Below are 115,343 nucleotides of genomic sequence, written 5' to 3'. Positions count from 1 at the left end.
CGCGTTCCACCGCACGATCGCCGCCGTCACCGGCAACCCGTATTTCCTGAAGACGCTGCAGTTCCTGAACCAGTACCTCGAAGCCGGCGTGAAAGTCACGCGCAGCAACGAAGCGACGCGCGAGGATTTCTCGCGCCAGGTGCGCGAGGAACACGCGGCGATCGCCGACGCGATCCGCGCGCGCGACCCGATGGCGGCGCGCAACGCGGCGCGCACGCACATGTACAACGCCGCCCGACGTCTCGCGGAAGCCGGCATCTGCTGAAGCCGGCGGCGCCCGCCGCCGCTGTTGTCCCGAACCTCTCCCGAATCGATCAAGGTTGACCATGTCACGAAATATTGGAGTCATCGGCCTCGGCGCGATGGGCCTCGGCGTCGCCCGCTCGCTGCTGCGCGCAGGCTTGCGCGTGCACGCATGCGACGTACGCGACACCGTGCTGCAGGCGTTCGCCGCCGAAGGCGGCATTGCCTGCGCGACGCCGGCCGAACTCGGCGCGCAGTGCGACGTCGTCGTCACGCTCGTCGTCAATGCCGCGCAAACGGAAACGGTGCTGTTCGGCGAGCACGGCGCGGTCGCGGCGATGAAGCCGGGCGGCGTCGTGATCGCAAGCGCGACCGTCGCGCCCGAATTCGCGGTCGCGCTCGGCGCACGCATCGAGGCCGCCGGCCTGCAGATGCTCGATGCGCCCGTGTCGGGCGGCGCCGCTCGCGCGGCATCGGGCGAGATGACGATGATGACGTCGGGCCCGGCCGCCGCGTACGCGGGCTGCGAGGACGTGCTCGCCGCGATCGCCGGCAAGGTCTACCGCCTCGGCGACACGCACGGCATCGGCTCGAAGGTGAAGATCATCAACCAGCTGCTGGCCGGCGTGCACATCGCAGCCGCGGCCGAAGCGATGGCGCTGGGCCTGCGCGAAGGCGTCGATGCCGACGCGCTGTACGACGTGATCACGCACAGCGCCGGCAATTCGTGGATGTTCGAGAACCGCGTGCCGCACATCCTGAACGGCGACTACACGCCGCTGTCGGCCGTCGACATCTTCGTGAAGGATCTCGGCCTCGTGCTCGATACCGCGCGCCGCAGCAAGTTCCCGCTGCCGCTGTCGGCCACCGCGCACCAGATGTTCATGAGCGCGTCGAGCGCCGGCCACGGCGGCGAGGACGATTCCGCCGTGATCAAGACTTTCCCCGGCATCACGCTGCCGCCCGCCCGCTGATTCGTACGACGTTCCCGCCATGACCGCTTCCGCTTCCCGTCCCCTGCTCGGCTGCATCGCCGACGATTTCACCGGCGCGACCGATCTCGCGAACATGCTCGTCAAGAGCGGCATGCGCACCGTGCAGACGATCGGCGTGCCTGCCGGCAACGCAACGCTCGACGCCGACGCGATCGTCGTCGCGCTGAAGTCGCGCACGATTCCCGCGGCCGATGCCGTCGCGCAATCGCTCGCCGCGTACGAATGGCTGCGCGCGCAGGGCTGCCGGCAGTTTTTCTTCAAGTACTGCTCGACATTCGACTCGACTGATGCGGGCAACATCGGGCCCGTCGCCGACGCGCTGCTCGATGCGGCCGGCGGCGGCTTCACGATCGCGTGCCCGGCGTTCCCGGAGAACGGCCGCACGATCTATCGCGGCCACCTGTTCGTCGGCGACGTGCTGCTGAACGAATCGGGCATGGAGAACCATCCGCTCACGCCGATGAAGGACGCGAACCTCGTGCGCGTGCTGCAGCGGCAGACAAAGTCGCCGGTCGGTCTGATCCGCTACGACACGATCGCGCTGGGCGCGGCCGCGGTGCGCGCGCGGATCGACCAGTTGCGCGCGGAAGGCGCGCGCTTCGCGATCGCCGACGCGCTGTCCGACCGCGACCTGTACGTGCTCGGCGAAGCATGCGCGGGCCTGCCGCTCGTCACCGGCGGCTCGGGCATCGCGCTCGGCCTGCCCGCGAATTTCCGCCGCGCGGAGCAACTGCCCGAACGCGACAATGCGGCATCGCTGCCGCGCATCGACGGGCTGTCGGCCGTGCTCGCCGGCAGTGCATCGAAAGCCACCAACGCGCAGGTCGCCGCGTGGCGCGCCACGCGGCCGAGCTTCCGCATCGATCCGCTTGCGGCGTCGCGCGGCGAGCCCGTCGTCGCTGAAGCGCTCGCGTTCGCGCGCGCACACCTGCCGCAGCCGGTGCTGATCTACGCGACCGCGACGCCCGACGAAGTGAAGGCCGTGCAGCAGGCGCTCGGTGTCGAAGTGGCCGGTCATCTCGTCGAAAGCACGCTCGCGGCGATCGCGCAGGGCCTGCGCGAGCTCGGCGTGCGCAAGTTCGTCGTCGCCGGCGGCGAGACGTCCGGCGCGGTCGTGCAGGCGCTCGACGTGAAGTCGCTGCAGATCGGCGCGCAAATCGATCCGGGCGTGCCGGCCACGGCCACCATCGATGCGCAGCCGCTCGGCCTCGCGCTGAAATCCGGCAACTTCGGCGCGACGGACTTTTTCGACAAGGCGCTGCGCGCGCTGGACGGAGCCGCATGATGAGCGACGAAGCGAAACTGCGCGAAGAGATCTGCGTCGTCGGCGCGAGCCTGTACGCACGCGGCCACGCGGTCGGCAGCGCCGGCAACATCAGCGCGCGCCTGCCCGACGGCTGGCTGATCACGCCGACCGACGCGTGCCTCGGCCGGCTCGACCCGAACGACATCGCGAAAGTCAGCGCCGACGGCCAGCCCATGTCGGGCGGCAAGCCGTCGAAGACGCTCGCGCTGCATCGCGGCATCTACGCGCGCAACGCGGAAGCGAACGGCGTCGTCCACACGCATTCGACGCACCTCGTCGCGTTGACGCTCGCGGGCGTGTGGCGCGACACCGACGTGCTGCCGCCGATCACGCCGTACTACGTGATGAAGGTCGGCCATATTCCGCTGATCCGTTACCGCCGCCCCGGCGACCCGGCCGTCGCGGCCGAAGTCGCGGCGCTCGCCGACCAGGTGCGCGGCGTGCTGCTCGACCGCCTCGGCCCCGTGATGTGGGGGCCGTCGGTATCGCACGCGTCGTATGCGCTCGAGGAACTCGAGGAAACGGCACGGCTGTGGCTGATGACGAACCCGAAGCCCGAGCCGCTTTCCGACGCGGCGCTCGACGAACTGCGCGAGACCTTCGGCGCGCGCTGGTAACGCGGCGCGCACCACGTACCGATTCCCATGCCCGCCGTGTGCGCGGGCCCTTCCGTCAGCACACACATACGATCCGGCGGCCTACGCGCCGCCGGCACACGACATCCTTGGAGACGACGATGACTGCTCTCGATGCGGCCGCAAGCCGCTCGCCCGCCGCGCCTGCCCATTCCGCGGAACTTGACCGCACCTACAAGAAAGTGTTCTGGCGCATCGTGCCGTTCCTGATGCTCTGCTACGTGGTCGCATATCTCGACCGCGTGAACGTCGGCTTCGCGAAGCTGCAGATGTCGCAGGATCTCGCGTTCAGCGAAACCGTGTTCGGCCTCGGCGCGGGGATTTTCTTCCTCGGCTACTTTCTGTTCGAACTGCCAAGCAACCTGCTGATGCACCGCCTCGGCGCGCGCATCTGGATCGCGCGGATCATGATCACGTGGGGCCTGCTGTCCGCGCTGTTCGCGTTCGTGAAGACGCCGACGCAGTTCTATGTGCTGCGCTTCCTGCTCGGCCTCGCGGAAGCCGGCTTCTACCCCGGCGTGATCCTGTACCTCACGTACTGGTTCCCGTCGCACCGCCGCGCGAAGATCATCGCGGTGTTCATGTCCGCGATCCCCGTATCGGGCATCTTCGGCAACCCGCTGTCGGGCTGGATCATGGAGCGCTTCCACGGCGGCTCGGGCTTCCACGGCTGGCAATGGATGTTCATGATCGAAGCCGTGCCGGCCGTGCTGGTCGGCATCGCGACGATCCTGTATCTCGACAACAGCATCCGCGGCGCGAAGTGGCTCGACGAGCGCGAGAAGCAACTCCTCGAAGACGAAATCGCCGCGCAGCCGCAGGAACAGCAGCAGCACGGCCATTCGCTGAAGGCCGTGTTCTCCGACCCGCGCATGTGGTGGATGTCGCTGATCTACTTCGCGTTCGTCACGGGCCAGTACGGCCTCACGTTCTGGATGCCGACGCTCGTGAAGTCGACCGGCATCACCGATACGCTCCAGATCGGCCTGCTGTCCGCGATCCCGTTCGTCGTCGCGATCGTCGCGATGAACCTGTTCGGGCACAGCGCGGACAAGCGCCGCGAACGCCGCTGGCACCTGATCGTGCCGGCGCTGATGGGTGCGGTCGGGTTTGCGGTCGCGGCGTCGTACTCGCACAATACGGTGGTGTCGATCGTGTTCCTGTCGCTCGCGGCAGGCGGCGTGCTGACCTGCGCACCGCTGTTCTGGTCGCTGCCGACCGCGTTCCTCGCGGGCTCGGCGGCCGCGGCCGGGATCGCGATCATCAACTCGGTCGGCAACCTCGCCGGTTTCGCGAGCCCGTACGTGATCGGCTACCTGAAGGACACCACGCACAGCACGTCGTCCGGCATGTACGTGCTGGCGGCCATGCTCGTGATCGGCGCGATCGCCGTGTGGCTCACGCCCGCGAAACTCGTGAACCGCTGAGTTGCCGAGCCGCTGAGCCGCCATTCGACGCGGGGCGCGTTGCGCCCCGCCCCATTCATTCACAGGACCGCTGCCATGCCACGCTTCGCCGCCAACCTCTCGATGATGTACAACGAGCACGCGTTCCTCGAACGCTTCGCCGCTGCCGCCTACGACGGCTTCAAGGCCGTCGAGTACCTGTTCCCGTACGACTTCGCCGCCGAGGACATCCGCGCGCGCCTCGACTCGCACAACCTCGTACAGGCGCTGTTCAACGCGCCGCCGGGCAACTGGGCCGCGGGCGAACGCGGCATCGCGTCGCTGCCGGGCCGCGAGGACGAGTTCCGGCGCGGCATCGACCAGGCGCTCGACTATGCGCGCGTGCTCGGCAACAAGAAGCTGCACGTGATGGCCGGCATGGTCGCGCCGGGCGCCGACCGCGCGCGCCATCGCGACACGTACCTGTCGAACCTGCGGCATGCGGCGCAGGCCGCCGCCCCGCGCGGCGTCACGATCCTGATCGAGCCGATCAACCAGCGCGACATGCCCGGCTATTTCCTGAGCCGCCAGGACGACGCGCAGGCGATCTGCGCGGAAGTCGGCGCGCCGAACCTGAAGGTGCAGTTCGACTGCTACCACTGCCAGATCGTCGAAGGCGATCTCGCGATGAAGCTCAAGCGCGATTTCGCGGGCATCGGCCACATCCAGATCGCGGGCGTGCCCGAGCGCCACGAGCCGGATCTCGGCGAACTCAATTACCCGTACCTGTTCGAGCTGATCGACGCGCTCGGCTACGACGGCTGGATCGGCTGCGAATACCGGCCGAAGGCCGGCACGTCGGCCGGCCTCGGCTGGCTCAAGCCGTACCTGTAATCCAGCATTCCCACGAGGATAGAAAAGATGAAAGTACTGATCACCGGCGGCGCCGGCTTTCTCGGCCAGCGTCTCGCGCGCAAGCTGCTCGAGCGCGGCGAACTGACCGGCCCCGACGGCCGGATCGCGAAGATCGACGAGCTGGTGCTGCTCGACGTCGTCAAGGGCAGCGATTTCGGCGATGCGCGCGTGACGTCGATCGTCGGCGACATCGCCGATCGCGCGGTGCTCGAAAGCGCGATCGACACGCAGACGGGCGCGATCTTCCACCTCGCGGCGATCGTCAGCGGGCAGGCCGAAGCCGATTTCGATCTCGGCATGCGGATCAACCTCGACGCATCGCGCACGCTGCTCGAAGTGTGCCGCGCGCGCGGCCACCAGCCGCGCGTCGTGTTCACGAGCTCGGTCGCGGTGTACGGCGGCGCGCTGCCCGACGTCGTGCAGGACGACACCGCGCTGAACCCGCAATCGTCGTACGGCGCCGAGAAGGCGATCGCCGAACTGCTGCTGTGCGACTACGCGCGGCGCGGCTTCGTCGACGGCCGCGTGCTGCGGCTGCCGACCATCAGCGTGCGGCCCGGCCGCCCGAACGCGGCCGCGTCGTCGTTCGCGAGCGGCATCATCCGCGAGCCGCTGAACGGCGAGGAAAGCGCGTGCCCGGTGCCGGGTTCGACGCGGCTGTGGCTGCTGTCGCCGCGCGGTGCGATCGAAGCGCTCGTCGCGGGCTGCGAGATCGACAGCGCGAAGCTCGGCAACAAGCGCGTGATCAACCTGCCCGGCCTGTCGGTGTCGGTCGACGAGATGATCGAAGCGCTGCGCGAAGTCGCGGGCGACGACGTCGTGAAGCTGATCCGCCACGCGCCCGACGAGCGCGTCGAGAAGATCGTCGGCAGCTGGCCGGGCCGCTGGGACACGACGCGCGCGGAAGCGCTCGGGCTGAAGGGCGACACGTCGTTCGCGGACGTGATCCGCAGTCATATCGCCGACGAACGGTGCTGATTCACGCGCCGCGTTGCGCGGGCGGATGCGTGCCCGCCGCGCGGCACGCACGCGTCGCCGTCGAGCCGCGTCAGCGCGGCCTGGCGGATTCCCCGATGCCCAGCGACCCGCGCTTCGCGCCGCCCGGTCGTTTCGCCGAACCGGCCGCCCACTGCCACGCGAGCAAGCCCGGCAGATAGAACAGCAGATCGCGCACGCGGCGGGCGCCGGCCAGTGCAAGACAGGTCGGCGCGTCGAACCCGAGCAGCCCGCCGATCAGCACGAACCCGCCCTCCTGCACGCCCAAACCGCCCGGCATCAGGAACGCGATGCTGCTCACGAGCTGGATCAGCGCCTCGATCGCGAGCGCCTGCGCAAACGTCGGATCGGCGCCGAGGAAATACAGCGCGAGCCAGATTTCCAGCGCATAACCCGCAAACTGCAGCGTCTGCCAGATCCCCAGATAGCGCACGACGATGCCGGTCTTTCTCCAGATCATCCGGATCGACTGATCGGTGCGTGCCGATTCGCCGACCAGCGCCACCACCTTGCCGCTCGTGATCCGGTTGATCACGCGCATCGCGCGCTCGAACGGCCGCGCATGCTGCACCAGCGCGAACAGCAGCAACACCGGCACCAGCGCCGCCATGCCGATGGCGAGGTGCGCGGCCACCTGCGCGGCGTCGGACGACACGCGTTCGAGCACGTAGCCGATCGCGATCAGCGCGAACACCAGCTGGCTGATCAACGTGAGCTGCATGTCGGCGACGAGGCTGGCCACGGCGGTCGCCGGCCGCACGCCCGCCTGCCGCAGCAGCCCGAACGACACGATCTCGCCGCCGATCCGCGCGACCGGCAGCAACCCGTTGATCGATTCGCGGATCCACACGAGCTTCAGCATCGTCGCGAACGACGGCCGGCGCGGGCCGCGGATCAGCATCCGCCAGTCCCACGCATTCGCGAGCATCGGCAGGATGTGCGCCAGCGCGGCGACGAGCAGCCCGGCGCCGGCGATCCGCAACCGATGCAGGATTTCCAGCGGATGCTCGCGCCAGATCAGCCACACCGCGAGCGCCAGCCCGGCCAGCGCCGCCGCGCGCGCCGCATGCCGGAGCCGCGCCTCGTGACGCGCGGCCTGCCGGTCCGCGTCGGCGTTGGCGGGGTTCGTCTCGATCGTCATGATTCACCCGCCGGCGACAACAAGCCTTCCCGGTCGACGCGAAAGCGCGTGCCGCGCCAGACAACGTGCGACGAGAAGAAGCTCGACACGAAGACCAGGAACTGCAGGAGATCGACGAACGGCAGCCAGAGGGCGCCGCGCAGGCCGGCACCGGTCGCACGGCTCGTTTTCACCATCAGCAGCGCCCGCGCGGCGAGCGCCGCGACCGTCAGCCAGCAGGCGGCGAGCGTGCCGCCGGAGAACAGCACGGCCAGCAGCGCGAGCGGCACCGGGTGCATCAGCACCGACCCGGCATGACCGAGCCGGTCCGCCGCGCGGATCGTGCAACTCCAGCGCAATTCGTGCGCGTACAGCTTGGCGAACGTCTCTTCGACACAGGCATGCCCGACGACGAACGGCGGGATGACGACCTGCGTACCCACTTGCCGCACCGCTTCGCCGAGCGCGTGATCCTCGGCCAGGTGATGCGCGAAACGCGCGAGCCCGCCGATGCGTTCGAGCGTCGCGCGCGTGATCGCAATCGTCTGGCCAAAGCATGGCCGTGCACGCCCGATGAAAAGCCCGGTAATCACGCCCGGCAGGAAATGGTAATTCGTCATCGCGACGGCGACACCGGGCCAGAAACCCGGCGACGCGACACCGCGATACACGCTCGTCACGATACCGACTTCCGGCTGCTGTAGCGCGCCGACGACCGCACGCAGATAATCGCGCTCGACCACCACGTCGCTGTCGGCAAGGCAGAGCACCGAATGCTCCGCGTGTTCGAGCATGTTGACCAGATTCGCGATCTTGCGGTTCGGCCCGTACAGCCGCGCATCGGCGACGACCTTGATGTTCGCGTCCGGATAGCGTGCCCGCAGCGTCTCGACGGCCGCGAGCGCCGCGTCGCCCGCATCGTGCACGCCGAACAGGTGCTGTACCGGCCCCGGATAGTCCTGCACGAAGAAGCTTTCGAGATGCTGTACGAGATTCCATTCGTCGCCGTGCAGCGGCTTCGCGACGGTGACGCCCGGGTAATCGCGCGGCACCGCCGGCGCCCGGGAAAAGAACCTGCCGACCAGCACGCTGGCCGTGACGGTGTAGGCAATGCCCAGCAACACGCCCAGCCCGCAGACGATCGACATTGCCCCGGCCAGCGCGTGCAGCACATGCAGCAAAACCATGCTTCTCCCCAGTGGTGACCCGTACGACCGCAACCGGCCGCGCACGCGGGCTCACCCGTGCACGCTGCCGTATCGATTCCCGTTGAGCCGGATGTGAAGGACGACCAATCGACGATACGCGCAATCAGATGACACAACTACCGTCCGGCGATCGATTCCGGTCACGCGCACGTATCCGCACGCGAGCGCGGCCCTGAACGCCCCGTCGGCAAGCTTGCGGGCCGAAAGGATGGCGGTCGCAACCGCGACGACGGTCCAGACGCGAAATGTCATTGTGGTGAAAAACGCCTCGGGTATGCGCAATGCAAGCAGCGATACCAGCACGAAACATTGAATGAACATGCCGGCCAGCGCGGCGATCAGCAGGTGGGCGCGCCATCGCTCGATCGTCGAGGGTGCCATGGAGAATGAACCTCCCGTGCAGGCGACCCGGATCGATTTGAAATCAAACTGAAGGGTCGCGGATTCGTGGGCCGGGGCGTTCGGTACGCGCCGGACGCGGCAAACCCGGATCGGGATCGGGATTGGGGGAGCAATGTCGTGGCCGATGGTAGCGGGAATGACGGCAGCAAGCCTTGAGCGTTCTTCAGGATCGGCAATGTTTAAGACAGCTCAATTACAATCCGTTCCATCGCACGCACAGTCGCGCTCGCAACGACGCGCTTCACGCTCGTCGTGCTCGATCTCGGCCTGCCTACTGCGTGCTTAACGTTTCGTTAAGAATTCGACCGTAGAATCCGCCCGACCGATACCATCCCCGTCGCTCGTCTGGAGATTGCATGCCCACGCCCGCCCGATATGACGCAGTTGCACGCTTTCTTCACTGGCTGATCGTGGCGCTGGTCGTCGCGCAATATGCGATCGGCTGGACGATGCCCGACGTGCATCGCGATACGCAACCGATCGGCCTGATCGCCGCGCACCTGATCTTGGGTACCGCATTGCTTGCGGCGATGGCTTGCCGCGTGCTGTGGCGCGCGACGCATCGCCCGCCTGCAAGCGACCTGCCGCCCGCGATGCGCGCGCTGTCGGGTGCGACGCATTTCGCGCTCTACGCGCTGCTGCTCGCGGTACCGCTGCTCGGCTGGATCAACGCATCGTCGCGCGCTTGGGCCGTGACGCTGATCGGAGTCGTCCCGTTGCCGGCGCTGTCGGCGGCCGGCTCGGGATTCGGTCACGCAATGGGCGACGTGCACGGCATCCTCGCATGGGCGCTGTTCGCCGGCATTTGCCTGCACGTGGCAGCCGCGCTGGCGCACCGCTTCGTGCTGCGCGACCGGGTCGTGCAGCGCATGATGCCGTGGTGATCGCCCCCCCCTGTTTCAACGCACCCTCCCATTGCCTGCATGAACCGGGTTGTTCCGGTTCGCGGCACTGCCTGCCTTCCTGTTCATCGCGCGATCGACCTGCCGACCCATCGGGATCGGTTGGCGAGATGATCTCGACGTCGCGCGAAGCGGCGCGCAATGAGCGGCATGGCAGCCGGTGCCCTTCGGTCACGTCGAGCGGCGCGAAGGGCACGCGGATTGCCATACCGCGAACACGACGGCCAGACGCCACACGCGTACATATCGACACCTAATTGCTGGTCTGCGCCGGCATACCCGGGGCCGGCGCATGCATGGCGGCGGCTGCCGCCCTGGCCCGATCCTGCTCGGCGAGCTTCGCTTCCGCGGCCTGGATGTCCGCCGGATACTCGCCGTCGTCGCCCTTCGCCGGGTCGTACCCGGCCGCTTCCAGACGCATCAGCTCGTCGCGAACCTGCGCGCGCGTCAGCGGCGCGGCCGATTGCGCGAATGCGGACTGACCGACGATCACTCCGATCATCGTCAGTACTGCGATATATGTTTTCATCATGAACTCCTTCAATGTTCCGTATCGATCAACCGTTGTGAATGCCTGCCCCGCGAACGCAGGCGGTTGGTTCAGCTTCCGAAATAGATCGAGCAGAAGCTCGCGGGGCCGACGCACGCGGCCGGGCGCTGGCGCGGCGACATCGCCGCCGGCTTGCCCGCTTCGGATGAAACGGCCGGATCGCTGCCGACCGCCGTGCTGGACTGACGCTGCGGCATCTGTTCGGCCTGCCGCTGGAACAGCGGGCTCACGTCCGGATACGACGTATCGGTCACGAGGCGCAGCCCGTTGTTTTCGGCGTCGATCAGTTCCTGCCTGACCTGCGCTCGCGTGAGCGCCTGTGCCGACGCTTGCGTCGCGACACCCGCGACAGACATCGCCACCACCGTGGCGGCCACCAGCCAATGCGTGTTCATGTTCCACTCCTTCAGAAGTCAACGAGACGACGTGCTACACCCGTATGACGACGGAGGGGGTTCGTTTATTCCCGCGCGTTGCGGCTCGGGCCGCTTGCGTCGACCGGTCATCGAACTGTCATTCTTTCGTCAGACGGCGTAACCTGACGTAACGCAGCACCCGTCGCGCTTCGTGCAGACTGACGCCACCTCATACGGATCGCCCATCGATCGACCATGTCCGTCGCTTACGACTACGCAGCCGGCCTGCTCCGCACGCTGTACGACCGCCATATCGACGGCGACGCGGTGCTCGATACGGCCGCGTTCCCGGATGCCGAGCGTTTCGTGCGCGCGTGGCCTGCGATCCGTGCGGAAGCGCTCGCGGTGGCGCGCGACATGTCGCGTATTCCGCGCTTCCACGAGATCATGCGCGAGCAGTACGACATCTCGGCCAACGATGCACGTGACTGGCGGATGTTCATCATGCAGGCGTACGGCCACCCTTTCCCGCGCAACCTGGCGCGCTGCCCGACTGTCGCGTCGATCGTCGCGGCGTCGCCGGACGTGCTGTCCGCATCGCTGTCGTTCCTCGCGCCGGGCAAGCACATTCCGCCGCATCGCGGGCCGTTTCGCGGCATCCTGCGCGGCTATCTCGTGCTGTCGATGCCGAAGCGCGCGGACGGCACGCCGGCCGCCGTGCTGAAAGTGGATGGATGCGAATACCGGCTCGACGAGGGCCGCTTCCTGCTGTGGGACGACACGTTCATGCACGAGGTGTGGAACGACAGCGATGAAGTGCGGATCGTGTTGCTGCTCGATATCCGCCGGCGCGGGATGCCGCGCTTGCTCACGTGGCTGTCGAATGCGGTGATCGGCGTCGTGCGGCTCGGGATCCGGGTGCGGGGGCGGTCGATTCCGGTTTAGCGCGCGACGCAAGCGTCACGATGCTTGCCCGGAAGCAAGCGCCAGCGCATAGATGCCTCGCCTGGCAACGCACCGGAAAGGCCGGTCGATCGCCCGCACGTTCGTCAGTTCCCAGCACACATATCCGGCACACCATTGCTTGCCTTGCGAGCGGGCTTCGTCAGGCGTCCAGTCGTGCACGCCCACGACGTCGACCAGCGCGAGTGCGAGGCCGTCGGGATCTTCCTGCCCGTCCTGTCGCAGATAGATCGTGTTTTGCACCAGCACGAGATCGAGCAACGGAATGGTCGGTGGCGCCCACGACCGGATTTCCACCTGCTTGCGTCCCGCAACGATATCGTCGACGGCGGGCTTCACGATCGACAGGGCCTGTCGCGGCATGGCAAGTCATTCCTTCGGCAAGTTGAAATCGGGCGACCGTCGATCGTCATGCGGCCGAAACGGGCATGCGAGCGCGGTCAGCGCGAGATTGTTGCCGATTCGCCCGAGTGTGTCGACCCGGACACGCCGGGTCCACCGGCGTGACGCGGCCGACGCGGTTCGGTCACGCGCATCGGGGCGACGCGACTTCGTCTTCCGGCTCCCGACGGATCGCCTAAACTACAGACCGTCCCCTTCGCGCGGCTCCTGCCAGCCACCGCCATGGCGCATATCTTCTTCGCCGCTTCGATCCAGCGGCACGTCGAAACACCCGAACGCGAAATCGACGCACACACGCTCGGCGAAGCATTCGACACCGTTTTCAGCGAGCAGCCGCGACTGCGCGGCTACATCGTCGACGACCAGGGCGCGCTGCGAAAACATCTCTCCGTATTCATCGACGGCCAGCCGATACGCGACCGGCAGCGCCTGTCCGATGCGCTCGGCGACGCCAGCCGGGTTTATGTCGTGCAGGCGCTGACCGGCGGATAAGGGGACTTATGCATAGGTCCCGACCCAAGGCCAGAACGCACAGTCAGGCCATCAGGAGACATCGCACATGAACGATCGATTGCTCGTCGCCACCCGCAAGGGCCTGTTCGTTCTGCAGCCCGACGGCAACGGCGGCTGGACGCTCGGCGAACCGCATTTCGCTGGCGAGCCGGTCAGCATGGCGCTCGCCGACCCGCGCGACGGAACGCTGTACGCCGCGCTCAACCTCGGTCATTTCGGCGTGAAGCTGCACCGCAGGCGGGCGGGCGCCGCCGACTGGGAAGAATGCGCCGTCCCCGTCTATCCGCCGCAGCCTGCCGACGAACCGCCCGCCGGCGCCAGCGCGCATGCAGGCACGGGCGACGCGGACGACGAGCCTCCCAGCCCGCCGCAGCCGCCGTGGACGCTTCAGCAGATCTGGTCGCTCGAAACCGGCGGCGCCGACGAGCCGGGCGTACTGTGGGCCGGCACGATTCCCGGCGGGCTGTTCCGCTCCGGCGATTACGGCGACTCGTGGGTGCTCAACCGCCCGCTGTGGGATCGCCCGGAACGCGCCGAGTGGGGCGGCGGCGGATACGACGCGCCGGGCATCCATTCGGTGATGGTCGATCCGCGCGACAGCCGGCACGTGACGGTCGGCATCTCGTGCGGCGGCGTCTGGCAGACCGGCGACGGCGGCGCGACCTGGCGCGTGACCGCGGACGGCATGGAAGCCGACTACATGCCGCCCGAGCGGCGCGGCGAGCCCAACGCGCAGGACCCGCACCGCGTCGTGCAGTGCGCGGCCAACCCGGACGTGCTGTGGACGCAGCATCACTGCGCGATCTTCCGCTCGACCGACGGCGCCGAGCACTGGCGGCGCATCGAGGCGCAGCCCTCGAGCTTCGGCTTCGCGGTCGCCGTGCATCCGGACGAACCGGACACCGCGTGGTTCGTGCCGGCCGTGAAGGATGCGTGCCGGATTCCGGTGAACGGCCAGTTCGTCGTCACGCGCACGCGCGACGGCGGCCGCAGTTTCGAAAGCTTGTCGAACGGATTGCCGGCCGCGCCGGCGTACGACCTCGTGTATCGGCACGGGCTCGCGGTGGACGATTCCGGCACGCGCCTCGCGATGGCGTCGACGACCGGCGGGTTATGGACGTCCGGCGATGGCGGCGAAAACTGGCAGATGGTGTCGGCGCATTTGCCGCCGGTGTATTGCGTCAGGTTCGGGTAACGGCGTACCGCGGGCAACCGGAACCCGATATGGTCGGGTTCCCGCTCACTCGCCGGATCTCTCCTCAACGTGCTCATCCGCGCGGCGATCGCCCGGCGTCATCCCCGCCACCGCCGCACGCGTCTGCGCAATTTCCGTTTCGAGCCAGTCGAGAAACCGCCTGACCTGCGGCTCGCGTTCCCGCCCGGGGCGACACAGCGCGACGAAGCGCGCACCATCGAGCCGCACCGACGGCTCGATCGGCATCAGCGCGCCACGCTCGACGTGCTCGGCAACCAGCACCGAACTCAACAACGCGACGCCCTGCCCGTGCAATACGGCCTGCAATGCGTACTGCTCGTCGTCGTAATGCCGGAACACCGCGCGTTCGAGCCACGCCTCGCGATTGGCCGCGCGACACCACGACGCCCAGTCGATCGACACCGGGAGCGGCGTATCCCACACGGTCTCGATCAAATCGAGCCGCTCGTCCGAACGATGCGCATCGAACCCGGCGGCCGCATACGCGCCGAAATACTCGTCGATCAACGCAATCTCGTGCAGCGCCGGGAACGTGCGCGACGTCGCGCGGATCGCGAGATCGATTCGCGCGTCGCGTTCGAGATCGGCAAGCGCGTTGCCGGTTTCGACCTTGATGTTCAATCGCGGATCGACCTGCCGGAACCGGCCGAGACGCGGAATCAGCCACATCGCGGCAAATGCGGGCGTGGTGGTCAGTACGAGCGTGCGCTCGTCGGCCGCTTCGGGCCGCACCGCGTCGAGCCCGCGGCTCAGTGCAAGCAACGCATCGTGGCTCGTTCGAAACAGTCGCTCGCCCTCCTCCGTGGGCCGCACGCCGCTCGCGCCGCGCTCGAACAGCAGCACGCCGAGCCGGCTTTCGAGCGACTTGATCTGGTGCGACACGGCGGCCGGCGTCACGGACAACTCGTCCGCGGCGGCCTTGAACGTGCCGAGCCGCGCCGACGACTCGAATACACGCAATGCGGTCAGGGGAATTTTCGAGAACACGGGGCCTCGCGGGCCGGATGCGGCCGGGTTGAATTCGATTCAATCGGGGTGAGATTAGGTGAATTGAAGCGGGCGCGCAACGCGAATAGCCTTGCGGGACGTCGCGGCACGGTGCCGCGGCGGTTGCGGTCGAACCGGAGAAACAACGTGCAAGGCCTACCGCGCAGGATCACGCAGGCGGTGCTCTACGAAGCGATCGCCATCTCCTGCATCTCGCCCGTGATCGCGGCGATTTTCAAGCAGGACCTCGTCTATTCGGGTGCGCTGTCGGCGACGATGTCGGCGATCGCGCTGCTGTGGAACATGATCTTCAACGCGCTGTTCGAGCGCTGGGAAGCGTCGCGCCGGCAGCCGACGCGTACGCTCGGGCGGCGGATCCTGCACGCCACCGGATTCGAAGGCGGGCTGATCTTCATGCTCGTGCCCGTCGTGTCGTGGTGGCTCGACATCTCGTGGTTCGACGCGTTCGTCGTCGATATCGGGCTGTTCGCGTTCTTCTTCTGCTACGCGTTCGTGTTCCAGTGGGCGTTCGATCGCGTGTTCGACGTGCCGGCGGCGACGAAGGGGTTGTGACCGTTGTTCCTGCACAGCCCGGCACTTCGCCCGTCGACCCGCCCTCCCCAAAAACATCGCGGCCCGCCCGCACGATGCGGGAGGGCCGCGCTTCATCACGCCGGCGCGCCGCTTTCAGCGGGCGCGCCAGCTACGTCGACGCTCAATGCACGCCGAGATACGCCTTCACGGCCGGCAGCCCCGGCTTGCCGTCGAGGGTCGTCACGCCGGCCAGCCACTTGTCGAGCGCCTGCGGGTTCGCCTTCAGCCACTCGGCCGCCGCCTTGTTCGGGTCTTCCTTGTTCATGATCGGCAGCATCACATGGTTCTCGATCGTCGTCGTGAACTGCAGGTTCGACACGAACTTCGCGACGTTCGGGCAGCGCTGCGAATAGTCGGGCGGCGTCGCCGTCAGCACCTTCGCTTCGCCGTAGTTCGGGCCGAACACGTCGTCGCCGCCGCTCAGGTAGTCGATCTTCATCTTCACGTTCATCGGATGCGGTTCCCAGCCGAGGAACACGATCCACTGCTTGTCGCGGATCGCACGGTTCACCTCGACCAGCATCCCGGCCTCGCTCGACTCGACCATCTTGAACTTGCCGAGGCCGAACTGGTTGCCGTCGATCATCTTCTTGATCAGCAGGTTGCCGTCGTTGCCCGGCTCGATCCCGTAGATCTTGCCGTTCAGCTTGTCGGCGAACTTCTGGATGTCCGCGAACGACTTCAGGCCGCCCTGGTACACGTAGTCGGGCACCGCGAGCGTGTATTTCGCGCCGGTCAGGTTCGGCGTCGACAGCACCTTGATCGTGCCGGCCTTCGTGAACGGCTGGATGATCGGGTCCATCGTCGGCGACCAGTAGCCGAGGAACACGTCGATCTGCTTGCTCTTGATCCCCGCGAACGTGATCGGCACCGACGCGATCGTCTTCGTCGGGCTGTAGCCGAGCCCCTGCAGCATCGTCGATGCGAGGCCCGTGGTCGCCGCGATGTCTGACCAGCCGACATCCGCGAAGCGCACGTTCTTGCATACGGGCGGATCGGCTGCATAAACGGCCGACATCGGCGCGGTTATCCCGATCCCGCACACCGCTGCGATCAATAGGCGCTTCATCTTTCTTCTCCTCAAAGTGATGTCGTTTGCATGAATGCGGGATCTCTTATTGAAACCGCGCGCCGTGATCCCGGCGGCGTCGCGGACCGTACAAACCGTCAGCGCCCCGGCAACCTGCGCTCGTAGCTCGGCGCATGGCCGAACTGCGCGCGGTATGCCTTGCTGAAATGACACGGCGAATGAAACCCGCAGACCGTCGTCACGCGTGCGATCGACGCATCGGTCGTGCGCAGCAGGTCGCGTGCGCGTTTCAGGCGCATCGTCAGGTAATAGTGGGTCGGCGACACGTTCAGGTACACCTTGAACATCCGCTGCAGGTGCCGCTGCGACAGCCGCACGAGCCGCGCGAGTTCCTCCAGCGACAGCGGCTCCTCGATGTTGGCCTCCATCAGCCGCACGACCTCGATCAGCTCGGCACGCGAGAAGCCGACGCGCGCATCGACGGGAATCGGCTGCGTATCGGTCGAGCTGCGGATGCGTTCCAGGATGAACTGCTCCGACACCTGCGCGGCAAGCTGCTGGCCGAATCGCATGCCGACCAGGTTCAGCATCAGGTCGAGCGGCGCGGTGCCGCCCGTGCAGGTCAGCCGGTCGCGGTCGACGACGAACAGCTCGTCGGCGAAGCCGACCTGCGGAAACTCGGCATGCAGCGCGGACAGGTTCTCCCAGTGCACGGTGCAGCGATAGCCGTCGAGCAGCCCGCTCGACATCAGCGCGTACGCGCCCGTACAGATGCCGCCGAGCGGCAGCCCGCGTTCGGCGAGCGCCGCGAGCGTATCGCGCGCGCCCTCGTCGACCACGTCGCGAATGCGGATCCCGCCGCACACGATCATCACGTCGGGCAGGTTCGTGTAGTCGAGCGCCTGCGTGGGCCGCACCGCAATGCCGTTGCTGGCATGCGCGGGGGCGCCGTCGAGCGAGTAGATCGACCACTGGTAGTGGTCGGCGCGCCCGACGTAGTTCGCCATCCGAAGCACTTCGACGGCGCTCGAGAACGCGATCATCGAGAAGTTCGGCAGCGTCAGGAAGCCGAAATGGGCGAGGGACGAAACCGGTGAAACGCAGGCGGCGGGCGCAACAGCGACGGCGGACGTCACATCGGTCTCCTGGCGAGGAGGTTGCAGGGGGCCAGCCCCGCGGCAAATGCCGCGGAAGCCGTTTTCGATTCAGGGAAGGCGGCCGGAAGTCGAGCCGGCCGCCGGACGGTCAGGCCTGTACGGGCGCCGCCTTCATACGAAAGAGCTGCTTGAGGCCCGAGAACAGCGGCGCCTTCACGGTGCCCGGCGCGCGGCCGAAGCTTTCGGTGATGCGGTCGAGAATGATCGCGAGCAGCACGACCGACAGACCGCTTTCGAAACCGAGGCCGATGTCGAGGCGCTGGATACTCGCGAGCACGTCGTTGCCGAGACCGCCCGCGCCGACCATCGACGCGATGATCACCATCGACAGCGCCATCATGATCGTCTGGTTTACGCCCTGCATGATCGACGGCAGCGCGTTCGGGAACTGCACCTTGTACAGCAGTTGCCACGGCGTGCAGCCGAATGCCTGGCCGGCTTCGACGATCTCGCGGTTCACGTGACGGATACCGAGGCTCGTCAGGCGCACGGCCGGCGGCATCGCGAAGATCACCGTCGACAGGATCCCCGGCACGCGGCCGAGACCGAACAGCATCGCGGCCGGAATCAGGTAGACGAAGGCCGGCATCGTCTGCATCAGGTCGAGGATCGGGCGCACGGTCGCGGCGACCCACTTGCTCTTCGCGGCCCAGATGCCGAGCGGGATGCCGAGCACGAGGCTGATGATCGTCGACGACAGCGTGAGGCCGAGCGTGATGACCGTCTGATCCCAGAAGCCGGTCGCGAAGATCAGCAGGAGCGACGCGGTGGTGAACAGCGCGAAACGCCAGCCCACCCGCCACAGCCCGACGCCGATGAAGATCGCCATCATCAGCCACATCGGAATCGCCTGCAGGCCGTGTTCGACGAATGCCGCGAGACCCTCGATCGCTTGACCGATCGCGTCGAACGTCTTCGCATCGTGGTCGAGCAGGTAATGAACGGACTGGTCGACCCAGGTACCGAGCGGAATCATTTCAGACATGGGAACCTCGCGAACGCGTGATGGCCTTCAGGATGAGCGCACGATCGACCGAACCGCAGTAGCAGCCGTCGTCGTCGACGACGGGCAGTGCATTCGGGCTCGCGACCACGCGCGCGACGACATGTTCGAGCGACGCATCGCGCCGGATGCTCTCGACCGGCCGCACGGACGGCGTGTCCTGACCGATCGCATCGCGCGTGACGAAGCCGCGGATCTTGCGTTGGGCGTCGAGCACGAACGCGTATTCGGCGCTGCCGTTCAGCGTCGCCGCGACGTTCGCGGCATCGCACTTCGACATGGTCGGCACGGCACCCGTCTGCATCAGGTCGCCGGCAGTGAGGTAGCGGCTCGTGTCGATGCCGTCGAAGAACGCGCGCACGTAGTCGTCGGCCGGGTTCGCGATGATGTCCTGCGGCGTACCGACCTGCACGAGCCGGCCGCCTTCCATGATCGCGATGCGGTTGCCGATGCGCAGCGCTTCCTCGAGATCGTGCGACACGAACATGATCGTGCGGCGCTGCTCCTTCTGGAGCTGCAGCAGCACGTCCTGCATTTCCCTGCGCTTCAGCGGATCGAGCGCGGAGAACGCCTCGTCCATGATCATCAGCGACGGGTTCACGGCCAGCGCGCGGGCGAGGCCGACGCGTTGCTGCATGCCGCCCGACAGCTCGGACGGCAGCTTGTGCGAAAACGGTGCGAGGCCAACCTGCTCGAGCACCTCCATCGCGCGCCGTTCGCGTTCCTTCTTCCCGACACCCCCGACCTCGAGGCCGAACGCGGCGTTCGACACCACGGTGCGATGCGGCATCAGCGCGAACGACTGGAACACCATGCTCATGTCCTTGCGGCGCAGCGCGGTGAGCGCCGAGCGGCGCGCCGACGCAACGTCGAGCCCGTCGATCATCACTTTGCCCGCGCTCGGGTCGACGAGGCGGTTCACGAGGCGGATCAGCGTGGATTTGCCGGAGCCGGACAGGCCCATCAGCACGAAAATTTCGCCTTCCTGCACATCGAAGGAGACGTTGTGCACGCCGACGACCTGGCCGGTGCGCTTGAGCACGTCATCCTTCGTCGCACCGGCGGCGAGCATGTCGAGCGCCTGCTGGGGGTTACTTCCAAATACCTTGCACAGACCTTCGACTACGACCTTGGGGGCATCCATCGAAACCTTCTCCTCGTGTAGCGGGGACTCACGCGTGTCACTCAACGTGCCTACATAGTTGCCAGAAAAAACCCCGACCTGCCGACGAATTACGACAAACGCTTGCGCAAATACGACACGGCCTCCAGCCCCGCCTGGCGGGCCGCGGCACGCGGCGACATCCGATTGCGGCAGCGCAATACGCGCACACCCAATAACGACGGGCGTCGCACGCGGGACTTGTGCGCAGCAGCGCGGCGCGCATCGCATGATGTTTTGCGCCAACTCGCATCGGGCGCGCGTCGTTTTGCGACAATTCCGCGTCCGATCAGCCGGTGTCGCGAATGTCGTCTGATCAATGCACGTCGAGCGCCCGTCTCGCCGCGCCTGTCGGCCCTCCGCAAAAAGCATGACCGTACAAAAAAGGCCGCGCCGCGCGATCGCCATGAACGGGAATCAGCCATGCATCGCGGCCCGCCCGCAACCCAGAAAATCCCGCATGACCGCTGTGATACATTGCCTGCAAACACGCCGATCGCGCCGTTGCCGCGCGCCTTGCGCACGACGGTCCGCCAACGGCGCGCACTTGCCGGTTCGCCTGCCGGCCGTGCTGAACCCGCCTCGATCCGGTGCGAGCCGCGATCGAAGGACGATAACGATACGAGAGGGAGTAAGGCGTTGAACTGGGCATTCGCCGTAATCGGTTTCATTGTAGGCGGCATCGCCGCATTGATCGGGGATTTCTCGGCCGCGAACGGCTCGCTGCTCGGCGCCGTCGTCGGGTTCTGCATCGGTCATGCGCTGCGGCAGCGCAAACTCACGAACAACAGCGCCACGCCCGACGCATTCGCGATGCCCGCGACGCCGCCCCCCACGCCCGCGCCGCTCGCGGATCGCGTCGCGCGCCTCGAAGCAACCGTCGAAACGCTCACGCGCGAACTCGATTCGCTGCGCGGCCAGCTCGCCGGCGCGAAAGCCGGTGCGGTCGCTGCCGGCAGCGCCGCGCAAACGCCTTCGTCCACTGCGGCCGGCGCCCTGTCGGCTCCGCAGTCGCCCCCTGCTTCGGCAACGCCATCGACATCACCTGCGCAACCCGCAATCGCGGCCGCCGCGCGCGCGGGCACGCCGGTATCAACGTCGGTGCCGGCTCCTGCACCCGCAGCACCCGCCACCGTTCCCGCTGCCGCCAACACCGCGATGAACGCACCGGCCACACTCGCCCATCCTGCCCCGCCCGCGCCGCGCGAACCCGGCATCGCCGAGCGTGCGTTCAGCGCCGCGCGCGACTGGCTGCTCGGCGGCAACACGGTCGTGCGCGTCGGGATCATCGTGCTGTTCTTCGGCGTCGCGTTCCTGCTCAAGTACGCGGCCGACAACAACATGCTGCCGATCGAATTCCGCCTCGCGGGCACCGCGCTCGCCGCGGCCGCGCTGCTCGCGATCGGCTGGCGCGTGCGTGCGCGCCGCGCCGCGTACGGCCTCGTGCTGCAAGGCGGCGGCGTCGGCATCCTGTACCTGACGATCTTCGCCGCGATCAAGCTTTATGCACTGCTGCCCGTCGGCGCCGCGTTCCCGCTGATGATCGCGGTCTGCGCGCTGAGTGCGTTCCTCGCGGTGAAGCAGAACGCGCTGCCGCTCGCGTTCATGGGCAGCGCGGGCGGCTTTCTCGCGCCGGTGCTGCTGTCGACCGGCCAGGGCAACCATGTCGCGCTGTTCAGCTACTACGCGCTGCTGAACGCGGGCATCTTCGCGATTGCGTGGTTCAAGGCATGGCGCCCGCTGAACCTGCTCGGCTTCGTGTTCACGTTCACGATCGGTTCGGCGTGGGGCGTGACGGCCTACCGCCCCGCGCTGTTCGCGAGCACCGAGCCGTTCCTCATCCTGTTCTTCCTGATGTATGTCGGCATCGCGCTGCTGTATGCGGTGAAACGCGAGCTCGCGCTACGGCATTACGTCGACGGCACGCTCGTGTTCGGCACGCCGATCGTCGCGACCGCGCTGCAGGCGTCGCTCGTGAAGGGCATGCCGTTCGGGCTCGCGTGGAGCGCCGTCGCGCTGTCGGCGTTCTACGTCGCGGTCGCAGCGTGGCTCGCGCGGCGCCGCGATCGCCTCGCGCTGCTGTTCGAAGCGATGCTCGCGCTCGCGGTGATCTTCGCGACGCTCGCGGTGCCGCTCGCGTTCTCGGGCCCGACAACCAGCGCCGCATGGGCGATCGAAGGCGCGGCCATCGTGTGGCTCGGGGTGCGCCAGAAGCGCCTGCTGCCATTCGGCTTCGGCCTGCTGATGCAGGTCGCCGCGGCCGGCGCGTTCTTCACGAGCCTGCTCGGGCCGGCCGACACAACCGCGCTGCCCGTGCTCAACAGCCCGTATATCGCGATGCTGCTGATCGCACTCGCCGGCCTGTTCACCGGCTGGTGGCTGCACGGGCGCGACGAAGCGCGCGCGTGGCACGCGTGGATGCCCGAGATCGGCGCCGCGGCCGCGGCGTGGGGGCTGCTGTGGTGGGTGAGCGGCGGGCTGCACGAGATCCTCGTCTACGCGAGCCGTCACGTCGACCTGCATGCCGACCGCTTCGTCGTCGACGCAACCGCGCTGTTCGCGGCCGGCACCGCGTGGCTCGCGCACGTCGCGCGCCGCCGGCTCGCATGGCCGCTCGCCGAATGGCCCGCACTCGCGCTGACGCCGGTGCTGGCGCTGCTCGCGTTGCGCGCGTTCGATGCGTACGAAGCGCCGCTGTCGGGCCTCGGCGCGTTCGCGTGGCCCGTCGCCGTCGGCGCGGGTCTTGCGCTGCTGTGGCGCCAGTCGCGCGGACCGGCAAGCGCCGATGCCGCGCAGGGTGCCGCGCCCGGCATCGGCCAATCCATCGCCGCAGGCGTGATCGCACCGCTGCATTCGCTGATGTTCTGGACGCTGTGCGGGCTGCTGTCGCTCGAAGGGTTCTGGCGCCTGCGCGCATTCGTGCCCGAAGGCGCATGGAGCTGGAGCGCGTGGGCGTATGGTTTCGGTGCGCTGCTCCTGCTCGTATCGGGCCCCGGCTCGCGCCTGCGCTGGCCCGTCGCGGCGTTCCCGCGCGCTTACCAGGTATGGGGTGCGGCGCCGCTCGCCGCGCTGCTGTGGCTGTGGAGCATCGCCAGCGTGACGAGCGACGGCGACGCATCGCCGCTCTTCTGGCTGCCGCTGCTCAATCCGCTCGACATCGCGCAGTTCCTCGTCTTCGTCGCGTTCGCCGCGTGGCTGCGCCGCCTGAAGACGCTCGGCATCGCATGGCATCCGCGCGTCGTCGACTATGTTGCGATCGCAACCGTATTCCTGTGGTTCAACGCGCTGATGCTGCGCACGCTGCATCAGCGCTTCCACATGGTCTACGGCATCGACACCGCGCTGTCGTCGTTCGGCATCCAGCAGGTGTTCATGGTCGGCTGGAGCCTGTTCGCGTTCGCCGGGATGTGGCTGACGCGTCGCGACGGGATCGCCCGCGCGTGTGCGCTCGCGTCGCTGCCGCTGATCGTCGTGATGTGGGTGTGGACCTTCTACGCGAACTTCACGCAGGACGGCGGAAGCTGGGCGCGCGTGCCGCTCTTCAATCCGCTCGATCTCGTGCTCGCGGTCGTCTATGCGCTCGCCGCGTCGTGGTTCGTGCGCGCGCGCAAGCTCGGCTGGTCGTTCGGGAAGTATCGCGTCGAACTGCTGGGCGCGGCCGGTGCGACTGCGTTCCTGTGGCTGAACGCGATCTTGCTGCGCACGCTGCATCACTGGGCCGGCGTGCCGTACGAATTCGGCGCGATGGCCGAATCGACGCTCGTGCAGGCGTCGGTGTCCGTGTACTGGACGGTCTGCGCGCTCGCGACAACGATCTGGGCCACGCGCCGCGGGCTGAGGCCGCTGTGGTTCGTCGGCGCCGCGCTGCTCGCGCTCACGGTCGTCAAGCTGTTCCTGTTCGACCTGTCGCACGTGACCGGCATCGAGCGCATCGTGTCGTTCATCGGCATCGGCGTGCTGCTGCTGTTGATCGGCTATTTCTCGCCGCTGCCGCCGAAGGCCGCGGTCCACCAGGACGACCCGCAATGAAACGACTCGCAGCCCTGCTCGGACTGAGCCTGCTCGCGTCGTTCGCGGCCGCCGACGGCACGCCGGGCGCCGGGCGCGTCGCGCAGCGCTTCTCGCTCGACCTCGACGGCAGCGCCGCGTATTACCAGCTCACCGTGCCGCAGCCCGTGTATGCGGCCAGCCGGCGCGACGATCTCGGCGACGTGCGCGTCTTCAACGGCGCGGGCGAGCCGGTTCCGTATTCGCTCGACGCGCCCGCGGCGGCCACGCCCGCCGTGCCTCCGTCGCGCACGCCGGTGCACTGGTTTCCGCTGCCGCCGGTGCGCGCCGATAACGGCAACGCGCCGCTCGGCGTGACGGTCGGCCCGGACGGCTCGCTGCGCGCGGCCGTCGCCACGCCGTCGCCGGCAAAGCGCGGCGCGGATCTCGTCGACCTGTCGCGTGCGGACGGCGACATCGACGCGCTGCTCGTGCACGTGGGCGACGACACCTACCAGGGGCGTGTCGCCGTCGACGCCAGCGACGACCTGCGCAGCTGGCGCTCGCTCGGCAGCACGCAGTTGCTGAAGGTCGGCCGCGGCGACGACATGCTGATGCAGGAGCGCATCGCGCTCGAAGGTGCGGCGCCGCGCTACCTGCGGCTGGACTGGCTCGACGGCGCGCCCGCGATTGCGTCGATCGACGTCGAGACGCATCCGCGCGACGCGCGCGGGACGGACACCGCATCCGTGCCGCGCCAATGGCGCGACGCCGCGCGCGTGCGAGCCGGCGGTACGCCCGGCGAGTATCTGTTCGACACCGACGGCGCGTATCCGGTCGACCGCGTGCGCATCGACCTGCCTCAGCCGAACACCGTCGCGCGTGCGACGCTGCAAAGCCGCGCCGACGCGCAGGCGCCGTGGCGCGACGTCGCGGGCGCCGTGCTGTTCCGGCTGCAGGGCAAGGCAGGCGAGCAGCGCAATCCGCCGCTCGAGTTCGCGGCGAATACGGATCGCGCGTGGCGGATCGTCGTCGACACGCGCAACGGCGGATTCGGCACCGGGCAGCCGGCGGTCGCGATCGGCTGGCATCCGGCCGCGCTGACCTTCGTCGCGCGCGGTACGCCGCCGTTTACGCTCGGCGTCGGCGACGCGACGCTCGTGTCGTCGGCCGTGAGCCGCGACGCGCTGCTGGTCGGCATGGCGCCCGAAGTGCGGCCCGCGCGCGTCGGTGCTGCGCTGCCGGTTTCGGCGGGCGCGCCGGGGCCGGCTGCCGATACGGACGCGACGCGCCGCTACGTGCTGTGGGGCGCGCTGGTCGTCGCGGTCGGCGTGCTCGGCACGATTGCCTGGCGGCTCGCGAAAGGCGGCGGCGAGTCGCGCAACCGCGAAGAGTGACGCGACGGGCCCGTCTTTATGCGGCGTTTATCCGGCGCGCCTGTTTCTTTCGATGGTCGCAACGCATGACTGCGACGAGCCGTCGTGACGGCGTCAGGCATCGCGTTTCGCAGGCCGACACCGTCGCGCGCACGGTCGTGCAGCATCCGTTTCCACTTGGACCATCTTGTGAAGGTTCGCGTGAAGATCGCGGCCAAGCATCGCGGCAGAGCACAAAAAGCGCGTAAACATCGGTTTCGCCGCGGCGCGGCGGGGGTGTCTCATGGGCCGTACACGAGCGGAAGCGCCACACTCCGCTCACGCGACGTTTACGCGGTAAAACCAGGAAAAGGAGCCAGTGCGCGGCGCTCAGCCGAACGTGTAGCGCCCATGCTGACGCGGCCGCCATGGCGACGAACGGCAGCTCGCGGCGCCGGCCGCGCGTCGCGCCGCCCATCCCGCGCCACGGCGCACGCGCAGGTCGCGCCGTGCCACTGCCGCAACGCGCGCCGGCAACGCATGCGTCAGACGCCGCACGGCCGCCACACGCGCGGCCAGCCGCGACGCCGGCGACGCGCGGCGCACGATTTGCGCGACAGGCCGCTTGCAGAGGATCGCGCTGTCGTAGCGCTTGCCGGCGAAGCGCATCACGTCGACGACCGCAAAACCCTGCGCGCCGTAGAACGCCAGCAGATGCGATGCAGGATGCGGCGTATCCAGCGCGAGCAGCGTATAACCGCGCAACGCGGCCCACTGCTCGGCGAACGACAGCAGCAAGGCGCCGATCCCGCGGCTCTGGCAATCGGGATCCACGGCTACCTGCCGCACGCTCGCGACGCCTTCCCGCCGGTACAGCGAGCAGGCCGAAGACTGATCGGTCCCATACAGCGTGGCCGTGCCGACGACGCGCCCGCCGCACACGGCGACGTAGCACTCGCCCGCTTCCGCGCGGCGGCGCGTGACGTCTTCGTCCTGATCGACGCACGTACAGTTGAGCCCCATCGCGCCGAGCCGCGCGAATGCGCGATGCAGCATCGGCGTGAGTTGCGCGTAGCTGTCGACTGCCGGATCGAAACGCCGTACGAACACCCGGTCGGCGCACACCGAAGGCGGCGCAGCAGGGAGACGTTCGGCAATCGCGTTCCAGGGTATCGACATCGCAGTGCTCCGTGGTTGGGATGCCCGAAGTCTAGGAGCGTGCCGGTGGGCGTCGCAAGAAAAAATGTCGTAAAAGTTTGGGGAGATGTGCGCGGGAAAAACGGTCGCAACGTTGCGTGCCGCTGCTCTGCCGATATCGTTGCGAACGCATGAAAGTGCGCCGATCGTTGTCCGCGCAAGCAACGAATCCCGCGACGGCATCGACACCCCGCGCGCACTCCGTTGACACCTGCGGCGACGCGATCCAGACTCGATGTTCCCTCACCTCACCGCACCGCGAGCGCTCATGGTCACCTGCTTCCTTCGCTACGTCATCGATCCGTACAAGCTCGACCAGTTCGAAGCCTACGGCAAGATGTGGATTCCGCTCGTCGAGCAATTCGGCGGCACGCATCACGGCTACTTCCTGCCGTCCGAAGGCGCGAACGACATCGCGCTCGCGATGTTCTCGTTCCCGAGCCTCGCCGAGTACGAACGCTACCGCGAACGCTCGAAGGACGATCCGGCGTGCCAGGCCGCGTTCCGCTATGCGGAGGAAACGCGCTGCATCGTCAGCTACGAACGCAGCTTCTTCCGGCCGGTATTCGAGTAACCGGCAACGCCCGCAGGCATCGCGCCCCTTTTCCTGACCGGGACGAAAAAAAGCCCCGCCTGCATCCGCGCGGCGGGGCCAACCCATGTCAGTAGAGACATCATGGAGGAGACGGGCCCATCTTATCGACCGTGGCGTACCGTCCCAACCAAGCATTTCTGCTATCGATCTGCGCGACCGCGCACACGATTGCCCCCGCCGCGCGGCATATCGATAGAACGAAAAGTCGTTTTCAGAGTGGCGACGGGGTCGTTACCATCTGGTTTTAAGCCTGTGCTTAGCCGGGCAAGCCATCCCCGAGGAGCGCCCCTTGACTGCATTCGATCAACACCGCCGCCCGTTCGTCGTCGGCATCGGCGGTACCACCCGTGCAGCGTCGTCGACCGAACGCGCGCTGTCGTTCGCGCTGCGCGGCGCGCAGGCCGCCGGCGCGCGCACGCGCCTGTTCGACGGCCCGTTCCTGCATACGCTGCCGCACTACGCACCCGAACACAAAACGCTGACCGACGCGCAGCGCGAACTGATCGACACCGTGCGCCAGGCCGACGCGATCATCATCGCGACGCCCGGCTATCACGGCGGCGTCTCCGGTCTCGTGAAGAACGCGCTCGACACGCTCGAGGAACTGCGCGCGGACGATCGCCCCTATCTCGACGGCCGCGCGGTCGGCCTGATCGTCACCGCGTACGGCTGGCAGGCGGCCGGCACCGTGCTGACGTCGCTGCGTTCGATCGTCCATGCGCTGCGCGGCTGGCCGACGCCGTTCGGCGCGACCGTCAACACGCTCGAAACGCGTTTCGAAAACGCCGATAGCTGCTCGGATCCGAAGGTCGTCGCACAGCTCGAGACGGTCGGCGCGCAAGCGGCCGAGTTCGCGCTCGCATTCGCGTCGCATCGTGCGGCCACGCATGCGGCATCGGTCGACGCGCTCGCGCCCGTGCTGAAGATCGCCAACCAGTAATCCCCTGCACTCCGCCGCCCGCGCCCGGCCGACAAGGTTCGCCGTGCGCGGGCGGCGCGCCTTCGGATGCGCGGCGATGTGCTGCGTGCGCCGACACCGCCCCCCGCGCGCAGACCGCTCCGGTGCGTCGCCTTGAATCCCCTTCCCCGGCATACCCTCCTCGATATCGATTCGGTCCACCGCATGATTTGCATTGGCCGAAAGATTGGTTCACGCAGCCGGCGGGTTTTCGTACGCTGAAAGCCCGAACTTTCTCCGCGCACGCCATGAACCGTACGATCCGCTACAAGGGCTATGAAGTCGCCCCCGCTGCCGCCCGGTTGCCGAACGGGCTGTTCGCCGCCAACCTGACGATCGCGCGGGCGAGCGGCGGCCCGTCGTCGCGCTCCGTTTCGTTCGACGCGATCGATTTCTTCTTCGAAGAGGAACACGCGCTCGCCTATGCGTCCCGCTGGGGTCGCCTCTGGGTCGACACGCACGCGTGACGCACGCCTGACGGGCGTGCGCATGGCCGCACGAAAATACGCGTTTACGGAAGCTATGCAAAAATCTTTCGGCCCGTAATCGCATAACAACAGCCATGACTGACACGCTGCAGGAAGAGCACGCAGCCGCAGATCACGCGATGCGCAACTGGACCTTCGAGAGTCAAGGTCCGGTCAGGATCGGTTCCGATGCGCACAAGCAGATGTTCTGTCGCATGCTGCTCGACACACACAATCCGTACAAACCGGCCGTGATCGACTGGCCGGCGCTCAAGCCCGCCGAACTCAGGCGGCTCACGTCGCTGCCGATCTGGGACATCGCGGTGCAAACCGAAGGCCGCGCATCGATCCGCGTCGCAACCTACGCAGCGACGATCGACGATCGGCTGCTGCGCCGCGCGCTCGAGATGGACGGCGGCGAGGAAGCACGCCACAAGGTCGTGCTGTCGAAGCTCGTCGAGGCCTACGGCATCCGGCTCGCGCCCGAGCCTGCCTACCCGGCGCCGAAGGATCCCGAGTGGTCGTGGATGATGACGGGCTTCAGCGAGTGCATCGACAGCTTCTTCGCATTCGGCCTGTTCCGCTCCGCGCAGCGCTCCGGCTATTTCCCGCCCGAACTCGTCGACACCTTCGAGCCCGTGATCCAGGAAGAAGGGCGCCACATCCTGTTCTTCGCGAACTGGTATGCGTGGTACTGGCGCACGATGCCGTGGTGGCGCCGGCCGTGGTTCTTCGCACGCGTCGCGGCCGTGTGGGTACAACTGATCCGCGACCGCATCGGCATCGCGCGCGGCATCGACGCCGACGGCGCCGCGCGTGACGCGAACTTCCCGGCGACCGGCACCGCCGACATCGGCGATGCGCTGAACCCGCGCGAGCTGATCGAGCTGTGTCTCGTCGAGAACGACCGGCGGATGGCCGGTTACGACAAGCGCCTGCTGCGCCCGATGTTCGTGCCGCGGATGGCGCGGTTCGCGTTGCGGTTTCTCAAGAAGTAAGGTCGAGGGGCGCGGCCGCGAGACGCGCGAGCCGGCACGCGCAGCGCGCTCGCCGGTTCCGCTCTCGACGTTGTGCGCGCCGTCGCCGGCGATACGCTGCGCAGCCTGACTGTTGCCACCGGTGCCCGGCTTCCTCCCTGACGCTTGCCATAGGTTCCGGGCAAGCGGACGTTCGGGTGCAGGCGCTCGAAGCCGACCAGTCGCATGTGATGCGGGAGCGCATCGACCTGCATCCGCCTGCTGAATGTGGCGCGCCCGACACATTCACTCCTCCCCCTTTTTCTACCGGCGCTGCGATACGCGCGCCGCGCAGGACAAATTGTCGTACCCATGTTCGGACAGTTCGGGAGCGGCACCGCCGACGCCGACCAGCGTCTTTCGCATCCTGTCGACACCAGGCGGGCAACCACGGCGGATACCGCCTCACGGACCGGTTCGACACGCGTTCAAATCCTGCCATGTACCGACATTGCAGATATCGTCAATAGGACAAATCCGATAGTTGAATGCCACGCACACTATCTGTCGCTTTGTATCAATTTTTTACAAATTCGATGAGCCAGCCGGCCCGGAACGCTCGCCACACGGGCAGCCTCGACGGACGAGATGCGCAAATCAGCACAGCCAGATATTCGCAACTCCATATTTAATTGATTTACCGATAATCATATAAGACAAAAACAAATCCTCTACAAAATCACAAATTAACAAGTTAATGAGTCGATCAACACATTATCAACCCACACATCTCAAGACATTACAAACATGTAATGTGTGACGTTTGCGCAAACGTTTGCTATTTCATTTGTCTTACTTTTCGATCGCCCGCATGTGTTACCCACCGCACAAAACACGCGTAACACGTTGATTTTAATACAAATTCACAGCGCAAACCCAGAAAACTCAAACCCTGCAAGTAACATTCTTACATCTTTCAAATTCATTCTTCACGAATACATCCAAACACGATGCATTGACTATCTTTTAACTTTCCAAACCCTCCATTTATCACTATTTGTCAATTCATTAAATCGACCTCCAATAAACTCCGCCCATCAATTTTGAGATTCGCGCGAGCGCACGGCATATTCCTCTAACGAAAGAGACCGGTGTGTAGCGTGCACATTTGGAGGTAGTAGGACATGAACCGCACATACCGCTCGATCTGGAACGAAGCTCTTGGCGCCTGGGTCGCGGCATCGGAAATCGATTCGGCACGGGGCAAGCCGAACAAGTCGGCCATCGTGGTTGCCGCAGTCGCAGCACTGGCGATCGCCCTGCCGGGGCTCGCCGAGGCGAATACCCTCACCACACTGCAGTCCTGCCTTACGGGAAGCAGCGGCGCGGTCGGCCGCGTCAACCCGGGCGGCACGCAAAACCAGGCCGGCGACGGTTCCGGCACTTACTCGGTCGTGGCCGGATGTAACTCCAACGGCAACGGCTGGACCGGCGTCACGGTATATGGCGCGTTCGCGCAGGCGAACGGCAACGGCGCCGTCGCCACCGGCATGCTGTCGTCGGCTGGCCTGTGGGGGGTCGCAGCCGGCCTCGAAACCACCGCCAGCGGTGCCGGCGCGACCGCACTCGGCTTCGGCTCGACGGCGAACGCGCTGAACTCCGTCGCGATCGGCGGTGCGGGCGGCAACGGCACGACGCCGCTGTCGCAAGCGAACTCGACCATCGCGTCGGGCGCGGGCTCGATCGCAATCGGCAGCAACGCAACGAAGGGCGCGCAGTCGGCCGCTTCGGACAGCATCGCGATCGGCGGTCAGTCGTCCGTCGCGTCGACGGCTACGTCGGGTATCGCGGTCGGCCGCGGCGCGACCGTCAACGGCGCGTACGGCATTGCGCAAGGCGACGGCGTCGTCTCCGGCGGGACGGGCCAGAACGTTGCGATCGGCTCGAGCGGCACGACGGCCAACAGCGGCACGGCAGCCGGCGGCGCGGTTGCGATCGGCCGCGGCCAGTCGGCGAGCGGCGACGGCGCGGTCGCGATCGGCGACCCGAACAGCGCAACCGGCACGGGTGCTCTGGCAATCGGCGCGAACAACACGTCGAACGGCCAGGGCGCTGTCGCGCTTGGCAATGCGAACTCGGCGACCGGCACGGGCGCCGTGGCGATCGGCAACGCCACCACGTCGAACGGCAGCTCCGTGGCGATCGGCAGCACCGCGACTGCCACGGGCACGAACGGCTCGATTGCAATCGGCAACTCGGTGACGTCGACCGGCACTGGATCGATAGCGATCGGCAACAGCGGGAGCTTCGGTGCCAAGGCCCTCGCCTCCGGTTCGGATGCCGTGGCGCTCGGCAACGGCTCGACCGCGAGCGGGGCGGCAGGTTCGGTCGCCCTGGGTTCGAGCAGTGTGGCCACGAATTCGTTCGCAACCGCATTGGGTGCAAACTCCAACGCGTCCGGCAGCGGATCCGTCGCGATTGCGCAAGGGTCCAGCGCTACAGCCACCAATGCAGTGGCGATCGGTGTCAGCTCGACGGCAAACGTAGCGAACTCGGTTGCCCTCGGCAACGGCTCGGTGACGAGCGCCACCGCGACGACGGCAACCGGTGGCACCGGGACGGTCAGCAGCACCACGATCGGCACTCAGACGTTCGGTACCTACGCCGGCGCGAGCGCGGCGAACGGTGTGGTCAGTGTCGGCGCGCCCGGCTCGGAACGCCGCATCCAGAACGTCGCGGCTGGCCTCGTCAGCGCAACCAGTACCGACGCCATCAACGGCAGCCAGCTCTACTCGGTCGCGAGCACAACGACGTCGAGCATCACGAGTCTGTCGACGTCGGCATCGACCGGTCTCTCGTCGGCTAACAGTTCGATCACTTCGCTGTCCAGCTCGACCTCGACGGGTCTGTCGTCGGCTAACAGCTCGATCACGTCGCTGTCGACTTCCACGTCGACCGGCCTGTCGTCGGCAAATAGCTCGATCACGTCGCTCTCCACGTCGACCTCGACCGGCATCAACTCGCTGTCCACTGGCTTGAGCTCAGCGAACAGCTCGGTGACGTCGCTGTCCACCTCGACCTCGACCGGCCTCTCGTCGGCTAACAGTTCGATCACTTCGCTGTCGACTTCCACGTCGACTGGCCTGTCGTCGGCAAATAGCTCGATCACTTCGCTCTCCACGTCGACTTCGACCGGCATCAACTCGTTGTCCACTGGCCTGAGCTCGGCCAACAGCTCGGTGACTTCGCTGTCCACCTCCACGTCGACCGGCCTCTCGTCGGCTAACAGCTCGATCACGTCCCTGTCCACGTCGACCTCGACGGGCCTGTCGTCGGCCAACAGCTCCATCACGTCGCTGTCGACTTCCACGTCGACCGGCCTGTCGTCGGCAAATAGCTCGATCACGTCCCTGTCCACGTCGACTTCGACCGGCATCAACTCGCTGTCCACGGGCCTGAGTTCGGCCAACAGTTCGGTGACGTCGCTGTCCACCTCGACCTCGACCGGCCTCTCGTCGGCTAACAGCTCGATCACTTCGCTGTCGACTTCCACGTCGACCGGCCTGTCGTCGGCGAATAGCTCGATCACGTCCCTGTCCACGTCGACCTCGACCGGCATCAACTCGCTGTCCACGGGCCTGAGCTCGGCCAACAGCTCGGTGACGTCGCTGTCCACCTCGACCTCGACCGGCCTCTCGTCGGCTAACAGCTCGATCACTTCGCTGTCGACTTCCACGTCGACTGGCCTGTCGTCTGCGAATAGCTCGATCACGTCCCTGTCCACGTCGACCTCGACCGGCATCAACTCGCTGTCCACGGGCCTGAGTTCGGCCAACAGTTCGGTGACGTCGCTGTCCACCTCGACCTCGACCGGCCTCTCGTCGGCTAACAGCTCCATCACTTCGCTGTCGACTTCCACGTCGACCGGTCTGTCGTCTGCGAATAGCTCGATCACGTCCCTGTCCACGTCGACCTCGACCGGCATCAACTCGCTGTCCACGGGCCTGAGCTCGGCCAACAGCTCGGTGACTTCGCTGTCCACCTCGACCTCGACTGGCCTCTCGTCCGCCAACAGCTCGATCCTGTCGCTGTCCACGTCGACGTCGACCGGCATCGGCTCGCTGTCCACGGGCCTCAGCTCGTCCAACAGCTCGATCACCTCGCTGTCCACGTCGACCTCAACCGCGATCGAAGCCGCGAAAACGCACTACTACAGCGTCAACGACGGCGGCACGCAGCAGGCCAACTACAATAACAACGGCGCGACGGGCATCAACTCGCTCGCCGCCGGTGTGGCCGCAAGCGCTGCCGGTGCGAGCAGCGTCGCTGTCGGTGACACCGCGAACGCGAAGGCGAACGGCGCGGTCGCAATCGGCCAGAACGCCACGGCCAACAACGCCGGCGACGTTGCACTCGGCAGCGGCTCCACCACGTCGACGCCGAACCCGACGCCGACTGGCACCATCGGCGGTGTAACCGCCACGTTCGCGGGTGGCAATCCGACCAGCGTGGTCAGCGTCGGCAAGCCTGGTGCCGAGCGTCAAGTCACCAACGTCGCGGCCGGTCAAATCACCGCGACCAGCACCGATGCGATCAACGGCTCGCAGCTCTTCGCGACCAATTCGGTTGTGAACTCGTTGTCGACCACGGTGTCGACGTCCGGCAGCGCGATCGCCTCGCTGTCGACCGGCATCACGTCGCTGTCGACGGGCCTCAGCTCGACCAACAGTTCGGTTACCTCATTGTCGACCTCGACGTCAACCGGCCTGTCGTCAGCTAACAGCTCGATCACCTCGCTGTCGACCTCCACGTCGACGGGCCTGTCGTCGGCGAACAGCTCGATCACGTCGTTGTCCACCTCGACCTCGACGGGCCTGTCGTCGGCGAATAGCTCGATCACGTCGCTGTCCACTTCGACCTCGACGGGGCTGTCGTCGGCGAATAGCTCGATCACGTCGCTGTCCACGTCGACCTCGACGGGTCTGTCGTCGGCGAATAGCTCGATCACGTCGCTCTCCACGTCGACCTCGACCGGGCTGTCCTCGGCTAACAGCTCGATCACCTCGCTGTCGACCTCCACGTCGACGGGCCTCTCGTCGGCTAATAGCTCGATCACGTCGCTGTCGACTTCGACCTCGACCGGCCTGTCGTCGGCGAATAGCTCGATCACGTCGCTGTCCACCTCGACCTCGACCGGCCTGTCGTCCGCGAACAGCTCGATCACGTCGCTGTCCACCTCGACCTCGACCGGTCTCTCGTCGGCGAACAGCTCGATCACGTCGTTGTCCACCTCCACGTCGACTGGCCTGTCGTCGGCGAACAGCTCGATCACGTCGTTATCCACCTCGACCTCGACCGGCATCAACTCGCTGTCCACTGGCCTGAGCTCGACCAACAGCTCGGTGACGTCGCTGTCGACTTCCACGTCGACGGGCCTCTCGTCGGCGAATAGCTCGATCACGTCGCTGTCCACCTCGACCTCGACCGGCATCAACTCGCTGTCCACTGGCCTGAGCTCGACCAACAGCTCGGTGACTTCGCTGTCGACTTCCACGTCGACGGGCCTCTCGTCGGCGAATAGCTCAATCACGTCGCTGTCCACCTCGACTTCGACCGGCATCAACTCGCTGTCCACCGGCCTGAGCTCGACCAACAGCTCGGTGACTTCGCTGTCGACTTCCACGTCGACCGGCTTGTCGTCGGCCAACAGCTCGATCACGTCGTTGTCCACCTCGACTTCGACGGGTATCAACTCGCTGTCCACCGGCCTCAGCTCGACCAACAGCTCGGTGACTTCGCTGTCGACTTCCACGTCGACCGGCTTGTCGTCGGCCAACAGCTCGATCACGTCGTTGTCCACCTCGACTTCGACCGGCATCAACTCGCTGTCCACCGGCCTCAGCTCGACCAACAGCTCGGTGACGTCGCTGTCGACTTCCACCTCGACTGGCCTGTCGTCGGCTAACAGCTCGATCACGTCGCTCTCCACGTCGACTTCGACCGGCATCAACTCGCTGTCCACCGGCCTCAGCTCGACCAACAGCTCGGTGACGTCGCTGTCGACCTCCACCTCGACCGGCCTGTCGTCGGCCAACAGCTCAATCACGTCGTTGTCCACCTCGACTTCGACGGGTATCAACTCACTGTCCACCGGCCTGAGCTCGACCGACAGCTCGGTGACGTCGCTGTCGACTTCCACGTCGACCGGCCTGTCGTCGGCCAACAGCTCGATCACGTCGTTGTCGACCTCCACGTCGACCGGCTTGTCCTCGGCCAATAGCTCGATCACGTCGTTGTCCACTTCGACTTCGACGGGTATCAACTCACTGTCCACGGGCCTGAGCTCGACCGACAGCTCGGTGACTTCGCTGTCGACCTCCACGTCGACTGGCCTGTCGTCGGCTAACAGCTCGATCACGTCGCTCTCCACGTCGACTTCGACCGGCATCAACTCGCTGTCCACCGGCCTCAGCTCGACCAACAGCTCGGTGACGTCGCTGTCGACCTCCACGTCGACGGGCCTCTCGTCGGCGAATAGCTCGATCACGTCGCTGTCCACCTCGACCTCGACCGGCATCAACTCGCTGTCCACGGGCCTGAGTTCGACCAACAGCTCGGTGACTTCGCTGTCGACTTCCACGTCGACGGGCCTCTCGTCGGCGAATAGCTCGATCACGTCGCTGTCCACCTCGACCTCGACCGGCATCAACTCGCTGTCCACGGGCCTCAGCTCGACCGACAGCTCGGTGACTTCGCTGTCGACTTCCACGTCGACGGGCCTCTCGTCGGCGAATAGCTCAATCACGTCGCTGTCCACCTCGACTTCGACCGGCATCAACTCGCTGTCCACCGGCCTGAGCTCGACCGACAGCTCGGTGACGTCGCTGTCGACCTCCACATCGACCGGCTTGTCCTCGGCCAACAGCTCGATCACGTCGCTGTCCACCTCGACCTCGACCGGCATCAACTCGCTGTCCACGGGCCTGAGCTCGACCAACAGCTCGGTGACCTCGTTGTCGACGTCAACGTCGACGGGTCTGTCGTCCGCGAATAGCTCGATCACGTCGCTGTCCACCTCGACCTCGACCGGCATCAACTCGCTGTCCACGGGCCTGAGCTCGACCAACAGCTCGGTGACTTCGCTGTCGACTTCCACGTCGACGGGCCTCTCGTCGGCGAATAGCTCGATCACGTCGCTGTCCACGTCGACCTCGACCGGCATCAACTCGTTGTCGACGGGCCTCAGCTCGACCAACAGCTCGGTGACTTCGCTGTCGACTTCCACGTCGACGGGCCTCTCGTCGGCGAATAGCTCGATCACGTCGCTGTCCACGTCGACCTCGACCGGCATCAACTCGTTGTCGACGGGCCTCAGCTCGACCAACAGCTCGGTGACTTCGCTGTCCACCTCGACCTCGACGGGCCTGTCGTCCGCGAACAGCTCGATCGACTCGCTGTCCACCTCGACGTCAACCGGCCTGTCGTCCGCCAACAGCTCGATCACCTCGCTGTCGACCTCGACCTCGACCGGCCTGTCCTCGGCGAACAGCTCGATCGATTCGCTGTCCACGTCGACTTCGACGGGCCTGTCGTCCGCCAACAGCTCGATCACATCGCTGTCCACCTCGACTTCGACCGGCATCAACTCGCTGTCCACCGGCCTCAGCTCGACCAACAGCTCGGTGACGTCGCTGTCGACCTCCACGTCGACCGGCCTCTCGTCGGCTAACAGCTCGATCACGTCGTTGTCCACCTCGACCTCGACCGGCCTCTCGTCGGCGAATAGCTCGATCACGTCGCTGTCCACCTCGACCTCGACCGGCATCAACTCGCTGTCCACCGGCCTGAGTTCGACCAACAGCTCGGTGACTTCGCTGTCGACTTCCACGTCGACGGGCCTGTCCTCGGCGAACAGCTCGATCACCTCGCTGTCGACCTCGACGTCGACGGGTCTGTCGTCCGCGAACAGCTCGATCACGTCGTTGTCCACGTCGACCTCGACCGGCATCAACTCGCTGTCGACCGGCCTGAGCTCGACCGACAGCACGATCCTGTCGCTGTCGACCTCGACCTCGACCGGCATCGGCTCGCTGTCCACCGGCCTGAGCTCGACGAACAGCTCGGTGACGTCGCTGTCCACGTCGACCTCGACCGCGATCAACAACGCGAAGACGCACTACTACAGCGTCAACGACAACGGCACGCAGCAAAGCAACTACGCCAACGACGGCGCGACGGGCACCAACGCCCTCGCAGCCGGCGTCAACGCCAGCGCGGCAGGCGCAAGCAGCGTCGCGGTCGGCGACGGCTCGAACGCGCAGTCGGCAGGCGCGGTCGCGATCGGCCAGAACGCATCGGCAACGGGCGGCAAGGCCGTGTCGATCGGCTCCGGCAACACCGCGAGCGGCGACGGCGCAGTCGCGATCGGCGACCCGAGCATCGCGACGGGCACCGGTGCGGTAGCGCTGGGCGCGAACGACACGGCGACCGGCAACGGCGCAGTGGCGCTCGGCAACGCGAACACCGCGAACGGCGCCAGCGCACTCGCCCTCGGCAGCTCGAACCAGGCCACCGCGGACAACACGATTGCGCTGGGCAACCAGGCCACGGCCAGCGCCACCGGCGCACAGGCCTACGGCTCGGCGGCCAAGGCCACGGCCGCCGACGCGCTCGCCTTCGGCACGAACGCGCAAGCCAACGTCGCCAACTCGATCGCGCTCGGGGCGAACTCGGTCACGAGTGCCGCGAACCCGACGTCGAGCGCCACGATCGGCGGCGCCACGTACTTCTTCGCCGGCAACTCGCCGGTCGGCGTGGTGAGCGTCGGCGCGCCGGGCCAGGAACGCCAGATCACGAACGTCGCCGCGGGCCGGATCTCAGCCAGCAGCACGGACGCGATCAACGGCAGCCAGCTCAATGCGACGAACAACGCGGTCAACGCACTGTCGACGTCCACCGCATCGAACGTCGCGTCGCTGTCGACCGGCATCGGCTCGCTGTCCACCGGCCTGAGCTCGACGAACAGCTCGGTGTCGTCGCTGTCCACGTCGACCTCGACCGCGATCAACTCGCTGTCGACGGGCCTCAGCTCGACGAACAGCAACGTATCGTCGCTGTCCACGTCCACCTCGACCGGCATCGGTTCGCTGTCCACCGGCCTGAGCACGACGAACAGCAACGTGGCATCGCTGTCGACCGGCGTGACGAACATCAGCAACACGCTGAACTCGCTGTCGACGACGATCAACAACAACCAGACGCGCGCGGTGAACAACAACGGCATCGCCGCCGACATGAACGGTACCGGCAACGATCACCCGACCGTCACCGCCGGCTCGAACTCGGTGGCGATCGGCGCGAATTCGACGGATGGCGGCCGCCAGAACGTCGTCTCGGTCGGCAGCGACACGCAGCAGCGCCAGATCGTGAACGTCGCGCCGGGTACGCAAGGCACCGACGCAGTGAACGTGAACCAGCTGACGCAGGTTCAGACGACGCTGTCGACGGCACTGTCGGGCCAGCAGGCGCAGATCAACTCGCTGGGTTCGCAACTGCAGCAGACCGACCAGATGGCGAAGCAGGGTATCGCGGCCGTCGGCGCGATGGCGTCGATCCCGCAGCTCGATCGCGATGCCAACTTCGGGATGGGGGTCGGCACGTCGACCTTCCTCGGCCAGAAGGCGATGGCGGTCAACATGCAGGCTCGCATCACGGAGAACCTGAAGGCGTCGATCAACGGCGGCTTCAGCGGCGGTCAGAAGGTGATCGGCGCCGGCATGCTGTACCAGTGGAAGTAACACGTCGCGCCGCCAGGTCGCCCGGCTCGCGAGCCGGCCGGCCCGCGGCGGCCCCGACGGCAGGACGAGCCGGCCGCGCAACCCGCGGCCGGCTTCTGTCAACCCAAGCTTTGAGGACGTAACCGTGAACAAACTCGCTTTTGCGCTCGCGCTTTCCGCAATGGCCCTCGCCGCGTGCTCGACCGCATCCGGCCCGACCTTCAGCGCCTCCGAACTGCAGCCGCGCGACGGCGTGCGCACGTTCCAGGTGGACTGCCACGGCCTGCTGTCCGGCCCGCAGACCTGCATGAAGGCCGCCCGCAAGATCTGCGGCGACCAGCCGGTGCGCGCCGTCGACTCGGCCCGTGCACTGCGCGACAAATCCGATCCCGCGACGCTGGTCTTCCAGTGCGGCGCCGCGCCGGCCGAAGCGGCTGCGACCTCGGCCGCCGAACCGGCGCCTGCCGTCGTCGAGCGCGTGAACCTGTCGGGCGACGCGCTGTTCGCGACCGACCACGCGACGCTCGCACCGACCGCACGCGAATCGCTCGACCGGCTGCTGAGCGAGCGCGCAGACCGCACGTACTCGCTGGTGACGGTCACCGGCTTTACGGACTCGGTGGGCAGCGACGACTACAACCTCGCGCTGTCGCAGCGCCGCGCCGAGTCCGTCGCCGCCTATCTGAAGGCGCACGGGCTGAAGACCGACACGCTGACGGTCACGGGCCGCGGCAAGGCCGATCCGGTCGCGTCCAACGCGACGCCCGAAGGCCGCGCCAGCAACCGCCGCGTCGAAATCCGGCTGCAGCACTGAGCGGGCGGCCGCCGCGCGCGGCGGCCCGATCCGGCCTGCCGCCAGCGCCGCGCCGGACATCCTCCAGACAACCGCCGGACAACGCCGACGCCGCTGCGCCAGCGCCCCGCTCCCGTTGGCCGGCGGCTATGTCAAAGTTCGTCACGTCCCTCCACAAACCGGCGATTTCCGTGCCACAATCGCCGCAGACAGTCGCCGGGGCAGCCTGCCCGAGACGCGCGCCGTGCCAGGCGTGCCCGACGATACGCCGGAATCCGGCTACCGCCCTCGCGAACCACGTCGCCCGATTCGCCTGCCGCGCTGCACCGGCGCGAATGCAACCATGACAATCCACGGCGCGCCGCTTCCAGACCAGACGCTCGACGCGATGCCCGGACGCACGACGCCGCAGAGGAAACCAACCGGTGACGGACATCAATGAAGCCGCCGCGGGCGGCACCCGCAAGCAACGGCCGGCCGTCGGCATCTCGCTGTTTGCGCGGGACGGCCAGGCGATCTGGGAAAACGGCATACACCAGAACATCGCGTTCCTCGCGATGATGCTCAAGCGCTCGGATCGCGTCGGCCCCGTCTATTTCCTGAACGGCGGCGACGCCAACGCCCTGCCGGCCGGCCTCGAACTCGACGGCCTCGACATCCCGCTCGTAAAGCCCGCCGACGTCACGCACGAACTCGACGTCGTGATCGAAATGGGCGCGCAGCTTCCGGTCGAATGGCTCAGGCACATGAAGGCGCTCGGCAAGAAAATCGCCGCGTTCTTCTGCGGGCACGTGTATGCCGGCTTGTGCGAAACCCCGATCTTCGGCAAACCGTCGGGGCACATCTTCAACGGCGCGCCGTTCGACGAAGTGTGGCTGCTGCCGCAGTACGACAAGACCGCGGCGCCGATGCTGCAGACCATCCTGCGCGCGCCCGTCCATCTGATGCCGCATATCTGGTCGCCGTACTTCCTCGATCGCCGCGTCGCCGCGCTCGCCGCCGAAGGCGCGACGTTCGGCTATCGGCCCGGCAGCCGCCCGTGGCACCTGGCGATGCTCGAACCGAACATCTCGGTCGCCAAGTCCTGCCACTACCCGATGCTCGCGTGCGACGAGTTCTACCGCGCGCGGCCGGACGCGGTGCAACACATGTTCGTCGTCAACTCGATGCACATGAAGGAGCATCCGACCTTCGTGCACTTCGCGAACAGCCTCGATCTCGTGCGCCAGCACAAGGCGACCTTCGAGCCGCGCATCGACCTGCCGGGCTTCATGGCGCGCCACGCGGATGCGGTCGTGTCGCATCACTGGGAAAACGCGCAGAACTACCTGTATTACGACGTGCTGCACGGCGGCTATCCGCTGATCCACAACTCGACGCTGCTCGGCGACGCCGGCTATTACTACCCGGATTTCGACTCCGCCGCGGGTGGCCGCGCGCTGCTCGACGCATGGCTGCATCACGACGAACGCCTCGACGACTACCGTGCGAAGACCGGCCGGCTGCTGCAGTCGGTCTCGATCGACAACCCCGCGAACCTCGACGCGTTCGTCTCGCGTCTGGTCGCCTGAACCGGAGAATACGCATGTCGGACTCCAATGCCCGTCAAGCGCCCGGCGAGGGCAAGCGTCTCGTCGTCGGCGTATCGCTGTTCGTGCGTGGCGCCGGCCAGTCGCTGTGGGAAAACGGCATCTTCCAGAACTGCCTGCTGCTGATCCTGCTGCTGCGCCAGTCGCCGCTCGTCGCGGAAGCCGTGATGGTGAACGGCGGCGAACAGGTCGCCGATCCGCAGATGATGCTCGGCGAATGGGACGTGCCGCTGCTGTCGATGGACGAAGCACTGCAACGCTGCGACGTGCTGATCGAAATGAGCGCGCAGTTCGGCGCGGACTACCTGCGCGCGTTCCGCGAGCGCGGCGGCAAGGTCGTCACGATGCGGGTCGGCAACGACTACGTGATCGACATCGAACGCGCGATGTTCGACAAGCCGTCGGGCTTCCTGTTCTCGGGCGCGCCGTACGACGCGGTGTGGACGATTCCCGAATTCGAGCGCTCGTGCCTGCACTATTACCAGACCGGCCTGCGTGCGCCCGTCACGATCGTCCCGCACATCTGGCACCCGATGCTGTTCGACAAGGCGCGCGCGACGCTCGGCGCCGGTTTGTCGTTCGGTTATCAGCCCGGCAAGCCGCGCTGGCGCGTGACGATGTTCGAGCCGAACATCTGCATGGTGAAGACGAGCATCATCCCGATGCTGGTCACGGAAGAGGCATACCGTGCCAACCCGCAATTCCTTGAATTCGTGCGCGTGTGCAACACGATCCACATCAAGGAGCACGCCACCTTCGTCCACTTCGCGAAGAGCCTCGACATCGTGAACCACGGGATCACGACGTTCGAAAGCCGTTATGCGGTGTACGAGTTCATGGCCGCGTACGGCGATGCGGTGGTGTCGCACACGTGGGAAAACGCGCAGAACTACCTGTATTACGAGCTGCTGTACGGCGACTATCCGCTGATCCACAACTCGCCGTTCCTCGGCAAGGCCGGGTATTTCTATCCGGACTTCGACTGCCAGGCCGGCGGCCAAGCGCTGCTGCATGCATTCGCCGAGCACGACGCGAATCTCGACGAATACCGCGAACAATCGAAGCACGTGCTGTCCTCGGTCAGCATCTATAACCCCGAGAACGTCGCCGCCTATACGGACGCGATCGCCACCCTCTATCGCGACGCGTGACGCGCCGCCCTTTCCGGACCCCGACATGAACGCACGCCTGACCTTCGCCCGCGCCAAATGGCTGATCGGCTGCGCCGTCGCATCGATCGCGATCGGCGCGCACGCGCAATCCGCCGGCGAATCGGCCGACACGCTGCTGCGCGACTCGGACGCCGTGTTCAAGCAGCTCGACGCCGGCCAGTACCGCGCGGTGTGGAGCGATGCCGCCGCGTTCGTGAAGGCGCGCATCAAGCAGGACCAGTTCGCGGCGGACATGCAGCGGGCCCGCCAGTCCGTCGGTGCGGTCAGCCATCGCGGCTGGGCACAAGTGACGCGCATCCGCTATACGAATGCATCGGCGACGCCCGACGGGCTCTACGCGAACGTCGACTATGCAACCACGTTGACGAGCGGCGCGACCGTGTTCGAGAAGCTGAGCTTCCGCCTCGACGACGACGGCCGCTGGCACCTGACGGGCTACGTGCCGCGCCAGTCGCAAGGCACCGTACAGTAAGCCGCTCACCGCCCGCCTCACGGAGCCGCTATGAAACTCAATGTCGCGATAACGATGAACGTGCAGCGCGACGCGACGCAGTCGATCTGGTACAACGGCGCGAACCAGCACTGCGTGTACCTGTACATGCTGCTGAAGCAGTCGCCGCTGATCGGCGAGGTCTGGCTCACGCACGACAACGGCGTCACCGAGTACCCGCAGGCGCTGATGATGGACGCGTTCGGCGACGCGCTGCGGCCGCTGTCGGCCGTCGTCCACCAGACCGACCTGCTGATCGAGATGAACGCGTTCATCGACCCGACGCACACGGACGTCGTGCGCCAGCGCGGCGGCAAGTGCGTGTCGTACCGCTTCGGCAACGACTACGTGATCGCGGTCGAGACGATCAACTTCGAGAAGAACGACTGGCGGCCGAACCCGCACCGCGTGCAGTTCGACGAGATCTGGACCAACCCGCAGCACATGCACACGTGCGCGGCGTATTTCCAGGCCGTGTATCGCGCGCCGGTGATCGAGCTGCCGCACATCTGGTCGCCGTATTTCATCGAGCGCAGCCTCGATGCGGACCCCGAACTGAAGGCCCGTTTCGGCTACCGGAACCACGGCCCCGCGAAGCGCATCGCGTTCTTCGAACCGAACCTGAACGTCGTGAAGAGTTCGATCGTGCCGATGCTCGCCGCGAACGCGTGCTACGTCGAGCATCCGGAGCTCGTCGAGCACGTGTACATGACCAACACGTTCGACAAGAAGGAAAACGTCGCCTTCAAGCATCTCGCGCTCGGGCTCGAGATGGTGCGCGACGGCAAGGCGACGGCCGACGTGCGCGCGCCGTTCGTCGCGTGGGCCGCGCATCACACCGACATCGTCGTGTCGCACCACTGGGAAAACGGCCTCAATTACCTGCTGTACGACGCGCTGTACGGCAACTACCCGCTCGTGCACAACTCGCCGTTCCTGCGCGACGTCGGTTACTACTACCCGGACTTCGAGATCTTCGACGCGGCACGCGCGATCGCGACCGCCGCGCAGACGCACGACGCGCGGCTCGACGACTACGCGGCGGCCGCCCGCCGCTGCCTGCACCAGGTCGACACGCTCGCCGAACACAACGTCCGCGCGTATTCCGCGCAGATCCAGCAGCTGTTCGCCGGCCGCGCGCTCGGCTGACCGCATTCGCACGCGTCCCGGATGCGCCAACGCCTGTTCACGCTAATAACAGGCCCTACACCAGCACCCGGGCGCCGCTTTGCGCGGCGAATGCGCAGCCATGCCGCCGCCCCGTGCGTGCGAGCACGGCGAAGCAACGGGCCGCCGGCCGGCTAACGCCGCCGGATTGCTTCATGAGACTGTCGAATACGCCGCGCGCGATCGCCGAATCGTCGCCGCACGCGCCCGCGATGACGCCCGCGTAATAGTGCCGCGCCGCCAGTTCGCGGCCGTTGGCATCGAGCGGCGTCATCCGCTGAATGCGGCGCGCGACGGCCTTCAGGCCGTCGAGATACGGCACGACGTCGATCGGCACATCGGTCGATTCGGCGCCCAGTTGCCACAGCATGTCGGCCAGTTCGGCGATCGCGACGAGGTCGCGCGCATCGGTCGCCTGCGTGCCCGTTCCGCCTCCGGCCTTCGTCTCCGCCATGCCCACGCCCCTTTGCGATTCGTCCCGGCCACGCGCCGGCCCCGCCCGACTGCGGCGCGCATCAAGCACGCCGCCCCGCCTGTTCCCGCGCCGTCACGCGGCGGCCGGCGACCGCCATGAAAAGCGGATGCCCTGCGCCCATGCGACGCCGGCATCCACGATGATCTGCCGGTCGATCTCGCTCTCCACGCCTTCGACGACGACGTGCCGCGCCCCTTCATGCGCGAACGCGATCAGCCTGCGGAACTGGTAGCGCCCGATCGCGTTGCGCTTGATCATCGACAGGATCGACCGGTCGAGCTTCACGATGTCGGGATTGCCGACCACCAGATTGTTCAACGCGCTGAAGCCGACGCCGAAATCGTCGATCGCGATCCGGCATCCGGCCTGCCGGAAGCGGTTCACGAACGACCGGCCCGCGACGGGATTCAGCGGCGCCGTCTCCGTGATCTCGACCACCAGCCGCGCCGCGACCGACGGCTCGTGCTCGAGCCGCCTGAAAATCGCCAGCCACGCATCGTCGACGACCGCGCTCGCCGCCACGACGTTGCAACCGTAGACGGCGCCCGGATCGGCGCGCAGCGCGTCGATCATCCGGCTCACGACGAGCCGGTCGAACCAGCGCATCAGCCCGAGCGCCTCGAGGCGCGGCAGGAACGCAAGCGGCGGCAGCACGTCACGCTCGCCCCAGCGCAACCGCGCCAGGCATTCCTCGTACAGCACGCCGCCCGACAGGTCGGAACGGCACACCGGCTCGTGCGCGAACCCGAGCCGGCTTTCCACGAAACTGCGTACCGACGCGAGGTCGGGATGATCGTCGGGCGCGCCGAACACGAGATCGATTTCGTCACGATTCGCTTCCCGATTCGCCTCCAGGCGAGCTTCGACCGCATTCATCCGGCGCTCCGGCAAATGGCGAGCCGCCGAAGACGGCTCGACCTCAAGAAACATGCGGAGCGAACCGACCATGACGCACTCCGCCGCCTACCCGGCCCATCCTGTTATGTCGATTTTTCCGGGAGCGTACTTTTCGTTTCGGCGCGCCGTCAAATTCGATATTTTCAACGATAGTCATTTATCAGGAATACACCATATCCGCGCAACACCGACAGTGCGACAGGTTACACAACGCGAATTACGGAACCCCAATCCAGAAATCGCCTCTCTTTTTCGCCTGAACAGCTTTATCCGAATCGTTTTCCCGCGACATGCCAATCCCAAAAATCGCGACTTTTTCAATTGATCAGATAAATACCGGCCCGCAAAAGGCCGCCCGCATTCGATGCCAAGCCCGCCGCCGTGGCCCGCTGCACGGACCGCCACCCGCTAAAAACCTGCCGCTACGCATCATTCGATCATCGCAGCATTCAATTTACACGTTTCAAACGATATTGCTAAATTTCAAAACAGAATCAAACCGCCTTTAATCAATAATATCAAGTTTAATTATATGATGATTATCGATTGAAACAAATTTAACAATCCTTCTGACTCGTTAACCTATAAACTTGTTTTCGACGGACTTCCCTCGGAGCCGTCAATTTCGTGCCTTCGAAAACCGTCGACCCTAACGGGTTCGACGGTTTCTTTTTTACGGCACCATTTCGTCAGACATTAGGGCGGGACAACCCCGATGGCGGTCCGCGGCGCAACGGGTATGCGCCGCGAAAAAACTGACCTTATGCGGTCGTCGCGCCGATCAGGTTCGCGAGCAGCGCGTCGTATTCGGCGACGAGTGCGGGATTCGCCGACGTATAGCGGCTGAGGATGTCGCGCTGGCGCCGCGTATACGCTTCCCAGTCGTCGTCGTGCGTATGCAGCGCGCGCAGCAGCGCATCGGCGCCCTGCTGCACGTCGTTGTCCGGATAGTAGTAACCGAGATCGGGCGCGAGGCTCGCGTTGTGCACGAGCGGATAGCCCTGCCAGCACACGTCGAAATAGAAGTAGTTGAGCGGGTTCGACCATTGATGCGACACGACGATATCGGTCAGGTCGGCCAGGAACAGCGGCGTATCGAAGCGCCCGACGAAGCTCGCCTTGCCCGCGCGCACGATGTCCAGGTAGTTCATCAGCATCACGAACTCGGGGCTGTCGTGCGCGAGACGATCGGCGTTCGTCACGTGCGTGAAGCAGATCGCATCGGGGTCGCGGCGATACGCCTCGTCGATGATCAGCATCGGGTACACGCAGAACTTCACGACGTTGTGGTTCGGCTCCATCACCGTCAGCCGCTTGCCGGGCTCGCTGCGCGGCCGGTATTCGCCGTGCTCCGGCAGCGATTGCGCGCGTGCGCTCAGGAACATCGGATCCCACACGAACGGCACGACGCGCCCCGGGCAGCGGCGCAGCGACTGCAGGAACGGCAGCGACGACGGCGCGATCTGCGGGATCGCCCACACCTCGTCGTAGCCGCGGTTGATGAAGAGCGAATCCCACAGCCGGCGGCCGAACAGCATCGACTCCATCGCGTTGATGTACTCGACGCCGCAGCAGTAGCTGACGAGCTTCGCACCGCGCGCTTTCAGGTAGGCCGTCTGCTCGCCGTCGACCTGCCCGCCGAGCTCGATCACCACGTCGAGCGAATCCTTCATGTCGGCGAACGCGCGCGTGTCGTACACGGCGCGATCCCACGGCAGCGCATCGGTGAGCGGCACGTCGGTCGTGTTGACCAGCGTCACGCGGTAGCCGTGCGGCGACGCCATCAGCAGCTTCGCGAGAAACAGCGCGTTCTGCTTGATGCCGTTGATCCACAGGCTTTCGTCGGGGGCACGCAATCCGATCGTGATACCGATGCGCAAACCGTTCAGGACAGGAGACGTCATCGTCGGCGGGATGGAAGGTTGGATGGGAATGGAATGAACGCAGTGTAGCGCGCGAAGCGCCGCCCGCGTCAAGCGACGGCGGCAACCGGGCATTCTAGCGAATCGCCGGCGGGCACACTGTCATGGATCGTCAGCCCACGGCAGGCGCGGGCTGGACGCGCAAATACGCGAGGCCGTTATGCGATACTCGGGCCACCTGCCGCGCTGCCAGGTTGCGACTTGTTTTTGACATTCAAACGGACCACGAACGACCTCGCCGCAACACGATAAAACAGGCTGACAGAATGGAACACGATACCGCGCAAGTCTTCCAGAAAATCCACGACGAACAGGGGTGGCACTCCGAGGAAAGCGTATCCGGGTGGGGGTCCGAGCTGAAAAACACCGCGCAGATCATTCGCGAACTGCCCGGGTTGCTGCGCCGGTTCGGCGTGCGTTCGATGCTCGATGCGCCGTGCGGCGATTTCAACTGGATGCGCCATGTCGACCTCGACGGCATCGACTACATCGGTGCGGATATCGTGCAGAACCTCGTCACGGCGAACCAGGCGACGTGGACTGCGCCGAACCGCCGTTTCGTGCATCTCGACCTGTTGCAGGATCCGTTGCCGGACGCCGACCTGATCCTGTGCCGCGACTGCCTGTTCCACTTTTCCCATGCCGACGTGTTCCGCGCGTTCGAGCGCTTCGCCGCCACAAACGCGCGCTACCTGCTGACCACGACCTTCATCTATCGCAGCTATCCGCGCAATGCGGAAATCGCGACCGGCCAGTGGACGCCGATCAACCTCGAAATGCCGCCCTTCGATCTCGATCCGCCGCTGACGTTGCTCGTCGAAGGCAGCAACGAATGCATCATCTACGGGCCCGACATCGGCACGGTGCCGATGTCGGATCGTTGCCTCGGGCTCTGGAGCATGGAGAGCGTGCGCGCACGCTTGCGGCGCAGGCCGCTTCCCGGGCGTCGGAGCGCACGATGATCGTCCTCAGCCATTTCAGTCAGGTCGCGCCCGCGAGCCTCGAGAATCACCGGCAGTACGCGCACACGCACGGGTATCGTCACGAATTCGCCGACGCCTCCGCGATGCCGCAGGCGCTGCCGTTGCGGCCGCTGCATCGCTACGAATCGCTGCTCCATGTGCTGCGCGGCGCGCAGCCCGACGAACTCGTGCTGCTGCTCAGCGAAGACGCGGCGATCATCGAACCCGTCGCGCTGGATCGCCTGATGACCGGGCGCGACATGCTGTTCGTCGACGCGTTCGCGCCCCCGCTGCCGCAAGTCGACGTGCAGATCTGGCGCAACACGGCGGCCGTGCGCGCGATCGTGATGCGGCTCGTGCAGCGGTGCAAGCTCGGCAGCGAGCCGCGGCTGACGTCGGAGGCCGCGCTGTTCGCGGATCTCGACACGCATCGCTACGTGACGCCGATCGACGGGCTGTATCCGGTCATGCCGGCCAGCCCCAACCTCGATCCGATGTGGAGCCGCGAATCGACGTTCGCGATCAGCATCGACGACACGCCGCACGATCCCGAACGGAAAGGCGCGACGCCCCGGTTCCGCGACACGCTCGTCGCGTACGTCAATCGATGCCGTGCCGCCGGCCGGCCGATGTTCTCGTTCGATCACGACGCAGCCGATGCACCGGACGAATCCGCCGAGCGCAGCGCCTACAATCCCGGCCGCCCGATTGCGTTGATGACGCTCTACACGCCGAACATCGGCAGCTATGCGCGCATCGCCGAACGGAATTTCCGGCGCTACTGCGACGCGCACGGCTATACGTTCTACGTGCATCGCGACATTCCCGCCGAGATCGGACTGAACGCGACCGGCAACTGGTTCAAGCCCTGGCTGCTGCACGCGTACCTGCAGCACCATGAATGGGTCGTGTGGCTCGACGCCGACGTGCTGATCGCGGACCAGCAGAAAGCGCTGGAGCCGCTGCTCGAAGGGCGCGACTGGCTGCTCGCGCAGGATATCGGCCAGTGGGCGTTCAACTCGGGCGTGATGGCGTTCCGCCGCACCGAACGCAACGACGCGATGCTGCGCGACATGATGGCCACGATCGCGGCGCTGCAGGACAGGTCGAGCGTCTATGCCAGCGATGGCGACCAGCTGCATTTCATTCGCGCGATGGAGCGCGACGGGCAGTTGCACGGCGAAGGCGTGGCCGATCTCGTCAGCTTCAACACGCCCTGGCTGTTTCGCCGCGCCGACAGCTACATCGTTCATTACTACGGGATGTGGACCGCGATGCGCGCGCTGATGATGGCGCACGACGACGGGCTGCTGCCCTGACGCCACCACCTCGACATCGACATCGACATCGACATCGCGAGCGCGTGCGTGCGTGCGCCGGCCGGATTCAACCGGCCGGCGGCGCACGCCGGTTACCGTCAGATCGCCGTAATCGTCGGCGCCACCGCGGCCGGATCGGTGCTGCTGGCCTTGCCGGTTTCGACGTGCCCCGCGATGCGGCGCGTCCAGCCCACATTCCCCGCGATCGCGAACTGCAGGTCGTACCAGTGGCTGCTGCACGACAGATCCCAGTGCGCTTCGACGCGCTGCCCCGCCGGAATCGTCAGCGTGCGCGCCGCCCCGCCGTACGCGACATCGGTCGCCGTGACCGTCAGCGCGCTGCTGCCCGCATTGGCGAACGTCACGTAGACATCGCCGTTCGCGGCGTCATAACACGCGGTGATTTCAGGCTTCGCAGCGGCGTCCGCGGCCGCTGACCCCGCAAAGCGCCGGAAATAGCCGTTCGGGCCCCAGACGCTCACCAGGTAGTTGCCGTTCGCGTCGAGCGCCCATGTATCGGTCAGCTGCTTGCCCGCTTCGACCGTGTAGCGGCGCGGCATCGCGGTGGCGTCGCCCGTATAGACCCAGAAGTGCGCGCCTTGCGTGCCGGTATTCGCGAACGTCAGCGCGTAGCCTTGCGCCCCGAGCTGGCCGGTGACGTGCAGTTCGTACGGCAGCGCGCGCGCCGGCCGCGTGCCGGGTTCCTGCGCCGTCACGACCTGCTGCGCGGTGCTGGCCGGTGCGGTCTGCGACGATGCGCGCGAGCATTGCAGGTCCGCCTGCGCGACATACGCCTGCGTGCTCGGCAAGGTCGGCAACGTCGCATCCGATTTCGAGAAGTCGAGCGCCGACGTCAGGTCGCCGCAGATCGCGCGGCGCCACGGCGAGATGTTCGTTTCCATCACGCCGAAGCGCTTCTCGATGAATTGCAGCACCGACGTGTGATCGAAGACCTGCGAGCAGACGAAGCCGCCCTTCGACCACGGCGACACGACGAACATCGGCACGCGCGGGCCGAGGCCGTACGGCAGGTTGTCGGCGGTATACGTGCCCGTCTGCGTCGACGTCACGACGTTGTGCCGCTCGAGCGACACGTCCACGGTGCTCATGCCGGAGCCCGGCAGCGTCGGGGCCGACGGCGGCACGACGTGATCGAAGAAGCCGTCGTTCTCGTCGTACATGACGAGCAGGACGGTCTTGCTCCACACGTCCGGATTGGACGTCAGCGCATCGAGGATCGTCGACAGGTAGTAGGCGCCATACAGCGGCGTGAACTTCGGATGTTCCGAATACGCGGCGGGCGGCAGCAGCCACGATACCTGCGGCAGCGCATTCGCCTGAACGTCGGCTTTCAGTTGCGTAATCGGGCGCGTGCTCATCCCGCGCGTCTGCAGCGACGAACCGGCCGGTGCATTCACGAAGTTGTCGAAGCACGCCAGCATGTTCGTGCCGTAGTTGCCGGTGAAGTTGTCGAACCCGGTGCCCTGCTGGTAGACCTGCCACGAGATGCCGGCCTGTTCGAGCCGCTCCGGGTAGGTCTTCCAGCTGAAGGGCGGCAACTTGATCTTGTCGAACTGGTTGTCGATGTAGTCGGTGTTGTCGAGCAGCGGGCCGCCGCCCGTGCCGAGCGGATCGACCATGCCCGTCATCAGGTACATGCGGTTCGGGTGCGTGTTGCCCGGGATCGAGCAGAAGTAGTTGTCGCACACCGTAAACGCATCCGCGAGCGCGTAATGGAACGGGATGTCGTCGCGGACGTGGTAGCCCATCGTCATGTTGGACTTCTGCACCGCCCATTGGTCCGCGCGGCCGTTGTCGATCGCACCGTGCGTCGTCGCCCACGTATGCGGCAGGCCACCGATGCACTGCGCGTTGACGCCCGGGTCGGTCGTGTCGTAGCGGAACGGCGCGATCACGCTCGTCTTGTCCTCCTGCCGCGGCTGGAACCAGACCGGCTTGCCGTTCGGCAGCGTGACCGGGAAGCGGTCGTTGTAGCCGCGCACGCCGCTCAGGTGCCCGAGATAGTGGTCGAACGAGCGGTTTTCCTGCATGAACACGACGATGTGCTGGACATCCTGGATCGTGCCCGTCACGGAATTCGGCTCGATCGCGAGCGCCTTGCGGATCGATTCGGGAAGCAGTGCGGTGGCTGCGGTCGCGCCGGCGAGACCGGCGGAGAACTTCAGAAAATCGCGTCGCGAATGGATGGCCATGCTGGTTGCTCTTGATTGGATTTCTGGTTGGAACGACCGGTATCAGGAAGCGGGCGAGGAGGCAGGCGCGGTGAAACCCGGCGGGCAGCGCATCTGCGCGGTGGCGACAGCGGCGCCGCCGCAGGCGGCCTTCTGCTGCGCGACGGGCGCGGGGTCTGCATTCAGGTCGTCGCCGCAGGCGCTGAGGAGTGCGATCAGCGCGACCAGACCGACGACCGCGAAAGGCCGTAGGGCCGACGTTCGCATAACGTATCTCCGTGGATGTGATGACGTGACACGGACGCGAACCCGCGTCGGTCATATCGACGGCGAGATGCTATGTTGGACTTGTTACACGACGGTGTCGCGCGAAGATGGATGTGCGGCAGGAGGGTGTGGCGCAGCAGGCCACGCATTCGACGGAAGTAGGGATTTCGCCGGCGAAACGTAATGCGATAGAAAGATTCGCGCGGCGCCGGCGTGTCGATGCAATCGACGCAGCACCTGTCGCAACCACTTGCGTGCGGTGAATCGCGACGCGGTTTGCACGGGCCGGCAGCCGCCGGCCCGTGCACTGCGAAAGCCCCGATCAGCCTTCCGCCATCATCAGCAACTGCGCGCCATCCGCGACCTGGTCGCCGACACCGTACAGCACTTCCGCGACGACGCCCGCGCCCGGTGCGCCGATCGTGTGCTCCATCTTCATCGCTTCCATCACGATCAGCGGCGTACCGGCTTCGACCTTCTGGCCGGGTTCGACCAGCACCGCGATCACCTTGCCGGGCATCGGCGCGGTCAAACGCCCGCCGCCCTGTTCGGTATCGCCCGCATGCGCGAGCAGGTTGCGCCATTCGAACGTCTCGGCCGCGCCCTGCGTGAACACATGGAACGTGTCGCCGTCCGCATACACGCGGCCGCTGCTGCGCACGCCGCCGAGCGTCACGTCGAAATCGAGCGGCGTTGCGCCGCGCGTCCATGCGAACGGCTGCGCGGCCGCGTCGCCGGTCGCGATACGCGCAACGGCGCCGTCGTCTTCGTACGCGACCGTCACGTCCGCTTCGCGATCGACCGCGCGCCATTCGAGCGTGCGGCGATAGCCGCCGTTCAGTCGCCAGTCCGGCAGCGCGCCCCACGGCGACGCACCCGGTGCGGCCGCTCCGCGTTCGCGCGCGAGCAGCGCCGCGCAAGCGAGCGCGAGCGTCGCGCGCGGCGGCTGTTGCGGTGCGAACAGCGCGTCGTGGTTGCGCTCGATCAGGCCCGTGTCGAGATCGGCCGTCGCGAACGGCTCGCACGCGACGATCCGCTGCAGGAACGCTGCGTTCGTGTGCAGGCCGACCACCTCGCATGCGCGCAGCGCGCGCAGCATCAGGCCCAGCGCTTCCGCGCGGTCCGCGCCGTGGACGATCAGCTTCGCGATCATCGGATCGTAGAACGGCGTGATCGCATCGCCTTCGCGCACGCCGCTGTCGACACGCACCGCTGCGCCGATGTCGAACTCGACGCCTTCCGGCAGCCGCAGGTGCTTCAGCGTGCCCGTGGACGGCAGGAAGCCGCGCGCGGGGTTCTCCGCATAAAGGCGCGCCTCGAGCGCGTGGCCCTGCACGCGCAGCTCGTCCTGCTTCATCGGCAGCGGCTCGCCGGACGCGACGCGCAGTTGCCACTCGACGAGATCGAGCCCGGTGACCATCTCGGTGACCGGATGCTCGACCTGCAGGCGCGTGTTCATTTCCATGAAGTAGAACGCGTCGCCCGTCATGATGAATTCGACGGTGCCCGCGCCGACATAACGGACCGCGCGCGCGGCCGCGACGGCCGCCTCGCCCATCGCGCGGCGCAGGTCGTCGGGCAGGCCCGGCGCCGGCGCTTCCTCGAGCACCTTCTGGTGACGGCGCTGCACCGAGCAGTCGCGGTCGAACAGGTACACGGCATTGCCGTGCGTGTCGCCGAACACCTGCACCTCGACGTGGCGCGGGCGCGTCAGGTATTTCTCGATGAGCACGCGGTCGTTGCCGAAGCTGCTCGCGGCTTCGCGCTGGCACGACGCGAGCGCCGCCGGGAAATCGTCGGAGCGCTCGACGACGCGCATCCCCTTGCCGCCGCCGCCCGCGCTGGCCTTCAGCAGCACCGGGTAGCCGATCTCGTCGGCTTCGCGATGCAGGTAGGCCGTGTCCTGGTCGTCACCGTGATAGCCGGGCACGAGCGGCACGGCGGCCGCGTGCATCAGCGCCTTCGCGGCGGCCTTCGATCCCATCGCCGCGATCGCGTCGACCGGCGGCCCGATGAACGCAATGCCGGCCGCTTCGCACGCATGCGCGAAATCCTCGTTCTCCGACAGGAAGCCGTAGCCGGGGTGGATCGCCTGCGCGCCGGTCGCGCGCGCGGCTTCGATGATGCGCTCGATGCGCAGATAGCTGTCCGCGGCCGCCGAGCCGCCGATATGCACGGCTTCGTCGCATGCGGCCACGTGCTTCGCGTTCGCATCGGCGTCGGAATAGACGGCGACGCTCGCGATCCCGAGACGTTTGCACGTCGCGGCGACGCGGCACGCGATTTCGCCGCGGTTGGCGATCAGAATCTTGTCGAACATGGCTTCGGTTTCGTCCGGAAAGGGTGGATCACGACGACGTCATTCACGCCACGACGGCGTGCGTTTCTCGAGGAAGGCCGCAATCCCTTCGCGCGCTTCCGCGCCTGCGCGGGTGCGCGCGATCCAGTCGGCGGTCTGGTCGATCAGCGTCGCGTCGAGCGCGCGACCGGCGACGTCGGCGACGAGCCGCTTGCACGCACGCACCGCGTCGGGGCCGTTCGCGACGAGCGTCGCGGCCAGCTTCGCGACCGTTTCGTCGACCGCGTCGGCCGGCACCGCGTCGTGAATGAAGCCGAGCGATGCGGCGCGCGCGCTGTCGAACACCTCGGCCGTCGTGAAGTAACGGCGCGCCGCGCGCTCGCCCATCGCGCGCACGACGTACGGCGCGATCGTCGCGGGAATCAGCCCGAGCCGCGCTTCCGACAGGCAGAACTTCACGCCGTCGGCGGCGATCGCGATATCGGCCGCCGCGACGAGGCCCACGCCGCCCGCATACGCGTCGCCATGCACGCGCGCGATCACCGGCTTGCCGCAGCGATGAATCGCCTCGAGCATCCGCGCGAGCTTGCGCGCGTCGGCACGGTTCTCGTCGTCCGAGTAACCGGCCATCTTCTTCATCCAGTTCAGGTCCGCGCCCGCGCAGAACGCAGTGCCTTCCGCCGCGAGCACGATCGCGCGCACGCCTTCGTGCGCGTCGAGCCATTCGAACGCGGTGGTCAGCTCGGCGATCGTCGTCTCGTTGAACGCGTTGCGCACGTCGGGACGCGCGAGCGTGACGGTCGCCACGCGGTTTGCTTCGTTGACCTTGATGGTTTCGTATCGCATCGTCCGCTCCTTGCTCGTTACATCCGGAACACGCCGAAGCGCGTATCGTCGATCGGCGCGTTCATCGATGCGGCAAGACCGAGCCCGAGCACGTCGCGCGTCTGCGCGGGATCGATCACGCCGTCGTCCCACAGCCGCGCGCTCGCGTAATACGGATGGCCCTGGCGCTCGTACTGGTCGCGGATCGGCTGCTTGAACGCTTCCTCTTCGTCGGTCGACCACGAACCGCCCTTCGCCTCGATGCCGTCGCGGCGCACGGTCGCGAGCACCGACGCGGCCTGCTCGCCGCCCATCACCGAGATCCGCGCGTTCGGCCACATCCACAGGAAACGCGGCCCGAATGCGCGGCCGCACATCCCGTAGTTGCCGGCGCCGAACGAGCCGCCGATGATCACCGTGAACTTCGGCACCTTCGCGTTCGACACGGCCGTCACCATCTTCGCGCCGTGCCGCGCGATGCCTTCGTTCTCGTACTTGCGCCCGACCATGAAGCCCGTGATGTTCTGCAGGAACACGAGCGGGATCTTGCGCTGGCAGCACAGCTCGATGAAATGCGCGCCCTTCACGGCCGATTCGGAAAACAGGATGCCGTTGTTCGCGACGATCCCGACCGGGTGGCCCCAGATGTGCGCGAAGCCCGTGACGAGCGTCGTGCCGTAGCGCGCCTTGAATTCGTCGAACTCGGAATCGTCGACGATGCGCGCGATCACCTCGCGCACGTCGAACGGCTTGCGCGTATCGACCGGAATCACGCCGTACAGGCTCTTCGCGTCGTAACGCGGCGGCTTCGGCTCGCGCAGCGCGACCGGCGATGCGATCTTCGGCGCGAGATGATCGACGATGCTGCGCGCGATCGACAGCGCATGCGCGTCGTTCTGCGCAAGGTGGTCGGCCACGCCCGACAGGCGCGTGTGCACGTCGCCGCCGCCGAGATCCTCGGCGCTCACTTCCTCGCCGGTCGCGGCCTTCACGAGCGGCGGCCCGCCGAGGAAAATCGTGCCCTGGTCCTTCACGATGATCGACTCGTCGCTCATCGCGGGCACGTACGCGCCGCCCGCCGTGCACGAGCCCATCACGACCGCGATCTGCGCGATCCCGGCCGCCGACATCGTCGCCTGATTGAAGAAGATGCGGCCGAAGTGGTCGCGATCGGGGAACACGTCGTCCTGGTTCGGCAGGTTCGCGCCGCCCGAATCGACCAGGTACACGCACGGCAGCCGGTTTTCCGCGGCAATCTCCTGTGCGCGCACGTGCTTCTTCACGGTGACCGGGTAGTAGGTGCCGCCCTTGACCGTCGCGTCGTTGCACACGATCACGCACTCGCGGCCCGCGATCCGGCCGATGCCGGTGATGACACCCGCGCCCGGCGCGTCGTCGTTGTACATGCCGTTCGCCGCGAGTTGCGAAAACTCGAGGAACGGCGCGCCCGGATCGAGCAGTTGCGCGATGCGATCGCGCGGCAGCAGCTTGCCGCGCGACAGGTGCTTGTCGCGCGCGGCCTGGCCGCCGCCCTGCGCAAGCTGTTCGATCTTCGCGCGCAGGTCGGCGACGACCGCCTCGAGCGCCGCGGTATTCGCGCGGAAGTCTTCCGAACGCGGGTTCAGTCTGGATTCGATGATCGGCATCGACGGGGCTCCGTTCGCGTGTCGTAGGGCGTTACATCGTTTCCGCGAACAGCTCGCGGCCGATCAGCATCCGGCGGATCTCGCTCGTGCCGGCGCCGATTTCATAGAGCTTCGCATCGCGCCACAGGCGGCCGACCGGGTATTCGTTGATGTAGCCGTTGCCGCCGAGGATCTGGATCGCCTCGCCGGCCATCCACGTCGCTTTCTCGGCCGTATAGAGGATCACGCCGGCGCAGTCCTTGCGCACCTGGCGGATGTGGTCGCTGCCCGCCGAATCGAGATGGCGGCCGACCGCGTACAGGTACGCGCGGCATGCCTGGAACGTGGTGTACATGTCGGCGACCTTGCCCTGGATCAGCTGGAATTCGCCGATCGACTGGCCGAACTGCTTGCGGTCGTGGATATACGGCACGACCGCGTCGAGGCATGCGGCCATGATGCCCGTCGGGCCGCCCGACAGCACCGCGCGCTCGTAGTCGAGGCCGCTCATCAGCACCTTCACGCCGCCGTTGAGCTGGCCGAGGATATTCTCTTCCGGCACTTCGACGTCCTGGAACACCAGCTCGCCCGTGTGCGAGCCGCGCATGCCGAGCTTGTCGAGCTTCTGCGCGACCGAGAAACCCTTCATCCCCTTCTCGACGATGAACGCGGTGATGCCGCGCGAATTGGCTTCGACGTCCGTCTTCGCGTAGACGACGAGCGTGTCGCAATCGGGGCCGTTGGTGATCCACATCTTCGTGCCGTTCAGCACGTAGCGATCGCCGCGCTTGTCGGCGCGCAGCTTCATGCTGACGACGTCGGAACCGGCGTTCGGTTCGCTCATCGCGAGCGCGCCGATGTGTTCGCCCGACACGAGCTTCGGCAGGTATTTCTGTTTCTGCGCGTCGGTGCCGTTGCGGTGGATCTGGTTCACGCACAGGTTCGAGTGCGCGCCGTACGACAGGCCGATCGACGCCGATGCGCGCGAGATCTCTTCCATCGCGACCATGTGTGCCGTGTAGCCCATGTTCGCGCCGCCGTATTCCTCGGCGACCGTCATGCCGAGCACGCCGAGATCGCCGAACTTCTTCCACAGATCCATCGGAAACTGGTCGGTGCGGTCGACCTCCGCCGCGCGCGGCGTGATTTCCTTCGCCGCGAACGTCGCGACGGCATCGCGCAGCATCTCGATGTCTTCACCGAGCATGAATTGCACGCCGGGCAGGTTGATCATGTCTCCTCCGTCTCCAGAAAGTGTGTCGCACGCACCGATTTCTGAGTTTCGCTCAAATCGAATTAATGCGTCGATTCATTGACCAATACAGCGGTAATTTTGCACAGTTTCGCGCCTCGTCGGGTTCGGCGTCAATAGTTTTTTGAGTGACACTCAGATATCATGCCGACATGACAGCCGCTACCGCCGACACCATGACCGCCACCGTCAAAGCCGACCGCGCCGACACGCCCCGCGCGCCCGCCGGGCGCAAATCCCAGCAGCGCGTGCAGGACATCCTGCGCGCCGGTCGTGAAGTGTTTGCCGAAAAAGGTTACGAGCATGCGACGGCCGCCGAGATCGCGCAGCGCGTGGGCGTGTCGGAGGCGACGGTGTTCAGCTACTTCCGTGGCAAGCGCGAGCTGTGTGCCCGTGTCATCGCGGATTGGTACGACGAAATCATCGCCGCGTTCGAGCACGGGATGCCGCAGGATGCGTCGGTGCAGCAGCAGTTCGCGTTCATCGTGCGCACTCACCTGCGGCTGATGCTCGTGAACGGCACGGGGCTGTGCGCGCTGGTGCTGTCGGAAGGCCGTGCGAAGCAGCATGCGCTGAGCGACGAGCTCACCGCGCTGCAGCGCCGCTATACGGCGCCGCTGATGGACGTGCTCGCGCGCGGCCAGGCGGCCGGGCAGGTGCGCGCGGACCTGCCGCTGAGCCTGCTGCGCTCGATGGTGTTCGGGCCGATCGAGCACGTGCTGTGGGATGCGATCCTCGGACACCGCAAGCTCGATACGGAAACGATGGCCACGCAACTGGTCGACATGCTGTGGGCCGCCGTGCAGCCGCCCGCGCCGGAACAGGCGGCGCTCGTGCGCTTCAGGAACGAGGTGGCGGAAGCGGTGCGGCGGCTGGAAGGGGAAAACACGCGCGCGTGATGCGCAGCGGCGGGGTTGTGCCGATGCTCCGGCACAACCGCCGCGACGCGTCGATCAGTTGGCGAGTCGGCAGTGCGCCAGCTTCAACCCCGGCAACACGGGCGCATCGATATAACCTTCGTTCACGCAGCTGAACCGGAAATTCGCGGACGCCGTGAACGGCTTGATCTCGCCGCCGGGGAATTTCGGTTTCAGCGCATCCTGGTCGGCCACGTCGAAATGCGTGTCGAACTGCCCGCCGTCGGTCGTCAGCGCGCCGAAGTACGTGCCGCCCGGATCGCTGCCCATCCGGATCACGGCGCCGACGAACGCGAGGCGCTTGCCGTCGTATTTCGTCTTCGCGGCGGCCATGTCCTGCGTATAGGCCTCGATCACGGCGCTGTAATGCGCATCGATCGCGGGTTCGTCCGCCGGTGCGGCGCAAGCCGCCTGGTGAACGCCCGCCAACATGGCGCACGCCGCAAGCGCGGCCGCCGCGAACGGCGCGGAACTCTTTTTCATGGGTGGTCTCCCGTCTAGCGTGGTGGTTGAAGTGATTGAAAGCGGCGCGGCGCCGGCTGCGCGGCACAACGCCAGATGAATTCGCTTCCGTTGCTTTAATCGTTCGAATGGCGGAACACGGCTGCGATCACTTCGCCACCCGCATGGTCGAGTGCGGTGCGTAGCGTCGCGCTGAACGCGACACGACAGGAAGATGACATGGTGCGGCCCCCGGCTCTCTCGTTGAATTTCACTGCGTCTGATTTTGGCCGCTACGGTAGCAGACGGCCGATGGCCCGGCAACCAACGCCCGCACGCCTCCGATCATTTCATTACAATTGCAAATGATTCTCATTACATATATCATGCGCATCCCGGTTGCGGCGCAGTGCTGCGGCCCGCGCCACGATCCTTAGCACTCCGTCCTGCATCGATTCATGCCATCCCGTCGAACGCCCCGCCGCGTCCGGACCCTTCGTCCGTGGCGCACGAGCCTGCCTGCCCTGATCACCCTGTGCGTCGCAAGCGGCGCGCATGCCGATGCCGCCGAACGTGCCGCATCCGCCTCCACGCCCGCCTCCACGCCCGCATCAACGCCCGTTACGCCGGCCGAACACGAACTCCCGGCGATCAGCGTCAACGCATCGGCGGCCGTCGATCCGACGATCGGTTATCAGCCGCGCACCAGCAGCATCACAGGCGGCAGCGACCGCCCGCTCAAGGAGATTCCGCAATCGGTCGCGGTGGTCAGCAGCAGCGTGATGCAGGACCAGCAGGCGCGCTCGCTCGACGACGTGCTCGGCAACATCAGCGGCGTCACGCAGACGAACACGCTCGGCGGCACGCGCGACGCGTTCACCAAGCGCGGCTTCGGGTCGAACAACGACGGCTCCGTGCTCGTCGACGGCGTGCGCACGCCGGTGCTGCACAGCTATCTCGCGACGATCGACCGAGTCGAAGTGCTGAAGGGCCCCGCGTCGCTGCTCTACGGGATGCAGGATCCGGGCGGCGTGATCAACCTCGTCACGCGCAAGCCGGAAGACACGTTCGGCGGCTCGATCTCCGCGTCGCGCACGAGCCACGGCGGCGGCAGCGCGCTGTTCGATCTCACCGGCCCGCTCGGCAAGCCCGGCCAGGTCGCGGGCGGCACGCTCGCGTTCCGGCTGACCGGCGAATACGACACGAGCCGCTACTGGCGCAGCTTCGGCCGCCAGCGCGACGCGCTGATCGCGCCCGCGCTGTCGTGGCACGACGCGAACACGTCGGTCGACGTCAGCTACCAGTACGTCGACTACACGACACCGTTCGATCGCGGCACCGTGCTCGTGAACGGCCAGCTCGACGATGCGCTGCGCTACCGCCGCTACGAGGAAGCGTGGTCGCAGAGCAGCGGCATCCAGGAAACGCTGCGCGCGCGCATCGAGCACCGCTTCTCCGACGCGTGGCGCGTGCGCGCGACCTACGGTTGGGGCCGCGACCGCTACGACCAATACATTACGCGCGGCAACTCGTTCAACAGCAAGACGGGCGCAATGACGCGCTCGTCCGATGCAAACCTCGGGCGCAACGACTCGGACCAGATCGCGACGCTCGGCCTGCTCGGCAACGTGACGCTTGCCGGAATGAACCACGCGCTCTACGTCGGCGGCGAATACGAGCGGCAGCGCAGCTTCCGCGGCGACACGATCCGCGGCAAGGCGACGTCGGGCTTCAATCTCTACGATCCCGTGTACGGCCTGCTCGCGCCGGGCGGCACGCCCAACCCGAAGCAAAGCGATTCGCGCTCGGTCGTGCATGCGTATTCGATGGTCGTGCAGGATTCGGTGAAGCTCACCGAGCGCCTCACCGCAGTCGGCGGGCTGCGCTGGGAAAACTGGCAGCAGGAATCGGGGATGGGCCGGCCGTTCGTGTTCGCCGACCGTTCGCGCGGCAATGTCTGGTTGCCGCAGTTCGGGCTCGCGTATGCACTCACGCCCGCGCTGACCGCGTATGCGAACGTGAGCCGCTCGTTCAAGCCGAACGTCGCAACGAATGTCGCCGCGCCGCTCGCGCCGGAATACGGCCGCGTGCTCGAAGCCGGGCTCAAGTTCAGCCTGAAACCCGCGATCACGGGCACGCTCGCGGTCTACCAGATCGACAAGCGCAACGTCGCGGTCACGAACGGCGACATCACGTCGACGATCGGCACCGCGCGCTCGCGCGGGATCGAACTCGACGTCGCGGGGCAGATCACGCGCCACCTGAGCGTGATCGGCAGCTATGCGTACACGAACGCGACGGATCGCGACAGCAACACGCCGCTCGTCAACGTCGCGCGCCACACAGGCAGCCTGTTCGCGGTGTACGACACGGCGATCGCGAACCTGCCCGGCCGCTGGCGCTTCGGCGGCGGCGCACGGCTTGTCGGCACACGCTCCGGCGACACCGCGAACAGCTTCACGCTGCCCGGCTACGTGACCGTCGACGCGTTCGCGGCCTACGAAACGACGATCGGCAAGTTCCCGACGCGCATCCAGCTCAACGTGAAGAACCTGCTCGACAAGACCTACTACCCGTCGAGCAACAACAACCTGATCGTCGCGGTCGGCGAGCCGCGGCTCGTCACGCTGACGACGACGGTGTCGTTCTGACGGCGCGGGGCAGCCGGAAACCGGGCCCGGCTCGACGTCATTCCGCCGTCGGCGGACAGACCCGGTAGAACACCACGCTGCACAGCAACAGGAAGCCTGCAAGGATCGCCATGCCGATCCGGATGCCCGCATAGCCGATGATCATCGCGCCGAGGATCCCCGACAGGCTTCCGCACGCGTTGATCAGCGCGAGACCGGCCGCTGCGGCCGCACCGGACAGCACGCGCCCCGGCAGCGTCCAGTAGATCGGCATCAGCGACAGGATGCCCGACGTCGCGACGGTCAGCATGATCAGCGCGAGCCAGAAGCTGTCGTGCGCCACCGTCGCGACGAACAGGCCGACGGCGGCCAGCGCGACCGGCACCACGCCGTGCCTGCGCAGCCGCCCGGACCGCTCCGCGATCTTCGCGTTCACGTACATGCAGATCGCCGCGACGCCGAACGGAATGGCCGTGAACAGCCCGACATCCAGGCTGTTTGCGACGCCGGCGTCATGAAACAGCGTCGGCATCCAGAACGTCAGCCCATAGAAGGCAGTGTTGAAGAGGATCATCACGACGATCAGCGCATAGATCTTCGGTGTCCGGAACGCATCCGCGACGCGATGCGACTTGAACGCCGCCTCCTTCGCGACATTCGCCTCGATGATCTGCTTCTCGCGCGGCGTCAGCCAGTCGACGTCGGCCGGCCGGTTCCGCAGCAGCGCCAGGATCACGACGCCCAGCACCGCGGACGGCAGCCCTTCGAGCAGGAACAGCCACTGCCATCCCCTGATGCCCGCCACGCCGTCCATCGTCTCCATGATCGCGCCGGACAGCGGCGCACCGAACACGACGGCAATCGGCAACGCCATCAGGAACAGCGAATACATGCCGCTCTGGCGCCGGGCGGGCAGCCACGTGTTCGTGTAATACATCACGCCCGGAACGAACCCGGCCTCGCATACGCCAAGCAGGAAGCGGAGCGAATAGAACGCGGCCTCGTTCCTCGAGAAGATCATCAGGGTCGACACGATCCCCCACGTGATCATGATCCGCGCGATCCATGCGCGTGCGCCGACCCGCCGGAGGATCAGGTTGCTCGGAATCTCGAACAGCATGTAGCCCCAGAAGAACACGCTCGCGCCGAGTGCGAAGGACGCGTTCGTCAGCCCGAAATCGGCCGCCATCTGCAGCTTGGCGAAGCCGATGTTCACGCGGTCCAGATAGGACATGATGAACCCGAGGAAAAACAGCGGGACGATCCTCAGTATCACCTTCCGGTACAACGCGTCTTCGTGCAGTGCTTCGGTGCTTGCGCCGAGCGCAAGCGTGACGTCCGCCTTCATGGTCAGTTCTCCCGATGAAAACAAGCACCTCGACGGCGATGGAATCGATCCGTACGCCGGTTCGTTTCGCATGCGCGTGTGCGGGCCGGGTTGCGTGCCGGCGCCGCGTCACGGATGCGGTGACCTCACCGCTGCGCGAGCGCGAGCACGTCGGCCCAGATTCCGTCGTCGACGGCAACGCCGTGCCGCCGCTGTTCGATGCGGGTCCGCAGCGCGCTTTGTCCGGGATACAGCACCTCGTCGCTGTCTTCCGCGAGTTCCGACGTATTCACGTAATCGGCCACGCCGTCGGCGACCTCGTTCGTGAACGCTTCGCCGCCCAGCTTGCGCGGGTCGATCAGGATGAACACCTGCGAGCAGCCGGTGCAGCTGCCCTGCTGCACGGCATCGATCCCGTTCGTCGCCAGCCCCTCCGACAGCACGGCAGCCAGCACGTCGAGCATGATCGCGAATCCCGAGCCCTTCCAGTAACCCATCGGCAGGATCCGCATCGATGCCTCGATCGGGCCGGGCTCGACGGTCAGCTTCCCTTCGCTGTCGAAACCGGCGGGAAACGGCATGTTTTTCCCCTTGAGGCGGGTCGCCTGCAGTTTTCCGTACGAGTACTGCGACATGGCCATGTCGAGCACGATAGGGCCCTTGTCCCGCGGCACCGCCATCACGAACGGGTTGTTGCCGACGCGCGGTTTTTTGGCGCCCCAGCCCGGCATGCAGGATTCGGTATTCGTCCAGCAGATCGCGATGTAGCCGCGATCCGCCGCGTGCCAGCCATAGGTCCCGCCACGCATCCAGTGCGTCGTGTTGCGCAGCGCGACGATGCCGACGCCCTGCTCGTCCGCAATCGCCATCGCGCGCTCGGTCACGGACAACGCATTGAGAATGCCGGGGCCGCGATTGCCGTCCAGGATCTCGATCGCGCCGAAGCGCTTGACCGGCGTGGGTGCGCCCTGCAGATTCACCCAGCCCTTGCGGACGTAGTCGACGAAGCGCGCGACGCGATTGATGCCGTGGGAATTGACGCCGTCGCAGGTCGCCTCCGCATGAACCCGTGCGCAGACGCCCGCGTCGTGCTCGTTCATGCCCGCATTCAGGAGCGCGAGATAAATGGCGCCCTGCAACTCCTCGAACGGAATTCGGATCATCTTGCGTGTCTCCTGAAGTTCTTGTGGTGCGGTTCGATCCGGAACCGGAAACCGCCGCCCCGGCTCGCGGCGCGAGCCGGTATCGCTCGTCAATCGCCCGCGAAATCGAGCAGGATCTTGCAGCTCTCGGCAGGCCGCTGCTCGGCCATCTCGAACGCCTGCGCGACGTCGCGGAAACCGACCTTGTGCGTGACGATGTGCTCCGGCTGGATCAGCCCGCGGCCGATCCAGTCGATCACCTGCGGGAACATCGCGCAATTGAGCCGCGACGCGGCGAGCGTCAGTTCCTTCTTCGTCAGTTCCGCCTGCACGATCGCCGACGGTTCCGACGAGAAGCCGAGCACGCCGATCCGGCCGGCGGGCGCCGCAAGCCGCACCGCTTCCTCGAGAATCGACGGATGGCAGACCGCATCGAAAATCAGCGTCGGGCCGCCGTCGACGCCGCGCTTCTCCAGCGCGTCCGGCAGCGACTCGACGCTCGTGTTGATGACCTCGTCCTCCGCCGCGCCGCACTTGCGCGCGAGCTGCAGGCGCGCGTCGAGCCGGTCGGTGATGAACGCGCGGATGCCGTACACGCGCTTGAGCACCTGCAGGATCGTCAGCCCGACGGTGCCCGCGCCATAGATCAGCGCGACATCGCCCGGCAGCACGCCGGTGCGCGACGTCGCGTTCGCGGCGACCGCGAACGGCTCGACGATCGCCGCGCAGGTATCGGCGATCTCCGCCGGAATCCGGTAGGCATTGCCGGCCGGCACGCACGTGTACTGGCTGAACCCGCCGTCGCGATGCACGCCGAGCACGGTCAGGTGCCGGCACACGTTGCGCCGGCCGATCGTGCACGCATGGCAATGCCCGCAGCTGATCACGGGATCGACCGCGACGGTCTCGCCGAGCCGCGCCGCGTCGACGCCGTCGCCGACCGACTCGATCGTCCCGACGAACTCGTGGCCGATGATGCGCGGATACGACACGAACGGATTCTTGCCGTGAAAGATGTGCAGGTCCGACCCGCAGATGCCCGCATAACGCACCTTCACGCGCACTTCGCCGGCGGCGGGCGCGGGCAGCGGCACTTCGCGCACGCTCATGCTGTTCGGACGATCGACAACGACGCTCAACATTTCGGTTCTCTCCTTCGGTTCTTCGCCGCTCACCAGTTCCACATCGACCCGTCGCGCAACCGGGCGACCGGCAGGTACGCGCGCTCGTACGGGTACTTCGCGGCCAGCGTCTCGTCGATGTCGACGCCGAGGCCCGGCACGTCGTCCGTCACGAGATAACCGTCCTCGAACCGGTAGCTGTGCGGAAACACCTCGTCGGTCAGCGGGCTGTGCGGCATCAGTTCCTGGATGCCGAAGTTCGGCGCCCACAACCCGAAGTTGACCGCCGCCGCCATGCAGACCGGCGACAGGTCGGTCGCGCCATGAAAGCCCGTACGCACCTGGTACATCGCCGCGTAGTCGGCGATGCGCCGCACGTGCGTGATCCCGCCCGCATGCACGATCGTCGCGCGGATGTAGTCGATCAGCTGGTCGCGGATCAGGTCCTTGCAATCCCAGATCGAGTTGAACACTTCGCCGACCGCGAGCGGCGTCGTCGTGTGCTGGCGGATCAGGCGGAACGCGTCCTGGTTCTCGGCGGGCGTCGCGTCTTCCAGCCAGAAGAGACGATGCGGCTCGAGATCGCGGCCGAGCCGCGCGGCCTCGATCGGCGTGAGCCGGTGATGCGCGTCGTGCAGCAGGTGCGGCGCATCGCCGACCGCGTCGCGCACCTTGCGGAACAGGTCCGGCGTATGGCGCAGATAGAGCGCGGTGTCCCACGGTTCTTCAGGCGGCAGGCCCTTTTCGGCGGGTTCGTACGCACCCGCGGTCTTGCCGACGCCGTACACCTTGTCGAGCCCCGGCACGCCCGACTGCACGCGGATCGCGCGATAGCCGGCCTCGATGTGCGCGCGCACCGCGTCGACCGCTTCTTCGTGATCGCGCCCGTTCGCGTGGCCGTACACCATCAGCCCGTCGCGGCTCTTGCCGCCGAGCAGCTGGTAGACGGGCATGCCCGCGAGCTTGCCCTTGATGTCCCACAACGCCATGTCGATCGCGGCGATCGCCGTCATCGTCACGGGCCCGCGCCGCCAGTACGCGCCGCGATACAGGTATTGCCAGATGTCCTCGATGTTGCGCGGGTCGCGGCCGACGAGACACGGAAACACGTGATCCTCCAGATACGCGCGCACCGCGAGCTCGCGCCCGTTGAGCGTCGCGTCGCCGAGGCCGTAGACGCCTTCGTCGGTCACGATCTTCACCGTCACGAAGTTCCGGCCCGGACACGTGACGATGGTCTGCAAGCGTTCGATTTTCACTGCGCTCCTCCAGCGGGCGATTCAGTCGACAAAGTATTGGGGGGCGCGGCTGCGCACGTCCGGCAGATGCGAGCCGATCCGGTCGACGTGCGACGCGACCGACGCGCCGAGCAGCGCCATGTTGCGCGACGCGATATGCGTGAGAATCTGTTCGTGTTCCTGCAGCGCGAGACGAGCGTGACCCTCGACGTCGTCGAGCAGCAGCCAGCGCACGCGATCGTACTGACGCTTGATTGGCTGCAGCATTTCCCACACGTGCGGCCGTCCGGCGAACTCGAACATGCGGGCGTGCATCTTCTCGTCCAGCGCAAAAAACACATCGACATCGCCAACATCGACCGCGTCGCGTTGCGCGTCGATGAGCCGCGCGAGTTCGGTCAGTTGGGCGGGCGCAATCTTCTGCGCGAGTTCGACGTGGTTCGCACATTCGAGCGTGCTGCGCGCGAACCGCCCTTCCTCGAGGAGCGATACCGAGATCGGCGCGACGAACGTGCCGACCTTCCGGTGGATCTGCACGAGCCGCTCGTCGGCCAGTTGCGCGAACGCTTCCCGCACGGGCGTGCGGCTGACCTTGATCGTCGTCGAGATCACGGCTTCGGATAACGCGGTGTGCGGCGGCAACGCGCCCCGCACGATCGCGTTGCGCAGCAGCGCGTGTACCTGCTCCGTATAGGACCGGCTCTCGTCCAGCGAGAACGCCTGCAACGCCGTGACGACGACGCCTTCCTCGAATGCTGCGGTTTCGTTCATGTTTGCCGATGCTTCCGACTTGATATCGATGACTACCATGGTACACAACACAATGAAATTGATCGAACTGGCGTTTACACCAATAACTCCCAGCAAAAACTCGCAATAACCTTCACTCACTCCATTATCTACCATGGTACAAGCCGTCACCGACCGTCATGCCACCCTCACCCGACTTCCTGCGCACCGCGCCGCCCGGCACGCGCCGCCCCCGCTATGACCGGCACGCGGTCCGCACGGGCATCGTCCATCTCGGCCTCGGCGCGTTCCACCGCGCGCATCAGGCGATCCATACCGAGACCGTGCTCGAGCAGGGCGACCTGCGCTGGGGGATCGTCGGCGTCGAGCTGCGGCGGCGCCATACCGTCGACCTGCTCGCCGCTCAGGACCACCTGTACACGGTGACCGAACGCGACGGCGACGGCGCGCGCACCCGGATCGTCGGCGCCGTGCACGGCGCACTGTTCGCACCGGAATCGCTGCCCGCGCTGCTCGCGCTGACCGCCGATCCGGGCGTGTCGATCGTCAGCCTGACCGTGACCGAGAAAGGCTATTGCCGCCGTCCCGGCGGCGGCCTCGACACCGACGATCCCGCCCTCCGCGCGGACCTCGCCGCGCCCGCCACGCCACGTACCGCACTCGGCGTGATCGCCGCCGGCCTCCGGCAGCGGCCGGCCGGCGCGCCGCTCACCGTCGTCTGCTGCGACAACATGACGTCGAACGGCGACACGCTGCGCGCGCTGCTGCTCGACTACGCGGCATGCATCGACGACGGCGCGCTTGCGCGGCGCATCCGCGACGACGTCGCCTTCCCGAACAGCATGGTCGACCGGATAGTGCCGGCTGCCACGCCCGAGTCGCTCGACTGGGCGCAAACCCATCTCGGTGCACGCGACGCGGCCGCGATCGTCTGCGAACCGTTCTCGCAATGGGTGATCGAGGACCGCTTCGCCGGCCCGCGCCCGCGCTGGGAAGACGCCGGCGCGCGCCTCGTCGCCGACGTGCGGCCGTACGAAACGATGAAGCTGCGGCTGCTGAACGGCTCGCATTCGGCGATCGCGTATGCGGGACAACTGCGCGGCCGCGCGACCGTGTCGGACGCGATGGCCGATCCGGCGATCGCGGCGTTCGTCGACGGCGTGATGACGCACGACCTGCTCGCGACCGTCGACGTACCGTCCGGCTTCGATGCGCACGACTATTGCGCGACGCTCGTGCGGCGCTTCCGGAATCCGACGCTCGCGCACCGCACCGAACAGATCGCGATGGACGGCACGCAGAAGGTGCCGCTGCGCTGGCTGCCCGCGCTCGCCGACAGCGCCGCGGCGGGCGTCGAGCGCCCGTACCTGGAGCGCGCGCTCGCGCTCTGGCTGCACTACCTGACCACCGCGCACGACGCCGGCGGCCGGCCGCTGACGATCAGCGACCCGGGCGCGGCGGCGCTAGCCGAGACGCTCGACGCGGCCGGCGATGCGAACGGCGCGGTGCGGGCGGCGCTCGCCTGTGCCGCGCTCGCCGGCCCGGCCGCGTGGCCCGACGCGCTGGTCGCGCGCGTCGGCGCGCATCTGTCGACGCTGCGTGCGCACGGCACCGACGCGCTGCTCGCGCCGCTGCACGCACGCTGACCGACCGCACGACCGGTTTGCGCTGCCACGCGCGAACCGCATGACACCTTCCCGCTGGCGCGCATGCCGGCGCGGCGAACGACAGACCAGACATGACGGCCGGCCCACCGGCACGAAGGAGACGAACATGAAGCAAAAGTCGCAGGCGTGGTTCACGGTATTCCTGCTGTTTCTCGTGTACGGCATCAACTATCTCGACCGTGTCGCGCTGTCGATCGTCGCGCCGATCGTGCAGACCGATCTCGGTATCGACGCCGCGCAGATGGGCCTCGTCTTCAGCACGTTCTTCGTCGGTTATGCGCTGTTCAATTTCATCGGCGGCCTCGCGTCCGACCGGCTCGGGCCGAAGCTCGTGTACGTGCTGTCGGTCGGCCTCTGGTCGATCTTCTGCGGGATGACCGCGCTGACCGTCGGCTTCGTGAGCCTGTTGATCGTGCGGCTGCTGTTCGGCATGGCCGAGGGCCCGCTGTGCTCGGCCGCGAACAAGATGGTCAACAACTGGCTGCCGCGCGACGCCGCCGCGACCGCGATGGGCCTGCTCAGCGCGGGCTCGCCGCTCGGCGGCGCGATCGCGGGGCCGATCGTCGGCCTGCTGGCCGCGCAGTTCGGCTGGCGGCCGGCGTTCTGGATCGTCTGCGCGATCGGGCTCGCGTGGGTCGTGCTGTGGATGGTGTCGACGTCGGATCGTCCCGCCGCACCGGTAAACAACGCGCCGGACGTGCCTGCCGCCGCCCGCTCGGGTGACGACGACGCATCGGCGCCCGCGCGCACGCTGTCGCACTACGTGCGCCAGCCGCGCATCCTCGCCACGGCGGCCGCGTTCTTCAGCTACAACTACGTGCTGTTCTTCTTCCTGAGCTGGTTCCCGAGCTATCTCGTGCGCGCGCACCACCTCAACATCAAGGAGATGAGCATCGCCACCGTCGTGCCCTGGCTCGTCGGCACGGTCGGCCTCGCGTGCGGCGGCGCCATCTCGGATGCGCTCTACCGGCTCACCGGCAACCTGCTGCTGTCGCGCCGGATCGTGCTCGTCACGTGCCTGCTCGGCGCGGGTGCATGCGTCGCGATCGCGGGCACCGTGCAGTCGACGCAAGGCGCGGTCGCGCTGATGTCCGTGTCGCTGTTCTTCCTGTACGTCACCGGCGCGATCTACTGGGCGATCGTGCAGGATGTCGTGCACCCGACGCGCGTCGGCGGCGTGAGCGGCTTCCTGCACTGCATGGGCAGCCTGTCGGGCGTGATCGGGCCGGCCGTGACCGGCTTCATCGTCGAACGCAGCGGCTCGTTCGCGACCGCGTTCGTGCTGGCCGGCGCGATCGCGCTGACGGGCGCCGTGCTGGCAGCCGTATTCGTGCGCAACAGCCGGCCGTCGGAAGTCCTGCGCGAACGCGCGGCGCACTGACGCCGCGCGGCTACGTGACCGTCGAAGCGTTCGCGGCCTGCGAAACGGCGACCGGCAAGTTCCCGACGCGCTGACGACGGTGTCGCTCTAACGTCCTGACGCGCGTGGGCCGGCCCGCAAGCGACGGCCCGCGCGCAAACCCCGCCTCGATGTGCCGCTCGCTCTACGCGGCGGCTCGGTTCCCCCTCTGCGCAGCATCACGGCCGCTTCATGATCGGTCACGGCAGGCGCATACGCGATGCGCCGGAAAATCGCTCGATATAGCGCCGGAATCCTGTTGACAGCCGGCCCGCGCGACACCTGACGCCGTCATTCGCATGCGTCCCCGGCAACAACTCCGACGACCGCGAAAATGCATCCCAGCGATGCAATTCCGTCTGATCGCGAACCGCATCGTACGCCGTATGATCCCCTCGCCGTTTCTCAAGGCCGCCCAATGCGCGTCGCCATCTTCATCCGCTTACGCGTTTCGCCACAACAACCCAGCGAATATGTCCAACTTCTCACTGATACTTGTCGTCTCAATGTTGAGCGCCTTCGGCCTGATCGCGTCCGACGTCTACCTGCCCGCCATGCCATCGATGGCCCATGAATTTTCAATCGGTGCATGGCAGATGCCGCAGACGGTATCGGCCTACCTGATCGCGCTCGCGTGCGCCCAGCTGTTCTACGGCCCCCTCTCCGATCGATGGGGGCGCAAACCCGTGCTGACGGTCGGGATCCTTCTGTACATTCTTGGCTCGATCGGCTGCGCAAGTGCCGGCGGCTTCGCGAGCTTTCTCGGATGGCGAGTGCTCGAGGCCCTCGGCGCGGCTTCCGGCCTCGTGATCGGCCGCGCAATCATCGCCGACACCTGCGACAAAAAGGAATCCGCAAAGGTCTACAGCATCGTGTATCCGCTCGTCTCGCTGTCTCCGGCAATCGCCCCGGCGATCGGCGGATATCTGGCCGCCTGGTTCGGGTGGCGGAGCGATTTCGTTTTCGTCGCCGGATTTGGCGCAGTCGCGCTCGCGCTGGTCCAACTGCTTCTGAAAGAAACGCGGCCGCCCGTCGCGCCGGGCCAACATCGCGCAGTTCCGCTGGCCGGTTTCTCCGACGTGCTCGGAGATCGCGTGTTCATCCGGTATACGCTCGTCGTCTGCGCAATCTATTGCGCGTGGTTCGTCTACCTGACGCAATCGCCCTTCATCTTTTCCGGCCTCGGTCTTTCGGAACAGCAAAGCGGCTGGCTTTATCTGCCGCTGACCGCCGGCATCATTTCCGCGAACATGATCTCGCGCCGCATGCTCGACCGGATGTCCTACGACTCGATCGTCGTGGCCGGGGTGTGCTGCTTCGTCGCCGGCGGCGTTGCGTTCGCGTTGTGCGAGTCGTGGCAATTCAAAGGCATCATCGCAATCGTCGTGCCGATGTTTCTCGTCAGCCTGTCAAACGGATCGTCGCTGTCACTCGCCGTCTCGGGCGCCATCGCGAGCGAACATGGGCGCGCCGCCACGGCGTCCGGACTGGTCGGCTTCTTCCAGATCGGCAGCGCGTCGCTCGCAGCCACCGTGTCCAGCGGCCTGCTCGGTACCGGAAGCCACGTGCTGGCGACGGCAATTCCGTTCTTCGCGATCGTCGCCGCGGTCGCGATCGTCCCCCGCTGGTATGCCGCGCGGCGCACGCTCTCGATGCGCAAGACCCTGCCACGTTAAACACCCGGCCTTGCACCGACGAGATCCCGGCCGTTATCGATAGCGGTCGAACGAAGCAGCGATCTCGTCGGTGACCGCCCGAACGCGCGCCGTCCGGTTCAGGTCCGTATGCGACACGAGCCAGACCTGGTACGGCGCGGTTCGAGTCCTGTCGGGCCAGATGCGCACGAGCGAATCGTCCGCCTGCGCCATATACACCGGGAGCTCGCCTATTCCGATGCCCGACCGGATCGATGTCGCCAGCATCAGGCTCGAACTCACTTGCGCGACGACGCGCCCTTGTTCCATCGACTCGCCGCATAGCGAGAGCCCCTGGTTGGACGTGACGGAGGGCTGGTAGACCACCAGATCATGACCTTCGAAAGCGGAACCGATCGCGGGGGCACCACGCGCATCCAGATACTCGCGACTCGCGAACAGCCCGACCTCCCATTCGGCCAGCTTCCGGCGGACGAGATCGGGATTTTCCGGCATCACGGTTCGAATCGCGAGATCCGCATCACGTCGCGTCAGGTTGAGCACCTGCACGGAAGTCGTCAGGACCACGTGTATCCCGGGATATTTCCGCCGTAACGCCCGTATTGCGGGAACGACAAAATCCATCGCCAGGGAATCGGTTGTCGTCACCCGAACCTCACCTTCGAGCCGGTCGTCCGAGCCATGCGCGCGGCGCTCGAACTCGTATGCCGCTCGCTCCATCTCCTCCGCGGCCTGCAGCGAATGCTCGCCGATCTGCGTCACGACATAGCCGGACGACGTCTTGAGAAACAGCTTCGCACCCAGCGCCTTCTCAAGTGCCGTCAGCCGCCGCCCCACGGTTGCCTGATCGACATCGAGAAAAACTGCAGCCTCGCGCAGCGTCCCGGCGCGATGAACTGCCAAAAAGACGCGTGCATCGTCCCAATTCATGAATAACGTTCTCTCTCGGTAAAGCACTTTTGCATTCTTTGGATGCAATTATACAAGTTGAGCCCATGCTCTCCAACAGAGATAATCAGGCCCCCGTATCAAACGGTATATCGCGGCATTCCGGCAACCGTGATTTCCCTCGCCATATTGAGGGTTTTAAAAATACAGCCGGCGTATTCGACTCGCATAGATCGTTTCAGATCGAAAGAAAAAGCATAAAAAGATGGAAAAGGCAACTCACATTCCGGCCCGATGCGACGTTTCGGGAAGCGTTATGAATCTCCTCCGGTCGCTGCACATCGACCACATTTTTCTGGTCCCCGGAAAGATGGTTTATCCGTTGCTTGACGCGATGGACAAGACGCCAGAAATTCGTGGCATCGTTGCCGCACACGAGACCGGCAGTGCCTTCATGGCCGACGGTTACGCACGAGCCAGTCGCAAGTTCGGTGTGTGTCTCGCCATCTCCGGGCCCGGCACGATGAATCTCGTTCCCGGCATGGCCGCCGCCCTCGCCGATCGAATCCCGGTTCTCTATCTTGCCGGCGGCATATCGTCCAACGCCGAGGGAAAAGGTGCGTTCCAGGACGGTACGCTGGGAGGAATCGCCGAAAGCAGCGTGGTGCAAAATCTCGTCGACGACATTGTCGAACTGAAAAACAAGCACAACCTTCTGGCGGAAATGCGTCGGGCTACCGACGGTCTGAACTGGATGCGACGTGCCCGTTCGTTCATCAGCATCCCGCTCGACGTTCAACAGCAACCGGTGCCGGTCCCGCACGATCGAATGCAACGCCCCTACGCCCAAAGCATCGTGGACATGAACCATGTCCCGGCCAACCCGGTCGCGGTGCAGGCACTTTGCAAGCAATATCTCTTTCAGGAAAAGAAGGTTGCATTTCTCGTCGGTGGTCGCGGAAACGATCCGGAGACTGCCCAGGTCCTGCTCAAGGTTGCCGAACGATTCAATATTCCGGTTGCGACAACTCTGTCCGGCAAAGGCGCCTTTCCCGAGCGGCACCCCCTTGCGTTGGGTGTTTATGGATTTTCCGGGCACACGCGAGCGGTACAACTGATCAACTCAAACGATCTCGATGCACTCGTCGTTCTTGGTTGCGATCTCAATCAACGCGACAGTCTGAATTGGAGCGACAAGCTGAGCGCCGGCAAGGAACTCGTCATTTTCGACGACAGCTTCGATGCGCCGGCAACCGGCCACGTTCCGAGCCGAAGCATTTTCTCCGGCATTACTGCGACCATTCGAATGCTCGCGCATATGCCGGCGGGATCAGCACAGGAATTCCAGGCGGCATTCGCCCACCGGGATGCGTGGCTCGAGCGTGTCAAGCACGCTCCGCTTTACGATCATCGCTTCGAACCTACGTCGATCGGAAGCGCATCCGATTCACTTTCACTCTATCCGGGTGACGTCGTCCGACGGCTCTGCGACCTTGTGCCAGACGACACCAACGTTGTCGTCGATTCAGGTGCGCATCGAATCTTCATGGCGCACTACTGGCTCTCGTCAGGCCTCGGAAACTACTTCTCGTCGAGCGCGCTTGCCCCGATGGGTTGGGCAGTCGCAGCCGGGATTGGTGTCAAGCTCGCCGCACCGCATCGCCCCTGCCTCGTGGTCACCGGGGACGGCTGCATGCTGATGCACGGAATGGAGATTCAAACCGCGGCTCGTTACGGGATCAAGGTGATCTTTATCGTCCTGAACAACTCCGCTCACGGTGCGATTCACATCGACGCCATCACCAAGCGAACCGTCGCAGAGCAGTTCAGCAAGTTGCCTCGCCACGACTGGACACGGTTCGCCCAATCGGTGGGAGTGCCGGCCCGCCAGGTCGATTGCCTGGCCGGTCTCGAGCAGGCCGTCGGCGACGCGTCGGCATGCGACGGGCCCTTCGTCATTGAAGTGGCCGTGGGTGTCTTCCCTTCGCCAAACCGTTACTACGCCGAATCCTCGACGGCAGCACCAACGAAGAACGAGCAGGTCGACGCATATGCCGCCTCGCCGGCCGCAGCAATCGACACCCCCGAGTGCATCGATTGATGTTGAAAGAGACTGAACGATACGGGACGTTGAAAAGAATGAACCAGACGAAGTGGCCCATCCGTTTTCTGGCGGCTGCAATCAGTGCGCTGTCACTCGCTTCCGGCGCGCAAGCGTCCGAGGAGGGGGTGACGGTCATGCCGCTCGCGCACACGTCGCAATCATGGGATGGCGCCTACTACACGCATTATCCGGAAGGTACGCCGCTCATCGACGTGCAGCACGTGCGAATCCCTGCTCACACGACGCTTCCGTGGCATAGCCACGGTGTGGTCAACGCTGTCTATCTGTTGAGCGGCAGGCTCACTGTCGAGAAAAAGAACGGTGAATCCCGGACGACGTTTACCGCGGGACAGGTCATCGCGGACACCGTCGGAACGATTCACCACGGCTATACGACCGACGAACCGGCCGAGATGGTCGTGTTCTTTGCCGGCGCCAAGGGGCAACCCCTGCGCACCCTGGAACAAAACTGACTCAAAGAGCATAGAGCATGTCTGAAATCGTCGTTATCTCCATCAACGTAGCGAAGGCCGGAAAGGAAGCCGCGCTCGAAGCGCTGCTGAGCAGCCTCGTCGCCCCGACCCGAAGCGACCCGGGCATGATCCGCTACGAACTCAGTCGCGACCTGCGGAATCCCCGCATCTTCGTCTTCCACGAGATCTGGGAGAGTCAGGAAGCGCTCGACGGGCACTTGAATACGCCACATATCGCCACCTACCGCACGCTTGTTCCGGATCTCGTCGAGCGCAAGGAATTGCTCATCACCAGGAAGGTCCAGTAACGCATCCGGATGCGTGAAGGAACGCCGGTTCCGGAGACGGCTCGGCTTCCTTGCATCCTCCCTCGCTTCCATCGGGATGTATCTCCCTCCCCGATCTCCATCGCGTCAACCCGCTATCCCGGACCGCGACCGATCCGAATCAAAGCACCATGCAATCCCCAGCCAAAGCGCCGGCTACCGGCGGCGCGTCGTCCCTTGTTCCGGCAGAACTGCCATCCCTCTCCGCCGTACCCACGCCATCCGCATCGCCACGCCCGTTCGGTCAGTCGCTGGCCGCCATGACAGGTATCGGGATCGTCAATATGCTCGTCGCGCTCGATCAAACCACCGTCAGCACGGCGCTGCCACAGATCGTCGCAACATTGGGCGGCTTCGAATGGTACACGTGGATAGCGACCGCGTATCTGTTGACGTCGTTGATTACCGTACCGATTTTCGGTCGACTGGGTGACTACTACGGGCGCAAACCATTCGTCATCGGCGCAATCGCGACGTTTACCGCAGCCTCCGTCCTGTGTGCATCCGCCCCGAACATGGCTACGCTCGTCGCCGCACGAGCGCTTCAGGGCATCGGTGCCGGGATGATGACGGGGACCGCGTTCGCCTCGATACCGGATCTGTTTCCCGCGCCGCTGGAACGCGCCCGATGGCAGGTCGTACTCGCTGCGGCATACGGCATCGGTACCGCCGCGGGGCCGTCCCTGGGTGGATGGCTGACCGATCAATACGGCTGGCGCTCGACATTCGTGATCAACTTGCCGGTCGGGTTCGCGGCACTCTACTTCACACAACGCTATCTCCCGCGCCTCGCCCCGTCGTCGGGAACGCGAATCCGTATCGACATCGCCGGAGCGCTGGTGCTCTCCTTGTTGCTGGGATGCATGTTGTTCGCGTTCAGCAGCGAGCTTGGCGAAGCGTCGACACAACTGCGCTGCATCGCAATCGCCAGCCTGCCCGTGCTTGTCGCATTGTTCGTGCGTTGCGAACGGCGCGCAGCAGCACCGCTGGTACCCCTCGACCTGCTGCGCAATCGACGCATCCTGACGTTGCTCGGGCTTTCGTTTCTGACCGGCGCGGTGATGTTTTCGACGATCTTCTATGCGCCATTGCTGCTCCAGAGCGGCTTCGGACTGTCCGCTACGGCGGCAGGCAGGCTATCGACGCCGCTCGCCGCGTCGATAGCCGTCGGCAGTCTGTTCAACACGGCAATCGTCACGCGCGTCGAGCGCCCTGCGATCATCGTGCTCACCGGCTTCTCGATGCTCGTGCTCGCCTGCTATGGCTTGTCGCTCGTCGCGCTGACGAACACGCATGCGCTTCTGATCGTTTCGTTGTTCGGGGCGGGCGTCGGCCTGGGGCTTATCCTCAACAACGTCAACATCTTCACGCAGGAGATCGCGGGAAAAACACGCGTCGGTATCGCGACATCGCTCATCCAGTCCACACGGATGATCGGCGGGATGGTGGGGCTATCCACGCTCGGCGCCTGGGTATCGGCCCACTACAAGGTCGGTGCGGTTCAAGCACTGAACACCCTGGGCGTGACAACTGTCGACCGGCACCTGAACAGCCTGCTGGGAGACCCCCAACTGCTCATCGACCCAAAGAAGCAGTCCGCGATCATCGAATCGATGGCCGGCGCACCGTTCGCTGGCCAGCATGTCATTGACGCGTTGCGCAGTGTCTTCAGCGACGTCCTGCACACCGGATTCCAACTGACCGCAGCAGCAGCCCTCGTCGCCCTTCTGACCACGCTGACCATTCTCGAAGTCCGGTTCGGCTCAGCGCCGAACGACGACGGTGCGCGTCACGACGCAACGTAAAACATCTGCGACCTGCGCGCTCCCGAGTGTGTGCCGGTCGCTTTCGCCTTCTTGAGCCATGACAACCCGACCACAACTGCCAAACACATTTCAGGATTTCCTGCTGTTGATCGCCCGTGTGCTGATCGTTGCACTTTACTTGAAAATCGGGATTCCAAAGTTGATGGACTTCGGCGGAGCAATCGCCTACATGACCCGCATCGACGCACCCATGCCAATGCTGGCAGCGGCGATCCTGATCGCAATGGACGTCGTCGTTGCGATCGCGATTCTGATCGGATTCCATACCCGCCCCGTCGCGTTGCTGCTCGCACTCTATACGCTCGGCGCCGCGATTATCGGTCACCCATTCTGGTTGACGGATGGCTCCCAGCAGATGAACAACATGATTCATTTCTACAAGAACCTGTCGATCATGGGGGGGCTTCTCGCGCTCTGTGCAGCGGGCCCGGGACGCTTTTCGGTCGACCGCGGCTGAGTGTTCGCCGAACCGGAGGCCATGCGCAAATGCGCTGGACACGCCCGCTGGAGGCAATCGACGCACGCGGGCCGGCGGCGCAAGCCGTACCCCGCGCACGATACCGCGTCAGCCGGTGCCCTCCCGCCGAATCATCAGACCCCCGAATATCTCCCATCCGATATCGCGATTTCCGGGATCGATCGCGCGCCTCTAGACTGGCTACGCGATGGCGACGCTGCGCCGCCGCACGGCAACGCGACACGCCCCCACAACAACGATCCTGGGAGATATGCCATGTCCGACCGGCACGCGCGCCGAGGCGCGCTGAAGACACTCGGCCTCGCGGCCGGCACCGCGCTGCTCGCCGCCGCGCGCCGTGCTCACGCGGCGGCGCCCGAAACCGGCGCGCTGCTGCCCGGCGGCGCCGCGCGCCTCGCCGACCTCACGCGCCGCCTCGCGGCCGCGCCGAGACGACGCGACTTCAAGACGGTGCCGATGATCCTCAACCACCCCGACCAGTGGGATCACGAGGCGCTCGCCGAAGTGATCGGCTATCGCGGCGGCCCGAAGCAGGTGTGGGACAACACCGAGCTCGGCGGCCCGTGGCTGAACCTGATGCGCAATTCGCTGAACGCGCAGATCTGGTCGTACGGTCATCCGGATTTCCTCGTCGTGTCGGCCACGCACGGCAGCGCGCATCTTGCGCTGTTCGACCAGGCCGCGTGGGACAAATACGGCCTCGCGAAATTCGCCGGCGCCGCGTTCCCGGCCAACACGCTGCTCGACGCGAAGCCCGCGCAATCGAAAGGCGCGCAGGATCGCGCGTTGCCCGACGGCGCCTTCTCGTCGCACGACAACAGCATCGCCGCGCTGCAACAGCGCGGCGTCGTGTTCCTGTCATGCCACAACGCGATCTGGGAACTCGCGGAACGGCTCGACGGCGCGAACGCGAATCCCGACAAGCTGCCGCTCGACGCGCTCGCGGCCGACCTGACCAATCACGTGATCCCGTCGGCGATCGTCACGCCCGGCGCGGTCGGCACGCTGCCCGAATTGCAGCAGGCCGGTTTCACGTACGCGAAATGAGGCCCGCGATGACCTCGATCCACCCGCAGTCGCCGTCGCGCCGCCGGCAGCGCACGCTGCGCGCCGCGCTGGCCGCCTGGCTGTGCTGCGCGTCGGCGCTGTCGCTCGCCGCACCCGCCGACACCGCCGCAAGCATCTTTCCGCCCTGGCAGGAAGGCCGCAACAACGACGCGATTCATCGTGGCCTCGAATTCACGGTGCCGCAGGTCGACGTGCTCGCCGATTTCCACGGCGACCTCACCGCGCCGAAGCTCGTGCTGTTCGTCGGCGGCAACTATTTCTTCGCGATGGCGCCGCTCGTCGCGAAGTTCGAGGAAGACCATCCCGACTACCGCGGCCGCATCTACTGGGAAACGATCCCTCCCGGCCTGCTCGTGAAGCAGATCCAAGCGGGCGGCACGATCACGGTCGGCAACATGACGTGGACGGTCAAGCCCGACGCGTATTTCGCGGGGCTCGGCAAGATCGACGGGCTGATCGCGGACGGCACGCTCGCGGGCCCCGCCGTGCCGTACGTGACGAACCAGTTGACGATCATGGTGCGCGCGGGCAATCCGAAGCGCATCGCATCGCTGAACGATCTCGCGCGGCCCGACGTGAAGCTCGCGATGCCGAACCCGGCATTCGAAGGCGTCGCGCGGCAGATCCGCGCCTCGCTCGTGAAGGCCGGCGGCGACGCGCTCGCGCGCACCGTCTACGACGACAAGGTGCGCGCCGGCACGACCGAGCTCACGCACATCCACCATCGGGAAACCGCGCTGTTCCTGATGCAGGATCGCGCGGACGCCGGCGTGCTGTGGCAATCCGAAGCGGCGTTCCAGGAACAGGTCGGGCATCCGCTGATGCACATCGACATTCCGGCCGCGCAGAATACGACGGCGATTTATGCGGGGGCGATGGTGAAGGACGCGCCGCATCCGGAAGCCGCGCGCGCGTGGCTCGCGTTCATCCGGTCGCCGGAAGCGTTCCGGATCTTCCAGCGCTACGGCTTCGGGCGATACGATGCGACGACACCGGTGCAGCACCTCGCGCCGGCGGATGACCGGCCCGACGCCGGCTGACCGCGTGGCCGCGCCGGCCGCGTGGCGGCGCACACGCGACATACAACAAGGAGGGGACACGTGAACGATACGGTCGACACACGGCGACGCCGGTTCGCACCGCTGCTGCTTGCCGCAGCGGCGCTGCTGGCCGGCCATGCGCACGCAGACGACGCGACGCTCGGCAAGACGCTCGCGACACAGGGCTCGGCGACGGGCGTCGCCGCCTGCATCGGCTGCCACGGCAGCCAGGGTGAAGGGAATGCGGCGGCCGGCTTCCCGCGTCTCGCGGGCACGAACGCCGCGTATCTGTCCGCGCAGCTTGCCGCATTCGCGGACGGCAGCCGCCAGAATCCCGTCATGCAACCGCTGTCGAAACTGCTGACGCCGCACGAACGCGACGCGGTATCCGCGTACTTCGCGAGCCTGTCCGCGCCGGCCGGCGTCTTCACCCCCGACACCGCGTCGGTGGATCCCGCGAACACCGGCGTGTGGCTCGCGACGCGCGGGCGCTGGTCGCAGGGCCTGCCCGCGTGCGCGCAATGTCACGGCCCCGGCGGCCTCGGCGTCGGCAGCGCATTTCCGCCGCTCGCGGGGCAGCCTGCCGCGTATATCGCCGGCCAGTTGAACGGCTGGAAACACGGCACGCGCCCGCCCGGGCCGATGGCGCTGATGCCGATGATCGCCGGCAAGCTGTCGGATGCCGACATCGACGCGGTGGCCGCCTACTATGCGCGCGGCGGCGCCGCACAAGGAGACAAGCGATGATCGACCGCACGACGCTGATCCGCCGCGCACGCGCCTTGCTGCTCGGCGCGGCCTGGATGCCCGCGCTCACGTTCGCGGCGGCGCCACAGGACACGCCGGCCGCCGCTTCCGCACCCGTGACCACACCGGCACCGGCCGCAACCGCAGCGACGGCCAAGCCGTTCACGCCGCCCGCCGAATCCGCGATGCCCGCCGACGGCTTCGGCAAGACCGTGAAGCTCGGCGAGCAGATCTTCCTGCACACGCCCGAGTTCGCGGGCAAGTACGTCGGCAACAAGCTGACCTGCGCGAGCTGCCACCTCGATGCGGGCCGCCGGCCCGACTCGAGCCCGATGTGGGCCGCGTACCTGCTGTATCCGGCCTACCGCAGCAAGAACGGGCACGTGAACACGTTCGCCGAACGGCTGCAGGGCTGCTTCCAATACAGCATGAACGGCAAGGCGCCGCCGGCCGGCGACCCGATCCTCGTCGCGCTCGAAACGTATTCGTACTGGCTCGCGAAGGGCGCGCCGGTCGGCACGAAGCTGCCGGGGCAAGGCTTCCCGAAACTGCCGCCGCCCGCGCAGAAGGCCGACTACGCGCGCGGCGCCGCCGTCTACACGCAGCACTGCGCGCTGTGCCACGGCGCGGACGGCCAGGGCCAGTCGAGCGGCGGCAAGCCGGCTTTCCCGGCGCTGTGGGGCGCGCGCTCGTTCAACTGGGGTGCGGGGATGGGCGACATCCGCAATGCGGCCGGCTTCATCAAGGCCAACATGCCGCTCGGGCTCGGCGGCACGCTGACCGATCAGGAGGCGTGGGACGTCGCGACCTTCATGGACAGCCACGAACGTCCGCAGGATCCGCGCTTCACGGGCTCCGTGCAGGACACGCGCGCGAAGTTCCACGATTCGCCCGACTCGATGTACGGGCTCAGCGTGAACGGCCGCGTGCTCGGCGCGCCATGACGCCATGCCGCGCCGGCCGGCCCGGCCGGCGCGGTCACGGACGCCAGCGATACACGACGATGCTCGTGCCGTTGTAGTTGTCCTTGGTGATCACGTACTCGCCGGTCGAGCGCAGGTAGGCGCGCACGCCGTACATCGAGTCGACGTCGTTGCCGACGTCCATCGCCGACGCGTTCGAATTCGTCAGCGTGGTGACGAGCGCACCGGTGTTCAGGTCGAACACGTCGATGTTCGGCACGGTGTGCACGTAGCCGACGAACAGGTAGTGGCCGGCCGCCGCGATCGATTTCGGATTCGCGCTCGTCAGGTTGATCACCGGATTCGGCGCGTTCGTGTTGCCGTTCTTCCAGCCGTGATAGACCTCGATGTGCCCGTTCATCGCGGTCCAGTCCCAGTTGCCCGCGAGGCCCTGCGCGAGGATCATCGTGTCGCTGTCCGCCTGGTAGATGATGCGCGTGACCGGCGCCACGCTGCTCGGCACGGGCGTCGTCGTCGGCTTGCCCCATGACGGCTTGCCGGTCGCGTCGAAGCCCGTCATCGGGTAGCGGGAAATCACGTTGGATCCGTTCAGCCCCGCCCACACGTCGCCATTTCCGTCGATGTCGAAACCGGCCGTCACCTGGAGCGTCGTATTGAACGGCTTGCCCGGGAGCGAGCCGGCCGGAATCGCGATATAGCCGCTCGCCGTATTGAAGTAATAGAAGTTGAAGTTGCCCGGGTTCTGGCCCGACGCGACGAGGATCCGGTTGCCGCCGACCATCACGAGCTGGCCGAAGTGCTGGCCGCGCTGGTAGTCGTTCATGTCGAGGCGCGGGTCCTTCGGATAGGTGAACGGGTCGACCGTGTTCGCGACGAACGTGCCGCCTGCCCCGCCCGTGTACACGTTGTTGCCGCTGTAGAAGAACGCGCCGTCCGTCACCGGATCGGGCGCGGCGATGCCCTCGAAGTTCAGCGCCTGCAGCTTCCATTGCAGCGCGCCCGTCGGGCTGTACGAATGCAGGTCGGTGCTGCCGTTGCGGCCGAGATCCCAGCCGCCGCCCCAGGCGTTGTTCAGCACGTACAGGTTGCCGGCCGAATCCTTGCCGAGCGCGGCGACGCGCGTGAAGCGCTTGTCGCCGACCTGCCCCTTGATGCCCGTCGTCGTGTCGAGATAGCCGCCCTGCACGCCGAACGTGCCGACCTGCATCGGCAGGCCGAGCAGCCCGCTGTAGACCTTGATGTTCATGTCGGGCCCTTGGTCGCCCACCATCAACTGGCCCATCGACGCATCGAAGTACAGCGACGCCGGCCGCGCGCCGGCCGCCATCTGGATCGTGTTCATCGCCGTGCCGGTCGCGCTGAATTGCGCGACGACGCCCGCGCTCTTGCGCGCGACCCACAGGTTGCCGGCGGCGTCGAGCGCCAGCGCGCCCGGCCCGGATACGCCGATGTCGCGCTGCCACACGCCGTCCGTCGTATAGACGCGCACGCGGTTGCCGTAGAAGTCGCTCACGTACAGCAGGTTGCCGGCTGTCGCGAGGCCCGTGATCACGTCCGCGTACTGGATGCCCGTCCAAGTGCTGACCGGGATGCGCAGGTCGCGCAGGTTCGTGCCGCGATTGTAGCGGCCCACCGAGCCGCTGCCGAACGTGCGGTTGTAGCCGAGCGCGACGAACAGCGACGTCGAGTTGCCGGTGATCGCGCCGCCCTGGAATTCGTCGTGGATGCCGATCGTGCCGAGCGGCTGGCCGTTCTGGTAGATCGCGACGCCGCCCGCGTTCTCGTCCCAGCGCGACGCCGTGTAGATCACGCCCTCGGGCGCGACCCACATCGAGCGCGCGCCGTTGCCCACGTGCGCGGCCAGCGTGCCGAACGTGTTCGCGAGCCAGTCCGTCGTGTATTGCGCCTGCGCGTGACTCGCCGGCGCCAGCATGGCCACGCACATTCCCAGCAATGCCGCGCGAATTTGTTTCATTGACATGAATAATGCTCCCGGACGATCGTGTGTCGACACTGTAAATCTCGACGCATGAAATATTGGTGATTCCGGCAAAAGCACATTCGCCGTCATCCCGAATTATTAACCGCGTGCTTTTATCCCGTCCGGCGTTTTTTCGTCAATGATGGTCAAACCCGCTCACCGCGCCGCAACGGCCCACCGGCAGCGCGACTTCGGCGCTTTTCCCGGCATTTTCTTCCGGGTCTCGCAATGCGAATGCGTCATTTTTTCTGACATGCCCGCATTGCCTTTTCATTCCCCGAAAACAGGCCCGATGATTACAAATCGAAATTAAAATGAAAGAGAAAAAATATTATCCGGCGCAATCGGCGTTTCGCGATTCGACGTATCGGGCGTGCCGCGAACGCGGCGGGCGGAAGCAAGCAAGGGGGAAGAAGGATGCGGCGGTACAAGCCGCGCGCCGGCCGTGCCGGCACGCGGTCGCGATCGTTCAGTTTGCGCTGTCGAGCGTCGGGCCGTCCCAGCCGTCGAGGTATTTCGGCAGCGCGTCGACGACGTCGATCACGCGGTGCCGGTAGAACAGGTGCATCGTCGGCTGCAGATGGTCAGGCAGTTGCCCGCCGTGCGCACGCGCGGTCAGGCTGTTCGGCACGACGCGCATGCCGAGCCGGTTCGTCCCGGACACGATCTCGCCGCACGACGCGCACCACGTGCGCGACATCGACTTCGACGGGTGCGGGAACGTTGCGCCGGTGCCGTCGACGGCAACCTGCTCCGGCGGCCACGCGGTCGCGGACAGCATCGACGTGCCGTAGAAATCGCGGCAAGTCGCGCAATGGCAGTTCGCGCGTGCCGCCGGCTCGCCGCGCAGCGTGACGGTGACGGCACCGCACAGGCAGCGCGCAGAAAGCGTTCGGGTCATGTCGTCTCCTCGAAGAACAGAGGCGACAGTATAGGAGCACGCGTGCAACGTCGCCCGCACCGGCTGCGAACGACGTTGCGGCCGCAACGAATGCTGCGTGTCAGAACTTCTGGCGCAGCCCGAGGCTGACGATCGCCTGCGACCGCGAGTCCGATGAATGGCCGTTCGCCTTGTCGGACACCGACGCGGTCGCGGCCACCGGCCGGCCGAGCGCGTCGAGCGTCATGCCCGACGCATGCTGGTACGCGCCGAGCAGGTACACGCTGCTGCGCTTCGACAGGTCGTAGACGGCGCCGAGCGTCACGTTGTGGTACTGCGCGCGGTCGTCGACGCCATCGACATCGCTGCCGCGCGTGTAGCTGTAGCCGGCGAACAGTTGCGTCTGCGGCCGCACGTTCCAGCGCGTGAACACGCCCGCGACGTTGAACGTCGCGTGGCCGGCGAACAGCGATCGGTCGCCGCCGCGGTACTGCACGTTGCTGTAGTTCACGCCGACGACGGCCGGGCCGAAGTCGACCGTCGCACCCGTCGCGATGACCTGCTGCGACTGCGCGCTCGCATAACCTTCGTTGATCGACGAGTTGAACAGGCCGTCGTCGGTGCTCTGCCACTTGCCCGTTGTCGGGTCGGTCGCGCCCGTCTTGCTGTTGTCCGAGCGCTCGTAGCCGACGCCGACACGCAGCGGGCCCGCCGCGTATGCCGCGCCGACGCTCCACGTGTTGCGCTGCTTCATGCTGCCCGGCTGGCCGCCGAAGCCGTACAGCGCGCCGAACGTGAAGCCCGCGTAGTTGGCGCTCGTGTACTTGATCGAGCTGTCGACGCGCGCGGTCTGGTCGAGATCGTCGATGTCGCCCGGGTGTGCGCCGAACCCGCCGATGAACGACGACGGGCCGACCGGGCTCACGAAGTCGTCGAGCGACGTGTACTGCCGGCCGAGCGTGACCGAGCCGTAGCGGTCGCTGCCGATGCCGACGAATGCCTGCCGGCCGAACTGGCGGCCGCCCTGGCCCGACGTGCCGTTGGTGATGTCGAAGCCGTTCTCGAGGACGAACAGCGCGCGCATCCCGCCGCCGAGATCCTCGGAACCCTTGATGCCCCAGCGGCTGCCGGACAGGTTGCCGGTCGTGAGCCCGACGCTCGAATGCCCGGTGTACGCCCCGGCCGAGCCGACCCGTTCGTTGCTGCGATAGGTCACGCCCGCATCGACGATGCCGTACAACGTGACGGAGCTTTGCGCGAAGGCGCCGCCCGCGAGCGAGAGCAGCAGCGGTCCTGCGATCAGTTGCTTGTTCATGGTTTTATGTCTCCGGGCGGTGAACCCGTTGTTCTGTGCGAGTAGCGCGTGCGGCGGCGAGCGCCGCCGGCCGTGCGCGGTCGTGGCATCCGCACGCGGGAATGCGCGCATGCGACGGGCGCGCGCGGCGTCGCGGCGGGCAGGCCCGCTGCGGCCGCCATGGTAGATGGAACCGGTCCCAGACTAAAGCGCAATGATGAAAACAGTTTCTTGCCAAAATCGAGATAGTCGAAAGCGCGACCGGCCGCACGGCTGCCGTGCCTGTACAACGCAGGCGCACGCACCCGATAATCGAACGCGCGCCTTCCCTCGGGAGTTCCTTCATGCATGAAACGACCCTGCTCATCTTCGCCGCCGTCGCGTTCGTCGGCATCGCGACACCCGGCCCGACCGTGCTGCTCGCGCTGACCAACGGCTCGCGCTACGGCGTGCGCCGCTCCGCGTACGGCTTCGCGGGCGCGATGCTGTCCGACTTCGTGCTGATCGTCGCGGTCGCGCTCGGCCTCGGCGCGCTGCTGATGGCGTCGGCGTTCTGGTTCTCGGTGGTGAAGTGGCTCGGCGCCGCGTACCTCGCGTATGTCGGCATCCGGCTGCTGGCGTCGAAGGGTTCACTCGACGTCGCCACAGCGCACGCGAGCGCGACGCCCGAACGCAACGCGTCGATTTTCGCGAAAAGCTTCCTGACCGCGGTGACGAACCCGAAGGGCTATCTGTTCTTCTCCGCGTTCCTGCCGCAGTTCCTCGATCCGTCTGCGCCGCTCGCGCCGCAATACGTCGCGCTCGCGGTCACGTTCGCGCTGCTCGACGGCGTCGTGATGTTCGGCTATGCGCTGCTCGGCGCACGTGCGGTGCGGCTGCTGAAGCGCTCGGGCGCGCTGTGGCTCGAACGCACGTGCGGCGCGATGCTGCTCGCGCTCGCCGGTTCGCTGGCGCTGTACCGGCGTCATGCCGCGTAGGGGCGGGTTCCGATGAGGGTCGATGCGCCGCCTCGCCCCGGCTTTCCGGGCCTGTCGCTCAGGCAGCTCGAACGCGCGGATCTCGACGCGTGGTACGCGTACCTGTCGAACCCCGACGTCGTTCGCCACACGAGCTGGGACCTGCGCTCGCGCGACGATCTGCTGCCGCTGTTCGACCACATCGAATCGGCCGCCCCCGATTCGATCCGGCGTCTCGCGATCGTCGATACCGCATCGGGTGCGCTCGCCGGCACGATCGGGCTGCATACGGTATCCACCGCGAACCGCTCGGCGGAGATCGCATACGACCTCGCGCCGGCGCACTGGGGGCGCGGGATCGCGAGCGCGCTGTGCGAAGCCGTCACCGCGTGGGCATTCGCGGACGGCGGCTTCATGCGCGTCCAGGGTGTCGTGCTGACCAGCAACGCGGGCTCCGCGCGCGTGCTGCAGAAGTGCGGCTACCGCTACGAAGGGTTGTTGCGCGCGTACCGGATCGTGCGCGGCACACCGGGCGATTTCGCGATGTACGCGCGGCTCGCGACCGACTGACGCGCCGCGCGCGGCGTCACCCGCGAGCGCGAATGGACGGCCCGCACTGAATTGGCGACAATCGCCGTTCCCTGCCTCGACGGTCCGCCATGAAAATCGCTGCGCTCTCCGACATCCACGGCAACCTCGCCGCGCTCGACGCGGTGCTCGACGACGTCCGCCGCCGCGGCGCCGACGTGATCGTCAATCTCGGCGACATCGTGTCGGGCGCGCTTCATCCGGCCGAAACGGCCGACCGCCTGATCGCGCTCGACCTGCCGACCGTCAAGGGCAATCACGAACGGCAACTGCTCGCCGACGATCGCGAGTCGATGCGGCTGTCGGATCGCTGGGCGCGCGACACGCTGCGCGCCGATCATCTCGACTGGATCGCCGCGCTGCCCGAACGCGTGACGCTCGACGACGACGTGCTGATGGTGCACGGCACGCCGGCCAGCGACTTCGTCTATTTCCTCGAAACGGTCACGCCCGACGGCTGCCGCGCGGCAACGCCCGATGAAATCGCGCAGCGCGCGGGCGACGCGCCGGCGTCGCTGATCCTGTGCGGCCACACGCACCTGCCGCGCACCGCGAAACTCGCGGACGGCCGGTTGATCGTCAACCCGGGCAGCGTCGGGCTGCAGGCGTACGCGGACGACCTGCCGCACCCGCACCGGATCGAAACGGGCTCGCCGCATGCGCGCTACGCGATGGTGTCGCGCACGGCAGCCGGCTGGAACGTCGAATTCCATGCGGTCGAATACGACTGGCACACGGCCGCCGCCACCGCGGCATCGCGCGGGCGCGACGACTGGACCGTCGCGCTGCAAACCGGCCGGTGCTGACGCGCCCGCGCCGCTCGTCGACGCGCATCTGCGGCGCGTGTGACCGCGCGCGCCGCTGCTTCAACCTGAACCTGATACCGCGACGCTCACGCGCGCGGCGTCGCATCACCCCGCATTCCTGAGCGTCAGCTTCGCCTCCAGCCCGCCACCGTCCGGCCGGTTGTTCAGCGTGAGCGTGCCGCCCATCGCGAGCGCCAGTTGCCGTGCGATCGCAAGGCCGAGCCCCGTGCCGCCCGTCTCGCGGTTGCGCGACGTCTCCACGCGCCGGAACGGTTCGAACACCGCATCGAGCTGATCGTCCGGAATGCCGGGCCCGCGGTCGAGCACGGCAATGACCGCGCCGCCGTCCGGCGCGGCGTGCACGTCGATCTCGGCCGCGCCCGCGAACTTCAGCGCGTTGTCGACGAGGTTGCCGACGATGCGGCGCAGCGCCTTCGGCCGCGTGACGAGTGCCAGCGGCGTGCGGCTGTGCAGCGCGACGTCCTGCCCCGCATCCGTGTAGTCGCACACGATGCTGTCGAGCAGCGCGTCGAGATCGATGCGGCGCGCGGCTTCCTCGGTGCCGTGCAGCGTCCGCGCATACGCGACGCCCTCCTTCACCAGATGCTCCATCTCGAGCAGGTCCTGGCGCAGCTTCGTGCCCTGCACGTCGTCGTCCATCACGTCGACCCGCAACCGCATCCGCGTGATCGGCGTCTGCAGGTCGTGCGAGATCGACGCGAGGATCTGCATGCGCTCCGCCATGTACTGCGCGATACGGTCCTGCATCGCGTTGAACGCACGCGCGGCGCGCGCAACCTCGGACGGCCCGCCCTCGTTCAGGCGCTCGCCCTTCAGGTCGGGGCCGAGCGCGTCGGCGGCCTGCGCGAGCTGCTTGAGCGGGCGCGTCGCGAGCCGCACCGCGAGCCAGCAGCACGCGGCCAGCACCGCGAGCTGCAGCACGAGCACGACCGGCAGCCAGCCCGACAGCGGCACCGTCGACATCGGCTGGATGTCGATCGTCAGCGGCGACCCGTCGGTCAGCCGCAGATGCACCTGCAGGTGTTCGCGGTCGCCGGGGATTGCGTTCGCGGTCAGCGGATAGTCGCCGCCGATGCCGTCGGAAATCGACCGCTCGACGCGCGCCGACAGCCGCGCTTCCGGCGGCGTGCCGGTCTCGCCGGGCCCGAGGATGAACGCATAGCTGCGCCGCGCGAGGCGCGGCAGCCACGCGGCGCGCTCGGCCGCCGGCAGGTGGTCGAGCAGCGCGACCGAGCTCGCGACCTCGCGCTCGATGTAGCCCATCATCAGGTTGGTGGTCGCCTGGTCGCGCTCGGTCACCGTGAGCCAGAACGACAGCGTCTGCGCGAGCGCGAGGCCCACGCACAGGATCAGCGCGAGCCGCGCGAACAGCGAGCGCGGCCAGTGCCACAGCGTGCGCGCGCTCATGACGTACCGTCGACGGCAGTGACGGCCGACGAGAACACGTAGCCCTCGTTGCGCAGTGTCTTGATGTAGCGCGGTTCGCGCGCACCGTCGCGCAGCCGCTGGCGCAGCCGGCTCACGAGCAGGTCGATCGACCGGTCGAACGGGTCGGACTGCCGCCCCTGCGTGAGGTTGAGCAACTGGTCGCGCGTCAGCACGCGCTGCGGATGGTCGAGGAACACGCGCAGCAGCCGGTATTCGGCGCCGCTCAGCGCGACCAGCGTGCCTTCGGCGTCGAGCAGGTGGCGCCCCGTCGTGTCGAGCCGCCATTCGCCGAACGCGAGCATCTCGGCCGTTTCCGTCACCTGCATGCCGGGCGGCAGCATGCGCGCGCGGCGCAGCACCGAGCGGATCCGCGCGAGCAGCTCGCGCACCGCGAACGGCTTGGCCAGGTAGTCGTCGGCGCCCATCTCGAGGCCGATGATGCGGTCGGTTTCCTCGCCGCGCGCGGTCAGCATCAGCACGGGCACCGTGCGGAACCTGCCGGCGCGCAGGTCGCGGCACAGCGTGAGGCCGTCCTCGCCCGGCAGCATCAGGTCGAGCACGATCAGGTCGGGCGCGCCGTCGTCCAGCGCGTTGCGCATCTCGCGGCCATTCGCGGCCAGCGACACGCGCATGCCGTTCTTCTCCAGGTAGTCCGCGATCAGTTCGCGGATCGCGCGATCGTCGTCGACGATCAGCACGTGGTCGGTCTTGTCCATAAGTCGGTGTCGCTGTCGGTGTCGGGTCGTTCGGGCTGGCGATGTCCGCTGTTATACCGCACGGCGGGCGCGCGTTTGTATCCCAATGTATCGCGCCGCCGCGACGACACACAACATTGCACACGCGCGGCTCGCCGGACACATCGCAGATACGTCGGCGCAGCCTAATGGGGCCTGTCGAAACACGTCCGGCCGCCGCACCCGAGCGACGGCCTCCCGATCAGGAGAACGCCATGCTGCCCCGACTCAAGACCGCCGCCCTTGTCATCGCCCTCGCCGCCACGGCCGGGCTCGCCGCCTTCGCCGGCACCCGCGACGACGCGGGCATGGCGACCTCGCTGGCCGGCACGCAAGCGCCCGACTTCACCGGCATCGACCGCTGGCACAACAGCGCGCCGCTCAAGCTCGACCAGTTGCACGGCAAGGTCGTGCTGGTCGATTTCTGGACGTACTCGTGCATCAACTGCATTCATACGATTCCGTACGTGAACGACTGGTATCGGAAGTATCGCGACCAGGGGCTCGTCGTGGTCGGCGTGCATACGCCCGAATATCCGTTCGAGCGCGACGCCGGCAACGTCGCCGATGCGATCAAGCGCTTCGGCATCCAGTATCCGGTCGCGCAGGACAACCGCTACGCCACGTGGCGCGCGTACGGCAACCAGTACTGGCCCGCGCTGTACCTGATCGATGCGAACGGAAAGGTCGTCTATACGCGCTATGGCGAAGGCGGGTACGACAAGACCGAGGCGGCGATTCGCGGTGCGCTCGCGCAGGCGGGGGAAGGCATGAAGGGAGCGACGCGCACGCAGTAACTGCCGGAGCGCGGGCGCGGCACTCGCCCGCGCGTGCGTCATGCGCTCAGTTGCGCTTCGCGTCGGCCGCCGCCAGCATCGCTTCCCCGATCGCAAGCTTTCCGTCCGCGATCAGTGCGTCGCCGGCACCGCGGATATCCTCGACCGCCTTGTTCTGCCCAAGCTTGCGCTTGCCGACGAGCCGCGTGATCTCGATCTGCAGCCCGACGATCGACTGCAGCATCGTGTCGAGATAATCGGCCGGCGCGTCGCCCATCTTCCACGGCACCGGCTGCGACGCTTCGTGCGTGCGCGTCAGCCGGGCGACCACGCCGCGCACGAACTTCTCGTCGTCGCGCACCGTGATGCGGCCGTGCGCATGCACGACCACGTAGTTCCAGGTCGGCACCTGCCGGTGCGCGACATGCTTGCTCGGGTACCAGTTCGGCGAGATGTACGCGTCGCCGGCGCGGAAGATCACGAGCACCTCGTCGCCGTTCGCGACGTCCTGCCAGACCGGATTCGCGCGCGCGACGTGCGCGTGCAGCTCGCCGAGCCCGCCGTCGCCCGGCAGCAGCTCGAACGGGATGTGGTTCGCGTCGAGCCCGTTCTTCCCGTGCGTGATCAGGCTGCCGAACGGGTGCTGCACGATCAGTTCGCGCAGCGCGTCGGGGTTGGGCTCGTTGAAATCGGCGGGGACGTACATGTCGGCTCCACGGTCGTGCAGGGGTTGAATTGGCTGGGCGCTGGCCCGTCATGCGCCGATTGTGGCCTCAAACTGGTTTATGCTGTAGAGCCGGTTTGGAACATTTTCAGCAGACCAGAATCATGGCAAGAACGGCCCGGATCGTCGAAATCCCGTCGCTCGGCGCGCTCGATCGCGCGGCCGGCGACCTGAGCCGCCAGCTCGCGCAGGCGCTGCGCGACGCCGTGCGCCGCGGCGACGTTCGTCCGGGCGACACGCTGCCGTCCACGCGGCTGCTGGCGGCCGCGCTGCAGGTCGCGCGCGGCACCGTCGTCGACGCGTATGCGCAACTGGTCGCCGAAGGCTTCCTCGAATCGCGCGGCGGCGCGGGCACGCGGGTCGCGCACGCGCTCGCCGAACCACCGCCCGTCGACAAACCCGAACCACCCGCCCAACGCGGGCGCCCGGCGCGCGCCGGGCTGCCCGAACCGGCCGCCACCTTCGCGCGGATCGCCCGCGAATTCCTTCCGCTGCCGGCCATGCCGTTCGCGATCTCGGTGCCGGTCGGTCTCACCGCGCCCGACGACATCTGGCGCCGGCTCGGCAACCGCCTGCGCGCGCGCGGCGCCGGCGCGCCGTCCGGCTATGCCGATCCGCAAGGCGCGCTGCCGCTGCGCGAAGCGATCGCCGACTACGTGCGCCGGTCGCGCTCGGTGCGCTGCACGGCCGACCAGGTCGTGATCACGAGCGGCACGCAGCAGGGGCTGCATCTCGCGAGCCAGGTGCTGCTCGGCGCGGACGATCAGGCCTGGGTCGAGAATCCGGCCTATCGCGGCATCACCGCGCTGCTCGAAAGCACCGGGCGACGCGATGCGATGGTCCGCGTGCCGGTCGACGCCGACGGCATCGACGTCGACGCGGGCATCCGCCTGGCGCCGCACGCGCGGGCCGCATTCGTCACGCCGTCGCATCAGTACCCGCTCGGCATGCCGCTGAGCATGGCGCGGCGCAACGCGCTGCTTGCATGGGCACGCGCACAGCGCGCGTGGGTGGTCGAGGACGACTACGACAGCGAACTGCGCTACGAAGGCTATCCGTTCCCGTCGCTGCAGGGGCTCGACCCCGATCGCGTGATCTATCTCGGCACGTTCAGCAAGATCCTGTTTCCGTCGCTGCGGCTCGGCTACGTGATCGCACCCGACGATCTCGTGCCCGCGTTCTGCGGCGCGCGCGTGCTGATGGATCGCCATGCGCCGACCGCCGACCAGCACGTGCTGGCCGCGTTCATCGCGGAAGGCCATCTCGACCGCCACATCCGCCGCGTACGCGGCGTGTACGCGGAGCAGCGCGCGCTGCTGATCGACACGCTCGGCGCGCGGCTGCCGCGCGAACGCGCATGGGTGCAGCCCGGCGACCAGGGGATGCACGTCGTGCTGTGGCTCGCCGAAGGGATCGACGATCTCGACGTGGTCGCGCGCGCGGCGAAGGCCGGCGTCGCGGTGCGCGCGGTGTCGCCGATGTTCGCGCCGGGCACGGCCCGCCCGGGGCTCGTGCTCGGCTTCGGCGGGTTCGGCCGCGCGCAGATGGAGGCGGCCGCGCAGCGGCTCGCGGACGTGGTTTCGTCGGAAGAATCGCGGCCGGTCGCACCGCAAAAGGTTGTCCGCAGGCAACAAACGTAATCGTCTGTAACTCCTGCAAGCAAAAGGCCGTTTCGGCCGCCGGCAAGCGTGCGCCGTTTGCTAGGATCGCGCCTCTTCCGTCCACGCCCCTGCCGCCGTGAATCGCTTCGTGCCGTTTCTTCGAGACGCGTGGCTCCGCTGCCGCGCCCGTGTCGCACCGCTCGCCGCCGCCTGCCGTGCGCGCACCCGCGCGCTGTGCGCCGGCGCGCTGCATCGCCTGCGTCATCCGACGCGGCGCGGCGTGGCGCTGACGCTCGCCGCGATACCGGTGCTGGGCCTGCTGGTCCTGCTGGCGTTCGTTCCGTTCACGCCGAGCATCGGCGACATCCGCAAGGCGCGCATCGACCGCCCCGCGCGCGTGCTGTCGGCCGACGGCGAGCTGATCGCCGAGTTCCGGCCCGTCAACCGCGAATGGGTGCCGCTCAAGCAGATCTCGCCGCACATGGTCGACGCGCTGATCGCGACCGAGGACCACCGCTTCTACTCGCATCACGGCATCGACTGGCGCCGCACGATCGCGGCCGGGCTGCACACGTTCTCGGGCGCGCGCCAGGGCGGCTCGACGATTACGCAGCAGCTCGCGCGCAACCTGTACCCGGACGAAGTCGGCCGTTCGCTGACGCTCACGCGCAAGGTGAAGGAGCTGATCACCGCCTTCAAGATCGAGACGGTGTACAGCAAGGACGAGATCCTCGAAACCTACCTGAATACCGTGCCGTTCCTGTACAACGCGTACGGCGTCGAGATGGCCGCACGCACCTACTTCGGCAAATCGGCGGACCAGCTCGACATCGCCGAAAGCGCGACGCTCGTCGGGATGCTGAAGGGCAACAGCTACTACAACCCGGTGCTGAATCCGGAACGCGCGGTACAGCGGCGCAACATCGTGCTCGACCGGATGGCGACGATGGGCATGCTGTCGCCGCGACAGCTCGCGAAATTGCAGCGCCAGCCGCTGCGCGTCGACTTCGAACCGCAGACGGCGCAGCCCGGCCTCGCGCCGCACTTCGCGGTGCAGCTTCGCAAGTGGCTGATCGCGTGGGCCGACCGCAACAACTACGACCTCTACTCGGATGGTCTCGTCGTACGCACGACGCTCGATGCACGGCTGCAGGACATCGCGACGCAGGCGCTGACGCAGCAGACCGAGCGGCTGCAGGCGATCGCCGACAGCGCATGGCGCGGCCCGTCCGGCTGCGGGCTGCGCAACGACCTGTTCCGCGGCTTCATCCGCCAGACGCCCGACTATCGCAGTGCTCGCGACGCAGGGCTCGCCGATGCGGCGGCACTGAAGCAGCTCGGCGCGAATCGCGAATTCGTGCGCGCGCTGTGCGAGCGCAAGACGCAGGTGCAGGCTGGCTTCGTCGCGATCGATCCGCGCAACGGCGCGATCAGGGCATGGGTCGGCAGTCCCGATTTCGGCAGCGAGCCGTTCGATCACGTCGCGCAGGCGCGACGCCAGCCGGGCTCGACGTTCAAGCCGTTCGTCTATGGCGCGGCGTTCGCGGACGGCATGCGGCCGGGCGATACGTTCATCGACCGCCCGGTCGCGATCCCGATCGACGGCCGCGCGGTCTGGCGCCCGACCGATGAGGAGCCGCCGACCGGCGAGCCGATGACGCTGCGCGACGCGCTCGCGCTGTCGCGCAATCGCATCACCGCGCAGGTGATGCAGCATGAAGGCGCCGCGAAGGTCGCGCAGCTCGCGCGCGCGATGGGTGTGCGCGACAGTCCGCTCGACGCGGTGCCGTCGCTCGCGCTCGGCACGAGCCCCGTCACGTTGAAGGAGATGGTGTCCGCGTACGGCACGATCGCGAACCGCGGCGTGTACGTCGCGCCGCAGATGATCACGCGCATCGAGGATCGCGACGGCAAGGTGCTCGCCGCATTCGGCAGCGCGCCGCCCGAACGTGCGTTGCCGGCGCCTGCCGCGCAGACGCTCGTCGACGTGATGCGCGATGTCGTCGATTACGGCACCGGCGCCGACATCCGCTCGCGCTACGGGATTCGCGTCGACGTGGCCGGCAAGACGGGCACGACGCAGGACAACGCGGACGGCTGGTTCATCCTGATGCATCCGCAGCTCGTGGCCGGCGCGTGGGTCGGCTTCGACGACGGCAGCGTGACGCTTCGCAGCGACTACTGGGGGCAGGGCGCGCACAGCGCGCTGCCGATCGTCGGCGGTTTCTACGATGCGGCGCTGCGTGCGCGCGCGATCGATCCGCGCGTGCAGTTCTCGCCCGACTTCCGGCCGCGCAGCGCGCCGGCGCCAGCGCCGAGGCGCCGTCCGCATCCCGGCCTGTTCGACTGGCTGAAGTTTTTCCACTGAGCGTGCCGCCGGCGGGCAACGCCGGCCGGCGTGACGGCTACCCGTTTCATTGACGCGTCGCCGCCGAATAGCGTGGCTCGAAGACGACGCGCCCCGTCACGTCGACGAGACCGACCTTCCCGTCGCGTTCTGCCAGGAGCGCGTCGCGCTCCGGCGATCAGTCGAGCGACGTCCATTCGGGCCGCGCGCGCCACTGCCCGTCGCGGCCGACCAGGCCCCAGTGCTCGTGCTCGCACACGGCAACGGCTTCGCCCCGCACGAACTCCTGGATTTATTCTCATCCTTGCACCTCCCGCGCCCGGCGGACCGGCCGTCAATCCGCCGTATCGCCGCCCTTCGGCAACTTCGACCATGCCTTGCGCCCCGGCGACGGCGACCACGCCGGACGCGTGTTGCGTGCACTGTCGATCACGACCAGGTAGCGGCCCGCGATCGGCGTGATGTCGCGATCGCGACGCAGCACCCACAGCGACTTGCCGGCCTCGACGCGCGCCTGGTAGTCGTCGTCGAGCAGGCCGTGCCGGTCGAAGAACATGTTCAGCGACGCGGGAATCCGCACGCATCCCTTCGAGTGCCGGATGCCGAGCAGCGCTTCGAGGCGGTCGGGGTCGGTCGCATGCATCTGGAAGCGCATCGGCGACACGCCGCCCTTGCCCCAGCCGCGCTCGCCGTCCTCCCATCCGAAGTCGTAGATGCGCATGTCGCGGTGGCCGTAGCCGCGAATGCCGTTCTCGTTCGTCGTGCCTTCCGCGCGGAAATCCATGTTGTCGGGCGAATGATGGAACACGCCGAGCGGCGTCAGGAAATGATCGTACTTGCCCGGCAGCCCGGTGCCGACCGGCGATGCGCCGATCATCAGCCACGCATTGGCCGGCGTCGCGCGGAAGTAGATGAACAGCGCCTGCACGTTCGGCGCGCGGTCGACCATCGCGACGTATTCGCCGGCCAGGTCGCCGAGGTCCGCATCGGCGAGCGCCTTCTGGAGCCGCTCGCCGTATGCGCGCTGTTCGCTGATGGGTACGTTCAGGCGCCGCGTGACTTCCTGCGTGAAACGCTTGCGCGTGTCGATCGCGCGAGCCGTCGCGTTTTTCGCCTCGTCGGCCGACAACGGCGGATGTCGGCGCGGCGGGGTCGGCACGGGCGGCTCGGCCTCGTTGGCCGGCACGGCGGACGCGGCCGACACAGGTTCGGCGGTGGACGCGGGGGAAGCCGCTGACGTAGGCGCTGCAGCGGACGCGGCGGAAGCCGCCGACGCGCCCGATGCCGCGCCGGCAGGCTCCGCATGATGTACGTGCGATGCCGCGGGCGCGGGCTGCACGGCCGATGCGCTCGACGATGCATGCGCGTGCGACGCCGGATGCACACGGGAAGCCGCCGACGCGGGCGACGCAACTGATGAGGATGACGTAGCAGCGGACGACGGGACGTCGGGTGCGGCAAAGGCAGGCCGCCCGGCAAGAACGGAAACCGGCAGCGCGGCAGCGAGCCACATATACGTGGCGACTGCGCGGGTACGGCAACGCGGCTTCGCAAATCGCCGCGTCAGGCTGGAAAGCATCATACGTTCGAAGCCATCGGCCGATCCGGCCGCCGCATGTTGCTGTTGCGGGCGGCGCATCTTCCGCGCGAGCCATCGATACGTCCGGCGCATCGTGTGCGCCCGGCGCCGACGCCTCTTCGCGGCGGAGCCGTTCGCTGATGCAACGCGTGCGGTCCGATGGCGGCTAATGAGTCGTCAGGCCCTTCATTTTACGCGTCCGCGCCAGCATCTGCAGCGACGAAAGTCGCGGCTTTGCGGCAGATTTGCGCTTCGTCACGCATTGTTTCAACTCGTTTCCGCTTGCGGCTTCATTGCGCGGCAAGCTTGTGTGTTGGGCGTTTCAGCGCGTGTAACCGGAAGAAGGCTTGCGCATTCCGTCCGCAACGATGTTCTCGCCAAATAAATTCGTATGCCAAATCATTTCGGCGATGCAGTTTCCGCCCAAAGCCGCATCGCACGCGTGCCGCACGAACCATGCGGCACGCGTGCGCAACCACTGACTACTTCGAGATGGTTTCGAGCGCGATGCCCTTCGTGCGCGGCCCCATGAGCCCGATCGCGGCCATCACGATCGCCATCGCGCCTGCGATGAACGCGAACACGCCGAAGGTACCGAAGCCCTTCAGCACGGCCGCGATCGCGAACGACGAGAAGATCGCCGAGAAGCGGCTCCACGAATAGACGAAACCGACGGCCCGTGCGCGGATCGACGTCGGGAACAGCTCGGCCTGATACGCGTGGAAGCTGTACGACATGATGTTGCTCGCGAGCGTGAGGCCGATGCCGAGCACGATCAGGAATGCGCCCACCGTCGTCTGGCTGAACAGCAGCCCGCAGACGACGATCGCCGCCGCCATCGCGACGATCACCGACTTGCGCTCGAAGCGGTCGGCGATCACGAGGCCGATCAGCGGGCCGATCGGCGCCGCGAGCGCGATCACGCTCGAATACATCAGGCTCGACGTGATCGTGATGCCCTGCTTGATCAGCAGCGTCGGCACCCAGTTCGCGAAGCCGTAGAAGCCGACCGTCTGGAACACGTTGAAGATCGTCATCATGATCGTGCGGCGGCGATACGGCGGCACCCACATGTCGCGGAAGCTGCCGCGCGGCGGCACCGGTTCGGCCGGCGCAGGCGGCGGCAGCGGCCGCCCGTATTCGGCTTCGACCTTCGCCTCGAGCGCGCGCATGATGCGGTCCGCTTCGTCGACCCGGCCCTGCTGCGCGAGCCAGCGCGGGCTTTCCGGCAGCTCGCGGCGAATCCACCACACGAACAGCGCGCCATGCGCGCCGATCAGCACGACCCAGCGCCAGCCGTCGAGGCCGAGCGGCGCGTGCGGCACGAACAGGTATGCGAGGAACGCGACCACCGGCACCGCGACGAACCCGACCGCCTGCTCGCACGCGAATGCGCGGCCGCGGATCTGCTTCGGCACGAGTTCGGAGATGTACGTGCCGATCGTCACCATCTCGACGCCAAGCCCGAGACCGACGACGAAGCGCCAGAAGTTCAGCCCGGCCGCGGTGTCCTGGAACGCCATCACGACGTTGGCGGCCGTGTACCACAGCAGCGACCACGTGAAGATCGCGCGGCGGCCGAAGCGGTCGGCGAGAAAGCCGCACGCGATCGTGCCGATGAACAGCCCGGAGAACAGCGCGGCGATGAAGCTCGCGACACCCGTAGTGCCGAACAGCCCGTGCGTGGTCGCCGAAAGGATGCCGCTTTTCACGAGGCCGGGCGCGACGTAGCCGCTGTAGAGCAGATCGTAGAGCTCGAAGAAGAAGCCGAGGCTCAGCAGTATGACGAGCTTCCAGACGCTGCGGGTGGGCGGCAGGCGGTCGAGGCGGGCCGAGATCGAGCCGGGGTCGACGGATGGGGATTGGGAAGATGCCTGCGAAAGGCTGTCCGTTGAGGCCATCTTGGGCGCGTCTCCTGATCGTGTCGTGTTGTGTGTTGTTGTCCGGCGACCGTCGAGCCGCCGTCGGGCGAATCGCTGCATTGTACCGGCACGCCCATCCGGCGCACGCGCACGCCAGCGTGCCCGCCGAATTGCACGCCCCGAACCGAACCGGACGCCCCGATTTCGCGCCGGACATTGTGTAAATTGCGTAACCGTCTGTCGGGTACGGCAAACGCGTCGGAACGGCGATCCGGCGCCTCCCGCGCCGCGCCTCGGCGGTCCCGGCCCGACGGTACGGGCCTGACACGCCGTTTCGCGCGGGCGCGCGCCGCGGAAATCGCCGCAAACGGGGTACGCAATCGGTACAACCACGCGTTCCCCGCCCCGGTAACATGCTTACCGGGCCAACTACCGGCTTCCGGACGCCTTTCGGCGGCCGGTATTGTCGGCAAATCGTAAGCATTCCATGTTCATACAACGACTATCCACGTACGCCCGCCGGGTCGCGCTGGTCGCGCTGCTGCAGTTCGCGGCGATCGCGACCGCGTCGGCGTTTCCGGCGCCCGCTTCCGCCCCGGGCGCGAGCGGCACCGACGCGTCCGTGCCGGCCATCTCGCTGAACGACGCCGTCGCGCAGCTCAAGCGGATGCAGGGCGACCAGGACCGCATCAAGCAGCAGACCTCGACCGCGTCCAACAGCAAGGAGCTGGACGCGCTCGGCGATGCGACGCAGGAACTGAGCACCGACGTCGCGAAGCTGCAGAGCGAGCTCGTTCCGCAGCGCGCGCAGGTCCAGGCGCAACTCGACGTGCTCGGCCCGGCGCCGGCCGAAGGCGCCGCGCCGGAAACGCCGGCCGTCGTGAAGCAGCGCGCGACGCTGGACGCGCGCAAGACGCAACTCGACGCCGCGCTGAAACAGGCCGCCGACCAGAAGACCAATCTCGCGAACCTGACCGAACAGTTCGCGAAGCTGCATCGCAGCCAGCTGAAGAACCAGCTCGCGTTCCGTTCGGGCGGCATCTTCAGCGCGCAATTCTGGCTGCCGCTGTTCCAGCGTTCGCCGGACGACATCCAGCGGCTCGAGGATTTCAACGACGAATTGCGCGACATGTTGCGTTCGTCGTGGGTGCCCGGACAACGGGCAATCACCGCGCTGCTGCTGATCGCGTCGTTCGCGATGTGGCTCGGCGGCCGCCGGCTCATCGAGCGCGGGCTCGCGTGGATCTGCCTGAACCGCCTGCCGCCCACCCGCTTGCGCCGCAGCGCGCTGGCGCTGTCGACCGCGCTGTCGACATTCCTGGCAACCGCGTTTGCCGTTCAGATCCTCTATCTCGCAGTCGCGCGCCACTACGAGCTCACGCCGTCGCTGACCGATCTGTGGGACCAGTTCGCGAAGCTCGCCGCGACCTGCGCACTGATCGCCGGGCTCGGCCGCGCGCTGCTCTGCACGAGGCATCCGTCGTGGCGCCTGCCGGCGCTCGCCGATCCCGTCGCGCGCGCGATGAGGCCGTTCCCCGGCATCCTGGCCGCGCTGCTGCTGATGTCCGGCACGCTCGAATCGATCAACCGGATCGTCGACACCAGCCTGTCCGTCACGCTGTTCGGCCGCGGCATCGTATCGGTCGTCGTCGCATTGACGGTCGGCGCGTCGCTGCTGCGCTCGAACCGCGCGCGCAGCGCGCTCGCGGCGGCCGGCGAGGCGCCCGAGCAGCGCTCGACGCTCGCCGGGCTGATCCACGCCGGCGTCACGCTGGCGATCGTCGTGTCGCTGATCGCACTCCTGATCGGCTACATCACGGTCGCGCGCTTCATCACCTACGAACTCGTGTGGTTCGAGATCGTGCTGTGCGCCACCTATATCCTGATCCAGTTGACGCGCGATGCGAGCGAAAGCCTGTTCTCCGTGAGCCTGTCGACTGGTCAGCAGATCAAGCACCTGTTCGCGCTCGAAGACCGGCACCTCGACCAGGCCCGCACGGTCCTGTCCGGTTTCGGCACGAGCCTGCTGATGCTGATCGCGGCCATCGCGCTGCTGACGGGCGGCTTCGGCACGACGCCGGGCGACCTGCTCGACAGCGCGGTCGGGATGATCGGCAGCCAGCGGCTGCAGAGCCTGAACATCATGCCCGACCGGATCCTGAACGCGGTAATCGGGTTCGCGATCGGCTTCTACCTGCTGCGCTCGCTGCGCCGCTGGCTCGACGGCGAGTTCATGCCCGCGCTCGGCATGGATACGGGGATGCGCGTGTCGCTGATCACGCTGTTCACCAACGTCGGCTACGTGCTGCTCGTGCTGATGACGCTGGGCCTGCTCGGCGTCAGGTGGAACAACCTCGCGTGGATCGTCAGTGCGTTGTCGGTGGGTATCGGCTTCGGCCTGCAGGAGATCGTGAAGAACTTCGTGTCGGGGCTGATCCTGCTGACCGAGCGTCCGGTGAAGGTGGGCGACATGATCAGCATCGCGGGCGTCGAAGGCGACATCCGCCGCATCAACGTGCGCGCGACCGAGATCCAGCTCAGCGACCGCTCGACCGTGATCGTGCCGAACTCGCAGCTGATCTCGCAGAACCTGCGCAACGTGACGATGGGCAACAGCACGCAGGGCGTCGCGACGCTGGTGCTGACCTTCCCGCTGAACACCGATCCCGAGCAGGTGCGCGACCTGCTGCTCGATGCGTACCGCGCGCATGAGGCGATTCTCGAGAAACCGGCGCCGTCGGTGACGTTCAGCCAGCTCACGCCGGAAGGGATCACGCTGAGCGTGACGGGCTACGTGTCGAGCCCGCGGATCGCGAGTTCGACGAAGAGCGACCTGCTGTTCGAGATCCTCAAGCAGTTGCGCGCGGCGGGGATCACGCTGTCGAGCCCGCAGATGCTGGTCGTGCAGAACATGCCCGCGGTGGGCGACGCGTAACACGGCGCACGCGATCTCGCCGTTGCGCAGACGAACAAAGGGCCGGTTACCGCATCGCGGCAACCGGCCCTTTCGATTCATGCGCCGCGCCCTTTCAGGCGCCCCGCATTACACGTCGAACTTCACACCCTGCGCCAGCGGCAGCTGCCGGCTGTAGTTGATCGTATTCGTCGCGCGACGCATATAAGCCTTCCACGCATCCGAACCCGACTCGCGCCCGCCGCCCGTTTCCTTCTCGCCGCCGAACGCGCCGCCGATCTCCGCGCCGCTCGTGCCGATGTTCACGTTGACGATCCCGCAATCGCTGCCCGCCGACGACATGAACTGCTCGGCCTCGCGCATGTCGTTCGTGAAGATCGCCGACGACAGCCCTTGCGGCACCGCGTTGTGCAGGTCGATCGCGTCTTCGAAGTTGTCGTAGACCATCACGTACAGGATCGGCGCGAACGTCTCGCGCTCGACCACCGCCGATTGCTTCGGCATCCGCACGATTGCCGGACGCACGTAGTACGCATCCGCGTGACCGATATCGATGCGCTCGCCGCCCTTCACTTCGCCGCCCTGCTCGCGCGCATCGGCCAGCGCCTTCTGCATCGCGTCGAACGACGCGCGATCGACCAGCGGGCCGACCAGCGTGCCTTCTTCGAGCGGGCTGCCGACCTTCACCGACGTGTAGGCCTTCTCGATGCGCGGCAGCAGTTGCTCGACGATGCTGCGATGTACGATCAGGCGGCGCAGCGTCGTGCAGCGCTGGCCGGCCGTGCCGACCGCCGCGAACGTGACCGCGCGCACGACGAGATCGAGATCGGCGCTCGGCGCGACGATCATCCCGTTGTTGCCGCCGAGCTCGAGGATGCCGCGCGCGAGACGCTGGCTCAGCACCTTCGCGACTTCCGTGCCCATCCGCACGCTGCCCGTCGCGCTGACGACCGGCACCTTCTTCGACGCGGTCAGCACCTCGCCGACATCGCGCATGCCGAGCACGAGCTGGCTCAGCCCTTCCGGCGCGACGCCCGGATGCGTCTTGTCGAACTCGCGCAGCGCCTTCTCGAGCAGCACATGGCAGGCGATCGCGGTAAGCGGCGTCTTCTCCGACGGCTTCCACACGACCGGGTCGCCGCACACGAATGCGAGCGCCGCATTCCACGCCCACACCGCGACCGGGAAGTTGAACGCCGAAATCACGCCGCACACGCCGATCGGGTGCCACGTCTCCATCATCCGGTGGCCCGGGCGCTCCGACGCGATCGTGAGGCCGTAAAGCTGGCGCGACAGGCCGACCGCGAAATCGCAGATGTCGATCATTTCCTGCACTTCGCCGAGGCCTTCCGACGTGATCTTGCCGGCCTCGAGCGTGACGAGGTGGCCAAGCGCGGCCTTGTGTTCGCGCAGCACGTTGCCGAACACGCGCACGAGCTCGCCGCGCACCGGCGCCGGCACCGTGCGCCACTTGAGGAATGCTTCGTGCGCGGCGTCGATCTTGCGCTCGGCGTCGGCGGGCGTGTCGACAGCCAGCGTCGCGAGCGTCGCGCCGTCGAGCGGCGAACGCGCGGTCAGCGCATTGCCTTTCCACTGGGCGAGATCGATATCGAGCGCGGCAAGAATGTCGTTGAATTGCATCACTTCCTCTTCAGGGACAGATTGATCGGTGCGGCGGCAGCGCCGCCCGCGTGATTCGATTGGAGCGCGTTCGCGCGCCCTGTGCAAGCGGATGCGCAACTCGGCGGGCCCGGTGCGCCGCACGGCGCATCGCGCTGCGCCGCCGCCGGAAGCCCGGCCGGACGGCACGCCCTCGCCTCGCGAGGCACGATCCATGAAACACATTGTCGGCGGCCACAAGTCGGGCCGCTATTGATATTAACTCACGACTTCATTCCCAAAACGCAACACCTCGGCGGCCAGACCGATGCGTTTTTGTGCCGATACGGGACGTTTCCAAAGCCCGTAGCCGGGCCGCCGGACGCGTCTCGACATGACGCAAGTTGATGACAAAGCCGCATCACCCTGTTCGGAAATATCGTTTGCCGGCCCATGCATCGGGCACACACAATCGATGCGACGTCGAGGTGCAACGCACCCGGCGCGCCGCCGGCCGCCACTACGGCAGCCGGACGACAGACGAAGGCGACACGCATCGCGGCCCGGTTCACCCGGCCCGTTTCCGCGAAGCATCACCGCTGCCCGGCCGGCGGCCGGCAACGCGTCGCGCTTCGTCACCGAAAGACAATCCCGGAGACAGCGCCCAGCACCCGCCATGCATTCAGATGCCCGCCCCGATTCGCCCCATCCGTCCGGCTCGCCGCCCGCGAAGCCGTCCCTCCACCGCGCGCTGCAGGCCCGCCATCTGCGGATGATCGCGATCGGCGGCTCGATCGGCACGGGCCTGTTCGTCGCGTCCGGCGCGTCGATCTCGCAGGCCGGCCCCGGCGGCGCGATGCTCGCGTACATGGTGATCGGCCTGATGGTCTATTTCCTGATGACGAGCCTCGGCGAGATGGCCGCGTTCATGCCCGTGTCGGGCTCGTTCGCAACCTACGGCGCGAAGTTCGTCGACGAAGGCTTCGGCTTCGCGCTCGGCTGGAACTACTGGTACAGCTGGGCCGTGACGCTGGCGGTGGAGCTCGTCGCCGCGCAGCTCGTGATGCACTACTGGTTTCCGCATGTGCCGGGCGTCTGGTGGAGCGCGCTGTTCCTCACGCTGATCTTCGCGCTCAACGCGCTGTCGGTTCGCGGCTTCGGCGAGGCCGAATACTGGTTCGCGCTGATCAAGGTGCTGACGGTGCTCGCGTTCGTCGGCGTCGGCCTGCTGATGATCTTCGGGATCATGCAGGGCGGCCCGAGCGCGGGCTGGGGCAACTTCACGATCGGCGACGCGCCGTTCGCCGGCGGCTGGGCCACGATGCTCGGCGTCGCGATGATCGCGGGCTTCTCGTTCCAGGGCACCGAAATGATCGGCGTCGCGGCCGGCGAATCGGAAAACCCGCGCACGACGATCCCGCGCGCGGTGAAGCAGATCTTCTGGCGCATCCTGCTGTTCTACGTGTTCGCGATCTTCGTGATCGGCGTGCTGATTCCGTATACCGACCCGAGCCTGCTCAAGAGCGACGTGACCGACATCGGCGTGAGCCCGTTCACGCTCGTGTTCCGCCACGCGGGCCTCGCGTTCGCGGCCGGCGTGATGAACGCGGTGATCCTGACGGCCGTGCTGTCGGCCGGCAACTCGGGCATGTATGCGTCGACGCGGATGCTCTACAACCTCGCGGTCGAAGGCCGTGCGCCGCGGCTGTTCGCGAGGCTGTCGCCGGGCGGCGTGCCGCGCAATGCGCTGTATGCGACGACGGCCGTCGGCGCGCTGTGCTTCCTCACGTCGCTGTACGGCGACAAGACGGTGTACCTGTGGCTGCTGAACACGTCGGGCATGGCCGGCTTCATCACGTGGCTCGGCATCGCGGTCAGCCACTACCGGTTCCGCAAGGGCTTCCTGAAGCAGGGCTACCGGCTCGACCAGTTGCCGTACCGGTCGAAGTGGTTCCCGTTCGGCCCGCTGTTCGCGTTCGCGCTGTGCGCAGTCGTCGCGCTCGGCCAGGACTACCAGGCGTTCCTCGCCGACAAGATCGACTGGGTCGGCATCGCCGCGACCTACATCGGCCTGCCGTTCTTCCTCGCGATCTGGCTCGGCTACGCGCTCGTGCGCAAATGCCGCCTGGTGCGCTACGAGGACATGGAGATCGCGCCGTGGATCGAATGCAACGCGACACCCGAAACGGCACCGCAGGCCGAAACCGGCTACGCGGGCTTCGTCGCCCGCCCGGCCAACCCGACGCCGGGCGCCTGACGGCCCGCATCTCGCCGGCCGCCGCGAGCGCGCGGCAGCCGGCGCCCTGACAACCCCCATTCGACGCGGCGCGCGCGTTCAGGCAAGATCGACGCGCACCGTCCGTTTTTACGCCGTCAAGAGTCATCGAATCGCATGCAGAACTTCTACGAAGCCACCGTTACCCGCCAGCCCTACCCGCAACTGACCGGCACGATCGACACGCAGGTCTGCATCGTCGGCGGCGGCCTCGCCGGCCTGTGCACGGCGCTCGGCCTCGTCGAGCGCGGCGTGCACGACGTCGTCGTGCTCGACAGCGAACGGGTCGGCTTCGGCGCATCGGGCCGCAACGGCGGCTTCGTATTCGGCGGCTACAGCCTCGACAACGCCGACCTGCTGCGCACGCTCGGCCGCGACGAAGGGCGCCGGCTGTACCGGCTCACCGTCGATGCGGTCGACCTGATCCGCGCGCGGATCGCACGCTACGGCATCGACTGCGACATCGTCGACGAGGGCGTGATGCTCGCGAACTGGTTCGACGATCCGTCGCGGCTCGACAGCGTGCGCACGCTGATGAAGCGCGAACTCGGCGTCGACTGGGAACCCGTGTCGACGGACGCGCTGCGCGCGCGGCTGAAGACGCAGCGCTACTACGGCGGCCTGTTCGAGCCGAACGCATTCCACTTCCATCCGCTCAAGTACGTGCTCGGCGTCGCGGCGGCCGCATCGCGCGGCGGTGCGCGCGTCTATGAACGCTCGGCCGCGCTCGGCATCGCGCGCGAAGGCGCCGGATACGTCGTGCGCACGGCGCAGGGCGCGGTGCGCGCGAAAGACGTCGTGTTCGCGGGTGGCGGCTACGCGCGCGGCGTGTCGCCGCGCATCGAGCGCGCGGTGCTGCCGATCGCGACCTACGTGATCGCGACCGAACCGCTCGGCGCGCGCCTGCCGGACGCGATCGACGCGCCGTACGCAATCTACGACACGCGTTTCGCATTCGACTACTACCGCCCGCTGAAGGACACGCGCATCCTGTGGGGCGGCCGGATCTCGGTGCTCGACCGCGGCCCCGACGCGATCGCGCGCCTGCTGCGGCGCGACCTGCTGCGCGTGTATCCGCAACTCGAAGGCGTGAAGGTCGACTACGCGTGGGGCGGGCTGATGAGCTACGCGCGGCACAAGATGCCGCAGATCGGCCGCGACGCGGACGGCGTATGGCACGCGATCGCGTTCGGCGGCCACGGGATGGCGCCGACCACGGTGGCCGGCGAAGCGCTCGCGGCCGCGCTGGCCGAAGGCCGGCCGGTGCCGGACGGCTTCGCCGCGTTCGGGCTCACGCGCACGTTCGGGCTGGCCGGCCTCGCCGCCGCGCAGCTCACGTACACGGCGTACCAGGCCCGCGACGCGCTCGCGTCCTGCCGCCGCTGAGCAGCCGCGACGGCCGAAACGGCCCGGCCGATTAGAGCGGAAGGTCGGCAGGACGCGGATTTCCCACATGCTAGAATGCCTCGTCCAAGCCGCCGCAAAGCCAGAACAAGATCACATGAAAGCAGGAAGCAAGGCCGCCACGTCCGAAAGCCGCGCGCTTGCGTCCGACGCGCGGCGCAAATACGATCCCGAGCAAACCAAGCGCAACATCCTCGATGTCGCCACGCAGGAATTTTCCGCGATGGGCCTCGCCGGTGCGCGCGTCGACGCGATCGCCGAGCGCACGAACACGACGAAGCGGATGCTCTATTACTACTTCGAAAGCAAGGAAGGCCTGTACGAGGCCGTGCTGGAGAAGGTGTACGGCGACATCCGCGCGCTCGAGCAGGAGCTGCACGTCGGCGACATGGAGCCGCGCGAAGGCATGCGCCGCCTCGTCGAATTCACGTTCGACTATCACGACAAGCATCGCGACTTCGTCCGCCTCGTGTCGATCGAGAACATCCACGGCGCGAAGTATCTCGAACAGCTCAAGTCGTTCAAGAACCGCAACGTCAGCATCATCAAGACGCTCGAGGAGCTGGTCGAGCGCGGCGCGGCAAGCGGCGCGTTCCGCAAGGACATCGACGCGTTCGACCTGCACCTGCTGATCAGTTCGTTCTGCTTCCACCGCGTGTCGAACCGCTACACCTTCGGCGCCGCGTTCGGCCGCGACCCGTCGGCGCCGCGCCTGCGCGCGCGGCATCGCGACACGATCGCCGACGCCGTGCTGCGCTACGTCGCCGCGTAAGCGGCGGCTGCCCGGGCTCCCGGGCAGCGCCCCCCGGCGCACGAAGCAACCGCGCCCTTCCCGTATCAGTCCGTCGGCGCGGTCGACGCCAGCGCGATCCGCGCCTTCTCTTCCGGGCTTCCCGCCACGTAATACTTCTTCGCCCAGCTCGAATCGGGCGCGAGCGCGAGCCGCGCATGCGTGCCCGTGCCGGCGCCGTGCTGCTTTGCGCCGATCGCCAGCGCCCGTGCGCGATAGTGCTCGTAGAGCCGCAGGAATTCCGCCAGATAGATCGCCGCGATCCGCTTGTCGCGAATCTCGAGCAGGTTCTCGTCGTTGTACTGCTCCGAATTGCGGCTCATGTTCGCCGAGCCCGTATAGACGACCGGATTTGCGCCTTCCGCATCGATCACGATGAACTTGTGATGGATCACGACGGGCGGATAGGCCGGCGCCGGTTCGCCCGGAAACTGCCGCCATTCCGGCTCGAAGCCCTGCGGCACCGTCGCCGGCGAGAAGTACTCGGCGTCGATCACGTCGTGGTTGTCGCGGCTGCGGTGATACAGCTCGAGGTTCGCGAGCGTCGCCGCATCGAGCGGCTGGCCGGCCTGCTGCGCGGCATCGGCCTTCGTCGCGCTGCCGATGTTGATCTTGTTCACCAGCCCGAACATCATCAGCCCGCGGTCGCCGGCCGCGAAGCACGCGTCGCGCAAGGCCGCGTCGGTCGGCATGAACAGGCAGAACGACACCGAGTGCTTCGCGGCCGCGATCGCGGCGACGATCGTGTCGATCTCGGTGCGCTGCCCCGCCGGTTCGGGCGAGAACGCCAGCCGCACCTGCGCGCTACCGATCGTCATCGGCATCGACCAGCCCGGCGACAGGCGCGCCGTGTCCGCGATCGACGGATTGCCGGCCAGCGCATGCGCACGGTCGTTGTACAGCGCGGCGAGCGCGGACGAGTCGAATGCGTGCAGCACGTTCGCCTGCTCCGTCAGCCCCTCGGTCGTGAAGTTTGCGGAACCGGTCAGCACGCGCACGGGCGCCGGGTTCGACGGCGCGTCGGTCACGATGAACTTGTCGTGCATGATGTGCGTCTTGTCGCGCGGCGCGAGCGTCGCGAGCCCTTGCAGCGCATCGACGGCCGGCTGGTTCGGCGACGGCAGCGGCGGCTTGCCCTTGCGGGCCGTCGTGTGCGCGTCGTAGACGATCGCGAGCGACGCGTCGCCGTGCTTGCGCCCGAACGCTTCGAACGCAGGCAGCGCCCACAGCGTGTCGGTCAGGTGATAAACGGCCGATGCCGCGCGCGACGCAGGGTCGAGCAACTCCGCGAACACCTGCTCCATGTCGTTCGCGAGCCAGGTGCGCAGCTTCAGTGCCTGCGCGTCGCTCGGCGCCGCATTCGGCGCGAGGCCCAGCGCCGCGACCTGCTTCGCAAAGGCCTGCGAGCTCACCACTGCGCGGTTGAACCACGTGCCGATACCGTCCTCGATATGCGCGGGGAGCACGACGTCGCACACGCCGGCTTGCGCGTCGAGCACCTGCAGGTTCGCCGGCGTGCCGACGACCGGATACACGTCGTAGCGGAACGACGCGCCGCGGTCCTGCGGATCGATGCGCGCATCCCACCACATGAATTTCTGGATCGGCGCCTGGTCGGTCGGCGCATCGCCCTGCGTGTCGGCGGCCGGGCCGTCGAACGTCAGGCGGTTCGGCAGCCAGCTGTTCGGCGCACGCGTCCTGCCGTCGGCCGACCAGAATCCCGGCGTGCGCCGGATCGCAAAGCCGAGGAAATCGTTGCGCGACTGCGCATCGGCCCAGTCGAAGGCCAGCAGGACGAGAGTCGGGGAAAGATAGCTGCGCACGCTGACGGTCATTCGTTGCTCCCTGGCCGCGAGGCCGGTCGAAATGAATGGGTCAGTGTCGGCGGAGGTTCTTCCCGCGGAATGACGGTTCGATGAACCTTGTATGTCGGACGCGCGTCAGTCGCACACCAGCAGTTCGATCCCGCGCGCGGTCAGCGCGCGGCGCACGGCCTTGTCGGGTGCGCGTTCGGTCACGAGATAGCGCGCGGCGGACGCGCCGTTGATCCGCACCGGCGTCACGCGGCCGAATTTCGAATGGTCGGCGACGATGACTGCCGTGCCGGCCGCCGCGATCATCCGGCTGCGCACCTCGGCCGCGATCCGCGAGTAGTCGGTGCACTCGCCGTCGGGCGTGATGCCGCCGGCACCGACGAACGCGAAATCGACGTGGTATTGCGCGAGCTGGTGGATCGTGTCGAGCCCGAAGGTTGCGTCTTCGTCGTCGGACAGCTCGCCGCCGAGCAGCGTCACGCGGTTGCCGTTGCGCCGCGCGAGCACGAACGCGGTGCGCCAGTCGTTCGTGTAGATCGACAGCCGGTGCCGGTCGGCGAGCGCGAGCGCGACCGCATGCGGCGTGCTGCCCGAATCGATCAGCACCGATGCGTCGTCGGGCACGAATTCGGCCGCGCGCCGCCCGATCGTGCGCTTCGCTTCGGCGTTCGCGGCTTCGCGCTCGGACAGGCTCGGTTCGCGGCGGTCGGCGGCCAGCGCGCCGCCATGCGTCATCACGAGCAGGCCGCGCGCGGCGAGCGCGTTCAGGTCGCGCCGCACGGTCTCGCGCGACACGTCGAGCGAGCGCACGAGCTCCGCGACCGACAACGCGCCCGACCGTCCGAGCTCCGACAGGATGTATTGATGACGTTGTTCCGCCAGCATCGCGTGTGCGCCCGAGGCGACTGGTAATGGGTAAGCCGGCCATTGTATTACGGCCGTTTGACCGCCATTTGACCGTGGCGCGTAACGCGGCCGGCCGCATTCCCCGAAAGCGAAATTCTGTATTGCCTGGTGCGCGCGAATCGGCGCGGTGCCGGTTGCTACACTTTGCGCTTCCTCAAACGACAGACCAGGCAAAGGGGCCCGCACAATGTATCGCAAAGGCAGCGTGATCGAAATCCAGTTTCCGCCCGAACGACTCAACGATGCGGCCGGCGATCCGTACTGGATCGACCTGACGCTCGACGAGGCCCGCCGGCTCTACGAGCAGCTCGCCGCACGCTTCGCGACCGACGCGCGCGCCAACCAGCCGCTCGACACGTTCTCGATCGACTGATCTCCGCAGCTTCGCGCTTGCCCGCACCGCGTGCGGTGCGGCGCCCTTCCCGTCCGCGCCCCGCCTGCACCGGTCGATAGCCGGCCCGCACCGGAAGCCGGACGCCCGGCACGCAACGAGCGCCGGCGCATTCACACGATGCGCGGCCCGAGTGCAGGATTCGACAAGACGCCGGCGCCGCTTCCCCCGATACTGGCCGACTTTACGATTCCGTCCGGCCGCATCGCGGCCCGCCTTGCATGCTTACCTCGATCGTCGCCGCCGCTTTCGTCGCGCTGTGGTCCACCGGCTTCATCGTTGCACGGGCAATCAAGCCCTACGCCGATCCCAACCTGTTCCTGCTCGCGCGTTTCGCGGGCACGGCCGCGCTGTTCGGCGCGGTGGCGCTCGTCGCGCGCGCGCCGTGGCCGGCCCGCCGCGAGTGGCCGCGCCACCTGATTGCGGGCGCGCTGCTGCAGGGCGTCTATCTCGGCGCGAGCTACTGGGCCGTCGCGCAAGGGCTGAACGCGGGCGTCATGGCGCTGCTCGGCGCGCTGCAGCCGCTCGCCACCGCCGTGCTCGCCGTCCCGCTGTTCAACGAGCGCCTGCCCACGCGCGGCTGGTTCGGGATGGCGCTCGGGCTCGCCGGCGTCGTGCTCGTGCTGGCGCCGAAGGTCGCGGGCGGCGTCGCGCCGCCGCCGGGCGCGGCGCCTGCGTGGTTCGTCGTTGCCGTGTCGGTGCTCGCGGTCGGATCGATCACCGCCGGTTCGCTGTACCAGAAAGGCAAGCTCGCGCAGAGCGACCTGCGCACCGCGGTCGCCGTGCAGAACTTCGGCGCGGCGATCGTCGCGGCGATCTTCGTCGTGCTGCTGCATGAAACGCGCTGGATCGGCGCGCCGGCGCTGTGGGTGTCGCTCGTGTGGGGCGTCGTGTTCCTGTCCGGCGGCGCGGTCACGATGCTGATGTGGATGCTGCGGCGCGGCAACGCGGCGCGCGCGACGTCGCTGCTGTTTCTCGCGCCGCCGCTTGCCGCGTTGCAGGGCTACCTGCTGTTCGGCGAGACGCTCGCGGCGATCCAGCTATTCGGCTTCGCGCTCGCGCTGGCGGGCGTCGTGCTCGCGCGGCGCTGACGCACGCGCACATGTGCGGTCGTGCGGTCGTGCGGCCGCGCCGACGCATGCCGACAAGCTCATCGAGACCTGCGTCACGAACGCCCTTCCCGCGGCATCCTGCACCCGCCCGGCGCACCGTGCACCACCGCGAGGCAGCGCGTCTCGCCGAAGCAACGCGAGACGGCCGGATCGCACGCCCGGCGCGGCGCCCCGCCGCGATTGCGCTTATGATGGGCGCCTTGCATTTCGTTCCGGAACTACCTTCATGACATCCGCCGATTACGCCAGCCGCCAACGCGCGATCATTGCCGAACTGAACGTCGCCCCGCACTTCGACGCCGAGGCCGAGATCGCCCGCCGCGTCGATTTCCTCGCGCAATACCTTCGTTCGACCGGCCTGCGGACCTACGTGCTCGGCATCAGCGGCGGCGTCGATTCATCGACGGCCGGGCGGCTCGCGCAACTGTCGGTCGAACGCCTGCGCGCCGACGGCTACGATGCGCGCTTCATCGCGATGCGTTTGCCGAACGGCGTGCAGAACGACGAAGCCGATGCACAGCGCGCGCTCGCGTTCGTGCGCGCGGACGAGGAACTGACCGTCGACGTGAAGCCGGCTGCCGATGCGATGCTCGCGTCGCTGGTCGCCTCCGGCCATGCGTTCGACACGCCCGCGCAACAGGATTTCGTGCACGGCAACATCAAGGCGCGCGAGCGCATGATCGCGCAATACGCGGTGGCCGGCGCGCGGCGCGGCATCGTGATCGGCACCGATCACGCAGCCGAATCGCTGATGGGTTTCTTCACGAAGTTCGGCGACGGCGGCGCGGACATCCTGCCGCTCGCGGGCCTGAGCAAGCGCCGCGTACGCGCGGTTGCCCGCGCGCTCGGCGGCGAGGAATCGATCGTGATGAAGGTGCCGACGGCCGACCTCGAGGAACTGCGCCCGCTGCGCCCCGACGAGCACGCATACGGCGTCAGCTACGACGAGATCGACGATTTCCTCGAAGGCAAGCCGGTCAGCGACCATGTGTACGAAACGGTGCTGCGCTTCTACGACGGTTCGCGCCACAAGCGCGCGCTGCCGTACACGCCGTTCGACTGGCCGACCGCGCAAGCCGGCCGCTGACGCGAAAATACGGCCGCGTCGCAATCCGGCGCTGCGGCCGGACAACCGGCCGGCAGCGTCGGAACCCGACCGCCGCGCGAGCCATCGCGGCTACGCGCGGCAACCGGGAGACAGGCAACGCTACGCGTGCCCGCCCGTCTTCTTCGTTTGCAGCGCGCGAATCCGCATCCGCGCGCCCGTATCGCTGACCGTCGCGTCGTACATCGTCGCGAGGTCGCGCTTGAGCGCGGTGCGCGAGCCGCCGTCCAGATACACCATGTGCCCCGACGGATAGAAACGCGCGGACAGGTTCTGCCGCACCTTCTGATCCTCGAGCGGCATCTGCTGCAGGTCGATCACGGTCTGGTAGAACGGCGTGACGAAATCGTACAAACCGTTCGCCGACAGCACCTTCAGGTCGACGTTCAACGCCATCACGGCAGCAAGATCGCCGGCCGTGTAGAGGATCACGTTCCCCTGAGCATCGATGCCCTGCTGCGCGCCGGTCGGATCGATGTGGCTGAAATCCCAGTTCCGGAACGCCTGGTCGTTCAGGTCCGTGAACGCGGAATTCGACGTGTATTTCAACTGCTCGTTCAAATAGCTGTTCCACATCGCCGTATAGACGCCCGTCACGGCCGTCATCGTCGGGTCGTTGCCGCCCGAGTTCGGGTCGATCTTGCCGGCGATGCCCGTCGAGATCGCGGTCACGCGGCCGTCGTACGAACCGAGCGCGAGCCCCTGCGCATGCAGCAGCG

93 protein-coding genes and 1 pseudogene (2 of these 94 running past the window's edge) are annotated in these 115,343 nt (G+C 67.0%); 54 read left to right on the top strand and 40 right to left on the bottom strand.

The window, feature by feature from the left end; translation table 11 throughout:
* From ABD05_RS23685 to denD, 7 genes are all read left to right on the top strand, one after another.
* On the top strand, positions 1-265 hold the final stretch of the coding sequence (locus ABD05_RS23685) for a FadR/GntR family transcriptional regulator (RefSeq protein WP_047902477.1). It extends 440 nt beyond the left edge of the window; the window shows 265 of its 705 coding nt (coding positions 441-705); its start codon lies beyond the left edge, outside the window; its stop codon occupies positions 263-265.
* 61 nt (positions 266-326) lie between these two features.
* On the top strand, positions 327-1,217 hold the full coding sequence (ltnD, locus tag ABD05_RS23680) for an L-threonate dehydrogenase (RefSeq protein ID WP_047902476.1): 891 nt from the start codon (positions 327-329) through the stop codon (positions 1,215-1,217).
* A 19-nt stretch (positions 1,218-1,236) separates the two neighbouring features.
* On the top strand, positions 1,237-2,523 hold the full coding sequence (gene otnK, locus ABD05_RS23675; RefSeq protein WP_047902475.1) for a 3-oxo-tetronate kinase: 1,287 nt from the start codon (positions 1,237-1,239) through the stop codon (positions 2,521-2,523).
* Entirely contained in the window at positions 2,520-3,161 is a 642-nt protein-coding gene (otnC, locus tag ABD05_RS23670) for a 3-oxo-tetronate 4-phosphate decarboxylase (protein WP_047902474.1), read from the top strand. Before otnK ends, otnC begins: the two co-directional genes overlap by 4 nt.
* Before the next feature lie 119 nt (positions 3,162-3,280).
* The gene (locus ABD05_RS23665) at positions 3,281-4,606 is read left to right on the top strand and encodes an MFS transporter (RefSeq protein ID WP_047902473.1); all 1,326 of its coding nucleotides are present in this window, start codon (positions 3,281-3,283) and stop codon (positions 4,604-4,606) included.
* A 75-nt stretch (positions 4,607-4,681) separates the two neighbouring features.
* Positions 4,682-5,458, top strand: a complete 777-nt coding sequence (gene otnI, locus ABD05_RS23660; RefSeq protein ID WP_047902472.1) for a 2-oxo-tetronate isomerase — start codon at positions 4,682-4,684, stop codon at positions 5,456-5,458.
* Between the two features lie 27 nt (positions 5,459-5,485).
* Entirely contained in the window at positions 5,486-6,457 is a 972-nt protein-coding gene (gene denD / locus ABD05_RS23655) for a D-erythronate dehydrogenase (protein WP_047902471.1), read from the top strand.
* 70 nt (positions 6,458-6,527) lie between these two features.
* Here the strand turns inward: denD and ABD05_RS23650 are convergent, their stop codons facing one another.
* The 3 genes from ABD05_RS23650 to ABD05_RS23640 are packed head-to-tail and all read right to left on the bottom strand — an operon-like array spanning position 6,528 to position 9,184.
* Positions 6,528-7,616, bottom strand: coding sequence for a lysylphosphatidylglycerol synthase domain-containing protein (locus tag ABD05_RS23650; protein ID WP_047902470.1), 1,089 nt, complete (start codon positions 7,614-7,616; stop codon positions 6,528-6,530).
* A complete protein-coding gene (gene hpnI, locus ABD05_RS23645) occupies positions 7,613-8,782 on the bottom strand; it encodes a bacteriohopanetetrol glucosamine biosynthesis glycosyltransferase HpnI (RefSeq protein ID WP_082146203.1) in 1,170 nt (389 codons plus the stop codon). The genes ABD05_RS23650 and hpnI overlap by 4 nt, the downstream gene beginning before the upstream one ends.
* 51 nt (positions 8,783-8,833) lie before the next feature.
* Positions 8,834-9,184: a hypothetical protein gene (locus tag ABD05_RS23640; RefSeq protein ID WP_047902469.1), complete on the bottom strand. Its 351-nt coding sequence runs from the start codon at positions 9,182-9,184 to the stop codon at positions 8,834-8,836.
* Positions 9,185-9,561: 377 nt separating this feature from the next.
* Between ABD05_RS23640 and ABD05_RS23635 the strand changes: the two genes are divergently transcribed.
* Entirely contained in the window at positions 9,562-10,089 is a 528-nt protein-coding gene (locus ABD05_RS23635) for a cytochrome b (RefSeq protein WP_047902468.1), read from the top strand.
* Positions 10,090-10,360: 271 nt separating this feature from the next.
* Here ABD05_RS23635 and ABD05_RS23630 read toward each other — a convergent pair whose 3' ends face one another.
* Positions 10,361-10,636 (bottom strand): DUF4148 domain-containing protein, encoded by a 276-nt coding sequence (locus ABD05_RS23630; RefSeq protein WP_047903756.1) that lies wholly within the window; start codon positions 10,634-10,636, stop codon positions 10,361-10,363.
* A 71-nt stretch (positions 10,637-10,707) separates the two neighbouring features.
* Entirely contained in the window at positions 10,708-11,052 is a 345-nt protein-coding gene (locus ABD05_RS23625; protein ID WP_047902467.1) for a DUF4148 domain-containing protein, read from the bottom strand.
* A 216-nt stretch (positions 11,053-11,268) separates the two neighbouring features.
* Here ABD05_RS23625 and ABD05_RS23620 point away from each other — a divergent pair, with 216 nt between their 5' ends.
* Positions 11,269-11,958, top strand: a complete 690-nt coding sequence (locus tag ABD05_RS23620; RefSeq protein ID WP_047902466.1) for an aspartyl/asparaginyl beta-hydroxylase domain-containing protein — start codon at positions 11,269-11,271, stop codon at positions 11,956-11,958.
* A gap of 15 nt (positions 11,959-11,973) precedes the next feature.
* On the opposite strand, the gene ABD05_RS23615 is transcribed toward ABD05_RS23620, so the two are convergent.
* On the bottom strand, positions 11,974-12,339 hold the full coding sequence (locus ABD05_RS23615) for an ASCH domain-containing protein (protein WP_047902465.1): 366 nt from the start codon (positions 12,337-12,339) through the stop codon (positions 11,974-11,976).
* Between the two features lie 261 nt (positions 12,340-12,600).
* On the opposite strand from ABD05_RS23615, the gene ABD05_RS23610 reads away from it, so the two are divergent.
* Positions 12,601-12,870 carry a MoaD/ThiS family protein gene (locus tag ABD05_RS23610; protein WP_047902464.1) on the top strand — a complete coding sequence of 90 codons (270 nt, stop codon included), beginning with the start codon at positions 12,601-12,603 and terminating at the stop codon, positions 12,868-12,870.
* A 67-nt stretch (positions 12,871-12,937) separates the two neighbouring features.
* Positions 12,938-14,086 carry a WD40/YVTN/BNR-like repeat-containing protein gene (locus ABD05_RS23605; RefSeq protein ID WP_047902463.1) on the top strand — a complete coding sequence of 383 codons (1,149 nt, stop codon included), beginning with the start codon at positions 12,938-12,940 and terminating at the stop codon, positions 14,084-14,086.
* A 45-nt stretch (positions 14,087-14,131) separates the two neighbouring features.
* Here ABD05_RS23605 and ABD05_RS23600 read toward each other — a convergent pair whose 3' ends face one another.
* Entirely contained in the window at positions 14,132-15,094 is a 963-nt protein-coding gene (locus ABD05_RS23600) for a LysR substrate-binding domain-containing protein (RefSeq protein WP_047902462.1), read from the bottom strand.
* 147 nt (positions 15,095-15,241) lie between these two features.
* Here ABD05_RS23600 and ABD05_RS23595 point away from each other — a divergent pair, with 147 nt between their 5' ends.
* Positions 15,242-15,667, top strand: a complete 426-nt coding sequence (locus tag ABD05_RS23595; RefSeq protein WP_047903755.1) for a PACE efflux transporter — start codon at positions 15,242-15,244, stop codon at positions 15,665-15,667.
* A 142-nt stretch (positions 15,668-15,809) separates the two neighbouring features.
* On the opposite strand, the gene ABD05_RS23590 is transcribed toward ABD05_RS23595, so the two are convergent.
* The 4 genes and pseudogenes from ABD05_RS23590 to ABD05_RS23575 form a co-directional block, all read right to left on the bottom strand.
* Entirely contained in the window at positions 15,810-16,757 is a 948-nt protein-coding gene (locus tag ABD05_RS23590; protein WP_047902461.1) for a choline ABC transporter substrate-binding protein, read from the bottom strand.
* 98 nt (positions 16,758-16,855) lie between these two features.
* Positions 16,856-17,854 (bottom strand): GlxA family transcriptional regulator, encoded by a 999-nt coding sequence (locus ABD05_RS23585; protein WP_047902460.1) that lies wholly within the window; start codon positions 17,852-17,854, stop codon positions 16,856-16,858.
* Positions 17,855-17,963: 109 nt separating this feature from the next.
* Complete coding sequence (choW, locus tag ABD05_RS23580) at positions 17,964-18,860, bottom strand: choline ABC transporter permease subunit (RefSeq protein WP_047902459.1); 897 nt, start codon at positions 18,858-18,860, stop codon at positions 17,964-17,966.
* Positions 18,853-20,627 (bottom strand): annotated as a pseudogene (locus ABD05_RS23575) (quaternary amine ABC transporter ATP-binding protein). The gene choW and the pseudogene ABD05_RS23575 overlap by 8 nt, the downstream one beginning before the upstream one ends.
* A gap of 52 nt (positions 20,628-20,679) precedes the next feature.
* Here ABD05_RS23575 and ABD05_RS23570 point away from each other — a divergent pair.
* Together ABD05_RS23570 and ABD05_RS23565 are read left to right on the top strand one after the other, a co-directional pair.
* On the top strand, positions 20,680-24,069 hold the full coding sequence (locus ABD05_RS23570; protein ID WP_047902457.1) for a DUF2339 domain-containing protein: 3,390 nt from the start codon (positions 20,680-20,682) through the stop codon (positions 24,067-24,069).
* A complete protein-coding gene (locus ABD05_RS23565) occupies positions 24,066-25,424 on the top strand; it encodes a DUF3999 domain-containing protein (protein ID WP_047902456.1) in 1,359 nt (452 codons plus the stop codon). The genes ABD05_RS23570 and ABD05_RS23565 overlap by 4 nt, the downstream gene beginning before the upstream one ends.
* Positions 25,425-25,772: 348 nt before the next feature.
* Here ABD05_RS23565 and ABD05_RS23560 read toward each other — a convergent pair whose 3' ends face one another.
* On the bottom strand, positions 25,773-26,561 hold the full coding sequence (locus tag ABD05_RS23560) for a GNAT family N-acetyltransferase (RefSeq protein WP_047902455.1): 789 nt from the start codon (positions 26,559-26,561) through the stop codon (positions 25,773-25,775).
* A 286-nt stretch (positions 26,562-26,847) separates the two neighbouring features.
* On the opposite strand from ABD05_RS23560, the gene ABD05_RS23555 reads away from it, so the two are divergent.
* The 10 genes from ABD05_RS23555 (at position 26,848) to ABD05_RS23480 (ending at position 44,524) form a co-directional block, all read left to right on the top strand.
* Positions 26,848-27,153, top strand: coding sequence for an NIPSNAP family protein (locus tag ABD05_RS23555; protein ID WP_047902454.1), 306 nt, complete (start codon positions 26,848-26,850; stop codon positions 27,151-27,153).
* Positions 27,154-27,463: 310 nt separating this feature from the next.
* Positions 27,464-28,114: an NADPH-dependent FMN reductase gene (locus ABD05_RS23550; RefSeq protein WP_047902453.1), complete on the top strand. Its 651-nt coding sequence runs from the start codon at positions 27,464-27,466 to the stop codon at positions 28,112-28,114.
* A 266-nt stretch (positions 28,115-28,380) separates the two neighbouring features.
* The gene (locus tag ABD05_RS23545) at positions 28,381-28,599 is read left to right on the top strand and encodes a hypothetical protein (RefSeq protein ID WP_047902452.1); all 219 of its coding nucleotides are present in this window, start codon (positions 28,381-28,383) and stop codon (positions 28,597-28,599) included.
* Positions 28,600-28,694: 95 nt separating this feature from the next.
* Positions 28,695-29,597, top strand: coding sequence for a hypothetical protein (locus tag ABD05_RS23540; protein ID WP_047902451.1), 903 nt, complete (start codon positions 28,695-28,697; stop codon positions 29,595-29,597).
* Between the two features lie 1,142 nt (positions 29,598-30,739).
* Complete coding sequence (locus tag ABD05_RS37865; RefSeq protein WP_148669173.1) at positions 30,740-39,352, top strand: ESPR-type extended signal peptide-containing protein; 8,613 nt, start codon at positions 30,740-30,742, stop codon at positions 39,350-39,352.
* A gap of 124 nt (positions 39,353-39,476) precedes the next feature.
* Positions 39,477-40,145, top strand: a complete 669-nt coding sequence (locus ABD05_RS23500; protein WP_047902448.1) for an OmpA family protein — start codon at positions 39,477-39,479, stop codon at positions 40,143-40,145.
* Positions 40,146-40,549: 404 nt separating this feature from the next.
* Positions 40,550-41,695: a DUF2827 domain-containing protein gene (locus ABD05_RS23495; protein ID WP_047902447.1), complete on the top strand. Its 1,146-nt coding sequence runs from the start codon at positions 40,550-40,552 to the stop codon at positions 41,693-41,695.
* A 14-nt stretch (positions 41,696-41,709) separates the two neighbouring features.
* A complete protein-coding gene (locus tag ABD05_RS23490) occupies positions 41,710-42,864 on the top strand; it encodes a DUF2827 domain-containing protein (protein ID WP_047902446.1) in 1,155 nt (384 codons plus the stop codon).
* A 25-nt stretch (positions 42,865-42,889) separates the two neighbouring features.
* Positions 42,890-43,357, top strand: a complete 468-nt coding sequence (locus ABD05_RS23485; RefSeq protein ID WP_047902445.1) for a DUF4019 domain-containing protein — start codon at positions 42,890-42,892, stop codon at positions 43,355-43,357.
* A 30-nt stretch (positions 43,358-43,387) separates the two neighbouring features.
* Positions 43,388-44,524: a DUF2827 family protein gene (locus tag ABD05_RS23480; RefSeq protein ID WP_047902444.1), complete on the top strand. Its 1,137-nt coding sequence runs from the start codon at positions 43,388-43,390 to the stop codon at positions 44,522-44,524.
* 55 nt (positions 44,525-44,579) lie between these two features.
* On the opposite strand, the gene ABD05_RS23475 is transcribed toward ABD05_RS23480, so the two are convergent.
* Both ABD05_RS23475 and ABD05_RS23470 read right to left on the bottom strand, forming a co-directional pair.
* Complete coding sequence (locus ABD05_RS23475; protein ID WP_047902443.1) at positions 44,580-44,996, bottom strand: hypothetical protein; 417 nt, start codon at positions 44,994-44,996, stop codon at positions 44,580-44,582.
* Positions 44,997-45,089: 93 nt separating this feature from the next.
* Entirely contained in the window at positions 45,090-45,893 is an 804-nt protein-coding gene (locus ABD05_RS23470; RefSeq protein ID WP_047902442.1) for an EAL domain-containing protein, read from the bottom strand.
* Between the two features lie 70 nt (positions 45,894-45,963).
* Between ABD05_RS23470 and ABD05_RS38380 the strand changes: the two genes are divergently transcribed.
* Positions 45,964-46,239 carry a hypothetical protein gene (locus tag ABD05_RS38380; protein WP_158361656.1) on the top strand — a complete coding sequence of 92 codons (276 nt, stop codon included), beginning with the start codon at positions 45,964-45,966 and terminating at the stop codon, positions 46,237-46,239.
* 436 nt (positions 46,240-46,675) lie between these two features.
* On the opposite strand, the gene ABD05_RS23465 is transcribed toward ABD05_RS38380, so the two are convergent.
* Positions 46,676-47,818 carry a DUF2827 domain-containing protein gene (locus ABD05_RS23465; RefSeq protein ID WP_047902441.1) on the bottom strand — a complete coding sequence of 381 codons (1,143 nt, stop codon included), beginning with the start codon at positions 47,816-47,818 and terminating at the stop codon, positions 46,676-46,678.
* A 284-nt stretch (positions 47,819-48,102) separates the two neighbouring features.
* On the opposite strand from ABD05_RS23465, the gene ABD05_RS23460 reads away from it, so the two are divergent.
* Both ABD05_RS23460 and ABD05_RS23455 read left to right on the top strand, forming a co-directional pair.
* Positions 48,103-48,798 carry a class I SAM-dependent methyltransferase gene (locus ABD05_RS23460; RefSeq protein ID WP_047902440.1) on the top strand — a complete coding sequence of 232 codons (696 nt, stop codon included), beginning with the start codon at positions 48,103-48,105 and terminating at the stop codon, positions 48,796-48,798.
* The gene (locus ABD05_RS23455; protein WP_047902439.1) at positions 48,795-50,117 is read left to right on the top strand and encodes a glycosyltransferase family protein; all 1,323 of its coding nucleotides are present in this window, start codon (positions 48,795-48,797) and stop codon (positions 50,115-50,117) included. The genes ABD05_RS23460 and ABD05_RS23455 overlap by 4 nt, the downstream gene beginning before the upstream one ends.
* 98 nt (positions 50,118-50,215) lie before the next feature.
* Here ABD05_RS23455 and ABD05_RS23450 read toward each other — a convergent pair whose 3' ends face one another.
* The 6 genes from ABD05_RS23450 to ABD05_RS23425 all read right to left on the bottom strand — a co-directional run bounded on the left by ABD05_RS23450 (position 50,216) and on the right by ABD05_RS23425 (position 58,559).
* Positions 50,216-52,330, bottom strand: coding sequence for a phosphocholine-specific phospholipase C (locus tag ABD05_RS23450; protein WP_047902438.1), 2,115 nt, complete (start codon positions 52,328-52,330; stop codon positions 50,216-50,218).
* 42 nt (positions 52,331-52,372) lie between these two features.
* A complete protein-coding gene (locus tag ABD05_RS23445; RefSeq protein ID WP_047902437.1) occupies positions 52,373-52,576 on the bottom strand; it encodes a lipase chaperone in 204 nt (67 codons plus the stop codon).
* A 322-nt stretch (positions 52,577-52,898) separates the two neighbouring features.
* Positions 52,899-54,896, bottom strand: coding sequence for an acetyl/propionyl/methylcrotonyl-CoA carboxylase subunit alpha (locus tag ABD05_RS23440; RefSeq protein WP_047902436.1), 1,998 nt, complete (start codon positions 54,894-54,896; stop codon positions 52,899-52,901).
* Between the two features lie 39 nt (positions 54,897-54,935).
* On the bottom strand, positions 54,936-55,721 hold the full coding sequence (locus ABD05_RS23435; RefSeq protein ID WP_047902435.1) for an enoyl-CoA hydratase/isomerase family protein: 786 nt from the start codon (positions 55,719-55,721) through the stop codon (positions 54,936-54,938).
* A gap of 17 nt (positions 55,722-55,738) precedes the next feature.
* Positions 55,739-57,346: a carboxyl transferase domain-containing protein gene (locus tag ABD05_RS23430; RefSeq protein ID WP_047902434.1), complete on the bottom strand. Its 1,608-nt coding sequence runs from the start codon at positions 57,344-57,346 to the stop codon at positions 55,739-55,741.
* A gap of 31 nt (positions 57,347-57,377) precedes the next feature.
* Entirely contained in the window at positions 57,378-58,559 is a 1,182-nt protein-coding gene (locus tag ABD05_RS23425; RefSeq protein WP_041493178.1) for an isovaleryl-CoA dehydrogenase, read from the bottom strand.
* 170 nt (positions 58,560-58,729) lie between these two features.
* Here ABD05_RS23425 and ABD05_RS23420 point away from each other — a divergent pair, with 170 nt between their 5' ends.
* On the top strand, positions 58,730-59,476 hold the full coding sequence (locus ABD05_RS23420; protein ID WP_047902433.1) for a TetR/AcrR family transcriptional regulator: 747 nt from the start codon (positions 58,730-58,732) through the stop codon (positions 59,474-59,476).
* A 54-nt stretch (positions 59,477-59,530) separates the two neighbouring features.
* On the opposite strand, the gene ABD05_RS23415 is transcribed toward ABD05_RS23420, so the two are convergent.
* Entirely contained in the window at positions 59,531-59,977 is a 447-nt protein-coding gene (locus ABD05_RS23415; protein ID WP_047902432.1) for a hypothetical protein, read from the bottom strand.
* Between the two features lie 416 nt (positions 59,978-60,393).
* Between ABD05_RS23415 and ABD05_RS23410 the strand changes: the two genes are divergently transcribed.
* Positions 60,394-62,586, top strand: a complete 2,193-nt coding sequence (locus tag ABD05_RS23410) for a TonB-dependent siderophore receptor (RefSeq protein WP_047902431.1) — start codon at positions 60,394-60,396, stop codon at positions 62,584-62,586.
* A 37-nt stretch (positions 62,587-62,623) separates the two neighbouring features.
* On the opposite strand, the gene ABD05_RS23405 is transcribed toward ABD05_RS23410, so the two are convergent.
* The 5 genes from ABD05_RS23405 to ABD05_RS23385 all read right to left on the bottom strand — a co-directional run bounded on the left by ABD05_RS23405 (position 62,624) and on the right by ABD05_RS23385 (position 68,164).
* Positions 62,624-63,913, bottom strand: a complete 1,290-nt coding sequence (locus ABD05_RS23405; protein WP_047902430.1) for an MFS transporter — start codon at positions 63,911-63,913, stop codon at positions 62,624-62,626.
* Positions 63,914-64,038: 125 nt separating this feature from the next.
* Positions 64,039-65,055 carry a 3-dehydro-L-gulonate 2-dehydrogenase gene (gene yiaK / locus ABD05_RS23400; RefSeq protein ID WP_047902429.1) on the bottom strand — a complete coding sequence of 339 codons (1,017 nt, stop codon included), beginning with the start codon at positions 65,053-65,055 and terminating at the stop codon, positions 64,039-64,041.
* 89 nt (positions 65,056-65,144) lie between these two features.
* A complete protein-coding gene (locus tag ABD05_RS23395) occupies positions 65,145-66,176 on the bottom strand; it encodes a Zn-dependent oxidoreductase (protein ID WP_047903750.1) in 1,032 nt (343 codons plus the stop codon).
* A gap of 29 nt (positions 66,177-66,205) precedes the next feature.
* A complete protein-coding gene (gene manD / locus ABD05_RS23390) occupies positions 66,206-67,414 on the bottom strand; it encodes a D-mannonate dehydratase ManD (RefSeq protein ID WP_047902428.1) in 1,209 nt (402 codons plus the stop codon).
* Positions 67,415-67,435: 21 nt separating this feature from the next.
* The gene (locus tag ABD05_RS23385) at positions 67,436-68,164 is read right to left on the bottom strand and encodes a GntR family transcriptional regulator (RefSeq protein ID WP_047903749.1); all 729 of its coding nucleotides are present in this window, start codon (positions 68,162-68,164) and stop codon (positions 67,436-67,438) included.
* A gap of 158 nt (positions 68,165-68,322) precedes the next feature.
* Here ABD05_RS23385 and ABD05_RS23380 point away from each other — a divergent pair, with 158 nt between their 5' ends.
* The 3 genes from ABD05_RS23380 to ABD05_RS23370 all read left to right on the top strand — a co-directional run bounded on the left by ABD05_RS23380 (position 68,323) and on the right by ABD05_RS23370 (position 72,885).
* Positions 68,323-69,789: a mannitol dehydrogenase family protein gene (locus tag ABD05_RS23380; RefSeq protein WP_047902427.1), complete on the top strand. Its 1,467-nt coding sequence runs from the start codon at positions 68,323-68,325 to the stop codon at positions 69,787-69,789.
* 127 nt (positions 69,790-69,916) lie between these two features.
* A complete protein-coding gene (locus ABD05_RS23375; protein WP_047903748.1) occupies positions 69,917-71,191 on the top strand; it encodes an MFS transporter in 1,275 nt (424 codons plus the stop codon).
* A 365-nt stretch (positions 71,192-71,556) separates the two neighbouring features.
* Positions 71,557-72,885: a multidrug effflux MFS transporter gene (locus ABD05_RS23370; protein ID WP_238594182.1), complete on the top strand. Its 1,329-nt coding sequence runs from the start codon at positions 71,557-71,559 to the stop codon at positions 72,883-72,885.
* 33 nt (positions 72,886-72,918) lie between these two features.
* On the opposite strand, the gene ABD05_RS23365 is transcribed toward ABD05_RS23370, so the two are convergent.
* Positions 72,919-73,794 (bottom strand): LysR family transcriptional regulator, encoded by an 876-nt coding sequence (locus ABD05_RS23365; protein ID WP_047902425.1) that lies wholly within the window; start codon positions 73,792-73,794, stop codon positions 72,919-72,921.
* A 223-nt stretch (positions 73,795-74,017) separates the two neighbouring features.
* Between ABD05_RS23365 and ABD05_RS23360 the strand changes: the two genes are divergently transcribed.
* From ABD05_RS23360 to ABD05_RS23320, 9 genes are all read left to right on the top strand, one after another.
* Positions 74,018-75,853 carry a thiamine pyrophosphate-binding protein gene (locus ABD05_RS23360; RefSeq protein ID WP_082146201.1) on the top strand — a complete coding sequence of 612 codons (1,836 nt, stop codon included), beginning with the start codon at positions 74,018-74,020 and terminating at the stop codon, positions 75,851-75,853.
* A gap of 38 nt (positions 75,854-75,891) precedes the next feature.
* Positions 75,892-76,329, top strand: coding sequence for a cupin domain-containing protein (locus ABD05_RS23355; RefSeq protein ID WP_158361653.1), 438 nt, complete (start codon positions 75,892-75,894; stop codon positions 76,327-76,329).
* 17 nt (positions 76,330-76,346) lie between these two features.
* The gene (locus ABD05_RS23350; protein WP_047902424.1) at positions 76,347-76,637 is read left to right on the top strand and encodes a putative quinol monooxygenase; all 291 of its coding nucleotides are present in this window, start codon (positions 76,347-76,349) and stop codon (positions 76,635-76,637) included.
* A gap of 149 nt (positions 76,638-76,786) precedes the next feature.
* A complete protein-coding gene (locus ABD05_RS23345) occupies positions 76,787-78,460 on the top strand; it encodes an MFS transporter (protein WP_063847288.1) in 1,674 nt (557 codons plus the stop codon).
* Positions 78,461-78,518: 58 nt separating this feature from the next.
* Positions 78,519-78,938 (top strand): DoxX family protein, encoded by a 420-nt coding sequence (locus tag ABD05_RS23340; protein ID WP_047902422.1) that lies wholly within the window; start codon positions 78,519-78,521, stop codon positions 78,936-78,938.
* A 276-nt stretch (positions 78,939-79,214) separates the two neighbouring features.
* Complete coding sequence (tetH, locus tag ABD05_RS23335) at positions 79,215-80,006, top strand: thiosulfate dehydrogenase (protein WP_047902421.1); 792 nt, start codon at positions 79,215-79,217, stop codon at positions 80,004-80,006.
* Between the two features lie 8 nt (positions 80,007-80,014).
* Positions 80,015-81,067 carry a molybdate ABC transporter substrate-binding protein gene (locus tag ABD05_RS23330; RefSeq protein WP_047902420.1) on the top strand — a complete coding sequence of 351 codons (1,053 nt, stop codon included), beginning with the start codon at positions 80,015-80,017 and terminating at the stop codon, positions 81,065-81,067.
* Positions 81,068-81,127: 60 nt separating this feature from the next.
* A complete protein-coding gene (locus ABD05_RS23325; RefSeq protein ID WP_047902419.1) occupies positions 81,128-81,814 on the top strand; it encodes a c-type cytochrome in 687 nt (228 codons plus the stop codon).
* A complete protein-coding gene (locus tag ABD05_RS23320; protein WP_047902418.1) occupies positions 81,811-82,758 on the top strand; it encodes a c-type cytochrome in 948 nt (315 codons plus the stop codon). The genes ABD05_RS23325 and ABD05_RS23320 overlap by 4 nt, the downstream gene beginning before the upstream one ends.
* Positions 82,759-82,792: 34 nt before the next feature.
* Here ABD05_RS23320 and ABD05_RS23315 read toward each other — a convergent pair whose 3' ends face one another.
* The 3 genes from ABD05_RS23315 to ABD05_RS23305 form a co-directional block, all read right to left on the bottom strand.
* The gene (locus ABD05_RS23315) at positions 82,793-84,718 is read right to left on the bottom strand and encodes an NHL repeat-containing protein (protein ID WP_047902417.1); all 1,926 of its coding nucleotides are present in this window, start codon (positions 84,716-84,718) and stop codon (positions 82,793-82,795) included.
* Between the two features lie 469 nt (positions 84,719-85,187).
* The gene (locus ABD05_RS23310; protein WP_047902416.1) at positions 85,188-85,619 is read right to left on the bottom strand and encodes a GFA family protein; all 432 of its coding nucleotides are present in this window, start codon (positions 85,617-85,619) and stop codon (positions 85,188-85,190) included.
* Between the two features lie 100 nt (positions 85,620-85,719).
* Positions 85,720-86,913, bottom strand: coding sequence for a porin (locus ABD05_RS23305; RefSeq protein ID WP_047902415.1), 1,194 nt, complete (start codon positions 86,911-86,913; stop codon positions 85,720-85,722).
* 323 nt (positions 86,914-87,236) lie between these two features.
* Between ABD05_RS23305 and ABD05_RS23300 the strand changes: the two genes are divergently transcribed.
* The 3 genes from ABD05_RS23300 to ABD05_RS23290 all read left to right on the top strand — a co-directional run bounded on the left by ABD05_RS23300 (position 87,237) and on the right by ABD05_RS23290 (position 89,242).
* On the top strand, positions 87,237-87,869 hold the full coding sequence (locus ABD05_RS23300) for a LysE family translocator (protein ID WP_047902414.1): 633 nt from the start codon (positions 87,237-87,239) through the stop codon (positions 87,867-87,869).
* A 12-nt stretch (positions 87,870-87,881) separates the two neighbouring features.
* Entirely contained in the window at positions 87,882-88,418 is a 537-nt protein-coding gene (locus ABD05_RS23295) for a GNAT family N-acetyltransferase (RefSeq protein WP_047902413.1), read from the top strand.
* Positions 88,419-88,507: 89 nt separating this feature from the next.
* Positions 88,508-89,242 (top strand): metallophosphoesterase family protein, encoded by a 735-nt coding sequence (locus ABD05_RS23290; protein WP_047902412.1) that lies wholly within the window; start codon positions 88,508-88,510, stop codon positions 89,240-89,242.
* A gap of 105 nt (positions 89,243-89,347) precedes the next feature.
* Here the strand turns inward: ABD05_RS23290 and ABD05_RS23285 are convergent, their stop codons facing one another.
* Both ABD05_RS23285 and ABD05_RS23280 read right to left on the bottom strand, forming a co-directional pair.
* Positions 89,348-90,670: an ATP-binding protein gene (locus ABD05_RS23285; protein WP_047902411.1), complete on the bottom strand. Its 1,323-nt coding sequence runs from the start codon at positions 90,668-90,670 to the stop codon at positions 89,348-89,350.
* Positions 90,667-91,407 carry a response regulator gene (locus ABD05_RS23280; protein WP_047902410.1) on the bottom strand — a complete coding sequence of 247 codons (741 nt, stop codon included), beginning with the start codon at positions 91,405-91,407 and terminating at the stop codon, positions 90,667-90,669. Before ABD05_RS23280 ends, ABD05_RS23285 begins: the two co-directional genes overlap by 4 nt.
* A gap of 233 nt (positions 91,408-91,640) precedes the next feature.
* Between ABD05_RS23280 and ABD05_RS23275 the strand changes: the two genes are divergently transcribed.
* Positions 91,641-92,222 (top strand): thioredoxin family protein, encoded by a 582-nt coding sequence (locus ABD05_RS23275; RefSeq protein WP_047902409.1) that lies wholly within the window; start codon positions 91,641-91,643, stop codon positions 92,220-92,222.
* A 46-nt stretch (positions 92,223-92,268) separates the two neighbouring features.
* On the opposite strand, the gene ABD05_RS23270 is transcribed toward ABD05_RS23275, so the two are convergent.
* The gene (locus ABD05_RS23270) at positions 92,269-92,907 is read right to left on the bottom strand and encodes an FMN-binding negative transcriptional regulator (RefSeq protein ID WP_047902408.1); all 639 of its coding nucleotides are present in this window, start codon (positions 92,905-92,907) and stop codon (positions 92,269-92,271) included.
* A 122-nt stretch (positions 92,908-93,029) separates the two neighbouring features.
* Here ABD05_RS23270 and pdxR point away from each other — a divergent pair, with 122 nt between their 5' ends.
* Complete coding sequence (gene pdxR, locus ABD05_RS23265) at positions 93,030-94,565, top strand: MocR-like pyridoxine biosynthesis transcription factor PdxR (protein ID WP_047902407.1); 1,536 nt, start codon at positions 93,030-93,032, stop codon at positions 94,563-94,565.
* Between the two features lie 97 nt (positions 94,566-94,662).
* The gene (locus ABD05_RS23260) at positions 94,663-96,894 is read left to right on the top strand and encodes a penicillin-binding protein 1A (RefSeq protein ID WP_047902406.1); all 2,232 of its coding nucleotides are present in this window, start codon (positions 94,663-94,665) and stop codon (positions 96,892-96,894) included.
* Between the two features lie 313 nt (positions 96,895-97,207).
* Here the strand turns inward: ABD05_RS23260 and ABD05_RS23255 are convergent, their stop codons facing one another.
* Positions 97,208-98,545, bottom strand: a complete 1,338-nt coding sequence (locus tag ABD05_RS23255; RefSeq protein WP_082146200.1) for a hypothetical protein — start codon at positions 98,543-98,545, stop codon at positions 97,208-97,210.
* Positions 98,546-98,934: 389 nt separating this feature from the next.
* Positions 98,935-100,353, bottom strand: a complete 1,419-nt coding sequence (locus ABD05_RS23250; protein ID WP_047902404.1) for an MFS transporter — start codon at positions 100,351-100,353, stop codon at positions 98,935-98,937.
* A gap of 448 nt (positions 100,354-100,801) precedes the next feature.
* On the opposite strand from ABD05_RS23250, the gene ABD05_RS23245 reads away from it, so the two are divergent.
* Positions 100,802-103,249 (top strand): DUF3772 domain-containing protein, encoded by a 2,448-nt coding sequence (locus ABD05_RS23245; protein WP_047902403.1) that lies wholly within the window; start codon positions 100,802-100,804, stop codon positions 103,247-103,249.
* Between the two features lie 108 nt (positions 103,250-103,357).
* Here ABD05_RS23245 and amaB read toward each other — a convergent pair whose 3' ends face one another.
* A complete protein-coding gene (gene amaB, locus ABD05_RS23240) occupies positions 103,358-104,869 on the bottom strand; it encodes an L-piperidine-6-carboxylate dehydrogenase (RefSeq protein WP_047902402.1) in 1,512 nt (503 codons plus the stop codon).
* Positions 104,870-105,503: 634 nt separating this feature from the next.
* On the opposite strand from amaB, the gene ABD05_RS23235 reads away from it, so the two are divergent.
* The 3 genes from ABD05_RS23235 (at position 105,504) to ABD05_RS23225 (ending at position 109,278) form a co-directional block, all read left to right on the top strand.
* Positions 105,504-107,084, top strand: coding sequence for an amino acid permease (locus ABD05_RS23235; protein ID WP_047902401.1), 1,581 nt, complete (start codon positions 105,504-105,506; stop codon positions 107,082-107,084).
* A 135-nt stretch (positions 107,085-107,219) separates the two neighbouring features.
* Positions 107,220-108,488 carry an NAD(P)/FAD-dependent oxidoreductase gene (locus tag ABD05_RS23230; RefSeq protein WP_047902400.1) on the top strand — a complete coding sequence of 423 codons (1,269 nt, stop codon included), beginning with the start codon at positions 107,220-107,222 and terminating at the stop codon, positions 108,486-108,488.
* A gap of 115 nt (positions 108,489-108,603) precedes the next feature.
* Positions 108,604-109,278 (top strand): TetR/AcrR family transcriptional regulator, encoded by a 675-nt coding sequence (locus ABD05_RS23225; RefSeq protein ID WP_034180911.1) that lies wholly within the window; start codon positions 108,604-108,606, stop codon positions 109,276-109,278.
* A 65-nt stretch (positions 109,279-109,343) separates the two neighbouring features.
* Here ABD05_RS23225 and ABD05_RS23220 read toward each other — a convergent pair whose 3' ends face one another.
* Positions 109,344-111,131, bottom strand: a complete 1,788-nt coding sequence (locus tag ABD05_RS23220) for a phospholipase D-like domain-containing protein (RefSeq protein ID WP_047902399.1) — start codon at positions 111,129-111,131, stop codon at positions 109,344-109,346.
* A 105-nt stretch (positions 111,132-111,236) separates the two neighbouring features.
* The gene (locus ABD05_RS23215; protein ID WP_047902398.1) at positions 111,237-111,995 is read right to left on the bottom strand and encodes a DeoR/GlpR family DNA-binding transcription regulator; all 759 of its coding nucleotides are present in this window, start codon (positions 111,993-111,995) and stop codon (positions 111,237-111,239) included.
* Positions 111,996-112,203: 208 nt separating this feature from the next.
* On the opposite strand from ABD05_RS23215, the gene ABD05_RS23210 reads away from it, so the two are divergent.
* The 3 genes from ABD05_RS23210 (at position 112,204) to nadE (ending at position 114,606) form a co-directional block, all read left to right on the top strand.
* On the top strand, positions 112,204-112,389 hold the full coding sequence (locus ABD05_RS23210) for a hypothetical protein (protein ID WP_006480515.1): 186 nt from the start codon (positions 112,204-112,206) through the stop codon (positions 112,387-112,389).
* Between the two features lie 239 nt (positions 112,390-112,628).
* The gene (locus tag ABD05_RS23205; protein WP_047902397.1) at positions 112,629-113,498 is read left to right on the top strand and encodes a DMT family transporter; all 870 of its coding nucleotides are present in this window, start codon (positions 112,629-112,631) and stop codon (positions 113,496-113,498) included.
* Positions 113,499-113,745: 247 nt separating this feature from the next.
* Complete coding sequence (nadE, locus tag ABD05_RS23200; protein ID WP_047902396.1) at positions 113,746-114,606, top strand: ammonia-dependent NAD(+) synthetase; 861 nt, start codon at positions 113,746-113,748, stop codon at positions 114,604-114,606.
* Between the two features lie 120 nt (positions 114,607-114,726).
* Here nadE and ABD05_RS23195 read toward each other — a convergent pair whose 3' ends face one another.
* Positions 114,727-115,343 carry the 3' end of a S10 family peptidase gene (locus ABD05_RS23195; RefSeq protein WP_047902395.1) on the bottom strand. The gene runs 1,060 nt beyond the window's last position, so 617 of the gene's 1,677 nt are visible here — the last part of the coding sequence; its start codon lies off the right edge, out of view; the stop codon is at positions 114,727-114,729.

It is taken from the genome of Burkholderia pyrrocinia (assembly GCF_001028665.1).
Taxonomy (GTDB): domain Bacteria; phylum Pseudomonadota; class Gammaproteobacteria; order Burkholderiales; family Burkholderiaceae; genus Burkholderia; species Burkholderia pyrrocinia.
The sequence above is the reverse complement of the archived record's forward strand: the minus strand, read 5'-3'. Positions and strand labels throughout refer to the sequence as shown.

Coding starts and splice junctions, on each gene's coding strand:
- ABD05_RS23380 (WP_047902427.1), top strand. CDS start 68,323: ATGCCACCCTCACCCGACTTCCTGCGCACCGCGCCGCCCGGCACGCGC.
- yiaK (WP_047902429.1), bottom strand. CDS start 65,055: ATGATCCGAATTCCGTTCGAGGAGTTGCAGGGCGCCATTTATCTCGCG.
- ABD05_RS23345 (WP_063847288.1), top strand. CDS start 76,787: ATGCAATCCCCAGCCAAAGCGCCGGCTACCGGCGGCGCGTCGTCCCTT.
- ABD05_RS23370 (WP_238594182.1), top strand. CDS start 71,557: ATGCAATTCCGTCTGATCGCGAACCGCATCGTACGCCGTATGATCCCC.
- ABD05_RS23270 (WP_047902408.1), bottom strand. CDS start 92,907: ATGTACGTCCCCGCCGATTTCAACGAGCCCAACCCCGACGCGCTGCGC.
- ABD05_RS23480 (WP_047902444.1), top strand. CDS start 43,388: ATGAAACTCAATGTCGCGATAACGATGAACGTGCAGCGCGACGCGACG.
- ABD05_RS23420 (WP_047902433.1), top strand. CDS start 58,730: ATGACAGCCGCTACCGCCGACACCATGACCGCCACCGTCAAAGCCGAC.
- ABD05_RS23540 (WP_047902451.1), top strand. CDS start 28,695: ATGACTGACACGCTGCAGGAAGAGCACGCAGCCGCAGATCACGCGATG.
- ABD05_RS23590 (WP_047902461.1), bottom strand. CDS start 16,757: ATGAAGCGCCTATTGATCGCAGCGGTGTGCGGGATCGGGATAACCGCG.
- ABD05_RS23365 (WP_047902425.1), bottom strand. CDS start 73,794: ATGAATTGGGACGATGCACGCGTCTTTTTGGCAGTTCATCGCGCCGGG.
- amaB (WP_047902402.1), bottom strand. CDS start 104,869: ATGCAATTCAACGACATTCTTGCCGCGCTCGATATCGATCTCGCCCAG.
- ABD05_RS23320 (WP_047902418.1), top strand. CDS start 81,811: ATGATCGACCGCACGACGCTGATCCGCCGCGCACGCGCCTTGCTGCTC.
- ABD05_RS38380 (WP_158361656.1), top strand. CDS start 45,964: ATGACGCACTCCGCCGCCTACCCGGCCCATCCTGTTATGTCGATTTTT.
- ABD05_RS23410 (WP_047902431.1), top strand. CDS start 60,394: ATGCCATCCCGTCGAACGCCCCGCCGCGTCCGGACCCTTCGTCCGTGG.
- ABD05_RS23285 (WP_047902411.1), bottom strand. CDS start 90,670: ATGAGCGCGCGCACGCTGTGGCACTGGCCGCGCTCGCTGTTCGCGCGG.
- ABD05_RS23415 (WP_047902432.1), bottom strand. CDS start 59,977: ATGAAAAAGAGTTCCGCGCCGTTCGCGGCGGCCGCGCTTGCGGCGTGC.
- ABD05_RS23225 (WP_034180911.1), top strand. CDS start 108,604: ATGAAAGCAGGAAGCAAGGCCGCCACGTCCGAAAGCCGCGCGCTTGCG.
- ABD05_RS23605 (WP_047902463.1), top strand. CDS start 12,938: ATGAACGATCGATTGCTCGTCGCCACCCGCAAGGGCCTGTTCGTTCTG.
- ABD05_RS23620 (WP_047902466.1), top strand. CDS start 11,269: ATGTCCGTCGCTTACGACTACGCAGCCGGCCTGCTCCGCACGCTGTAC.
- pdxR (WP_047902407.1), top strand. CDS start 93,030: ATGGCAAGAACGGCCCGGATCGTCGAAATCCCGTCGCTCGGCGCGCTC.
- ABD05_RS23560 (WP_047902455.1), bottom strand. CDS start 26,561: ATGTCGATACCCTGGAACGCGATTGCCGAACGTCTCCCTGCTGCGCCG.
- ABD05_RS23310 (WP_047902416.1), bottom strand. CDS start 85,619: ATGACCCGAACGCTTTCTGCGCGCTGCCTGTGCGGTGCCGTCACCGTC.
- ABD05_RS23565 (WP_047902456.1), top strand. CDS start 24,066: ATGAAACGACTCGCAGCCCTGCTCGGACTGAGCCTGCTCGCGTCGTTC.
- ABD05_RS23210 (WP_006480515.1), top strand. CDS start 112,204: ATGTATCGCAAAGGCAGCGTGATCGAAATCCAGTTTCCGCCCGAACGA.
- ABD05_RS23430 (WP_047902434.1), bottom strand. CDS start 57,346: ATGCCGATCATCGAATCCAGACTGAACCCGCGTTCGGAAGACTTCCGC.
- ltnD (WP_047902476.1), top strand. CDS start 327: ATGTCACGAAATATTGGAGTCATCGGCCTCGGCGCGATGGGCCTCGGC.
- ABD05_RS23545 (WP_047902452.1), top strand. CDS start 28,381: ATGAACCGTACGATCCGCTACAAGGGCTATGAAGTCGCCCCCGCTGCC.
- ABD05_RS23255 (WP_082146200.1), bottom strand. CDS start 98,545: ATGCGCCGGACGTATCGATGGCTCGCGCGGAAGATGCGCCGCCCGCAA.
- ABD05_RS23230 (WP_047902400.1), top strand. CDS start 107,220: ATGCAGAACTTCTACGAAGCCACCGTTACCCGCCAGCCCTACCCGCAA.
- ABD05_RS23340 (WP_047902422.1), top strand. CDS start 78,519: ATGACAACCCGACCACAACTGCCAAACACATTTCAGGATTTCCTGCTG.
- ABD05_RS23385 (WP_047903749.1), bottom strand. CDS start 68,164: ATGAACGAAACCGCAGCATTCGAGGAAGGCGTCGTCGTCACGGCGTTG.
- ABD05_RS23435 (WP_047902435.1), bottom strand. CDS start 55,721: ATGCGATACGAAACCATCAAGGTCAACGAAGCAAACCGCGTGGCGACC.
- ABD05_RS23245 (WP_047902403.1), top strand. CDS start 100,802: ATGTTCATACAACGACTATCCACGTACGCCCGCCGGGTCGCGCTGGTC.
- ABD05_RS23455 (WP_047902439.1), top strand. CDS start 48,795: ATGATCGTCCTCAGCCATTTCAGTCAGGTCGCGCCCGCGAGCCTCGAG.
- nadE (WP_047902396.1), top strand. CDS start 113,746: ATGACATCCGCCGATTACGCCAGCCGCCAACGCGCGATCATTGCCGAA.
- ABD05_RS23650 (WP_047902470.1), bottom strand. CDS start 7,616: ATGACGATCGAGACGAACCCCGCCAACGCCGACGCGGACCGGCAGGCC.
- ABD05_RS23305 (WP_047902415.1), bottom strand. CDS start 86,913: ATGAACAAGCAACTGATCGCAGGACCGCTGCTGCTCTCGCTCGCGGGC.
- ABD05_RS23315 (WP_047902417.1), bottom strand. CDS start 84,718: ATGTCAATGAAACAAATTCGCGCGGCATTGCTGGGAATGTGCGTGGCC.
- ABD05_RS23275 (WP_047902409.1), top strand. CDS start 91,641: ATGCTGCCCCGACTCAAGACCGCCGCCCTTGTCATCGCCCTCGCCGCC.
- ABD05_RS23300 (WP_047902414.1), top strand. CDS start 87,237: ATGCATGAAACGACCCTGCTCATCTTCGCCGCCGTCGCGTTCGTCGGC.
- ABD05_RS23290 (WP_047902412.1), top strand. CDS start 88,508: ATGAAAATCGCTGCGCTCTCCGACATCCACGGCAACCTCGCCGCGCTC.
- ABD05_RS23330 (WP_047902420.1), top strand. CDS start 80,015: ATGACCTCGATCCACCCGCAGTCGCCGTCGCGCCGCCGGCAGCGCACG.
- otnC (WP_047902474.1), top strand. CDS start 2,520: ATGATGAGCGACGAAGCGAAACTGCGCGAAGAGATCTGCGTCGTCGGC.
- ABD05_RS23355 (WP_158361653.1), top strand. CDS start 75,892: ATGAACCAGACGAAGTGGCCCATCCGTTTTCTGGCGGCTGCAATCAGT.
- ABD05_RS23375 (WP_047903748.1), top strand. CDS start 69,917: ATGAAGCAAAAGTCGCAGGCGTGGTTCACGGTATTCCTGCTGTTTCTC.
- ABD05_RS23440 (WP_047902436.1), bottom strand. CDS start 54,896: ATGTTCGACAAGATTCTGATCGCCAACCGCGGCGAAATCGCGTGCCGC.
- ABD05_RS23490 (WP_047902446.1), top strand. CDS start 41,710: ATGTCGGACTCCAATGCCCGTCAAGCGCCCGGCGAGGGCAAGCGTCTC.
- ABD05_RS23635 (WP_047902468.1), top strand. CDS start 9,562: ATGCCCACGCCCGCCCGATATGACGCAGTTGCACGCTTTCTTCACTGG.
- ABD05_RS23425 (WP_041493178.1), bottom strand. CDS start 58,559: ATGATCAACCTGCCCGGCGTGCAATTCATGCTCGGTGAAGACATCGAG.
- otnK (WP_047902475.1), top strand. CDS start 1,237: ATGACCGCTTCCGCTTCCCGTCCCCTGCTCGGCTGCATCGCCGACGAT.
- ABD05_RS23295 (WP_047902413.1), top strand. CDS start 87,882: ATGAGGGTCGATGCGCCGCCTCGCCCCGGCTTTCCGGGCCTGTCGCTC.
- ABD05_RS23215 (WP_047902398.1), bottom strand. CDS start 111,995: ATGCTGGCGGAACAACGTCATCAATACATCCTGTCGGAGCTCGGACGG.
- ABD05_RS23250 (WP_047902404.1), bottom strand. CDS start 100,353: ATGGCCTCAACGGACAGCCTTTCGCAGGCATCTTCCCAATCCCCATCC.
- ABD05_RS37865 (WP_148669173.1), top strand. CDS start 30,740: ATGAACCGCACATACCGCTCGATCTGGAACGAAGCTCTTGGCGCCTGG.
- ABD05_RS23485 (WP_047902445.1), top strand. CDS start 42,890: ATGAACGCACGCCTGACCTTCGCCCGCGCCAAATGGCTGATCGGCTGC.
- ABD05_RS23445 (WP_047902437.1), bottom strand. CDS start 52,576: ATGCGAACGTCGGCCCTACGGCCTTTCGCGGTCGTCGGTCTGGTCGCG.
- ABD05_RS23610 (WP_047902464.1), top strand. CDS start 12,601: ATGGCGCATATCTTCTTCGCCGCTTCGATCCAGCGGCACGTCGAAACA.
- ABD05_RS23235 (WP_047902401.1), top strand. CDS start 105,504: ATGCATTCAGATGCCCGCCCCGATTCGCCCCATCCGTCCGGCTCGCCG.
- ABD05_RS23555 (WP_047902454.1), top strand. CDS start 26,848: ATGGTCACCTGCTTCCTTCGCTACGTCATCGATCCGTACAAGCTCGAC.
- ABD05_RS23665 (WP_047902473.1), top strand. CDS start 3,281: ATGACTGCTCTCGATGCGGCCGCAAGCCGCTCGCCCGCCGCGCCTGCC.
- ABD05_RS23405 (WP_047902430.1), bottom strand. CDS start 63,913: ATGAAGGCGGACGTCACGCTTGCGCTCGGCGCAAGCACCGAAGCACTG.
- tetH (WP_047902421.1), top strand. CDS start 79,215: ATGTCCGACCGGCACGCGCGCCGAGGCGCGCTGAAGACACTCGGCCTC.
- ABD05_RS23615 (WP_047902465.1), bottom strand. CDS start 12,339: ATGCCGCGACAGGCCCTGTCGATCGTGAAGCCCGCCGTCGACGATATC.
- ABD05_RS23360 (WP_082146201.1), top strand. CDS start 74,018: ATGGAAAAGGCAACTCACATTCCGGCCCGATGCGACGTTTCGGGAAGC.
- denD (WP_047902471.1), top strand. CDS start 5,486: ATGAAAGTACTGATCACCGGCGGCGCCGGCTTTCTCGGCCAGCGTCTC.
- ABD05_RS23470 (WP_047902442.1), bottom strand. CDS start 45,893: ATGAATGCGGTCGAAGCTCGCCTGGAGGCGAATCGGGAAGCGAATCGT.
- choW (WP_047902459.1), bottom strand. CDS start 18,860: ATGTCTGAAATGATTCCGCTCGGTACCTGGGTCGACCAGTCCGTTCAT.
- ABD05_RS23280 (WP_047902410.1), bottom strand. CDS start 91,407: ATGGACAAGACCGACCACGTGCTGATCGTCGACGACGATCGCGCGATC.
- ABD05_RS23205 (WP_047902397.1), top strand. CDS start 112,629: ATGCTTACCTCGATCGTCGCCGCCGCTTTCGTCGCGCTGTGGTCCACC.
- hpnI (WP_082146203.1), bottom strand. CDS start 8,782: ATGGTTTTGCTGCATGTGCTGCACGCGCTGGCCGGGGCAATGTCGATC.
- ABD05_RS23630 (WP_047903756.1), bottom strand. CDS start 10,636: ATGAAAACATATATCGCAGTACTGACGATGATCGGAGTGATCGTCGGT.
- ABD05_RS23350 (WP_047902424.1), top strand. CDS start 76,347: ATGTCTGAAATCGTCGTTATCTCCATCAACGTAGCGAAGGCCGGAAAG.
- ABD05_RS23465 (WP_047902441.1), bottom strand. CDS start 47,818: ATGACGTCTCCTGTCCTGAACGGTTTGCGCATCGGTATCACGATCGGA.
- ABD05_RS23475 (WP_047902443.1), bottom strand. CDS start 44,996: ATGGCGGAGACGAAGGCCGGAGGCGGAACGGGCACGCAGGCGACCGAT.
- ABD05_RS23220 (WP_047902399.1), bottom strand. CDS start 111,131: ATGACCGTCAGCGTGCGCAGCTATCTTTCCCCGACTCTCGTCCTGCTG.
- ABD05_RS23640 (WP_047902469.1), bottom strand. CDS start 9,184: ATGGCACCCTCGACGATCGAGCGATGGCGCGCCCACCTGCTGATCGCC.
- otnI (WP_047902472.1), top strand. CDS start 4,682: ATGCCACGCTTCGCCGCCAACCTCTCGATGATGTACAACGAGCACGCG.
- ABD05_RS23450 (WP_047902438.1), bottom strand. CDS start 52,330: ATGGCCATCCATTCGCGACGCGATTTTCTGAAGTTCTCCGCCGGTCTC.
- ABD05_RS23395 (WP_047903750.1), bottom strand. CDS start 66,176: ATGTTGAGCGTCGTTGTCGATCGTCCGAACAGCATGAGCGTGCGCGAA.
- ABD05_RS23625 (WP_047902467.1), bottom strand. CDS start 11,052: ATGAACACGCATTGGCTGGTGGCCGCCACGGTGGTGGCGATGTCTGTC.
- ABD05_RS23460 (WP_047902440.1), top strand. CDS start 48,103: ATGGAACACGATACCGCGCAAGTCTTCCAGAAAATCCACGACGAACAG.